At 68.3% G+C, this 110,977-nt stretch carries 122 protein-coding genes and 1 riboswitch (1 of these 123 cut by a window edge); of the genes, 29 read left to right on the plus strand and 93 right to left on the minus strand.

Annotated features, from left to right (window positions below; all coding sequences use genetic code 11):
- Positions 1-207: 207 nt before the first annotated feature.
- From ACFY2X_RS37360 to ACFY2X_RS37370, 3 genes are all read right to left on the minus strand, one after another.
- The gene (locus tag ACFY2X_RS37360; protein WP_389947807.1) at positions 208-1,491 is read right to left on the minus strand and encodes a hypothetical protein; all 1,284 of its coding nucleotides are present in this window, start codon (positions 1,489-1,491) and stop codon (positions 208-210) included.
- A complete protein-coding gene (locus ACFY2X_RS37365; protein WP_389947914.1) occupies positions 1,488-5,108 on the minus strand; it encodes a PQQ-binding-like beta-propeller repeat protein in 3,621 nt (1,206 codons plus the stop codon). The genes ACFY2X_RS37360 and ACFY2X_RS37365 overlap by 4 nt, the downstream gene beginning before the upstream one ends.
- 314 nt (positions 5,109-5,422) lie before the next feature.
- Positions 5,423-6,256: an NAD(P)H-binding protein gene (locus tag ACFY2X_RS37370; protein WP_389947808.1), complete on the minus strand. Its 834-nt coding sequence runs from the start codon at positions 6,254-6,256 to the stop codon at positions 5,423-5,425.
- Positions 6,257-6,341: 85 nt separating this feature from the next.
- Here ACFY2X_RS37370 and ACFY2X_RS37375 point away from each other — a divergent pair, with 85 nt between their 5' ends.
- The 4 genes from ACFY2X_RS37375 (at position 6,342) to ACFY2X_RS37390 (ending at position 9,086) form a co-directional block, all read left to right on the plus strand.
- A complete protein-coding gene (locus ACFY2X_RS37375) occupies positions 6,342-6,755 on the plus strand; it encodes a winged helix-turn-helix transcriptional regulator (RefSeq protein WP_389947809.1) in 414 nt (137 codons plus the stop codon).
- A gap of 422 nt (positions 6,756-7,177) precedes the next feature.
- Positions 7,178-7,390 (plus strand): hypothetical protein, encoded by a 213-nt coding sequence (locus tag ACFY2X_RS37380; protein ID WP_389947810.1) that lies wholly within the window; start codon positions 7,178-7,180, stop codon positions 7,388-7,390.
- A 26-nt stretch (positions 7,391-7,416) separates the two neighbouring features.
- Positions 7,417-8,409, plus strand: coding sequence for a hypothetical protein (locus tag ACFY2X_RS37385; protein WP_389947811.1), 993 nt, complete (start codon positions 7,417-7,419; stop codon positions 8,407-8,409).
- 200 nt (positions 8,410-8,609) lie between these two features.
- A complete protein-coding gene (locus ACFY2X_RS37390) occupies positions 8,610-9,086 on the plus strand; it encodes a hypothetical protein (protein WP_389947812.1) in 477 nt (158 codons plus the stop codon).
- Between the two features lie 12 nt (positions 9,087-9,098).
- On the opposite strand, the gene ACFY2X_RS37395 is transcribed toward ACFY2X_RS37390, so the two are convergent.
- From ACFY2X_RS37395 to ACFY2X_RS37445, 11 genes are all read right to left on the minus strand, one after another.
- Complete coding sequence (locus tag ACFY2X_RS37395) at positions 9,099-9,515, minus strand: gas vesicle protein K (RefSeq protein WP_389947813.1); 417 nt, start codon at positions 9,513-9,515, stop codon at positions 9,099-9,101.
- Complete coding sequence (locus tag ACFY2X_RS37400) at positions 9,512-9,739, minus strand: gas vesicle protein (protein WP_389947814.1); 228 nt, start codon at positions 9,737-9,739, stop codon at positions 9,512-9,514. Before ACFY2X_RS37400 ends, ACFY2X_RS37395 begins: the two co-directional genes overlap by 4 nt.
- Complete coding sequence (locus tag ACFY2X_RS37405) at positions 9,729-10,550, minus strand: GvpL/GvpF family gas vesicle protein (protein WP_389947815.1); 822 nt, start codon at positions 10,548-10,550, stop codon at positions 9,729-9,731. Before ACFY2X_RS37405 ends, ACFY2X_RS37400 begins: the two co-directional genes overlap by 11 nt.
- Positions 10,540-10,998 carry a gas vesicle protein gene (locus ACFY2X_RS37410; protein WP_389947816.1) on the minus strand — a complete coding sequence of 153 codons (459 nt, stop codon included), beginning with the start codon at positions 10,996-10,998 and terminating at the stop codon, positions 10,540-10,542. Before ACFY2X_RS37410 ends, ACFY2X_RS37405 begins: the two co-directional genes overlap by 11 nt.
- A gap of 1 nt (position 10,999) precedes the next feature.
- On the minus strand, positions 11,000-11,443 hold the full coding sequence (gvpO, locus tag ACFY2X_RS37415; protein WP_389947817.1) for a gas vesicle protein GvpO: 444 nt from the start codon (positions 11,441-11,443) through the stop codon (positions 11,000-11,002).
- Positions 11,444-11,479: 36 nt separating this feature from the next.
- Positions 11,480-11,719 carry a gas vesicle protein GvpG gene (locus tag ACFY2X_RS37420; RefSeq protein ID WP_389947818.1) on the minus strand — a complete coding sequence of 80 codons (240 nt, stop codon included), beginning with the start codon at positions 11,717-11,719 and terminating at the stop codon, positions 11,480-11,482.
- Positions 11,720-11,722: 3 nt separating this feature from the next.
- Positions 11,723-12,535, minus strand: coding sequence for a GvpL/GvpF family gas vesicle protein (locus ACFY2X_RS37425; RefSeq protein ID WP_389947819.1), 813 nt, complete (start codon positions 12,533-12,535; stop codon positions 11,723-11,725).
- A 1-nt stretch (position 12,536) separates the two neighbouring features.
- Positions 12,537-12,947: a gas vesicle protein GvpJ gene (gene gvpJ, locus ACFY2X_RS37430; RefSeq protein ID WP_389947820.1), complete on the minus strand. Its 411-nt coding sequence runs from the start codon at positions 12,945-12,947 to the stop codon at positions 12,537-12,539.
- Between the two features lie 35 nt (positions 12,948-12,982).
- Positions 12,983-14,131 (minus strand): SRPBCC family protein, encoded by a 1,149-nt coding sequence (locus ACFY2X_RS37435; RefSeq protein ID WP_389947821.1) that lies wholly within the window; start codon positions 14,129-14,131, stop codon positions 12,983-12,985.
- A 5-nt stretch (positions 14,132-14,136) separates the two neighbouring features.
- Positions 14,137-14,826 (minus strand): hypothetical protein, encoded by a 690-nt coding sequence (locus tag ACFY2X_RS37440; RefSeq protein ID WP_389947822.1) that lies wholly within the window; start codon positions 14,824-14,826, stop codon positions 14,137-14,139.
- Between the two features lie 257 nt (positions 14,827-15,083).
- On the minus strand, positions 15,084-16,475 hold the full coding sequence (locus tag ACFY2X_RS37445) for a pyridoxal phosphate-dependent decarboxylase family protein (RefSeq protein WP_389947823.1): 1,392 nt from the start codon (positions 16,473-16,475) through the stop codon (positions 15,084-15,086).
- Between the two features lie 65 nt (positions 16,476-16,540).
- On the opposite strand from ACFY2X_RS37445, the gene ACFY2X_RS37450 reads away from it, so the two are divergent.
- Both ACFY2X_RS37450 and ACFY2X_RS37455 read left to right on the plus strand, forming a co-directional pair.
- On the plus strand, positions 16,541-17,008 hold the full coding sequence (locus ACFY2X_RS37450) for an Lrp/AsnC family transcriptional regulator (protein WP_389947824.1): 468 nt from the start codon (positions 16,541-16,543) through the stop codon (positions 17,006-17,008).
- Positions 17,009-17,315: 307 nt separating this feature from the next.
- On the plus strand, positions 17,316-17,852 hold the full coding sequence (locus tag ACFY2X_RS37455; RefSeq protein ID WP_389947825.1) for a hypothetical protein: 537 nt from the start codon (positions 17,316-17,318) through the stop codon (positions 17,850-17,852).
- A gap of 112 nt (positions 17,853-17,964) precedes the next feature.
- Here ACFY2X_RS37455 and thiC read toward each other — a convergent pair whose 3' ends face one another.
- The 3 genes from thiC to ACFY2X_RS37470 form a co-directional block, all read right to left on the minus strand.
- The gene (gene thiC / locus ACFY2X_RS37460; RefSeq protein ID WP_389947826.1) at positions 17,965-19,572 is read right to left on the minus strand and encodes a phosphomethylpyrimidine synthase ThiC; all 1,608 of its coding nucleotides are present in this window, start codon (positions 19,570-19,572) and stop codon (positions 17,965-17,967) included.
- A riboswitch (TPP riboswitch) is annotated at positions 19,561-19,674 on the minus strand. (Overlaps the previous gene by 12 nt.)
- Positions 19,675-19,850: 176 nt before the next feature.
- Positions 19,851-21,542, minus strand: a complete 1,692-nt coding sequence (locus ACFY2X_RS37465; RefSeq protein ID WP_389947827.1) for a GMC oxidoreductase — start codon at positions 21,540-21,542, stop codon at positions 19,851-19,853.
- Between the two features lie 153 nt (positions 21,543-21,695).
- On the minus strand, positions 21,696-23,261 hold the full coding sequence (locus ACFY2X_RS37470; RefSeq protein ID WP_389947828.1) for a succinic semialdehyde dehydrogenase: 1,566 nt from the start codon (positions 23,259-23,261) through the stop codon (positions 21,696-21,698).
- Positions 23,262-23,348: 87 nt separating this feature from the next.
- Between ACFY2X_RS37470 and ACFY2X_RS37475 the strand changes: the two genes are divergently transcribed.
- Positions 23,349-25,514, plus strand: coding sequence for a beta-propeller domain-containing protein (locus ACFY2X_RS37475; RefSeq protein WP_389947829.1), 2,166 nt, complete (start codon positions 23,349-23,351; stop codon positions 25,512-25,514).
- Between the two features lie 157 nt (positions 25,515-25,671).
- On the opposite strand, the gene ACFY2X_RS37480 is transcribed toward ACFY2X_RS37475, so the two are convergent.
- From ACFY2X_RS37480 to ACFY2X_RS37500, 5 genes are all read right to left on the minus strand, one after another.
- Positions 25,672-27,513, minus strand: coding sequence for an arabinofuranosyltransferase (locus ACFY2X_RS37480; RefSeq protein ID WP_389947830.1), 1,842 nt, complete (start codon positions 27,511-27,513; stop codon positions 25,672-25,674).
- Positions 27,514-27,818: 305 nt separating this feature from the next.
- Positions 27,819-29,510, minus strand: a complete 1,692-nt coding sequence (locus tag ACFY2X_RS37485; protein WP_389947831.1) for a glycosyltransferase — start codon at positions 29,508-29,510, stop codon at positions 27,819-27,821.
- A complete protein-coding gene (locus tag ACFY2X_RS37490; protein WP_389947832.1) occupies positions 29,485-31,245 on the minus strand; it encodes a glycosyltransferase in 1,761 nt (586 codons plus the stop codon). Before ACFY2X_RS37490 ends, ACFY2X_RS37485 begins: the two co-directional genes overlap by 26 nt.
- A gap of 600 nt (positions 31,246-31,845) precedes the next feature.
- Positions 31,846-33,402 (minus strand): glycosyltransferase family 2 protein, encoded by a 1,557-nt coding sequence (locus ACFY2X_RS37495; protein WP_389947833.1) that lies wholly within the window; start codon positions 33,400-33,402, stop codon positions 31,846-31,848.
- Between the two features lie 309 nt (positions 33,403-33,711).
- The gene (locus ACFY2X_RS37500; RefSeq protein ID WP_389947834.1) at positions 33,712-35,460 is read right to left on the minus strand and encodes a glycerol-3-phosphate dehydrogenase/oxidase; all 1,749 of its coding nucleotides are present in this window, start codon (positions 35,458-35,460) and stop codon (positions 33,712-33,714) included.
- Between the two features lie 243 nt (positions 35,461-35,703).
- Between ACFY2X_RS37500 and ACFY2X_RS37505 the strand changes: the two genes are divergently transcribed.
- Positions 35,704-36,171 carry a MarR family winged helix-turn-helix transcriptional regulator gene (locus ACFY2X_RS37505; protein ID WP_389947835.1) on the plus strand — a complete coding sequence of 156 codons (468 nt, stop codon included), beginning with the start codon at positions 35,704-35,706 and terminating at the stop codon, positions 36,169-36,171.
- 135 nt (positions 36,172-36,306) lie between these two features.
- Here the strand turns inward: ACFY2X_RS37505 and ACFY2X_RS37510 are convergent, their stop codons facing one another.
- Positions 36,307-37,077: a DeoR/GlpR family DNA-binding transcription regulator gene (locus ACFY2X_RS37510; RefSeq protein WP_389947836.1), complete on the minus strand. Its 771-nt coding sequence runs from the start codon at positions 37,075-37,077 to the stop codon at positions 36,307-36,309.
- A 103-nt stretch (positions 37,078-37,180) separates the two neighbouring features.
- Here ACFY2X_RS37510 and ACFY2X_RS37515 point away from each other — a divergent pair, with 103 nt between their 5' ends.
- From ACFY2X_RS37515 to ACFY2X_RS37530, 4 genes are read left to right on the plus strand one after another with little or no spacing between them, the layout of a single operon-like run.
- Complete coding sequence (locus ACFY2X_RS37515) at positions 37,181-38,053, plus strand: SIS domain-containing protein (RefSeq protein ID WP_389947837.1); 873 nt, start codon at positions 37,181-37,183, stop codon at positions 38,051-38,053.
- A gap of 37 nt (positions 38,054-38,090) precedes the next feature.
- Entirely contained in the window at positions 38,091-39,227 is a 1,137-nt protein-coding gene (gene nagA / locus ACFY2X_RS37520; protein ID WP_389947838.1) for an N-acetylglucosamine-6-phosphate deacetylase, read from the plus strand.
- A complete protein-coding gene (locus tag ACFY2X_RS37525; protein WP_389947839.1) occupies positions 39,224-40,324 on the plus strand; it encodes a 1-phosphofructokinase family hexose kinase in 1,101 nt (366 codons plus the stop codon). Before nagA ends, ACFY2X_RS37525 begins: the two co-directional genes overlap by 4 nt.
- Positions 40,325-40,384: 60 nt before the next feature.
- Positions 40,385-41,209 (plus strand): ketose-bisphosphate aldolase, encoded by an 825-nt coding sequence (locus tag ACFY2X_RS37530; RefSeq protein ID WP_389947840.1) that lies wholly within the window; start codon positions 40,385-40,387, stop codon positions 41,207-41,209.
- Here ACFY2X_RS37530 and ACFY2X_RS37535 read toward each other — a convergent pair whose 3' ends face one another.
- The 3 genes from ACFY2X_RS37535 to guaB all read right to left on the minus strand — a co-directional run bounded on the left by ACFY2X_RS37535 (position 41,210) and on the right by guaB (position 45,200).
- Complete coding sequence (locus tag ACFY2X_RS37535; RefSeq protein ID WP_389947841.1) at positions 41,210-42,145, minus strand: hypothetical protein; 936 nt, start codon at positions 42,143-42,145, stop codon at positions 41,210-41,212.
- A 316-nt stretch (positions 42,146-42,461) separates the two neighbouring features.
- Positions 42,462-43,580, minus strand: coding sequence for a GuaB3 family IMP dehydrogenase-related protein (locus ACFY2X_RS37540; protein ID WP_389947842.1), 1,119 nt, complete (start codon positions 43,578-43,580; stop codon positions 42,462-42,464).
- A gap of 138 nt (positions 43,581-43,718) precedes the next feature.
- Entirely contained in the window at positions 43,719-45,200 is a 1,482-nt protein-coding gene (guaB, locus tag ACFY2X_RS37545) for an IMP dehydrogenase (protein ID WP_389947843.1), read from the minus strand.
- Positions 45,201-45,598: 398 nt separating this feature from the next.
- Here guaB and ACFY2X_RS37550 point away from each other — a divergent pair, with 398 nt between their 5' ends.
- Together ACFY2X_RS37550 and ACFY2X_RS37555 are read left to right on the plus strand one after the other, a co-directional pair.
- Positions 45,599-46,609: a LuxR family transcriptional regulator gene (locus tag ACFY2X_RS37550; RefSeq protein ID WP_389947844.1), complete on the plus strand. Its 1,011-nt coding sequence runs from the start codon at positions 45,599-45,601 to the stop codon at positions 46,607-46,609.
- Positions 46,610-46,650: 41 nt separating this feature from the next.
- Positions 46,651-47,028 (plus strand): DUF5319 family protein, encoded by a 378-nt coding sequence (locus tag ACFY2X_RS37555; RefSeq protein ID WP_389947845.1) that lies wholly within the window; start codon positions 46,651-46,653, stop codon positions 47,026-47,028.
- Here the strand turns inward: ACFY2X_RS37555 and ACFY2X_RS37560 are convergent.
- From ACFY2X_RS37560 to groES, 4 genes are all read right to left on the minus strand, one after another.
- Positions 46,989-47,132, minus strand: coding sequence for a hypothetical protein (locus ACFY2X_RS37560; RefSeq protein ID WP_389947846.1), 144 nt, complete (start codon positions 47,130-47,132; stop codon positions 46,989-46,991). The genes ACFY2X_RS37555 and ACFY2X_RS37560 overlap by 40 nt on opposite strands.
- Before the next feature lie 151 nt (positions 47,133-47,283).
- The gene (locus ACFY2X_RS37565) at positions 47,284-47,922 is read right to left on the minus strand and encodes a sigma-70 family RNA polymerase sigma factor (RefSeq protein WP_271220211.1); all 639 of its coding nucleotides are present in this window, start codon (positions 47,920-47,922) and stop codon (positions 47,284-47,286) included.
- A 274-nt stretch (positions 47,923-48,196) separates the two neighbouring features.
- Positions 48,197-49,819 carry a chaperonin GroEL gene (gene groL, locus ACFY2X_RS37570; protein WP_389947847.1) on the minus strand — a complete coding sequence of 541 codons (1,623 nt, stop codon included), beginning with the start codon at positions 49,817-49,819 and terminating at the stop codon, positions 48,197-48,199.
- A gap of 89 nt (positions 49,820-49,908) precedes the next feature.
- Positions 49,909-50,220, minus strand: coding sequence for a co-chaperone GroES (gene groES, locus ACFY2X_RS37575; protein ID WP_055482820.1), 312 nt, complete (start codon positions 50,218-50,220; stop codon positions 49,909-49,911).
- 487 nt (positions 50,221-50,707) lie between these two features.
- On the opposite strand from groES, the gene ACFY2X_RS37580 reads away from it, so the two are divergent.
- The 3 genes from ACFY2X_RS37580 to ACFY2X_RS37590 all read left to right on the plus strand — a co-directional run bounded on the left by ACFY2X_RS37580 (position 50,708) and on the right by ACFY2X_RS37590 (position 54,148).
- Entirely contained in the window at positions 50,708-51,388 is a 681-nt protein-coding gene (locus ACFY2X_RS37580; protein WP_389947848.1) for a Uma2 family endonuclease, read from the plus strand.
- Between the two features lie 47 nt (positions 51,389-51,435).
- Positions 51,436-52,602, plus strand: coding sequence for a methyltransferase domain-containing protein (locus tag ACFY2X_RS37585; protein ID WP_389947849.1), 1,167 nt, complete (start codon positions 51,436-51,438; stop codon positions 52,600-52,602).
- A 193-nt stretch (positions 52,603-52,795) separates the two neighbouring features.
- Positions 52,796-54,148: a hypothetical protein gene (locus ACFY2X_RS37590; protein WP_389947850.1), complete on the plus strand. Its 1,353-nt coding sequence runs from the start codon at positions 52,796-52,798 to the stop codon at positions 54,146-54,148.
- 174 nt (positions 54,149-54,322) lie between these two features.
- Here ACFY2X_RS37590 and ACFY2X_RS37595 read toward each other — a convergent pair whose 3' ends face one another.
- On the minus strand, positions 54,323-54,871 hold the full coding sequence (locus ACFY2X_RS37595; protein ID WP_389947851.1) for a MarR family winged helix-turn-helix transcriptional regulator: 549 nt from the start codon (positions 54,869-54,871) through the stop codon (positions 54,323-54,325).
- Between the two features lie 121 nt (positions 54,872-54,992).
- Here ACFY2X_RS37595 and ACFY2X_RS37600 point away from each other — a divergent pair, with 121 nt between their 5' ends.
- Positions 54,993-56,051: an alkene reductase gene (locus ACFY2X_RS37600; RefSeq protein ID WP_389947852.1), complete on the plus strand. Its 1,059-nt coding sequence runs from the start codon at positions 54,993-54,995 to the stop codon at positions 56,049-56,051.
- 24 nt (positions 56,052-56,075) lie between these two features.
- Here the strand turns inward: ACFY2X_RS37600 and tsaD are convergent, their stop codons facing one another.
- From tsaD to glmS, 11 genes are all read right to left on the minus strand, one after another.
- Positions 56,076-57,107 carry a tRNA (adenosine(37)-N6)-threonylcarbamoyltransferase complex transferase subunit TsaD gene (gene tsaD / locus ACFY2X_RS37605; RefSeq protein ID WP_389947853.1) on the minus strand — a complete coding sequence of 344 codons (1,032 nt, stop codon included), beginning with the start codon at positions 57,105-57,107 and terminating at the stop codon, positions 56,076-56,078.
- Complete coding sequence (gene rimI, locus ACFY2X_RS37610) at positions 57,100-57,552, minus strand: ribosomal protein S18-alanine N-acetyltransferase (protein ID WP_389947854.1); 453 nt, start codon at positions 57,550-57,552, stop codon at positions 57,100-57,102. Before rimI ends, tsaD begins: the two co-directional genes overlap by 8 nt.
- The gene (gene tsaB, locus ACFY2X_RS37615; RefSeq protein WP_389947855.1) at positions 57,549-58,232 is read right to left on the minus strand and encodes a tRNA (adenosine(37)-N6)-threonylcarbamoyltransferase complex dimerization subunit type 1 TsaB; all 684 of its coding nucleotides are present in this window, start codon (positions 58,230-58,232) and stop codon (positions 57,549-57,551) included. The genes rimI and tsaB overlap by 4 nt, the downstream gene beginning before the upstream one ends.
- A 76-nt stretch (positions 58,233-58,308) precedes the next feature.
- Positions 58,309-58,875, minus strand: a complete 567-nt coding sequence (locus ACFY2X_RS37620) for a class F sortase (protein WP_389947856.1) — start codon at positions 58,873-58,875, stop codon at positions 58,309-58,311.
- Between the two features lie 8 nt (positions 58,876-58,883).
- Positions 58,884-59,543 (minus strand): hypothetical protein, encoded by a 660-nt coding sequence (locus ACFY2X_RS37625; RefSeq protein WP_389947857.1) that lies wholly within the window; start codon positions 59,541-59,543, stop codon positions 58,884-58,886.
- Positions 59,544-59,713: 170 nt separating this feature from the next.
- Positions 59,714-60,130: a tRNA (adenosine(37)-N6)-threonylcarbamoyltransferase complex ATPase subunit type 1 TsaE gene (tsaE, locus tag ACFY2X_RS37630; RefSeq protein ID WP_389947915.1), complete on the minus strand. Its 417-nt coding sequence runs from the start codon at positions 60,128-60,130 to the stop codon at positions 59,714-59,716.
- A gap of 112 nt (positions 60,131-60,242) precedes the next feature.
- Positions 60,243-61,319 (minus strand): alpha/beta fold hydrolase, encoded by a 1,077-nt coding sequence (locus tag ACFY2X_RS37635; protein WP_389947858.1) that lies wholly within the window; start codon positions 61,317-61,319, stop codon positions 60,243-60,245.
- A gap of 20 nt (positions 61,320-61,339) precedes the next feature.
- The gene (gene alr, locus ACFY2X_RS37640) at positions 61,340-62,467 is read right to left on the minus strand and encodes an alanine racemase (protein ID WP_389947859.1); all 1,128 of its coding nucleotides are present in this window, start codon (positions 62,465-62,467) and stop codon (positions 61,340-61,342) included.
- Positions 62,468-62,503: 36 nt separating this feature from the next.
- Positions 62,504-63,976 carry an NAD(P)H-hydrate dehydratase gene (locus ACFY2X_RS37645; protein WP_389947860.1) on the minus strand — a complete coding sequence of 491 codons (1,473 nt, stop codon included), beginning with the start codon at positions 63,974-63,976 and terminating at the stop codon, positions 62,504-62,506.
- A 48-nt stretch (positions 63,977-64,024) separates the two neighbouring features.
- Positions 64,025-64,375, minus strand: coding sequence for a holo-ACP synthase (locus ACFY2X_RS37650; protein ID WP_389947861.1), 351 nt, complete (start codon positions 64,373-64,375; stop codon positions 64,025-64,027).
- 135 nt (positions 64,376-64,510) lie between these two features.
- Positions 64,511-66,355 carry a glutamine--fructose-6-phosphate transaminase (isomerizing) gene (gene glmS / locus ACFY2X_RS37655; protein ID WP_389947862.1) on the minus strand — a complete coding sequence of 615 codons (1,845 nt, stop codon included), beginning with the start codon at positions 66,353-66,355 and terminating at the stop codon, positions 64,511-64,513.
- Positions 66,356-66,494: 139 nt separating this feature from the next.
- Here glmS and coaA point away from each other — a divergent pair, with 139 nt between their 5' ends.
- Positions 66,495-67,427: a type I pantothenate kinase gene (gene coaA / locus ACFY2X_RS37660; RefSeq protein ID WP_389947863.1), complete on the plus strand. Its 933-nt coding sequence runs from the start codon at positions 66,495-66,497 to the stop codon at positions 67,425-67,427.
- Positions 67,428-67,790: 363 nt separating this feature from the next.
- Here the strand turns inward: coaA and ACFY2X_RS37665 are convergent, their stop codons facing one another.
- From ACFY2X_RS37665 to ACFY2X_RS37705, 9 genes are all read right to left on the minus strand, one after another.
- Positions 67,791-68,900, minus strand: a complete 1,110-nt coding sequence (locus ACFY2X_RS37665; protein ID WP_389947864.1) for a serine hydrolase domain-containing protein — start codon at positions 68,898-68,900, stop codon at positions 67,791-67,793.
- Positions 68,901-68,977: 77 nt separating this feature from the next.
- Positions 68,978-70,078 (minus strand): glycosyltransferase family 4 protein, encoded by a 1,101-nt coding sequence (locus tag ACFY2X_RS37670; RefSeq protein WP_389947865.1) that lies wholly within the window; start codon positions 70,076-70,078, stop codon positions 68,978-68,980.
- Entirely contained in the window at positions 70,075-70,617 is a 543-nt protein-coding gene (locus tag ACFY2X_RS37675) for a hypothetical protein (RefSeq protein WP_389947866.1), read from the minus strand. The genes ACFY2X_RS37670 and ACFY2X_RS37675 overlap by 4 nt, the downstream gene beginning before the upstream one ends.
- Positions 70,614-71,153, minus strand: coding sequence for a dCTP deaminase (dcd, locus tag ACFY2X_RS37680; protein ID WP_389947867.1), 540 nt, complete (start codon positions 71,151-71,153; stop codon positions 70,614-70,616). Before dcd ends, ACFY2X_RS37675 begins: the two co-directional genes overlap by 4 nt.
- Positions 71,150-72,355 (minus strand): metallophosphoesterase, encoded by a 1,206-nt coding sequence (locus ACFY2X_RS37685; RefSeq protein ID WP_389947868.1) that lies wholly within the window; start codon positions 72,353-72,355, stop codon positions 71,150-71,152. Before ACFY2X_RS37685 ends, dcd begins: the two co-directional genes overlap by 4 nt.
- A gap of 21 nt (positions 72,356-72,376) precedes the next feature.
- On the minus strand, positions 72,377-73,705 hold the full coding sequence (locus ACFY2X_RS37690; RefSeq protein ID WP_389947869.1) for a hypothetical protein: 1,329 nt from the start codon (positions 73,703-73,705) through the stop codon (positions 72,377-72,379).
- 206 nt (positions 73,706-73,911) lie between these two features.
- The gene (locus ACFY2X_RS37695) at positions 73,912-74,157 is read right to left on the minus strand and encodes a hypothetical protein (protein ID WP_389947870.1); all 246 of its coding nucleotides are present in this window, start codon (positions 74,155-74,157) and stop codon (positions 73,912-73,914) included.
- A 29-nt stretch (positions 74,158-74,186) separates the two neighbouring features.
- On the minus strand, positions 74,187-74,594 hold the full coding sequence (locus ACFY2X_RS37700; protein WP_389947871.1) for a hypothetical protein: 408 nt from the start codon (positions 74,592-74,594) through the stop codon (positions 74,187-74,189).
- A complete protein-coding gene (locus ACFY2X_RS37705; protein WP_389947872.1) occupies positions 74,591-74,821 on the minus strand; it encodes a hypothetical protein in 231 nt (76 codons plus the stop codon). The genes ACFY2X_RS37700 and ACFY2X_RS37705 overlap by 4 nt, the downstream gene beginning before the upstream one ends.
- Positions 74,822-75,170: 349 nt before the next feature.
- On the opposite strand from ACFY2X_RS37705, the gene ACFY2X_RS37710 reads away from it, so the two are divergent.
- On the plus strand, positions 75,171-76,502 hold the full coding sequence (locus ACFY2X_RS37710; protein ID WP_389947873.1) for an XRE family transcriptional regulator: 1,332 nt from the start codon (positions 75,171-75,173) through the stop codon (positions 76,500-76,502).
- Here the strand turns inward: ACFY2X_RS37710 and cutA are convergent.
- From cutA to ACFY2X_RS37725, 3 genes are all read right to left on the minus strand, one after another.
- Positions 76,465-76,800 carry a divalent-cation tolerance protein CutA gene (cutA, locus tag ACFY2X_RS37715; protein ID WP_389947874.1) on the minus strand — a complete coding sequence of 112 codons (336 nt, stop codon included), beginning with the start codon at positions 76,798-76,800 and terminating at the stop codon, positions 76,465-76,467. The genes ACFY2X_RS37710 and cutA overlap by 38 nt on opposite strands.
- Before the next feature lie 57 nt (positions 76,801-76,857).
- Positions 76,858-77,247, minus strand: coding sequence for a VOC family protein (locus ACFY2X_RS37720; RefSeq protein WP_389947875.1), 390 nt, complete (start codon positions 77,245-77,247; stop codon positions 76,858-76,860).
- 152 nt (positions 77,248-77,399) lie between these two features.
- Positions 77,400-77,900: a DUF1772 domain-containing protein gene (locus tag ACFY2X_RS37725; RefSeq protein ID WP_389947876.1), complete on the minus strand. Its 501-nt coding sequence runs from the start codon at positions 77,898-77,900 to the stop codon at positions 77,400-77,402.
- Between the two features lie 414 nt (positions 77,901-78,314).
- Between ACFY2X_RS37725 and ACFY2X_RS37730 the strand changes: the two genes are divergently transcribed.
- The 6 genes from ACFY2X_RS37730 (at position 78,315) to ACFY2X_RS37755 (ending at position 83,733) form a co-directional block, all read left to right on the plus strand.
- The gene (locus tag ACFY2X_RS37730) at positions 78,315-79,196 is read left to right on the plus strand and encodes a LysR family transcriptional regulator (protein ID WP_389947877.1); all 882 of its coding nucleotides are present in this window, start codon (positions 78,315-78,317) and stop codon (positions 79,194-79,196) included.
- Positions 79,197-79,219: 23 nt separating this feature from the next.
- Positions 79,220-80,179 carry a DUF389 domain-containing protein gene (locus tag ACFY2X_RS37735; RefSeq protein WP_389947878.1) on the plus strand — a complete coding sequence of 320 codons (960 nt, stop codon included), beginning with the start codon at positions 79,220-79,222 and terminating at the stop codon, positions 80,177-80,179.
- A gap of 84 nt (positions 80,180-80,263) precedes the next feature.
- A complete protein-coding gene (locus ACFY2X_RS37740) occupies positions 80,264-81,169 on the plus strand; it encodes an ABC transporter ATP-binding protein (RefSeq protein WP_389947879.1) in 906 nt (301 codons plus the stop codon).
- Positions 81,162-82,103 (plus strand): ABC transporter permease, encoded by a 942-nt coding sequence (locus tag ACFY2X_RS37745; RefSeq protein WP_389947880.1) that lies wholly within the window; start codon positions 81,162-81,164, stop codon positions 82,101-82,103. Before ACFY2X_RS37740 ends, ACFY2X_RS37745 begins: the two co-directional genes overlap by 8 nt.
- Positions 82,100-83,014, plus strand: a complete 915-nt coding sequence (locus ACFY2X_RS37750) for an ABC transporter ATP-binding protein (protein ID WP_389947881.1) — start codon at positions 82,100-82,102, stop codon at positions 83,012-83,014. The genes ACFY2X_RS37745 and ACFY2X_RS37750 overlap by 4 nt, the downstream gene beginning before the upstream one ends.
- Before the next feature lie 2 nt (positions 83,015-83,016).
- Positions 83,017-83,733 carry an ABC transporter permease gene (locus ACFY2X_RS37755; RefSeq protein WP_389947882.1) on the plus strand — a complete coding sequence of 239 codons (717 nt, stop codon included), beginning with the start codon at positions 83,017-83,019 and terminating at the stop codon, positions 83,731-83,733.
- 88 nt (positions 83,734-83,821) lie between these two features.
- Here the strand turns inward: ACFY2X_RS37755 and glmM are convergent, their stop codons facing one another.
- The 3 genes from glmM to rplM form a co-directional block, all read right to left on the minus strand.
- On the minus strand, positions 83,822-85,177 hold the full coding sequence (glmM, locus tag ACFY2X_RS37760) for a phosphoglucosamine mutase (protein ID WP_389947883.1): 1,356 nt from the start codon (positions 85,175-85,177) through the stop codon (positions 83,822-83,824).
- 1 nt (position 85,178) lies between these two features.
- The gene (gene rpsI / locus ACFY2X_RS37765) at positions 85,179-85,700 is read right to left on the minus strand and encodes a 30S ribosomal protein S9 (RefSeq protein ID WP_389947884.1); all 522 of its coding nucleotides are present in this window, start codon (positions 85,698-85,700) and stop codon (positions 85,179-85,181) included.
- Between the two features lie 69 nt (positions 85,701-85,769).
- Entirely contained in the window at positions 85,770-86,213 is a 444-nt protein-coding gene (rplM, locus tag ACFY2X_RS37770) for a 50S ribosomal protein L13 (protein WP_389947885.1), read from the minus strand.
- A gap of 408 nt (positions 86,214-86,621) precedes the next feature.
- Here rplM and ACFY2X_RS37775 point away from each other — a divergent pair, with 408 nt between their 5' ends.
- The 3 genes from ACFY2X_RS37775 to ACFY2X_RS37785 all read left to right on the plus strand — a co-directional run bounded on the left by ACFY2X_RS37775 (position 86,622) and on the right by ACFY2X_RS37785 (position 90,858).
- Positions 86,622-87,332 carry a CAP domain-containing protein gene (locus ACFY2X_RS37775; RefSeq protein ID WP_389947886.1) on the plus strand — a complete coding sequence of 237 codons (711 nt, stop codon included), beginning with the start codon at positions 86,622-86,624 and terminating at the stop codon, positions 87,330-87,332.
- Positions 87,333-87,367: 35 nt separating this feature from the next.
- Positions 87,368-88,288 carry a hypothetical protein gene (locus tag ACFY2X_RS37780; RefSeq protein WP_389947887.1) on the plus strand — a complete coding sequence of 307 codons (921 nt, stop codon included), beginning with the start codon at positions 87,368-87,370 and terminating at the stop codon, positions 88,286-88,288.
- Positions 88,289-88,392: 104 nt separating this feature from the next.
- Positions 88,393-90,858 (plus strand): hypothetical protein, encoded by a 2,466-nt coding sequence (locus ACFY2X_RS37785; RefSeq protein ID WP_389947888.1) that lies wholly within the window; start codon positions 88,393-88,395, stop codon positions 90,856-90,858.
- Positions 90,859-91,026: 168 nt separating this feature from the next.
- On the opposite strand, the gene truA is transcribed toward ACFY2X_RS37785, so the two are convergent.
- From truA to rpsJ, 36 genes are all read right to left on the minus strand, one after another.
- Positions 91,027-91,917, minus strand: a complete 891-nt coding sequence (gene truA / locus ACFY2X_RS37790) for a tRNA pseudouridine(38-40) synthase TruA (RefSeq protein ID WP_389947889.1) — start codon at positions 91,915-91,917, stop codon at positions 91,027-91,029.
- A gap of 79 nt (positions 91,918-91,996) precedes the next feature.
- Positions 91,997-92,503, minus strand: coding sequence for a 50S ribosomal protein L17 (gene rplQ, locus ACFY2X_RS37795; protein ID WP_389947890.1), 507 nt, complete (start codon positions 92,501-92,503; stop codon positions 91,997-91,999).
- A gap of 87 nt (positions 92,504-92,590) precedes the next feature.
- On the minus strand, positions 92,591-93,607 hold the full coding sequence (locus ACFY2X_RS37800; RefSeq protein ID WP_389947891.1) for a DNA-directed RNA polymerase subunit alpha: 1,017 nt from the start codon (positions 93,605-93,607) through the stop codon (positions 92,591-92,593).
- 99 nt (positions 93,608-93,706) lie between these two features.
- Entirely contained in the window at positions 93,707-94,333 is a 627-nt protein-coding gene (rpsD, locus tag ACFY2X_RS37805) for a 30S ribosomal protein S4 (protein ID WP_389947892.1), read from the minus strand.
- Between the two features lie 20 nt (positions 94,334-94,353).
- Complete coding sequence (rpsK, locus tag ACFY2X_RS37810; RefSeq protein ID WP_012887860.1) at positions 94,354-94,758, minus strand: 30S ribosomal protein S11; 405 nt, start codon at positions 94,756-94,758, stop codon at positions 94,354-94,356.
- 45 nt (positions 94,759-94,803) lie between these two features.
- Positions 94,804-95,184 carry a 30S ribosomal protein S13 gene (gene rpsM / locus ACFY2X_RS37815; protein ID WP_184538269.1) on the minus strand — a complete coding sequence of 127 codons (381 nt, stop codon included), beginning with the start codon at positions 95,182-95,184 and terminating at the stop codon, positions 94,804-94,806.
- Positions 95,185-95,393: 209 nt separating this feature from the next.
- Complete coding sequence (rpmJ, locus tag ACFY2X_RS37820; protein ID WP_003956441.1) at positions 95,394-95,507, minus strand: 50S ribosomal protein L36; 114 nt, start codon at positions 95,505-95,507, stop codon at positions 95,394-95,396.
- 24 nt (positions 95,508-95,531) lie between these two features.
- Positions 95,532-95,753, minus strand: a complete 222-nt coding sequence (infA, locus tag ACFY2X_RS37825) for a translation initiation factor IF-1 (protein ID WP_012887858.1) — start codon at positions 95,751-95,753, stop codon at positions 95,532-95,534.
- Positions 95,754-95,938: 185 nt separating this feature from the next.
- A complete protein-coding gene (locus tag ACFY2X_RS37830) occupies positions 95,939-96,574 on the minus strand; it encodes a class F sortase (protein WP_389947893.1) in 636 nt (211 codons plus the stop codon).
- An 85-nt stretch (positions 96,575-96,659) separates the two neighbouring features.
- On the minus strand, positions 96,660-97,145 hold the full coding sequence (locus tag ACFY2X_RS37835) for a hypothetical protein (protein ID WP_389947894.1): 486 nt from the start codon (positions 97,143-97,145) through the stop codon (positions 96,660-96,662).
- A 169-nt stretch (positions 97,146-97,314) separates the two neighbouring features.
- Positions 97,315-97,779 carry a hypothetical protein gene (locus ACFY2X_RS37840; RefSeq protein WP_389947895.1) on the minus strand — a complete coding sequence of 155 codons (465 nt, stop codon included), beginning with the start codon at positions 97,777-97,779 and terminating at the stop codon, positions 97,315-97,317.
- Between the two features lie 104 nt (positions 97,780-97,883).
- On the minus strand, positions 97,884-98,336 hold the full coding sequence (locus ACFY2X_RS37845) for a DUF1707 domain-containing protein (protein WP_389947896.1): 453 nt from the start codon (positions 98,334-98,336) through the stop codon (positions 97,884-97,886).
- Positions 98,337-98,372: 36 nt separating this feature from the next.
- Positions 98,373-99,191, minus strand: coding sequence for a type I methionyl aminopeptidase (gene map, locus ACFY2X_RS37850; RefSeq protein ID WP_389947897.1), 819 nt, complete (start codon positions 99,189-99,191; stop codon positions 98,373-98,375).
- A gap of 119 nt (positions 99,192-99,310) precedes the next feature.
- Positions 99,311-99,961: an adenylate kinase gene (locus tag ACFY2X_RS37855; RefSeq protein ID WP_389947898.1), complete on the minus strand. Its 651-nt coding sequence runs from the start codon at positions 99,959-99,961 to the stop codon at positions 99,311-99,313.
- Positions 99,961-101,277, minus strand: coding sequence for a preprotein translocase subunit SecY (gene secY, locus ACFY2X_RS37860; RefSeq protein ID WP_389947899.1), 1,317 nt, complete (start codon positions 101,275-101,277; stop codon positions 99,961-99,963). Before secY ends, ACFY2X_RS37855 begins: the two co-directional genes overlap by 1 nt.
- 175 nt (positions 101,278-101,452) lie before the next feature.
- Positions 101,453-101,908 carry a 50S ribosomal protein L15 gene (gene rplO, locus ACFY2X_RS37865; RefSeq protein WP_389947900.1) on the minus strand — a complete coding sequence of 152 codons (456 nt, stop codon included), beginning with the start codon at positions 101,906-101,908 and terminating at the stop codon, positions 101,453-101,455.
- 2 nt (positions 101,909-101,910) lie between these two features.
- Positions 101,911-102,093: a 50S ribosomal protein L30 gene (gene rpmD / locus ACFY2X_RS37870; protein WP_068896549.1), complete on the minus strand. Its 183-nt coding sequence runs from the start codon at positions 102,091-102,093 to the stop codon at positions 101,911-101,913.
- Positions 102,094-102,096: 3 nt separating this feature from the next.
- Positions 102,097-102,729: a 30S ribosomal protein S5 gene (gene rpsE, locus ACFY2X_RS37875; protein ID WP_389947901.1), complete on the minus strand. Its 633-nt coding sequence runs from the start codon at positions 102,727-102,729 to the stop codon at positions 102,097-102,099.
- A gap of 34 nt (positions 102,730-102,763) precedes the next feature.
- Positions 102,764-103,147, minus strand: a complete 384-nt coding sequence (rplR, locus tag ACFY2X_RS37880; RefSeq protein WP_389947902.1) for a 50S ribosomal protein L18 — start codon at positions 103,145-103,147, stop codon at positions 102,764-102,766.
- Positions 103,148-103,149: 2 nt separating this feature from the next.
- The gene (gene rplF, locus ACFY2X_RS37885) at positions 103,150-103,692 is read right to left on the minus strand and encodes a 50S ribosomal protein L6 (RefSeq protein WP_389947903.1); all 543 of its coding nucleotides are present in this window, start codon (positions 103,690-103,692) and stop codon (positions 103,150-103,152) included.
- 17 nt (positions 103,693-103,709) lie between these two features.
- A complete protein-coding gene (gene rpsH, locus ACFY2X_RS37890; protein ID WP_389947904.1) occupies positions 103,710-104,108 on the minus strand; it encodes a 30S ribosomal protein S8 in 399 nt (132 codons plus the stop codon).
- A gap of 144 nt (positions 104,109-104,252) precedes the next feature.
- Positions 104,253-104,438 carry a type Z 30S ribosomal protein S14 gene (locus tag ACFY2X_RS37895; protein ID WP_012887844.1) on the minus strand — a complete coding sequence of 62 codons (186 nt, stop codon included), beginning with the start codon at positions 104,436-104,438 and terminating at the stop codon, positions 104,253-104,255.
- Positions 104,439-104,440: 2 nt separating this feature from the next.
- Entirely contained in the window at positions 104,441-105,022 is a 582-nt protein-coding gene (rplE, locus tag ACFY2X_RS37900; protein WP_389947905.1) for a 50S ribosomal protein L5, read from the minus strand.
- Complete coding sequence (rplX, locus tag ACFY2X_RS37905; RefSeq protein WP_389947916.1) at positions 105,022-105,318, minus strand: 50S ribosomal protein L24; 297 nt, start codon at positions 105,316-105,318, stop codon at positions 105,022-105,024. Before rplX ends, rplE begins: the two co-directional genes overlap by 1 nt.
- Positions 105,319-105,326: 8 nt before the next feature.
- Positions 105,327-105,695, minus strand: coding sequence for a 50S ribosomal protein L14 (gene rplN / locus ACFY2X_RS37910; RefSeq protein WP_068896541.1), 369 nt, complete (start codon positions 105,693-105,695; stop codon positions 105,327-105,329).
- Between the two features lie 181 nt (positions 105,696-105,876).
- Positions 105,877-106,158 carry a 30S ribosomal protein S17 gene (gene rpsQ, locus ACFY2X_RS37915; protein ID WP_389947906.1) on the minus strand — a complete coding sequence of 94 codons (282 nt, stop codon included), beginning with the start codon at positions 106,156-106,158 and terminating at the stop codon, positions 105,877-105,879.
- Positions 106,151-106,387 (minus strand): 50S ribosomal protein L29, encoded by a 237-nt coding sequence (gene rpmC, locus ACFY2X_RS37920; RefSeq protein ID WP_068928352.1) that lies wholly within the window; start codon positions 106,385-106,387, stop codon positions 106,151-106,153. Before rpmC ends, rpsQ begins: the two co-directional genes overlap by 8 nt.
- Positions 106,387-106,806 (minus strand): 50S ribosomal protein L16, encoded by a 420-nt coding sequence (rplP, locus tag ACFY2X_RS37925; RefSeq protein ID WP_012887838.1) that lies wholly within the window; start codon positions 106,804-106,806, stop codon positions 106,387-106,389. Before rplP ends, rpmC begins: the two co-directional genes overlap by 1 nt.
- 2 nt (positions 106,807-106,808) lie before the next feature.
- Positions 106,809-107,654, minus strand: a complete 846-nt coding sequence (rpsC, locus tag ACFY2X_RS37930; RefSeq protein WP_389947907.1) for a 30S ribosomal protein S3 — start codon at positions 107,652-107,654, stop codon at positions 106,809-106,811.
- Positions 107,654-108,007 (minus strand): 50S ribosomal protein L22, encoded by a 354-nt coding sequence (gene rplV, locus ACFY2X_RS37935; RefSeq protein WP_012887836.1) that lies wholly within the window; start codon positions 108,005-108,007, stop codon positions 107,654-107,656. The genes rpsC and rplV overlap by 1 nt, the downstream gene beginning before the upstream one ends.
- Positions 108,008-108,035: 28 nt before the next feature.
- The gene (gene rpsS / locus ACFY2X_RS37940) at positions 108,036-108,314 is read right to left on the minus strand and encodes a 30S ribosomal protein S19 (RefSeq protein ID WP_030451498.1); all 279 of its coding nucleotides are present in this window, start codon (positions 108,312-108,314) and stop codon (positions 108,036-108,038) included.
- Between the two features lie 11 nt (positions 108,315-108,325).
- Entirely contained in the window at positions 108,326-109,162 is an 837-nt protein-coding gene (gene rplB, locus ACFY2X_RS37945) for a 50S ribosomal protein L2 (protein WP_389947908.1), read from the minus strand.
- A gap of 92 nt (positions 109,163-109,254) precedes the next feature.
- Positions 109,255-109,557 (minus strand): 50S ribosomal protein L23, encoded by a 303-nt coding sequence (gene rplW / locus ACFY2X_RS37950; RefSeq protein WP_389947909.1) that lies wholly within the window; start codon positions 109,555-109,557, stop codon positions 109,255-109,257.
- Positions 109,557-110,204 carry a 50S ribosomal protein L4 gene (gene rplD, locus ACFY2X_RS37955; protein ID WP_389947910.1) on the minus strand — a complete coding sequence of 216 codons (648 nt, stop codon included), beginning with the start codon at positions 110,202-110,204 and terminating at the stop codon, positions 109,557-109,559. The genes rplW and rplD overlap by 1 nt, the downstream gene beginning before the upstream one ends.
- On the minus strand, positions 110,201-110,854 hold the full coding sequence (gene rplC / locus ACFY2X_RS37960; protein ID WP_389947911.1) for a 50S ribosomal protein L3: 654 nt from the start codon (positions 110,852-110,854) through the stop codon (positions 110,201-110,203). The genes rplD and rplC overlap by 4 nt, the downstream gene beginning before the upstream one ends.
- Before the next feature lie 14 nt (positions 110,855-110,868).
- On the minus strand, positions 110,869-110,977 hold the final stretch of the coding sequence (gene rpsJ, locus ACFY2X_RS37965; RefSeq protein WP_012887830.1) for a 30S ribosomal protein S10. The gene runs 200 nt beyond the window's last position; only the last 109 of its 309 coding nucleotides appear in the window; the start codon falls outside the window, past its right edge — the gene reads right to left on this strand; the stop codon is at positions 110,869-110,871.

Below are 110,977 nucleotides of genomic sequence, written 5' to 3' on the forward strand. Positions count from 1 at the left end.
GGGCCTGCCCCGACGGCACGCACGGCGCACCAACAAGATCATAAGAACCCGAAGATCACCACATCGAAAATCTCTACGGTTCGAGGGTATTGCCAGTCACCTCCAGGAAACCTGAAGGAATGCTGTGTGATCTCCACCACATCGAACCTTAGGCGTGCATGATACGAAGCTTCGGGATGGCCCCAAAAGGAGGCAGATCTCGAGTTCTCACGAAGTCGCCACCGCGACAGCCGCCAGCACCGACGCGGTCAAACCGCCCGCTGCCACCAGCCCGGCGCCGATCAGCGGCAGGCGTCGGGCCCACTCCCCCAGCCGCGCCGATCCCGCCAGCGCGTCCCTGCCTCGCAGTACGGCGACGCCGACTCCGGCGAGAGTGCCTGCCATCCCCACGCCGAACGCCGTCACCATGGCGAGCGCGAACGCGGCCCGACCGGTGAGCAAGCCGGTGAGGAGCAGCAGGAAGGCCGAGGGCGAGGGAAGGAGCCCGCCCGACACGCCCATCGTGACGATGCCCCGCCAGGTCAGCAACGAGCCCGCGTCACCGTGACCATGACCGTGACCGTGGCCATGGCCGTGACCGTGGCCATGGCCGTGACCGTGGCCGTGACCGTGGCCGTGCCGGCGGCGGAGGTGACTGCGGAGGAGGCCCACGCCGACCCCCAGTACGACAAGCGACCCGCCGAGCTGCAACCAGCGCGTCACCGCCCCCAGGGAGGGCGCGCTGTCCACGGCCAGCCACCAGCCGACGGCCAGTACGGCCACCGACACGGTGTGCATGACCGCCACCACCACCCCCAGCAGCACCGCATCCCGGATCCGGCCGTTGCCGCCGACCAGGTAACCGGCCGTCAGCGTCTTGCCGTGTCCCGGCGCGCAGGCGTGCACCGCTCCGGCCACCAGGGCGACCAGCAGCGCGAGGGGTAGCACCACATCGCTGTCCACCAGTGAGGACAGTTCGGCCGTCCACGCGCCGGCGAACCCGATCGACGAGCCGGGCGTGCTCGCCGCACCGTCGAAGCGCAGCACGTGCGCGGGTGCGGTCGCGGTGTGCAGCGCGCCCCCGCCGCCCGGCGTCGTGGACACCGTCCGGTACGCCTGGTCCACGTCGGTGAGCGCGGTGATGGTGAGGGTGACGGCACGGATCTCGGCCCGGCACCGGAAGCGCAGGACCGCGCCGGAGGCGGCCAGGGCCTCGGCCCGCACCGCCTCCGGCTGACACGCTGTCCCGTCCTGCGACACCTCGATGTGCTCACGGAGATAGTCGCCGACCGGCTGACCCCGATCGGCGGCCACCTTGTCGAGCCGCGCCAGGTCGTCGGCGGCGGCCGACCAGGTCACCTCGACCGTGTCGCCGTGCGCGGTCACCTTCGCCGCGAGCGGCGGGCCGAAGGGGTGTGCCCACCCCGGACCCGCCGCTCCCAGCAGGATCAGCGCCGCCAGGCCCACTGCCGCGAGCAGGCGAGCGAGACCCCGTGTCGTGGCCTTGATCACTGGCCGGAACCGCCACGGATCTTCGTGGCCTCGAGCGCGTGGATCGAGCCGTCGTCGGTCAGCGCGTAGAGCATGTTTCCACTCACCGACAGCGCCGACGCCACGCCCGCGCCCAGGTTGTACTCGGCCAGCTTGCGGCCGCTCGCCCGATCGAGCGCCACCACGCGCCCGTCCCAGGTCGTGGCGTAGACCACGGTCTCGGTCACCAGCGTGTGCATCGCCGGAGATCCGGGGCCCGCCGCCGCGCACCCGGCCGCGACCCGCCACTTGTCGTCCATCGGGCTCTCACCCGGCAGATAACCCAGCGGCGTCTCCCAGACCGGGGTCGCCGGAGCCGCCGAGGCCGTGTCATAGGCCCTGACCACACCGTCGACGCTCGCCACATACGCCATCGCGCCCCTGGTCGCCGGGCTGGTCACCGGAGGCGGCCCGGGCTCGCAGGTGCTTGCCGTACCGAGCTTGGCCTGCCAGAGCACCTTCGCGCCCGCCTGCAGGTCGTGACCGCGCACGCCGGAGGAGGTGGCGGTCACCATCTGCGTGTCGGTGAACGCGGGTGAGGACTGCGTGAACAGTTCGCCCCCGGTGTCCACCGAGGACTGCTGCTTGCAGGTGGTCAGGTCCATCGCGATCAGCGTCTGGCTGGACCCCGAGTGCAGGTAGGCGGTGGTGGCACCGGGCCGCCGTACGGCGACGCTGTGGAACTCGCCCCAGGCGACGGGCGCGCCGAAGCCGCCCGGCAGCTTGGCACCGGTCTTCGCGTCGCGGCAGAGCACGGTGTCCCACGCCTGGTAGACCGCCACGGAGCGGTCCGGCAGGTCGAAGACGCTCACCGGTCCGCCCGCCCGGCCGTAGCGGCGCACGGTCGAGCCGGTGACGTTCTCGTCGTCGATCGTCTCCCACGCCACCTTGCCGGTGCCCGCGTCGAGGGCGTACACGCGGCCGACGCCCGTGGTGAGGTAGACCTTGCCGTCGTGCACGGTCGGGAAGGACTCGGCGTCGCCGTCCAGATAGGTCCGCCACAGCTCCGCACCGGTCAGCGCGTCGTAGGCGAGCATCATGCTGTACGGCGAGTCGAACGCCTGCGAGGCGACGATCACCTTGCCGTCCACCACGGCCGCGCCGTTGAGGTGGAACTGCTCGCCGGTGTTGGCTGCCCAGCGCAGGTCGAGCTTGGCGCCCGGGTCGTCCTTGGCCGACGAGCGGGACTCCTCGTCGCCGCCCTGCCTGGTCCAGTCCTGGCCCAGCTCGGGCTGGTTGACACGGCCGTCGGCGAGCACCTGGAAGGTGGTCTTGACCGTCGGCCAGGCCTTGCCCGCGGTGTCGACCGCGACCATTTCCGCCGTGTAGGTGCCCGGGCGCAGGCCGGCGATGCGGGAGCTCACCCTGGTCCACGAGATGTGCGCCTTGGGGCACGGCTCCGCCTTACCGCCGGGCGGGGTGTAGCAGTTGACCTGGCCCGTGGGCTTGGTCTCGCGGCCGAACGCCATCTCGGGATCGTGCCAGGCCACCTTGCCGTTCCTGGCGCGGATGGTCAGCGCGGCGGTGGCGGGGGTGCGGCCGTCGTCCTCGGCGTACAGCTCGACCGGGACGCCGGCCTTCATGCCGTGGACGCTGCCCTCGGCCGGGCTGACCAGCGCGACGTCGTCGTCGACCTCGAACTGGCGGTGCGTGCCGGCGATGTAGCCGGTGTCCTCGTTCTCCTTGGTATTCGGGTCGTCGGTGATGCCGCTGAAGTCGAGGATCTTGTAGTCGGGCCTGGCGGAGTCGATGCCGTACACGCCCATGTTGTTGACCTCGACCGACCTGGCGAACGCGCCACGACGGTACTCGGCCTGCTGGTTGTGGCCCGCCGCGAACATCCGCACGTCGTACTTGGCCAGCTCGTCCACGGTCGGCTGCATGCCGGCGCCGGGACCCCACTTGGTGAACAGCGAGCGGTGCGCGAAGACCAGCACCTGCTTGCCGACGGCGTGCCTGCGCAGGTCCTCACGCAGCCACGTCAGCTGTGGGCCAAGTCCCCTGGAGTCGTAGTTGTCCTCCAGGACCACGACGTGACGGCCGTCGCGGTCGAAGCTGTACCACTCGGGGCCCATGTTCTTGCGCCAGTACTCCAGGCTGCCGCCGTAGCCGCTGGAGGTCGCGGTGCCGCCGACGTCGTGGTTGCCGATGACCGGATAGTACGGATGGCCGAGCTTGCCCTTGCGCAGGCCCTCGCGCAGGATGTCGTATCCGGCCTGGCGGCGAGGCTCGGCCGCGTAGTCGGTCACCGTGAGGTCGCCGGTGGTCATGGTCAGCGTGGCGCCATGCACCTCGGACATCGCCTCGACCTGACCCTGCCAGCGCGGCAGCGAGCTCTTGGCCGCGGCGTCGGTGGTGTTGCTCACCTCGACGTCGGAGACCATCAGCCACTTCTCTTTGGGGTTCGCCGCGTTGGTGTCGGGGACCAGCGCGAAGTCGAGACCCTTCAGCGGTCCCTGCCCACCGGGCACCTCGCGGAAGAAGGCCGGCACGTAGTCGTCGCGCAGCACCGGCGTGTAGCCGTTCGGCGAGATGACACTGACCAGGTCGGTCTCCCTGCGCTTGCGGTCGACGGTCATCGAGTAGCCGCCGTCGGCGCCGGTGGTCGCCCACACCGCGCCGTCGGTGACGGACACACCCGGCATGCCCTTCTCACCGGCGTCCTTGACGCCGTCGCCGTCCTGGTCGGCGAAGACCGTACCCTCGACGGTCACGGCATCGGTGCCACCACCGGCGAGGGTGAACGTGACCGGCTGGCTCAGCGGATCGTAGCCGTCGTTGGCCAGGAAGTGCGCGGTCCAGGTGCCCTCTCCGAGGGCACCGCTGTTCAGCGTGACGGTTCCCGCGGCAAGCGGTGCGTACACCCAGGTCTTCGACGCGACGGAGCCGGGCTTTTCGCCTGAGCCGTAGATGCCCACCCAGTTGAGCGCGCCCGGCTTGTCGGTGGTGTAGCGGAACGTGAGCGGATCGCCGAGCTTCGGGTTGGCGGTGGTGAGCTCGAGAGTGCTGGCCGAGGCGGCCGCCTTCGTCGCGGCGCTCGACTCAGGACTCGGCGAGTCGCTCGGTGCGGTGCTCGGCGAGTCGCTCGGTGCAGTGCTCGGCGAGTCGCTCGGCGAGTCGCTCGGTGCGGCGCTTTCCGAGGTGCTCGGATTGTTCATGGCGGCCTGCGCGGTGCTCGGGGCGAGCACCGCGATCGCGGCCCCCGCGGCCACGACACCCAACCATCCGCTACGACGACGCAGCCATACCAGTGCGGTGGCAGCCAGTACGGAGCCGAGCAGGATGGCCACCAGTGACAGCGGTGGCCACGGCGAGGACGGCGCGTGCGAACCGGTGGCGTCGACGATCGGAAGCGCGTCCGTCACGTTCGACGTGACACCGCCGAACTCGGCGACGATCTCCGACAGCCCGCCCGCGCGCAGCAGCGCGCCCAGGTCCAGGCTGTCCACCGCGCACGACCACGCCAGCTCGATGACCACACCGCCGGGGATGCCGCCGCTGTCGCCGGACACCCCGTGCGCGCTGACCGGGCATCCACCTCCCAGCAGCTCGCTCGCCCAGGTTCCGGCGCGGTCGGGGGTGATGACATCTTTGTGCACAACCAAGCGACCGCTTGTTATTCCAGCGGTGGTGCTGACGACCAGCTCGGCGTGACTACGGGTCAGGTGGGCGGACGCGGGACTGGCGGAAATGCCCAGCGTGACGGCCAACGCTACGGCGAACACTCCGACGACTTGCACTGTACGTAATATGTGATGCTTTGCGCGAGGCATGCCACAAAGCTAGACAAGTGGGGGGTTGGAAACCGAGATGCCTTCGAGGATGTTCATCCCATTCGTCCCAAGAGTTCACCCGTATCCGCGATGACCCAACTCGTCACGGGAGGCCCGCGCACAGCGCACGGGAAGGATCGCTAGGCGGAGAGACTTCCTGTGATGGTGGCCAGGGCGGAGCGGGGGGCTTTGCCGAGCAGAGTTCGCAGGTCATCGCCGGTTTCGGCCATGAAGCCGTTCGCGATGCTGGAGAACGTGCTCATCAGCATCGGAACCTGGAAGGGCGCCAGGCCGAAGGCGGCGAGGGACTCGCGGGCCTGGGCCAGGGTGCCGGGCTCGTAGGAGACGGCGTTCCCGGTGGCCTGGGTGAGGGCCGCGGCCAGGTCCGCGCCGCCGATGGCCTTCTCTCCGACCAGTTCGTAGACCCGGCCCGCGTGCGAGAAGGCATCGGTCACGACGCGGGCAGCGGCGTCGGCCAGGTCCTCGCGGGCGACCGCGGCCAGCCGTCCGTCGCCCAGAGGAGCGGTGATCTTCCCGTCCACGGCGAGCGTGAGCATGGCCAGCAGTTCGGCGTAGAGGCCGTTGCGCAGGATCGTCCAGGCCGTGGTGCCCCCTCGGAGCCTGTGTTCGGTCCAGCGGTGAGCGAGGGCGTAGGTCAGGTGGTCCCCGGCGGCGCTGAGGCTGGTGTAGACGATGTGCCCGATCTCCGCCTTCTCCGCCGCCTCGATCGCCGCGCCATGCCGGGCGATGACGACGTCGTCCTCGCCATATCCGGCGGAGATGAGCAGCAGCGTGTCCACCCCGGCGAAGCCGTCCGTCAGGGAGGCGGGATCGTCGAAGTCGATACGGCGCACCGGGAACCCGGCCGGGACCTGCTCCGGGCTCCGAGTGCCGATCACGACGTCGTCGCGTCCCGCGAGCCGTTCGACGACGAGCTTCCCGAGGGCGCCCGCCGCACCGGTGATGAGAATCATGGAAATCCCCCTCGAATGGGTGGTTCTCTTCGATAACTGAGGCCATCATCAGTAACTGGGGCGGATCCCATAAGGAGGCACTTCAATGTCAGTGGGGCACACGGCGGTAACCACCGAGCCGCTCGTCTCCTGCGGTGGCGAGCACGAGGACTGCGGCATCCGCGAGGTCCTTGACCGGATCGGGGACAAGTGGTCGGTGCTGGTGGTCGTCGAGCTTGCCCAAGGCGTGCGCCGGTTCCGGCAGCTCCAGCGGGCGGTTCCCGGGATCTCCCAGCGAATGCTCACCCTGACCGTCCGCCGCCTGGAGCGTGACGGCCTGGTCCGCCGGACCGTCTACCCCACGATTCCCCCGCAGGTCGAATACGAGCTGACCTCGATGGGGCACAGCCTCACCCATCTGCTGAAGGCCATGGCCGACTGGTCGGCCGCCCACCGTGAGGCCATCGCGGCCTCACGCCGCACGTGGGACGCCGCCAATCCCGGCTCCGGCATCCGTTAGAACCCGCAGGAACAGGGTCAGTCCGCGGCAAGAAGGGTGCCGATCTGCGCGTCGGCGCGATCGTCGCGGTCTTCCTTCATGCTCAGCTTCGGTTACGTGTGACGAGCTTCTCCACGGCGGTGATGATGCCGATGGCGATCGGGATGCCGACGGCTGCGCCGACCAGGAGGGCGAAAAGTTCCATATGGAACATCCTGCTCGACAGGCCTCGCCTCCGGATTTTCACTGTCGCCGTCCGGTGCGCATGGCGGCTTCCTCGCTCATCGGCGTGTGATTGGCCACGGCCTGGCCGTACCCGAATGGGCCGGGGTGGTCGCCGGATTCTTTTGGCAACCGCGTAGGGAAGATTTGCCGTCGATCGCCTGACATGATCTCAAACGGTGGGCCGGCCAGGCATGCGCGTTTGAGGGAGGTGTCACCACATGGAGCCACTGCGAGCGGGTGATCCGCGCAAGGTGGGGCCGTACCGGCTGGAGCGGAAGCTGGGCGGGGGCGGGATGGGACAGGTGTTTCTGGACCGTTCACCTGGCGGGCGGCCGGTCGCGGTCAAGGTGGTGCGCCCGGAGCTCGCCGACGACGCCGGGTTCCGGCCGATGCGATCCTCTACCGTGTCGTCCACGAAGAACCCGATCTGACCGGTCTGCCCGCCTCTCTCGTGGGCTTGATCACCGCCTGCCTCGCCAAGGATCCCGCCGATCGGCCCGCCGTCGGCGACATCCTCGACAAGCTCACCGCGTCCGCCTTAACCGCCACGCGATGGCTCCCACCCGACATCACCACAATGATCGTTGAACGGGGCGGGACAAAGGGAACCCCGACCGCCGTCTCGCGTGATCCGGAACCGGCCACGATCGGAATGACCGCCATCGGGAGGGAGACGTCCGCGGATCGGGCGAACCTCAAGGTTGGGAACCTCAGCCAACGCGACCTGGACGTCATTCTCGACGACACCGTCCTGGGCACGATCTACGCGGGCGGGAGCAGCACCTTCTACGTCGGCCCGGGTGTCCACTCCGTACAGGTGAAGTCCGGTCCGCAGCGCAGTGCGCTCAGGCGGATCGAGACACGAGCCGGCGCCACCGTCAGGCTCGCCTTCGACGTCCCTCCCGGCCGCGCCGGCACCGGCCTGGAATCGGCCGACACGGCGACCTTCTCGCGGAGCAGGGCCTCGATCGCGATCCCGGCGGGCGTGGGCTGGATGCTGTTCTCGGCGGGGTTCGGCGCGCTCGCGCTGGTTGCGGGCCTCCTGATCGAGGGCACGGACCGTGTGAAGTGGGAGGTGGTCTTGCCTTTCATCGGGGTGTGGACTCTGGGCGCCGGTGTTCTGGTCAGCCTGATAGCGCTGGCGGTGACTCCCACCCGGCTCACCCTGGATTCCAACGGGCTCACGCTCGACCCCGGATCCAAAGACAAGCGCAAGGTTCGCTCGATCAGCTGGGACACCCTCTCTCAGGTCAGCCTGATCGGCGACGGTTACGGCGCCAAGCTCGTCGTCTGGTACCGAGAGGAGCATCGCCCGCCTGCCGGTTCCGTCTTCCAGGGCGGCACCGTCGTGTGCGGCGCCCGGCAAGTAACCGACAAGCAAGGCCTCTCCCGGATCCGGGGAGCGCTGACATGGTTCGCTGGCGACCTTTACGTCGAGCAGCCGACGTGACCCGCGCCTGCTCGGCTGACGGAAACGGAGTGCCGAGGCCTGCACCGCCGCGCACCGCGAGCGCGCCCGGAAACTGACGCGCGGGACCTGGGACTGATCAGGTTCGGACAGGCCGGTGCCCGACCAGGGCAGCCGCAGCCGAAGAAGTCCTCAGGTTCACTGACAGCAGGTGTCAGTGATGCGGTCCTAGCCTCCCGCACATGAACAACAGCACTGGCTTCAGCTTCTTCACCGGCACCTATGACGTCGTCAACCGTTGGCGCAAGAACTTCCTCGACCCCACGGAGGGAGCTGATCGGTGGGAGGAGTTCCCCGGTGTCACCCGTGCTTCCGCGCATTTCGACGGCCGGGCCAGCTTCGATGAGATCGAGTTCCCGACGAAGGGGTTCGCCGGCCTGACCCTGCGGCTGTATGACCCTGCGGCCGACGCGTGGTCCCTGTACTGGGCAAGCGGGCGCACCGGCACGCTCTTCCCGCCGGTCACCGGCCGCTTCAACCCAGACGGAACCGGCGTCTTCTATGGCGATGACGAGCACGACGGTCACAAGGTGAAGGTTCGCTTCATCTGGTCGGAGATCACGCCGAGCACCGCCCACTGGGAACAGGCGTTCTCCGTGGACGGGGGACAGACGTGGATCACCAACTGGCACATGTCCATGACACGCCAGGCCGCCTGACCAAGTGCAGGGTCAGTCCGTGGGGAGAAGAGTGCCGAGCGGCCCCAGGTCGAGGTTGAGATCAGCGGGAGTGAGCCCGAAGCGCTCGCACAGTTCGGTCATGGCCTCCTCAAGGCGCATCAGCGTCAACCCCAGCGTCTCGATCTGCGCGTCGGACAGATCGCCCTGCTCCATCCGCCGCACGCACTGGCGTTCCACCAGCTGCCGCACGAGTTCCACGAGGGTGAGCACGAGACGGCTCAGATCGCGCTCGATCGCCTCGGAGTCGGCTTCGATGCGCAGGCGGCTCGGCCGTGGCCCGTCTCGCATGTCCCGTGCCGGGTCGGCGCGCTCCACTCGTATGTCCCGGGCCGGCTCGGCGCGCTCCACTCGTATGTCCCGGGCCGGAGCAGCGCGCTCCACGATCGGCTCGCCTCTGGACCAGCTCATGGCGGACCCCCATGACTGTCGTATTCGGACTCCCGCACGGACATGATCAGCGTGCGCAGCGAGATGCGCACGAGTTCGATGTCGGCGATGGAGAGGACAAGGTCTCCGGTCACGACGACGCCACCGGCCAGCAGCCGGTCCAGCAGGTCGACGAGCGCTATGCGTTCGGTCGGCAGGCGGCCGTCGGCGGCCAGCACAGCGCCTCTCGGGCGGTCAGCTGTCACCACGCGCCTCCGAAGCCGTACCACGCGCCTCCTCATCCGCCCTGTCGAGCTCCAGGGCGGTGAAGGAGTAGGGCGCCCAGGGGCCGGTGAGCTGCACGTCGATCCCCTGCCCGCGGAGGGTGTCGAGGGTGGCCGCGAACTCGTCCTCGCGATCGTCGTCGACGAGGTAGGCGCCGTTGAGCACCATCCATTCGTTACGGCCGGACAGCTGCGGATCCTGAGGCCGGTGACGCCGGCTCGCGACGGCGACGGCCGTCAGGGTGGTGTGGATGTGTTCCGCGTGCGCGGCCGCCTCCCGCCACGTCTCCTCCCGGTTGCGCAGGCTCGCCTGGCGGCGTTTCAGATAGGCCGTCCCGGGGCTGGTGGTCTCCGCGGCGGCCGGTTCGTCCCCTCCGGCGGGAGGAGCCGCGGCCGGGTCCACATACGCCTTCACTCCCCATTCCTTCCGCCCGGCGATGTGGGAGAGCACGGCGACGAAGTCGTCATGCCGCCGTTTCAGCAGGTCGCGCACCTGTTCCTCGCCGCTGTAGACGGTCGCGAGCCGTACGGGAGCCGTCGGAGCCGCCTCCGCCACGGCCTCCACGACACGGTGGTGGGCGCGGGCCGTTCCCTCCACCCAGTCCAGGTCCTCCAGGGAACGCCTGAGCGGCTCCTCCCCGAACTGGTCCAGGGGTACGGCGCTCACATAGGCGACGAGGCCGGCGTGCGTGATCGCTTGTACGGGTGCCCCGGCCACGCCCACCAGATCCGGCAGGTGGACATCCGCCTCGCGCGCGATCGCGTAGACATACGTGCCCGCGTCAGTCCTCACGGTCCCTCACCTCACGAGACCGCCTGCCACCGCTCTCCCCCCGCCTTTCGAGGGAGCGGTAGTCCTCGCGCTCTCTCACCTCACGAGACCGCCCGCCGGTGCCCTCCCCCCTTTCGAGCTCTTGATCCCCCTCCATGGCGGCGAGCCGGCGGCGGAGCCTGCGGTTCTCCTCGATCAGGTCGTGATCCTTGGAGGTGAGCCATGGGTCGTGCTCCCACCAGTCGATGCCCAGTTCCCGCGCCGTGTCGACCGAGGCGATCAGCAACCGTAGTTTGATCGTCAGCAACTCGATGTCCAGCAGGTTGACGCGGATGTCTCCGGCGATCACCACGCCCCTGTCGAGCACCCGCTCCAGGATGTCGCCGAGGTTGGACGACTCACGTCCGGCGGGTGCCCTCGCGCCGTAGGGTTGGGGCGCCCCCGGGCCGAATCGCGCTGGATTGGTCATGTCAGGACGCCTCATAGGTGTCGCCGCTACCACGCCTGTAGCGTCGCAGCCTGCGGTATGACAGCAGGTCGCCTTCCTCGTCGATCTCGGCCTCGTAGAGCGCCAGGACATCCCCCGTGGACGGGACACGGCGGTCTTCGACGACCTCGACCTCGACCGTCCAGCCGTCTTCCATCGGCTTCACCTTCGTGACCCCCTCCGGCTCCCTTCCGGTCAGTTCGCCGATATGGCGCAGCCCGGCCGCACCGGCGGTCATCGCCGACAGATGGCGGGATCGTCGGGCCGCCTTCGGCGCCTTCGCCTCGCCGAACTCCTCTTCCTCGCCGAGGTCCTCTTCCTCTTCTTCGTAGAGGTCGTCCTGATCCTCGTCGACGGCCTCGTCGCCGACCTTCTCGTAGCGGTCGTCGGAGGCACGCGAATCCGCGGGTCTGCGCCTGGCAGGCACGAGATCACCTTCCCTCCCCGCTTCTTCCCCTCACGGTCACACCGGCGCGCCCGGCTCTTCGATCATCTGGCTGAGGATCCGCTCCGTCTCCAGGGCTTCCTCCTCCTCGGAGATCAGACCCTCACGCCTGGCCTCCTCCAGCGCCTCCAGCTGGCGCCGGACCGCCGCCGGATGCCGGGTTTCGTACTCGACCTGCTCCTGTATGAGCTCGGCGAGGCGGATCACTCCGCGAATCGGCGCGAACGGCAGACCGAAGATCAGGCCTATCAGTCCCACCCGTCATCCCTCCTGCTCCTGCGTTATCACGAAGTCGTACGGTGCCAGCGGACCGAGCAGGCGCAGGTCGGTCCGTCCCTCCCACCGGCGGCCGAACTCCTCCAGGGCTTTCTCGATCTCGGTCCGCCGATCGGTCTCCACGAGGAGGGCCAGATGCACCGCGTCCTGCTCGTGGGTCGGCTCACGCATGGCGACCGCGACGCACAGCGGAGCGAGGGCATCGATCAGCGTGCGCGTGTCGGCGTCGCGCTTGGCCGCCACCGTCTCGTTGATCACCTCTCCGAGCCGGATCCGCGCGTCCCAGGTCGCATCCTCCGGCAGTCCGCGGATCTCCTCACGCAGTTGCGCGGCCTCCGCGTTCTCCGCCAGCACCTCTCCGAGCAGCGCCTGCTCGACGTAGCGGCCCTTGACGACGTATTCCGCCCGTCCTTCGAGGTTCTTCAGGGCGGCGAGGAACTCGTCGTGGTGGGGGGCCAGCAGTTCGTCGGCGACCGATTCCGGACTGTCCAGCACCGCCCCGAACCGGAACGGGAGCACGGGCACCTCGGCGGCGGTGCCGTCCAGCAGTCGCTGGTGAGCCATCAGGTCCTCCGGCGTGCCGAGAGGCCGGTCCGGGGGGACGTCACTCACCAGAGCCGCGATCTCGCCGTACTTCACCAGCTCGACCCGGCCGGGCGGGTCCCCCACCCCACGGGCGTCGGGATTCGCCTCGACATCCGCCGGTACGACGCCGTAGACATAGGAAGCGGTGCTTCGCTCGGTCCGAGCGGCCTGCTCGGACCCGGCGGTTCCAGACTTTCCGCTAGAGCCGGGCATGTCAGTCCTCCCGTCGCTTCCGGCGGGGCGCCGGTTCTCTTTCCTCCACTTCCTCGTCCTCCTCGTATCCGCCGACGAGGTCGCGGAGTTTCTCCCCGGCCGCTTCCAGCGCGCCTCTGGTCTTGGCCCTACTTCCACCCTCCGTTATGTCCTCTAGAAGGTCAGGCAATCCTTTTTGCCCTGTTTGCGTGAGGTCGAGGCGGTTCGCAGCCTCAGCGAACCGTAGGTAGGTGTCGACGCTCGCCACGACGACACGCACGTCGATCGTCAGAACCTCGATACCGACGAGCGAGACCCTGACGAAAGCATCGATCACAAGACCCTTGTCGAGGATCGTGTCGATGACGTCGGCCAGGCCCGACGAGGACGGCCGACCCGCCGCCCCACCCCCTGAGGGCTGCACGATGGTCATCCGGTCCCTTTCCCGTGCTCATCTCTGCCGTCGAGTCACGCGCTGCGGGCGGCCGCCCTGCGACGCACCGGGCGCGAAGGCTCCTCTTCCTCCTCTTCCTCCTCTTCCTCCTCTTCTGCTTCCGCGGCAGGACGCCGACGCCGCGTCGGACGCGCCCTCCGCTCAAGCCTTTCCTCTTCCTCTTCGGGCGCTTCCTCTTCTTCCTCCTCCGCGGCGCGTCCCCGGCGCCGCGCAGCCCTCACCGGCTCCTCCTCCGGCTCTTCCTCTTCAGCCTCTTCTTCCTCCTCGGCACGCTCCGGCTCCTCCTCGGGCACTTCCTCTGCCTCTTCGAACTCCTCCGGCTCCTCTTCCTCGGGCTCCTGCCGGGCCCGCTCCTCCTGGAGGGCGGTCTCATGGTCCTTGACGACCTGGCTGTCGCGTATCTCACCGCGCCAACCCTCGATGTCATCGGCGTGCAGGATGGACTGGGTCATGACGTGCCGCCTGAAGTGCTTGAACTCCAGACGCGCTCGCCGCCCCTGGGCGCGCCAGAGGTTTCCGGTCCGCTCGAACAGTCCCTGCGGGTGGTACTCCAGCACGAGAAGAACCCGGGTGAGATCAGGGGTGATCTCGTGAAAGGTCACGGCGCCGTCGACATGGCCCTTCTGCCCCTTGGACCGCCAGACGATCCGCTCGTCCGGCACCTGCTCGACGATCGTCGACTCCCAGTTCCGGTGGGACAGGAAGATCTGTGCCTTCCAGGAGAGCTTCCCTTCGGATTCCTGCTCGACGCTCTCGACTTTCTTCGTGAAGCTCGGGAATTCCTCGAACTCCGTCCACTGGTTGTAGACGAGCCTCCGCGGAGCGCCGATGTCGAGCGTTTCGACGATGTTGGTGAGTTTGAGCTTCTTGCTCTTGCCGCGTTTCCCTGACCCGAGGCCCATCAGGCCTCCGGCCAGCCCGGCCAGCCCCTTCACCCGGCCCATGGTCCCCTCTGACCCGGTCAGCGCGCCTATCAGACTCGACCCGCCACCCCCGGCGTAGTCGAGCAGCCGGCCGGCGAGCCCGTCGACCTTGCCCGCCACGGATGACAACGCCCGCTCGGCCAGGGCCTGGATGAAGTTCTGCAGTTCGTCGGTGAGCCGGCCCACAGGCAGTTCCTGAACGATCCCCTTGATCGGCTGGGCCTTCCCCTCATCGGCCATTCAGCTCACCCCCGCGTCCTGCGAACAGGTCGAGCGGATGACGACGACGCCCTCTCACGCGACGCGGTGGTGCGAGTCCTCGTCCCCCCGCTCCGCGGCTCGGCCGCACGAGACCTCGCCGCCCTGGCAGGCGTCCTGCGCGGCCTCTCCTCCTCTTCCTCTTCTTCCTCCTCCTCGTCCCGCGGCTCCGCCGCACGAGACCTCGCCGTCCTGGCCGACACCTTCCTGCGCGGCCTCTCCTCTTCCTCTTCTTCCTCCTCCTCGTCCCGCGGCTCCGCCGCACGAGACCTCGTCGCCCTGGCCGACACCTTCCTGCGCGGCCTCTCCTCTTCCTCTTCCTCTTCTTCCTCTTCCTCGCCGAGCAAGCCGCCCGGACTCCGCAGCGCCTCGACCCGGTCGGAAAGCTTGCCGCTCAGCGAGTCGATCTGCTTGCTCGCGGCGCTCACGGCCGCGGCCTTACCGGCTTCCAGCAGACCGCCGCGAATGTTCTCGGAGAGCTTTTCCAGCTCCGGAGAGGAGCCGAGGACTCCCATCAACTGCTCCAGCAGGTTGCCCCGGAGGACCCCTAGCTTGCCGGTTGCTCCGACTGCCGCCAGGGCGAGCGCCAGACGCAGCTTTTGACGTCGGCCAAGGAGGTAGCCTGCGGCGATGGCCAGGGCTATCTGCGCCTTGTTTGTCACGATCACCACTCCCAACCCGATCTTTCGCCCTGGGGGTCTGCCCAGGCAGCTCCAAGCGATCGGTCACGCAAGAGGGAAGGCGCCAGCAAGAGGTGGCGCCGGCCCATTTAAATGCGCGCGAAGCACCCGTTTTCGAATGGCCGCCTTATACCCGAGGAGGGGACGAAAAAACACATATCTATACAAAGCGGACAAGCTTGATTCAGTTTTAGATCAAGTAGGGAACTCCCCGGCAGCCCTGGCCATTCGCCGAAGCGGGAGGGGCGTGGTCGTTACTCTCCAGCCAGGCGGTCCAGGTCGCCGATCCGGTCGAGCAGCGCCTCCAGCGTCTTCTCGTCCGTGGCGGGGGCCATCACGGTGATCCGCAGGTGGCGTACGCCGCCGACCTCGGTCGAGGTCAGATGGAACGCGCCGTCCTCCATCAGGCGCTCCCGGATCCGGGCCTGGTCGCCCGTGCCGTACCGGAAGCAGACGATGTTGCTCTGCGGCTCGTACGGGCACTCAAAGCCGGGCCGTTCCCGGGCCAGCTCCCAGAAGCGATGCGCCGTTTCGTACTGCCGCGCCACGTAGTCTCCCAGGCCCCGCTCTCCCCGCCAGGCCAGGTTGAGGAAGATCTTCAGGCCCAGCTCGGCCTTGGTGCACTCCACGGCCCTGCCGATCAGGTCGAAACCCTGATCGCCGTAGAACAGGTAGCTCGCCTGTTGCCGGAAGGCTCCATCGAGGTCGGCCCCGCGCTTGGTCAGGACCGCGGCCGCCAGGCCGGAGGTCCGCAGCATCTTGTGCGCGTCCCAGATCAGCGAGTCGGCGAGCTCGATGCCGTCGAGCAGATGCCGGTACTCCGGGGTGAGCAGCGCCGACGCCCCGTGGGCACCGTCCACGTGGAACCAGACGCCGTTGGCGGCACAGAACTCCCCGATACCGCGCAGATCGTCATAGAGCCCGGTCCCCGTCGCGCAGGCGTTGGCCACCAGGGCCATCGGCCGCCGCCCCGCCCGCCGTACGCGGTCCAGGGCCTCGGGCAGACGCGCGACATCGACCCTGCCCAGCTCGTCCACGTCCAGCGGCATGACCGCGCGCTCCCCCAGGCCGAGAATCGCCGCGGCGCGGGTGAGCGAGTAGTGCGTCGACGCGGGCGCTAGCAGGGCGAGGTCACCGGGGACCCCGTCGGTCCACGCCTGCGGTACGGCCGCCGCCCGCGCGGCCAGCAGGGCGGTGAGGTTGGCCAGCGACCCTCCGTGGGTGAGCACGCCGCCTCCCGCCTCGCCGTACCCGACCTTGTCCAGCATCCAGCGCAGGACCTCGAACTCGACGGTCGCCGCGGAGGCGCCCAGCTCGTAGATCGCCATCGGGTTGTTGATGGCCCCGTGGACGAAGTCGGCGAGCGCGGCCGGGAAGTCCGGCGCGGCGACCTGGTGGGCGAGGTACGCGGGGTGGTGCAGCCGGGTCCCCTCCTCCAGGTAGACCGCCAGGAACTCCGCGTAGCTCTCCGGCGTCATCCCGCCCTCGCGGATCCACCGCACCAGCCCGAGCCTGTCGGCCAGCTCGCGTGGCGGGCGGCGCCGCAGGACGGGCGGCAGGCCCAGCTGGCTCTCATCCACGTAGGTGGCAAGCCCTTCGACGGTCACACTGGCGGCGCGCACGAACTCTTCAACGTTCCAAGTCACATCGGGATAATTGTGGAATACACGGCAGATCGCCATCGATGACGAATTGGGAGGCAAGAAACACCATGAGAGCCGAATTTGATTCGATCGACAGGGCGATTCTGACCGAGTTGCAGAAGGATGCGCGCCTGCCCAACAAGGAGCTCGCAGAGCGCGTGGGCGTCGCCCCCTCCACCGCCCTGGAGCGGGTGCGGAGCCTGCGCCGCCGCGGCGTGATCACGGCCTTCCGCGCCGAGACCGACCCGGCGGCGCTCGGCCGCCCGCTCCAGGCCCTGCTCGCCCTGCGCGTCCGCCCGCACACCGGCCAGCTGGTCGACCCGTTGCGCGCCTTCGTGCTCGCCCTGCCCGAGACCATCGCCCTCTTCCACGTGGCCGGCCCGCAGGACTTCCTGGTTCACGTCGCCGTCCCCGACGCCGACCACCTGCACAGGCTCGTCCTGGAACGCATCCTGACCCGCCCGGAGATCGTGCACCTGGAGACGACCCTCATCTTCAAAACCGAACACCAACCCATCCAGCGCCCCGCCATATGACCAATCCCCGCAATCTGTAGAGTTAACTCTCCATGATGTAGGATTATCTCTACATGGATCGTCATCCCAACAAGGAGATACGAGTGACGATCGACCACATGGCCGCCGCTGGATGGATCATCGAGAAAGCGGGAGGTCGCGCGTGGGGACGTGCTTCGTGTCCTGGCGGACAGCAGGGATGCAGACCTCCTACATCCATTTGGTCCACGCCACGCTCGCCGGAGGCTCACGCGAAACGTCTTCGCCGCCTCGTTGACCAATGTCCGCACACACCTGAGGATGATCCATCGGAGGGAGAGTGAACTCCATGACCGTCTACAGCTTCGAGCTGCGCTTCACCGCCCCGGCCGGCGAATCGGTGATCGACACCCTGTATGAATCGGGGTGGGACGATGCCACGGTGTCGCTCGACCCCGAAACGGGCGGACCCGGCATCGCCGCGTTCGATCGGGAGGCCGCCACGGCAGTGGAGGCGATCGCCTCCGCGATCGTCCAGGGCCGAACGGCCGGAGTCGAGATCACCGGAGTGAGCGAGGATCTCGTGACACTCGCCGAGATCGCCGATCGAGCTGGGCGGACCTTCGCCACGGCCGACCATTGGGCCGCCGGCCGTCGCGGACCGGGGGGATTTCCCGCACCAAAGGTGCAACGGCCTCGCGTGAGCCTCTGGTCGTGGGCGGAGGTCGTCACCTGGCTGCACGAGAACCGCCTGGCCGAGGTGTCGCTGATGGAGGTGGAGGTCGCACGGGTCTGTGAGATAGCCGATTCGCTGATCCGGGCGCATCGTCTCCAGCGCCGGCTTCCCGTCAAGGACCGCGAACTCCTCCGTCACGCGATGGCCTGAAGCGGCAGGGCCGGTTTCGCCCCCATCCCGTTCCGGAAACGATCCTCGGACTTGGGCGTGTTTCATGGATCTTTTCGCGGCGTGGGCGAGGATCCACGAAACACGCCTTGCGTCAGCCCTCGGCCAGAGGCAGGTAGATGCGGCGGCCTCGGCGGGCGAACTCCTCGGATTTCTCCCTCATTCCCGCGGCCAGGGCCTCGTCTTCGGCGATGCCATGTTCCTCGGCGTAGGCGCGCACGTCACGGGTGATCTTCATGGAGCAGAAGTGCGGCCCGCACATCGAGCAGAAGTGCGCGGTCTTCGCCGGGGCGGCGGGGAGGGTCTCGTCGTGGAAGGAACGCGCGGTGTCCGGGTCGAGGGAGAGATTGAACTGGTCCTCCCACCGGAACTCGAAGCGGGCGTCGGACAGCGCGTCGTCCCACGCCTGCGCCCCGGGGTGCCCCTTGGCCACATCCGCCGCGTGTGCCGCGATCTTGTAGGCGATCACACCCGCCTTCACGTCGTCGCGGTTGGGCAGTCCCAGGTGTTCCTTCGGGGTGACGTAGCACAGCATCGCGGTGCCGTACCAGCCGATCATCGCGGCGCCGATGGCCGAGGTGATGTGGTCGTAGCCGGGTGCGATGTCGGTGGTCAGCGGTCCCAGCGTGTAGAACGGCGCCTCGGAGCAGAGTTCCATCTGCAGGTCGACGTTCTCTTTGATCTTGTTCATGGGCACGTGGCCGGGTCCTTCGACCATGACCTGGCAGTCATACTCCCAGGCGATCTTCGTCAGCTCCCCCAGCGTCCGCAGCTCCGCCATCTGGGCCTCGTCGTTGGCGTCGTAGATGGAACCGGGCCGCAGGCCGTCGCCGAGGGAGAAGGTCACGTCGTAGGAGGCGAAGATCTCACACAGCTCCCGGAAGTGCGTGTAGATGAAGTTCTCCGTGTGGTGGGCGAGGCACCAGGCCGCGAGGATCGAGCCCCCGCGCGAGACGATCCCGGTCTTCCGGCGGGCGGTCAGCGGCACGTACGCCAGCCGCACGCCCGCGTGCACCGTCATGTAGTCGACGCCCTGCTCGCACTGTTCGATCACCGTGTCGCGGAAGATCTCCCACGACAACGACTCCGGGCGTCCGCCGACCTTCTCCAGGGCCTGGTAGATGGGTACGGTGCCGACCGGCACGGGAGAGTTGCGGAGGATCCACTCGCGGGTCTCGTGGATCCGCGAGCCCGTCGACAGATCCATGATCGTGTCAGCGCCCCAGCGGGTGGCCCAGCGCATCTTCTCGACCTCTTCGTCGATCGAGGAGACGACGGCCGAGTTGCCGATGTTGGCGTTGATCTTCACGAGGAAGTTCCGGCCGATGATCATCGGCTCGCTTTCCGGATGGTTCACGTTGGCGGGCAGGACCGCCCGGCCACAGGCCAGCTCGTCGCGGACGAACTCCGGCGTGACGCCCTCGCGTAACGCGACGAACTCCATCTCCGGCGTGATCTCGCCGCGCCGTGCGTGCGCGCGTTGCGTGATGCCGGAAGGGTGCGCCGCGCCGGGGGAGCGCCACGCCGATCTCAGCGGAGGCAGGCCCTCGTTCGGATCGGCCGTGTAGGCCGGATCGGTGTAGGGCCCCGAGGTGTCGTAGAGGACGACGGCGGAGCCGTTTGTCAGCGGCACCTCGCGCATGGGCACACGGATGTCCGGACGCGAGCCGATGAGGTAGGTCTTTCGGGCAGGCGAAACCATTGAACGCTCCCTACGCCGGCATTACCCGGTCAGGTTCAAGCGGTCGGTGGCCGCGTCAGCCGCCCTCTCAGCCCGGTGCGCCGGGCTCCCGCGTTCGGTCTTCATGACGTTAACCCGAGATCACCCCATTGCCGCAACCCCCGGCTCTGAGGTATGGGCGCCACCTTGTGCCCTTGTGATCCGGCGGGCCCACCCGCCGGGCAGGCCCGCCGGACACCGGGAAACGGCCGGTGGAGTGCCGCCGTCAGGAGGCCGGTGCCCGCCAGGAGACCGGTGCTCTAGGTGATGTCCACGATGGGCAGGCGGAGGGCGCCGGGGGCGGCGGCGGGCACGACCGGGTTCTTGGGAGCGACGGGCGACAGACGCACGTACGGGGAGCCCGGGGCGGGACGGAGGTCGGCCTCTCCCTTGTTGGGCCACAGCGACATGGCGCGTTCGGCCTGGGCGGTGATGGTGAGGGAGGGGTTGACGCCGGGGTTCGCGGAGATCGCCGAGCCGTCGACGATGTGCAGGCCCTGGTGGCCGTGAACGCGATGGTAGGGGTCGATCACCCCGGTGTCGCGGTCGGCGCCGATGACGCAGCCGCCCAGGAAGTGCGCGGTGGCGGGGATGTCGAACAGGTCGAGCCAGGTCCCGCCGGCGATGCCGCCGATCTCCTCGGCGGCGTGACGGACGAACTCGTGACCGGCCGGGAGCCAGGTGGGGTTGGGCTCGCCGTGGCCCCGCCTGGAGCGGAGCTTCCAGCCGAGCGGCCCCCTGCGCGCGGACAGGGTGATCGAGTTGTCCTTGGCCTGCATGACGAGGGCGATGATCGCGCGCTCGGACCACCTGCGATGGTCGAACAGCCTCGGCACCAGGTGGGGCCGGCGCAGGGCCTCACCGAGAAACGCGAGCCAGCGCGGCGCCCCGCCGCCGTCGATCAGGAGGGAACGGAGCATGCCCATCGCGTTGGAACCGTCGCCGTAGCGGACGGGCTCGATGTGGGTGTAGGCGTCGGGGTGGATGGAGGAGGTGATCGCCACTCCGTGGTTGAGCTTCTCCCCCTTGACCGACGGCCGCTCGAACCCGAGCAGTGCCTCGGAGTTCGTCCTGGTCAGCGCGCCGAGCCGGTCGGACAGCCGGGGCAGCGCCCCCTCGGCCTTGAGACGGTGCAGCAGGCGCTGCGTGCCGTACGTGCCGGCCGCGAAGATCACTTGCTCCGCCGTGAGGGTACGGCGCCGCCAGGGCGCCCCCGTCTTGCTCACCTCGACCCGGTAGCCGCCCTTCACCGGGCGGACCGAGGTGACGGTGGTCTCCGGATGGACCTTCGCCCCGGCCTTCTCGGCCAGGTAGAGGTAGTTCTTGATGAGCATGTTCTTGGCGCCGTGGCGGCAGCCCGTCATGCACTCGCCGCACTCGGTGCAGCCTCTGCGGCGCGGCCCGGCGCCGCCGAAATAGGGGTCGTCGACCTCCACGCCCGGCTGTCCGAAGAAGACTCCGACCGGGGCCAGGTGGAAGGTGCCGCCGACGCCCATCCGGTCCGCGACCTTCTTCGTGATCTCGTCGGCGCGGGTGAGGGTGGGGTTGACCACCACGCCCAGCATGCGCTTGGCCTGGTCGTAGTAGGGGCCGAGCTCGGCCTTCCAGTCGGTGATGCCCGCCCACTGGGCGTCCTGGAAGAACGGGTCGAGGGGTTCGTAGAGGGTGTTGGCGTAGACCAGCGAACCGCCGCCGACCCCGGCGCCCGCCAGGACCATGACGCCGGTGCCCTTCTGCCCGCGCAGCACGTGGATGCGCTGGATGCCCTTCAGCCCGAGCCCCGGCGCCCACAGGAAGTCGCGGACCCTCCAGGAGTTCTTGGGCAGCGTGCTCTCGTCGAAGCGCCTTCCGGCCTCCAGCACGGCGACCTTGTAGCCCTTCTCGGTCAGCCGCAGCGCCGAGACGCTCCCGCCGAACCCGGACCCGATCACCAGCACGTCATAGTCGAACATCCACGATTCCCTTCGGGCGATGACCGGACCCCACCAAACACAGCCGGACCCCACCGGACCCCACCGGACCCAACTGGACACGGCCGTCCCCCGGCTGCCGCGACGGTCAACGGCCGAGTGCGTGACCGTCGCGGGCCTCACCTGCCGCGGGTCTTACTTGAGGTGGAACCTCTTCATGGTCTTGAGCAAGCCCGCCAGAGTGTCGGCGTACTTGTCGTAGGTCATGCCGAGGATCGGCTCGAAGCCCATCCAGGAAGCCTGGCTGGAGATCGTCTGCACCTCGGTGTACTTCAGCAGGCCCTCGGCCCCATGGCGGCGGCCCAGGCCGGAGGCCTTCATCCCGCCCATGGGCGCGTCGTAGGAGGCGTAGGCCGAGCCGTACCCCTCGTTGATGTTGACGGTTCCGGCCTTGATCCGGGAGGCCAGCGCGCGGCCCCGGGCCAGGTTCCGGGTCCAGACGGAGGCGTTGAGACCGTAGGCGGTGTCGTTGGCCTTCTCGACCACCTCGTCCTCGTCGTGGAAACGGTAGATCGAGACGACCGGGCCGAAGGTCTCGTCACGGCACAGGTTCATGCTCTCGTCGACGCCCGCCAGGATCGTGGGCTCGTAGAACAGCGGGCCGACGTCGGGGCGGGCCTTCCCTCCGCTGAGGACCTCGGCCCCCTTCGCGACGGCGTCGTTCACGTGAGCGCTGACCGCGTCGAGCTGGCGCTGGGAGGTGAGCGAGCCCATCTGCACGTTCCAGTCGAGCCCCGAGCCGAGCTTCATGTTCCTCGCCTGACGGACGAACTTCTCCACGAACGCGTCGTGCACGGCGTCGTGGACGTAGAGCCGCTCGATGGAGATGCACAGCTGCCCGGCGTTGGTGAAGCAGGCGCGGATCGCGCCCTGGGCGGCCATGTCCAGGTCGGCGTCGTCGAGCACGACCATCGGGTTCTTGCCACCGAGCTCCAGCGAACAGCCGATCAGCCGTTTGGCCGCCTCCTCGGCGATCTTCCGGCCGCCCCGGGTCGAGCCGGTGAACGCCACGTAGTCGGCGCCGTCGATGAGCGGGTCGCCGACCTCGGCGGGGTCACCGAGGACGACCTGCCAGATCTCCCTCGGCATCCCGAGCGAGACCAGCAGGTCGATCGTCCACAGCGTGGACAGCGCGGTCTGGGTGTCGGGCTTGTGAACGACGGCGTTGCCCGCGAGCAGGGCCGGAACGACGTCGGTGACGCCGAGTGAGAGCGGGTAGTTCCACGGGGAGATCAACGCCACGGTTCCCTTGGGCTGGCGCATCTCGATCGTCTTCGTCGCGACGGGGAAGATGCCCGCGCGGCGCTTGGGCGCGAGGAGGCCGGGTGCTCGCCGTACGTAGTAGAGCGTGCAGCCCGCGACGTCGAGGACCTCCTCCAAGGCGTGCCTGCGAGCTTTGCCGGTCTCCCACTGGACCACGTCGAGGATCTCCTCGCGCCGGTCGAGGATGGCATCGTGCAGGCGGAGGAAGGGCATGATCCGTTCGCGCACGGGCAGCGCGGCCCACGCCTGACGGGCCTGGCGGGCCTTGGCATGAGCGGCGCGGACGTCGTCGGCGGTGGAGACGGGCAGCTCGGCGAGGGTCTCACCGGTGAACGGCGCGGTGATCGCCTGCGTCTTGCCGCTGGAGGTCACCTGCCGGACGATGCGTTCGACCATGCTCGGGTCAAGTGTCCGGGTAGCTCCAAGAGTGACAGCCATGCTCGAAGAATATTCTGGGGTGACCTCCTGTGGCTACCAGTCGGTAACGGGGTGAACCAGGCACGATTTCCATCCGTGGTAGGTGGCATGAGGACATCGATCCGCAGGGCCGGCGCCGTCGCCCTCGCCACCGCCCTGCTCGCCACAGCATGCAGCTCGACAAAGACCGCGCTCGACGGGAACGGTTCGGCGCCGGTCGATCTGGGGAACGTCAAGCTGGTCTCCTACAACAGCTGTGACGACATGCTGGCCGGACTGCGGGCGGCGACGGCCAAGAGCGTCGGGCCGTGGGGCCTCGGCGGCCCGCAGATCATGTTCGCGAGGGGGCGCGCGGAAGTCGCCGTGGAGGACAGCACGGCCAGCGGCAAGGTGGCCCCACCCGAGCATTCGACCACGAACGTGCACGAGGCCGGGGTGGACGAGCCGGATCTGGTGAAGACCGACGGCAACCGGGTGATCACCGTCACCCGTGGCGTGCTGCGGGTGGTGGACACCGCGACCAGGAAGGTCACCGGCACGCTCAAGCTGGTGGACCCCGAGCAGGCGTGGGCTCCTGCCGACCTGCTGATCAGCGGGGACCGCGCGCTGGTGCTGTTCTCCGGCGGCGGGATCATCCCCTTCGGCGCGGTGGCCAAGCGGGCGGCGAGCCCGGGACCGCGCTACGTTCTCGTCGACCTGTCCGGAGAACCGAAGGTGCTCGGCTCGCTCACGCCGAACGGTTCCCATGTCGACGCCAGGATGATCGGCTCGACGGTGCGGATCGTGGTCCGCAGCCAGCCCGAGATCGAGTTCCCGGACACCCGCCCCGACCTCACGGACGGCGAGCGGACCAAGCGGAACAAGGACGTCGTCAACAAGGCCCCGATCGAGGCATGGCTGCCGAAGTTCGAGACGACCGACGCCAAGGGCGTGACCACGAACGGCACGGTCAAGTGCGAGCAGATCAGCCACCCCACGGAGTACACCGGCACGTCGATGCTGACCGTGCACAGCCTCGACCTGTCCCAGGGGCTCACCGAAACCGCTCCGATCAGCGTGGCGGCCGACGGCGACACGGTCTACGGCACCGGCTCCAGCCTGTATGTGACCAGTAACCCGCACTGGTGGTGGCCCCAGCCGATGCCCCTCGTCGAGGACGCGCCGGCGGACCCGGCCACCCCGCAGGCCCCGCAGACCGAGCCGACGCCGACGGAGCCTCCGGCCCCCTCGTCATCTCCCACCCCTGTTCTCCCGCCCTCTTCGAGCTCCGAACCTTCTTCCCCGGTCGCTCCGAGTTCCGAGCCCACGGTCTCGGCCACCCCGAGCTCCGAACCCACGGTCACAGCCACCCCGAGCTCCGAGCCCACCCCTTCGGCCTCCGAGACGACTCCCGAGGCCGTGAAGACGCCGGTCGAGCCGCCGGAGGAGACGGAGATCCACCGGTTCGACATCACCGCAGCGGGTGCGCCCCGCTACGTCGCCTCCGGGAAGGTTCCCGGCCGGCTGCTCAACCAGTACTCCCTGTCGGAGCACGAGGGGCATCTGCGAATCGCGACCACCTCGACCGCCGGGCAGAGCAGTTCCAGTGCCGTCTACGTGCTCAAGTCCGACACCCTGGGTAAGGTCGGCGAGGTCGGCGGCCTGGGCAACGGCGAGCGGATCTACTCGGTCCGGTTCATGGGCCCGGTCGGCTACGTGGTGACGTTCAAGCAGGTGGACCCGCTCTACGTCCTCGACCTGCGCGACCCGGCGGCACCGCGGAAGACCGGCGAGCTGAAGATCACCGGCTACTCCGCCTACCTGCACCCGGCGGGCGACGGGCGGCTGATCGGCGTCGGCCAGGAGGCGAGCGAGAAGGGCCGTACGCTCGGCGTCCAGGTCTCGCTCTTCGACGTCAGCGATCCGGCCGCCCCGCGCCGCCTGTCGCAGATGTTCCAGAAGGACTCCGGCTCCGAGGCCGAGTGGGATCCGCACGCCTTCCTCTACTGGGCCAAGACGGGAACGGCGGTTCTCCCGCTGAACACCTGGGACGGCACCGAGCAGACCAGCGGCACCGCCCTGGTCCTCACGATCAATGACTCCGCCGTCACCAGGACCGGCACCATCGTCCACCCCGGCTCCGTGTCCACCGGCCGCCCCCGTTTCGCCCCCTCCGACCCGAGCATCCGCCGCTCGATCGTCATCGGCGACAGCCTCTGGACGGTCTCCGACCGCGGGCTCAAGGTCAGCGACCTGGGCAGCCTGGCCGATCAGGCCTGGATCCCGTTCAACTGACCCGTCGGCTTCCGGGCTTTCCCACACCGGCCGCCCGGCCCCGTACAGCTCGCGCCCTCGCGGCGGGAGCCGTACGGGGCCGGGCGCCTTCGCCGTCACGCGGGCCCGCCGTCACGCGGGCCCGCCGTCACCGGGCCCGCCGTCGCGGGGCAGGACCTCAGGACGACTTGCGGATCGCGAGGACGGTCCGGCTGGGCAGGTCGGTCACGGTCGTGAACCACTCGGGTGCGAACTGCGAGGAGCGGAACGCCACATCGCGCCAGAGCCACTTCGTCGCGTCCCCGGCGGCACGGCGCAGCACGAACACCTCGATGCCGCCGAACCTGGTCGCGGCCGACGCCTTCGCGAACGTGGCGGGATCGGCGGTCAGCGCCAGCCGGGCGAGTTCGGCGTGCCGGTCGTCCCAGCGGGAAAGCGTGTTGGCGGAGGTGCGGTCGACGGACATGAAGCCACGCCAGGGCACATAGGCGAACAGGCGTTCGCTGTAGGACAGCGTCCGTGGCCGCGCCGTTTCTCCCATGACGGCCTCGACGTGCTTCCTGACGGACGTCATCGGAAACCACCTGACATCCGACGGGTGCGTACGGCCGCCGCCGGGCAGCGGCTCCTGATGCGCCCGCGCCGTCGACGCGTTCGTGAACGTCCCCTTCGACGATCCCGGGGTCACATTCTGCGACAGCAGCGTGTGCCAGTGGTCCAGGCCCGCCCACACCAGCAGTACGGCCAGCGAGACGGCCCCCACCCCTCGCGGCAGCCGTCCCGGCCCGCGGGCGAGCGCGGCGGCGGTCAGGACTCCGGCGGCGACGAGCACCGGCTCCACCAGCCTGGTGGTGTAGTGGAAGAAGCCCGTGTGCCCGTCGAGCACGAACCGCGTCATCATGATCACGCGATAGAGGTAGGCCCCGGCCACCAGGCAGAGCAGCGGCTGCGCCCACCACCTGGACCGCAGGAACCACAGCGCGCCGGCCACTCCCGCCAGCTCAAGCGCACCGAGCGGCGTGGGGTCGAGGAAGGGCAGCGGAGTCTCCGTCATCGACGGGGAGACGTAGAGGTCCGCCACCGCCTGCCCTCCCTGGCGTGACAGGGCGACGAGATAGGGCACCACGTACCACGAGGCGATGGCGGCGGCGAGCGAGATCGCGCGGAGAAGGTGGATGACATAGCCGCGGCGGTCGGGCTCTCGCCGCCACGTGATCACCATGAGTGCCATGAGCCCGATCGACCCGTAGATCAGGAAGCCCTGGTACGTCAGCACCATCAGCCCGCCGACGAGACCCGAGACCTGCCAGGGCAGGCGGCCACGCGGCGGCGATCCGAACGTCAGCAGCGCCCACGGGATGATCACCAGTACGGCCAGCACCTCGAACGCCTTCTCGGGATACCCGAAGGCCGTCACCCCGCCCGCCGCGGCGGCGAGCGCGATCGGCGGCCTGACCAGCCGGCACCAGAGCACGAACGCGGCGACGACCGCGGCCGAGAGCGTCAGCACCTCGGCCTCTCCCATCAGCCGCCACGCGGGCACCCCGGTGAGCGCGGACGCCCTTCCGATGAGCCATGGGTACAGCGGCGGATATTCGGCGGGCACCCCGTCGGCGAAGGCGTCCCCGCTCCACAGGTTCTCCGAGTATCTCGTCGCGGCGGCCGTGATCCGGCCCGCGTCGCCGAGGAGGCCGGCGAACCCGAAGGGCGTGCCGCTCAGCGCCGTCCGCAGCACGAGCGCCAGGAAGGCCGCGAACAGCCCGCAGACCGCTCCCGCCAGGACGTCGCCTCCCCGCCGCACGGTCTGGGGAAGCCGGGCGGTCCGGGAAAGCGCGGGGGTCTGGGAAAGCCGGGCGGTTCGGGAAAGCCACACGGCCAGGGGAAGGAGCGCCGCCGTCAGGACACCGAGCACGGCGACCGGCGACAGCGAACCCCGGACGGTGGAGGGGTCGGGCCTGGCCCAGGCCGTCACGGCCAGGACGAGCGCGGTGCCCAGAGCCCACACCGCCACTGAAACCACCGACGGGCTCCGGTGAAGTGTGAGGAAGGGCCGCCGGCGGGACGCCTCACGGCCGCGAGGGGGCGGACCGCTCGGAGCTCCGCCGACGCTCCCCCGGTCCCCCGCCCTCGCATCCTCCAGGAACTTCCCGGCCGTGACCCCAAGGATGCGACGCCGGGAAGTCTCACTGTTACGTATGGTAATCATCGTGATCTCGATTGGCCGTTTCTTGACCCGGAGTCAACGGGAAGGTGTCACGGAGCGCGGTGGCCGGGCGCCGATTCCCATCGTCGTCAGGCGGAGTGCCGTCGCGGTGCCCTTCCCGCTCACGAACGAGACCGCCGGCGCCGGTTCCGGCTCCGGCGCCGGTTCCGGGTCACTCCGACCAGGAGGAGCCCCTTCCTGAGCACCCGCCTTCCGAGCGCCCGCCTTCCGATGGCTCTGCGAAGACGTCGCATCGGCGTGCGGTCGAGCTGGCCCTGCAGCCGCCTCGCCCTCCGTCTCCACCGCAGTGCCTTCTTCTTGCGCCGGAGTGCCTTCTTCTTCCATCGCTCCGTTTTCACGAGGCGATCGAGCTGCTCCTCCATCGGGTCGAGGCCCCACGTCTTCCCGTCCAGCCACTGCGTGCCGAAGGTGGCCTCCACGACGTCGTCGAGATGGCGATCCCCTTCGAGCATCCGCGCGCGGTTGAACGCGGCGGTCCGCTCAAGCCGGGCCGCGATCAGCCCGTCGCCCTCCGCCAGCGCCAGCGAGATCAGTCCGTACCCGGCCTCGTCCGCACGTTTCGTGAGCCGTTGCAGGCAGGTGGCTCTGGGCACCCACCCCGGCGGGCACGTGAACCTGAAGGGGACGGGGAAAGGCGTCTTCTCGACGGTCTCCACCAGGTCGACCCGGCTGTCGTGCGAATAGAGTTCCTTTATGAGTCGCAGGTCGATGCCGGGGTCGTCCAGCGGAGATCGGCGACCGCTGGACAGGAGCGACCACGGCCCCACGACGGTCACCCTGATGTCCGACACGGAGCCGCGCAGGAACCCGTCAACAGTGGAACGGATCTGTTCGTACGGCGCGTCGCCGGCCGGCACCACGACTTCGACGTAGGGAACCTCCCACTGCCTGACCGAATTCCTCCTGAGCGATCGGTAGCTCGGGATCCGGTTGGCGAGGAAAACCCAGTTGTGCCGCTTGACCTCGTTTTCCCGGCGCATCACCGTGGACGGTCCGAGATGCCAGCTCCGGGATTCCCCTTCGGCCACGAAGACCGCGCCCGCCTGCGCCAGGCGGTAACCGAGCTCGGTGTCCTCCGCCAGCACCAGGGACGTGTCCAGCCCTCCGGCGTTCTTCAGCAGCGCCGCGGGGACGGACGCGCTCGCGCCGACATGGACCCGGAACGCGTTGAGGCCCGCTTCCCGGAGATCTCTGGTCCGCGTTATGTAGTCCCTGCTCCAGGTGTCGGCGGCACCCGCTCCGGCGTCGAACAGCTCCTCCGCCGTGCCCGCGGTCACCGCGGCGTGCACTTCCGCGGGGCTGAGACTCCCGTCCCAGGACGGCACCATCTTGAGCCGTCCCAGCGTCGCGATGTAGTCGGCCAGGTGGTGCCAGCGCATCTGCGCTTCCAGGTGCTCGCGGAAGACGATCATGTCGGCGTCGAGCCAGTGGATCACCTCGCCTTCCGCCACGTCGGCACCGGACTGGCAGGCCCAGGCACGTCCCCAGCCACCCGGACGACTGGAGACGATCCGTGTCCGCTCCGGGGTGATCTCGGGAAGCCTGAGCGCGGGCCGGCTCCCATCGTCGACGACGACGACCTCCAGCAGGTGAGCCGGGTAGCTCTGCGCGGCCAGGCTCGCGAGCGTCAGCGAGAGGGTCTCCCCGCATTGGAACGCGGGGATGACGACGCTCACGGTCCGGTTGGGGGTCCAGGCGCCCAGTTCTGGAGGAGAGACGCAACCGAAGTCGTTCAGCCGGATCAACGGCTGAGGCCTTCTCACCGGATCAACGCGCACGACCGACGCTTTCATCATCACCGTCCTTTACCTGTGCTTCGCCGCGCTCCCCGTGCGAGGAGAGCTCTTCCATTTCCATCAACGGGTTCGCGTAGAGCCCTCGCCACTGTCGCTGAAACGCTCGGAGGAAAGTGTTTATCGGCTCCTGCCATGTGTGGCCCACGGCCTCGCGGCGCCGGAGAATGTAGTTGAAGCCGTGCGTGCGGTAGATCCGGCCTCCGGCCGCGGAGACCGCCTCCAGCAGCTGGCCGTCCACGGTCCGCGGGATCGGGCGGAAGCCTCCCACGTCATCGAACAGGCCGCGGGTCATCAGCATGGTGCCGCCGGCCACGGTATGGGTGTAGGCCTCCGTCACCAGATTGCGAAGGACGGTGACGCCGATTCGTTCCAGATAGACGAACTCGGGGGCGGAACCCACGACGTCCGCGCTTGAATAGTGGTGCGCGAGCAGCAGGTCGGACAGGTGGTCGGGACCGTACCAGTCGTCGTCATCCATTTTCGCCAGATAGGTGCCGGAGGCGAGCCGCGCGGCCCGGTTGAGGGCATCCCCGAACACCGTGCGCGAGTCCGCCTCGACCACGGTGATCTCGCCCTTGTACGCGGCTATGGCGTCGGACACATCCGGTTGTGCCGCGGAGAACCCGTGCAGTGTCAGGATCAGCTCCGCCTCCGCCCCTCGCTGCCGGCTCACCTGGTCCAGCGCGAACCGCACCATGTCAGGTCGCCGCGTGCACAGCAGCACCGAGATCGTCGGCGCGTCCGGCGGTCTGAGGCCGTTGGCGATCGCCAGCCTCCGCCATCTCCCGGCGACACCGTGCAGGGCCAGCGCGGAGCGTCGCAGCCGGATGCTCAGTTGCTCCCGGACGAGACCGTCGGACAGGTCCGCCGCCCCGCAGGCGGTCAGCAACGCCGCCGGCTCGGCTCCCAGCAGGCCGCTCCACGCCGGTCCAGGCTCGGCGGCGACGGGGACGCCCGCGACCGCGAGGCCGCAGATGGCACGGGCGACCCCCATCGGCGCGGTCCAGTCCCCGCGAAGATCCACGGCAACACCGGTGAGCCTGCGCAAACGGGCGACGTCCACTTCCGTGACGGATCCGGACAGCGGGACGCGCGCGATGACGTCGTCGCCCTGCACCACCTCATACGCTCCGGACCGATCCACCAGTTCCCCCATGGATCCGTCCGGCGCCGGGACGAATCCGACGGGGCAGACCGACCGCTCGTCGATCGGAGGAAGGTCGTCGGGAGACAGGTGCGGATCGGGCCGGCCTCTGCCGGGAAGCCGATCGGAGCCGGTGGCACGGCCGCCGGGTTCGGCCCGGTCGATCAGGGGCATACCGCTCGCCTGCCAGCGGGGCGCGGTGGCACCCGCCGCCCGAAGAGACAGATCGCCTCCTGTCGCGTCCACCCTTGCCGGAGCGGGACCCGCCAGGGGCGCCACCGTGACATTGGGGTCTCCGGGTCGCCACTGGCAGGAGCCCGCGCCCGAAAGGGAGACCACCGGGGTGTGCAGTGTTTCTCGCGAACGACCGGCCAGACCACGGGAGAGAGCCCTGAGAACGTCTCCGGCAGGTGCGGGCTTGCCGAAACTCGCCTCGACCCGCCAGAAGCGGCCGGACGCGGGGCTGTGACGGGAGGTCTTCCGCTCCTCGCGGCGGATGCGAACATCCAGCAGGGTCCGCCAGAACTTGGCGCCGTCCACGGGCAGCATGGGTGCCGAGCGCCAGCGGGGGAACTCCGCAATGATCATCGTTAGCCTGCACGCCTCCGGCAGGAGCCCCCCGAACGGCACCGCGCGCCTCACGTCCGTGGGCGTCCTCGCCAGGAAGAAAAAGTCCTTCAGGTTCTCCGTCGCGATCGGATGATCCGTGGGGACGGCATCCATGTCCACCCACGGCGCGTCGATTCCCTCACAAAATCGCGCCAGCAGGCTCGCACGCCCCTCGAATCCGATATGACAACCGAGGGCGGCGGGGGGCGCAGCCGGTTCACGATTCACGCACGACTCCTGATGAATGCGTCTGGCCTTTCTTTACTGTGTGGCGACATGAACGATCTCCGGGGACCGGTCATCGCCTTTCCCTTTCTTGCTGTGCGATAAAGGAAGGCCGCACTCCGCCCGGAACAACGGGCGGGAGAAAAGGGAAAGCAGGACAGCGTACGGTTGAAAACCTAGCGGCCACGCGTGCCGGCGACCTCCGCTTGACTTCAACTTTGCAAAGCCCGATCCAGGCACTTGCGCATCGGAGTGGTGATACCGGGGAATCCGCCGGCCCTTTGTGGGCCTAATGGGCTGTTTCCACTCCTGGTGCCGGCTTCCCCATGAACACGGCCGGCCGGAAGGCCGGCCTCATGCCGGGACCCCCGGCCTGGCCTTCAGCGCGGTCCGCAGGCGGCGAAGCTTCCGGGCGCCTCCGCGCCGTGCCGCCCGCAGCATGCGGGCCACGTCGTTCGTCACATGCGTGGCAAGGCCACCGGCGACCGTGAGATACGGCTGCTCGTCCTCCCCGGAAAGGCTCAGCCACCGGCGCCCGCCCACCGGGATCGGAGCCGCGCCGGCGCTTTCGAGCGGTACGGATGTCTCCGTGCCCGTCCTGTCTCGCACGACCATTCGCAGGACGGTCACGCCCAGGGGCAGCCCCACCGGGAGGGCACAGGACCACTCGAAGCGGCCCTTGGCGCTCTTGGTGATCGTGACCGGGCTGCGGAGCAGCGCCTCCCCCGCCTCAAGAAGGATGTCGTGGCAGATCTCTCCGGCTGGAGGCGCCCAGCCGGGAGCCGACCCGCTCCCCCGCACGACGAGCTTGTCGCGCTTCGCGCGCCCCACCCCCTTGACCGTCATCGAGAACGGCCGGACCTGCAGCAGGTCGCGATAACGGCCGAGCCGCGGATGATCGGCGTAGATCCTCTTTCCGAGCACGCGCAGAGCCCCGGAGTGCACCGGCCGCCGGATGAGCGTCTCCTCTCCTTCGCAGACGGCCATCGCCTGGATCCCGGCTCCCAGGGTGCCGACGAACTCGGCGGCCGTCTCGGGCCGGACCGTCTCGAACAGCGCCCGCATTCGCGCGCAGAACTCCGTGAAGTCGCGCTCCCCGAGGATCCGGGAGGCCTGGCGCGCGTAGCGCAGTTGCATGTAGACGATCCATCGCGTTATGGCGTTCCGCACCGCCTCGTCGCACTGGGCGGTCTCCGCCGCGAGACGTTCGACCACGGTCAGATGCTGCATGATCTTCGTGGGCTGGTCGCGGGAATCCATGATCGAGGAGCCGTCGTTCCTCGTCCGGTAGAGGTAGACCACGTGCGGCCAGAGCATGATGCGCCGGGCGCGGGTCAGCAGCGGCACCGTGAAAAGAACGTCCTCGAAGGCGGTTCCCTCGACGAACCGCGCCCCGGTGTCCGTCAGGAAGCCCCTGCGGAAAACCTTGTTGCAGGCCGAGGGATTTCCCACCAGGTCGGGGGCGTCTCCCAGCGAGGTGATCAGGCGCTCCCCCATGAGGAGCTCCCGGCGCCAGACGGGGCTGGGGCGAGGCGGCATCCCCTGGATGTCGCCGACGACGATGTCGACGTCCTTGCTCACGGCCAGCCGGAGCAGGGTGTCCAGCCCTCCTTCCACATACAGGTCGTCGGAGTCGAGGAAGGCGACGTAACGCCCCGTGGCCAGTCGCAGCCCGTGGTTCCGCGCCGCGCCGGGTCCCGCGTGATCCTGGCGGGCGTAGCACGCGCCCGGCGTCCTGCTCGCGTACTCCCTCGCGATCCGGGGCGATTCATCCGTGGCGCCGTCATCGATCAGAATCACCTCAGCCCGCGAACGGCACCCCTGCCGGTCGATGGAGTGCAACGCCTCACCCAGCCATTTGGCGGTGTTGTAGACAGGCACCACGACACTGATGTCGGGACCAGCGGTCACCGTCGCCTCCGAACACTGAGAGCAGGTGGAACCTGCGTAAAAGCCGGCGTGATCGAGTCTGCCCGCCTCCCGTTGTCGGCGACCATTTCCGAAACTCCCACTGGCGCATTCTTTAATCATCGAGGAGGCTCGCCGACGGCCGCCCGCGCCATCGCGGATGCTTCGCCGTCACCGAAGACGGCGACTGAAATGTGCCGTTGAATAAAGTTAAATAAAGTCGGCCGATCCTGGATTTTTCACGCTCGTCCCCGGCCCGGTGAAACGGTGGAACATCCCCGGCCCGGCAGGACGCCCCGGGGCGGCGCCCGCCTACACGCGGTTCGAGTTCGGGTTCGGGTGCGCGGCGGGAACGATCTCGGGAGCGCCGAGACGGATCGCGTCGGCCTCCTGGTCGGTGTCCTGCTCCTGGGAGAGGCGTTCGGCCTCGACGCGCTTCGTGTAGTACTCCACCTCGCGCTTGATCTGCTCGTCGTCCCACCTCAGCGGGCCGGCGAGCAGTTCGGCCGTTTCCTGGGCCACGCCCACTCCCCGATGGAAGGTCTCGATCGAGATGCGCGTGCGCCGGGCCAGCACGTCGTCCAGATGGCGGGCACCCTCATGGGTGGCCGCGTAGACGATCTCCGCCCGGAGATAGTCGTCCGCCCCGTTCAGCGGGCGGCCCAGTGACGGATCCTCGTCGATCAGCGAGAGGATTTCGTCGACCATCGACCCGTACCGTCGCAGCAGGTGCTCGATCCGCGCCACATGCAGGCCGGACGACTCCGCCAGCCGATGCCGGGAGTTCCACAGCGCCTGGTAGCCCTCCGCTCCGACCAGCGGGATCCGGTCCGTGCACGACGGCGGGACCCGCCAGTCCAGCCCGTGCGCCACCGCGTCCACCGCGTCCTGCGCCATGACCCGATATGTCGTGTACTTCCCTCCGGCCACGATGACCAGCCCCGGCACCGGATGGGTCACCACGTGCTCGCGGGAGAGCTTGGAGGTCTCCTCCGACTCCCCGGACAGCAGCGGCCGCAGCCCGGCGTAGACGCCCTCGACGTCGTCACGGGTGAGCGGCACCGAGAGCACCGCGTTCACGTGCTCCAGCACGTAGTCGATGTCCGAGCGGGACGCCGCCGGGTGGGCCCGGTCCAGGTTCCAGGGGGTGTCGGTGGTCCCGATGATCCAGTGACGCCCCCAGGGGATCACGAACAGCACCGACTTCTCGGTGCGCAGGATGATCCCGGTCTGCGAGTGGATCCGGTCGCGCGGGACGACCAGGTGGATCCCCTTGGACGCGCGGACGTGGATCTGCCCCCGCCCGCCGACGAGTTCCTGGATGTCGTCGGTCCACACCCCGGTGGCGTTGACCACCTGCTGGGCCCGCACGTCGAACTCGGCCCCGGACTCCAGGTCGCGCACCCGGACCCCGGTGACCCGCTCTCCCTCCCGCAGAAAATCCACCGCCTGCGTCCGTGACGCGATGTGCGCGCCGTAGGCGGAAGCGGTCCGCAACATGGTGGTCACGTAGCGGGCATCGTCCACCTGGGCGTCCCAGTACTGCACGGCGCCGGTGAGCGCTTTCCGCCGCAGCGAAGGGACGAGCTTCAGCGCCCTCCTGCGCGACAGGTGCCGGTGTCCGGGCACACCGCGGGGGTACCCCAGGGAGATGCCCAGCGTGTCGTACAGCACGAGGCCCGCCCCGACGTACGGCCGCTCCCATCCCAGGTGCGTGAGCGGGAACAGGAAAGGCACCGGCCGGACCAGGTGCGGAGCGATCCGCTGCAGCAGCAGGGACCGTTCCTGAAGCGCCTCTTTGACCAGGTTGAAGTTGAGCTGCTCCAGATAGCGCAGCCCACCGTGGATCAACTTCGACGATCTGGAGGAGGTGCCCGAGGCGAAGTCGCGCGCCTCCAGCAGACCGACGGTCAACCCCCGGGTCGCCGCGTCCAGCGCGACCCCGGCGCCGACGACTCCGCCGCCGATCACCACCACGTCGAGTTCCTGCTCACCCATCTGTTTCAGTGCGGCGGCCCGCTCGGCAGGACCGAGCCGTGCCGTGCCCATTCGCGCCGTCATGCTGAATCCCCCTGAGCCCCAGGTTGTCGCCTTGCGTGGGATATCTACCCGGATGGGCTGAATATCACTGCTGGCGGGCGATGAGTGCCGGAACATTCCCGCTGTACGGCCGGCATCACCCCTCGGCCGCCTCATCGTGAGCGGAACGCGTCCCCGCAGCCCCCGTGATAGCTTTCCTGACACAGCTTCTGCATTAGCGATTTATCTGTCTTTATGCAGAAGATAAATGAGAAGGGGCGGAGGATGTCAACAGCCGATATGCGACCGGACGCCGGAGAGATCTACCGGCGCTACGTCACCGCGGTCGTTCTGCACGGTCTCGCCACCGCGGACGCCTCCGGGCTCAACGCCACGGACCTGTACGCGCTCAGCACGCTGGACATGGCCGGGTCCCTGACGTCGGGCGAGCTCGCCGAGCGCACCGGCCTGACCACGGGCGCGACCACCCGGCTGATCGACCGCCTGGAACGCCGCGGACACGTGCGCCGGGTGCCCGACCCGGCCGACCGGCGAAAAGTGATCATCGAGCCGGCCGGGAGACCCGAAGGGATGGACGAGGTGGTGGATCCGGCCAGGCAGAAGATCGCCGCGGTGCTCGGCGGCTACTCCCCCGAACAGCTCAAAACGCTCTTCGACTACTTCACCCGCGCGGCGGAGGCCTACCGGGAGTCCACCGCGGAGATCCGCGGCAGGCAGAACGGCTCCTCGTAACGGAGCCCCGAAGATCGGGCACCGAGGGTCGCGCGAGATTCCCGGTGCACCGATGGAGGCCGGTCGCTGACCACCGGTGCTCGGGACCCGCCGGAGGCCATCCGGGTCCTGAGCACCGGTCCAGGCTTCCCCACGTCAGGCGCGGATGACCTTGACGCCCGCGTCGGTGAAGCGGTCGGCGGCCTCGTCGGGCAGGCTCTCGTCGGTGATCAGTGTGCCGATGGCGCCGAGCGGGCAGATCCGGGCGAAGGCCCGGCGGCCGATCTTGGAGGCGTCGGCGACCACGACGACCTGGGCGGCCCGGCTGATCAGCAGGTTGTTGACGCTCGCCTCGCCCTCGTGGTGGGCCGACGCACCCGCCTCGACGTCGATCCCGTCGACTCCGAGGAATGCGATGTCGAGCGTGACCTGCTCCAGCACCCCCGACGACAGCGGGCCGATCAGCTCGTACGACTGCGGCCTGGCCACACCGCCGGTCAGCACGATCTTCACGTGCTGGCGCACGGTCAGCTCCGCGGCGATGTTCAGCGCGTTGGTAACGATGGTGAAGCCGGTCTCCGGGTCCGCCCGGAGGGCCAGGGCCCGCGCCACCTCCGAGGTGGTCGTGCCACCGTTCATGCCGACGATCGCCCCCGGCGCCACCAGCTCGGCGGCGGCCTCGGCGATCCGCTGCTTCTCCCCCGCGTGACGCGCCGTCTTGTAGCGCAGCGGCAGATCGTAGCTGACACTTTGGGCGACGGCGCCCCCGCGCGTGCGCATGAGCATCTGCTGCTGGGCGAGTTGGTCGAAGTCGCGACGGATGGTGGCCGTGGAGACGACGAGCGCCTCTGCCGCCTGCTCCACCGACAGGCGCCCTTCCTGTGAGAGCAGTTCGAGGATCGCGTTCCAACGCTCATATCGACTCACGGTGAACAGCGTGGCACAGGAAAGGATCGAAGCCCACCTCTGCACAAACCTGCTCATTTCTGGTATTAATCACTCATAAACGAATCAAGTTTGGAGGCATGTCGTGACCACGCACACCGAGGCCGAGATCGCGTCCCAGCCCGACTGCTGGCGCCGCGCCGTCAGCGAGGTGCCCATCGACGCGCTCCCCCTGCGGGGTGAACGCGTGGCCGTCGTCGGTTGCGGCACCTCCTGGTTCATCGCCCAGGCCTACGCGGTGCTCCGCGAGCGTGCCGGGCACGGCGAGACCGACGCGTTCGCGGCGTCCGAGTTCCCGGCCGGCCGCTCCTACGACCGCGTGCTCGCGCTGACCCGGTCGGGCACCACCACAGAGGTGCTGGAGCTGCTCAGGAGCACCCGCACGAAGACCACCGCGATCACCGCGGACCCGAACACCCCGGTCATGACGCTCGCCGACCAGGTGGTGGTGCTCGACTTCGCCGACGAGAGGTCGGTCGTGCAGACCCGGTTCGCCACCACCCAGCTCGCCCTGCTCCGCTCCCACCTCGGCGAGGACCTGACCGCCGCGATCGCCGACGCCGAACGGGCGGTCGCCGCCCCGCTTCCCGCCGAGCTGATGACCGCCGAGCAGTTCACGTTCCTGGGCAGCGGCTGGTCGTACGGCCTGGCCCTGGAGGCCGGGCTGAAGATGCGCGAGGCCTGCCGGGCCTGGACCGAGTCCTACCCGGCGATGGAATACCGGCACGGCCCGATCAGCATCGCCGGGCCGAACCGGATCACCTGGATGCTCGGCCGGGCCCCCGAGGGAATGCGCGGCGAGATCGAGCCGACCGGTGGATCGCTCGTGGAAAGCGCCCTCGACCCCATGGCCGAGCTCATCAAGGTCCAGCGGGTGGCCGTGGCCCGGGCGCACGCCCAGGGGCTCAACCCGGACGAACCACTCCACCTCACCAGGTCCGTGATCCTCTCCTCCTGACAATCCGGTCCTCCCGGAAACCGGAGAGGATAGTGCCATGAGCATCACACTCGCCGACGCCCGCGTCGTGACCCCCGAAGGTGTCCACGAAGGCTGGCTCACCATCGAAGACGGCCGCATCACCCACGTGGGCCAGGGTTCCGCCCCCGGGCCGGGGCACAGCCTCGCGGGCCGATACGTCGTGCCGGGTTTCGTCGACATCCACAACCACGGTGGGGCGGGCGGCTCCTTCCCCGCGGGCGATCCGGACCAGGCGAGCCGGATCGCCGCCCTGCACGCCCGGCACGGCACCACCACGCTCATGGCCAGCCTGGTCACCGCGACCCTGGACGACCTGGCCCGGGCGACCGCCGCCCTGGCCGACCTGTGCGAGGACGGCCTGCTGGCCGGGATCCACTTCGAGGGCCCCTACATCTCCAGGGCCCGCTGCGGCGCCCACGACCCGGCGCTGCTGCGCGAGCCGTCCCCTCAGGAGTTCACCGACCTGCTCAAGGCCGGGCGCGGCCACGTGCGGATGCTCACCATCGCCGCCGAACTGCCCGGCGCCCTGGACACCATCCGGGAGGCCGTCGCCAACAACGTGATCGCCGCCCTCGGGCACAGCGACGCCACCTACGAGCAGACCATCGCGGGCATCGACGCGGGCGGCAGCGTCGCGACCCACCTCTACAACGCGATGCCGCCGCTGCACCACCGCGACCCGGGCCCGGTCGCCGCGCTGCTGGAGGACGAGCGCGTCACGGTCGAGCTGATCAACGACGGCGTGCACCTCCACCCGGCGATGATGCGCCTGGCCTACGACGTCGCGGGCCCCGGCAGGACCGCCCTGATCACCGACGCGATGGCGGCGGCCGGCATGGGTGACGGCGTCTACCGGCTCGGCCCGATGAAGGTCGACGTCGTGGACGGCGTCGCCCGGCTGGCCGAGGGCGGCTCCATCGCGGGCAGCACCCTGACCATGGACGTCGCGTTCCGGCGCAGCGTCCGGGAGGTCGGCCTGTCCATGGCCGAGGCGGCCGAGGTCGCCTCCCTCACTCCCTCCCGAGTGCTCGGCCTCGCCGACCGCCTCGGCTCCGTCTCCGTCGGCAAGCAGGCCGACCTGGTAGTGCTCACCGACGACCTGGAAGTCGCGGGCGTCATGAAGCACGGAAGCTGGATCACGGAACCCCGATGACCTCATCGCCCGCCCCGCACGGCACGATCCTGACCGTCACGCTGAACCTGGCCCTCGACGTCACCTACATGACCGAGAACGTCGACTGGGACGGCGTCAACCGGGTGCGGACCGTGCACCGCAGGGCGGGCGGCAAAGGTGTCAACGTGGCCAGAGTGCTCGCCGACCTCGGCCGCGACGTTCTCGTCACGGGCCTGTCCGGCGGCCCCACCGGCCGCGCGGCCGAGGCCGACCTCGCCGCGGCGGGCCTGCCCGCCGCACTCACCCCGATCGCCGCCGAGTCGCGCTCCACCCTGGCCGTCTGCGATCTCGCCCCCGCCCCCGGCACGGTGTCTACCGTCGGCGGCGCGGAGCGGGCCGCGCGGCGCACGGCGCTGTTCAACGAACCCGGACCGGTCGTGACCGAGGCGGAGCTCGAACGCTTTCTGCACGACTACGACACGCGTCTGGGGCGGGCCGCGACGGTCGTGATCTCCGGCAGCCTGCCCCGCGGAGTGCCCGCCGGCTTCTACGCCGAACTCGCGGCCCGAGCCCGCGAGCGGGGCGTCCCGGCGATCGTGGACGCCGACGGCGAGCCGCTCAGGCACGCCCCCGCGGGCCGCCCCTCGATCGTCAAGCCCAACGCCGAGGAACTCTCCCGCGCCCTGGCCCTGGAAAGCGCCCTGGCCCGGGGAGACGGCGGCCCGGCGGCCTCCGGCGAGGTCCTCGAAACCGAGACGCTCCGGCACGACGGGGCGTCACCCACCGGCCGGCGGCCATCCGGGACGACCCTCGCGGGAGCCGCGATGCTCCGGCAGGGCGGGGCGGAGTCGGTCGTGGTGTCCCTCGGCGCCGACGGGCTGCTGGCTGTGACCCCCGAGGGCGCCTGGCGGGCCGCCATGCCGTACCGGGTGGAGGGGAACCCCACCGGGGCCGGTGACGCGCTCGTCGCGGGGCTGGCGCTGGGCCTGGTGGAGGGCATGCCCTGGCCCGACCGGCTGCGCCGCGCGGCCGCCCTCGGCGCGGCCGCGGTGGCCGCCCCGGTCGCCGGTGAGGTCGACCGGGAAACGTTCCAGAGGATCCATCCCGGAATCCGGGTGGAAGCGCTGCACCCGTAGGCACCCCGAGCTCCGCATCGAGCCGGTGATCCCGTAAAGGAAGTAGACGAAAGGGCCATCATGCCTGTTGTCGGCATTGGAGACATCATCCGCGACGCTCCGGCGGGCGTCGGCGCGTTCAACGTCATCCAGTTGGAGCACGCCGAGGCGATCGTCGCCGGAGCCGAGGCGGCGGGCACGCCCGTCGTGCTGCAGATCAGCGAGAACTGTGTCCGCTTTCACGGCGCCCTCGCCCCGATCGCGACCGCGTCGCTCGCGGTGGCCAGGGCGGCGACGGTGCCGGTGGCCGTGCACCTCGACCACGCCACGGACCGCGCACTCGTCGAGGAGGCCGTGGAACTGGGCCTGGGCTCGGTGATGTTCGACGCCTCGGCCCTGCCCGACGAGGAGAACGTGGCGCTGACGGCCGAGGTCACCGCCGCGTGTCACGGGCGTGGCGTGTGGGTGGAGGCCGAGCTCGGCGAGGTGGGCGGCAAGGACGGGGTGCACGCGCCGGGGGTGCGGACCAAGCCGCACGAGGCCGCGGACTACGTGAGCCGGACGGGTGTGGACGCGCTCGCCGTGGCCGTGGGCAGTTCCCACGCCATGACGACCAGGGACGCCGTCCTCGACCTGGAGCTGATCGCCGACCTGCGTGCCGCCGTCCCGGTCCCGCTGGTGCTCCACGGCTCTTCCGGCGTGCCGGACGACACCCTGCGCGCCGCCGTACGGCACGGCATGAAGAAGATCAACATCGCCACGCACCTCAACAAGACCTTCACCCGCGCGATCCGCGACTACCTGGCGGCCGACGAGAAGGTGGTGGACTCCCGCAAGTACGTCGGGGCCGGCCGTACGGCCATCGCCACCGAGGTCACCCGCCTTCTGGGCGTCCTGGCGGGCTGATCACGGCCAGTCCCAGCGGATGCCGACCAGGCCGGGCTGGAGCGAGCCGGCCACCAGATGGACCGCGTGGTGGGCGTTGAGGGTGAGCTCACCGCGGTCGTGTTCGCCCGTGGCGTTGTCGTGGCGGGCGAAACGGTGGACGCGAAGCGGGAGGGCGGCCGGGTCGAAGCTCACCCGGAGCATGTACTGGCCGGCCGGGAAGCGGAATCCCCGCTCGTACTTGGTGGTCTCCACACCGCTCGGATCGGCGAGCTCGTAGCGGATCACCTGGGTGTCCCCGACCTGGAGCGCCCGGTCGAACAGCAGCTCGGCCACCACCAGGGCGGTCGGCCCGTCACGGCGGACCCGGCCGACCCTGCAGTCCTCCAGTGCCCGGATCCGCACGCGTTCCACGTCGCATCCCAGGTCACCCCGGTAGACCATGATGTAGCGATCGGCGGCGTCCTCCTGCGCCCGCACCACCTGGAGCGTCTCACGCCGGGTGGTGCTGCGGTCCGCCCCGATCTGCAGCGTCTCGTACATCCCGGCCATGTGCAGCCGCCGGTCGTCGGTGACCCCGTCCAGGTCGTGCAGCAGGGCCGACAGGGCGCGGGCGGAACCCGCGATCGAGGGGGGCGGCACGGTGCCCGGCCGCGACCCGCCGTTCTGTCCCCGGCCTCGGGGCCGGGGCGGGCCGAGCAGGCCCATCAGCGAGCGCGGCGGCAGGGTGAGGATCTCCTCCAGCGCACGCACGGCGCGCAGCGACTCGGGCCGTTCAGGGCGGCGCAGGCCCTGTTGCCAGTAGCTCAGGCTCGTCATCCCGACCCGCAGGCCGCGCTCTTCCAGGCGCCGGCGGAGCCGGTCCAGGGTCAGGCCGCGCGCCTCCACCGCGGCGCGGAGCGCGGTATGGAAAGGGCCCTCGCTGAGGGCATCCCGGAGTTCGCGATCAACCGACACATGCGAATGTTCACAGATTTTCGCCCATACGTCACTTTCACAAACACTTAATCCAGCCCCGCGAAGCACTCATCTCATGCTTAATCCACCGGAACCCGCTAGACCCTTTCATTCCTGTTCACGCCGTCAGTCCACTTCGCGGGCACTTCGTTACGCTTCGATCTGCTTCATTTCGCTTCGCTCTGCTTCGTTTTGCTTCGTTTCGCGAAACCCACGGCCGCTGCCGCCTCTCGTCCCCCGGCCCGCTGCCGTCTCCCCGCCGGACGGCGAAAACGACGAACGCCCGGCCTGACAGGCCGGGCGTTCGCGCGAGCTGTCAGACGCCGTACGGGGCGACGACGACCTCGACCCGCTGGAACTCCTTCAGGTCGGAGTATCCGGCGGTGGCCATCGTGCGCTTGAGGGCGCCCATCAGGTTCATCGAGCCATCGGCCACCGAGGACGGGCCGTGCAGGATCTGCTCCAGCGTGCCGATCGTGCCGAACTCGACCCGCTTGCCCCGGGGCAGCTCGGGGTGCTGCGCCTCCGACCCCCAGTGGAAGCCGCGGCCGGGAGCCTCGACGGCCCTGGCCAGCGGCGAGCCGACCATGACCGCGTCGGCGCCGCAGGCGATCGCCTTGGCGATGTCACCGGAGGTGCCCATGCCGCCGTCGGCGATGACGTGGACATACCGGCCGCCGGACTCGTCCATGTAGTCGCGGCGTGCCGCGGCCACGTCGGAGATCGCGGTGGCCATCGGCACGGCCACGCCCAGCACCGTGCGGGTGGTGTGCGAGGCGCCGCCGCCGAAGCCGACGAGCACGCCGGCCGCACCGGTCCGCATCAGGTGCAGCGCCGCCGTGTAGGTGGCACAGCCGCCGACGATCACCGGGACGTCGAGCTCGTAGATGAACTGCTTGAGGTTCAGCGGCTCGGCCCGGCCGGAGACGTGCTCGGCGGAGACCGTGGTGCCGCGGATCACGAAGATGTCCACGCCCGCGTCGATGACGGCCTTGTGGTACTGGACCGTGCGCTGCGGGGACAGACGGACGGCCGTGGTCACCCCGGCCGCGCGGATCTCCTCGATGCGCTGGCCGATCAGCTCTTCCTTGATCGGCGCGTTGTAGATCTCCTGGAGCCGCCTGGTCGCGGCCTCACCCTTGAGCTCGGCCACCTCGGCCAGCAGGGGCATCGGGTCGTCATAGCGGGTCCAGAGCCCTTCGAGGTCCAGCACCGCGAGACCGCCGAGCCGGCCGACCTCGATCGCGGTCTTCGGCGAGACCACGCTGTCCATCGGGCTCACCACGACGGGCAGATCGAACCGGTAGGCGTCGATCTGCCAGGCGATCGAGACCTCCTCCGGGTCACGAGTGCGCCGGGACGGGACGATGCCGATCTCGTCGAGCGCGTAGGCACGACGGCCGTTCTTGCCGCGCCCGATCTCCACCTGAGTCATATGCCTGTCTTTCCCATTTCGTGCGTGTACGGCTCACGCCGAGCGGGCGCGAGCCGTACGGTGCCAATGCGGCCCGCCTGCTCGCCGAGACCGGCGCGCGTCTCTCGTCGTTCGTCCTCGGTGTCCGCGACAGAAACCCTATCGGCGGTGGTAGTTCGGAGCCTCGACCGTCATCTGGATGTCGTGCGGGTGGCTCTCCTTGAGACCCGCCGCCGTGATCGGCATGAGCTCGCACTTGGTGTGCATCTCCGGGATCGTGCGGCAGCCGGAGTACCACATGCCCTGACGCAGGCCGCCGACGAGCTGGTGGGCGACCGCGGCGACCGGACCGCGGTAGGGCACCTGGCCCTCGATCCCCTCGGGGATGAACTTGTCCTCGCCGCCGACGTCGGCCTGGGCGTAGCGGTCCTTGCTGAAGGAGGCGCCGCCGCGCTCGCGGTTGCGGACCGCGCCGAGCGAGCCCATGCCCCGGTAGGACTTGAACTGCTTGCCGTTGATGAAGATCAGCTCGCCCGGGGACTCCTCGCAGCCCGCGAGCAGCGACCCCAGCATGACCGTGTCGGCTCCGGCCGCGATGGCCTTGACGATGTCTCCGGAGTACTGCAGGCCGCCGTCGCCGATCAGCGGCACTCCGGCCGGACCGGCGGCCAGGGAGGCCTCGTGGATGGCCGTCACCTGCGGGGCGCCGACACCGGCCACCACGCGGGTGGTGCAGATGGAGCCCGGCCCGACCCCGACCTTGACCGCGTCGGCTCCGGCGTCGATGAGCATCTGGGCACCCGCCCGGGTGGCGATGTTGCCGCCGATCACGTCGACCCGGCTGTTGGCCTTGATCTTGGCGATCATGTCGGCGAGTCCCTTGGAGTGACCGTGCGCGACGTCGACGATGATCGCGTCGGCACCGGCCTCGATCAGGGCCGCCGCGCGCTTCTCCGCGTCACCCCCGACACCGATGGCCGCCCCCACGACAAGCCGGCCATCGGCGTCCTTGGTGGCGAGCGGGTACTGCTCGCTCTTGGTGAAGTCCTTGACGGTGACGAGCCCGCGGAGCCGCCCGTCGGCGTCCACCAGCGGCAGCTTCTCGATCTTGTTCTTTCTGAGCAGGTCGAACGCGTCGTCCCTGGAGACTCCGACCGGGGCCGTGACGAGCGGCATCGGGGTCATGACCTCGCGCACCGGACGGCTGTGGTCGGTCTCGAAGCGCATGTCGCGGTTGGTGACGATGCCCACGAGCACGCCGCTCGCGTCGGTCACCGGGACACCGGAGATCCGGTAGGTGGCGCACAGACCCTCGACATCGGCGAGGGTGTCGCCCGGCGAGCAGGTGACCGGGTTGGTGACCATCCCGGCCTCGGAACGCTTGACGAGGTCGACCTGCTGAGCCTGGTCCTCGACGGAGAGGTTGCGGTGGAGGATGCCGATGCCGCCCTGGCGGGCCATCGCCACCGCCATCCGGGCCTCGGTGACGGTGTCCATCGCCGCGGAGATCAGCGGGATGCGCAGGGTGATCCCCCGGGACAGCCGCGTGCCGGTGTCGGCCTCTCCCGGCTGCAGATCCGAATAAGCAGGCACAAGGAGCACGTCGTCGAACGTGAGTCCCTGCTCGGTGAACTTGGCCATCTGCAACCCTCCTGCCGCGGCGCTCTCATGGGTGGGGATAGGCGCCGGCCCCCGGGTCACAGTTTAGAGTCTGGCTCCAAACCCGGAGGACACCGGGCAAGGTGGGAGACCAAGGCGGGAGACCGAGCGGTCGGTGACCCGCTCGGTCTCCCGGTCACCGGCACGCCGCGAGACGCCTCTGCACCGTCGAACCCCCCTCCGCGTTCGAACGGTGGCGCTGCCCGCGCCTGGTGCCGACGCTGCGTCAAGCCTGCGTCACGGTCCGTTCGTCCGCAATGTACAAACGTGCAACTGCACGAAGTTGCACCCGCGACATGCCGGTCGGGACAACGCCCGGACAGAGCGAATTCGCCGAGTTATCCTCTCGGCACATCCTGTCTCCTCAGGAGTCCCCACCGATGCGCGCTTACACGCCCTCACCGCCCGACCCGCTGGAAGCCCTGGGTCTCACTCCCGCGCAGACCGCCTTGTACAACGCGGTGCTGCGCCTGCACCGTGCCACCTGCGCCGAGCTCGCCCAGGCCACCGACGGCTCGCCCGAACTACTGGGCCATGAGCTGACCACCCTGGTGAGGCTGGGGGTGGTCGACGAGCAGGGCGGCGAATATCTCGCCAGGCATCCCGCCGCGTCCCTCGGCCATCTGATCGCCGATCGCCTGGACCGGCTCGCCGAGGAAAGCCGCAGGATCGACACCGTGCTTGAGTCGATCCGCGGCTTCATCCATCAGTACGACGCCGGATGCGACTACCAGTCCGGCCAGTTCTCGGTGGATCTGGTCAGCGGGGCCGACGAGCTCTACGAGAGCGTGATCGGCATGGCGGTCCAGGCGCCGCCGCTGGAGCTGCTGTCGGCCATCCCCGACGAGCGGACGGTGAGCGACTTCGCGCATCGCTACGCCGACCAGTGGATCGGAGCCCAGCACGCCGGCCTGCTCTCCTGCCGGGTCATCATCCCGGTTCACACGCTGGACACACCCGGCCTGCGGGACAAACTCAGCCAGTTCGAGCGGGCGGGAGCGCAGATCTGCACCCTCGGCACGGTACCGAGCTGGTTCCTCATCGCCGGCGCCGACACCGCGGGCATGCCCGCCCAGTGGGGCGGCGCCCTCGCCGAGAACGCCTACAACTTCCACCTGGTCCGGGCGGCCGTCGTGGTGGCCGCGCTGCGTTCGTTCTTCGAGGAGCTGTGGGCCCGCGCGGCACCGCTGCCCTGGACGCACCGCGCCGACAGCGTGGTCCGGGTGCTGCGGCTGGCGGCGCAGGGGGTCTGCGACGAGATGATCGCCCGGCAGCTCGGAGTCTCGGTGCGGACGGTACGGGCCCGCTTCGCCGACGCCATGGCCGAACTGGGCGCGCAGACCCGGTTCCAGGCCGGCGTGGAAGCGACCCGTCGTGGGTGGCTGGTGTAGTTCGGGGTCTGTTGGCCGCATCGAGGCCATAAGGTGGGATCGTGCTCGACGATGTCCCTCGCGACCCGTTCGCGGACGACCCCGACGACCCGGCGGCGGCGCTGGGTGATTCCGGTGAGCCCGAGCCCCTGACCTCAGCCGAACGCGACGAGGCCATGACCGATCTCGCCGACGTGGAGGTCTTCCGCTCCCTGCTTGAGCCCCAGGGCGTGCTCGGCCTGGTCCTCGACTGCCCGGAGTGCGGCGAGCAGCACTATTTCGACTGGGAGCTGCTGCGCGGCAACCTGCGCCAGATGATCGAGCTCGGTCAGCCGCAGGTGCACGAGCCCGCCTACCAGCCCAACCCGGCCGACTACGTCAGCTGGGAATACGCCCGAGGCTACGTGGACGGTGTGATCGACACCGAGGAACGCCGCTGATCGACGTCGTCGACCAGGGCGGCCAGCAGGCCGACGGCGACATCTGACGTGTGGACGGGCTCCCTGCGGGAGAGCGCCTCCAGAACGGCCTCGGTCTCGGCCACGGCCGGATCCTCGTCCGGCCCGTATCTCCGAGCCGGACGTCGAGGGTGGACCGCTGTCATGGCCGTGCCCGCTTCGGGGCCTCGCCGATCGAGCGAGTCCCGATTCGGGCTCCAGACCCCGGATGCCGAGCCTGGCTCGGCTGCTCCGCGGTCAAGCTATCGACTCCAGCTCCGCCATCGCCCTCAGCCGGGCGAGCGCCCGGTGCTGGGCAACACGGACCGCACCTGGTGACATGCCGAGTACATTACCCGTCTCTTCCGCCGAGAGGCCCGACACGACCCTGAGCATGAGCAGCTCACGTTGATTGTCCGGGAGCCTGGACAGCAGCCTGCGCGCGTGCTCGGCCTCGATGTAGCGCACCACGGTCTCCTCCGGCCCCGGCCCCTCGTCGGGCCCGTCCGGGAGGTCCTGTGTGGGTACGGCGGAGCGCACGGAGCTGCGCAACGCGTCGGCCACCTTGTGAGAGGCGATACCGAAGACGAAGGACGCGAAAGGACGCCCCATGTCCCGGTAACGCGGCAACGCGGACAGAACCGCGATGCACACTTCCTGGGCCACGTCGTCTGCGATGTGATACTGACCGGAAACCCGGCCAAGACGAGCACGGCAATAACGGACGACCATTGGCCGTAACTGCGCGATCAGAGATTCGATCGCGGTGCGATCTCCCTGAACGGCGAGGCTCGTCAGATCCTTGAGATCATCCCTATGGGCGATCCCTTCAGATCTCGTCGCAAGCCTTACCCCACTTTTGGCGTCGGCGACGCATCCCTCGGTCACGTTAGGCATGATGCCCGCCCTGATCCGGCCTGTCCTCATGGCAAACGGCTACGGATTGGTCACATTGAGACGGAGATAACGGGGTGTAATCGAATGGCGACAGTAGAGGCTGTTCTAAGTGGGAACATTTCATCGAATTGCTGAATATGACAGCCATTTGTTGGAACAGCGTTTGGCTTGCGCGCAACATGCGATGACGCTTTGGGGTCCCTTTCGGTTTACCGGAAAACGCAAACGGCTCGCATCCCTTGATGGGATGCGAGCCGTACGGATCCGATGAAGATCAGTGGCCGTGGCCGTGACCGTGGCCGTGACCACCGGCGGCCGGGGCCTCCTCCTCGGGCTTGTCCACCACGAGCGCCTCGGTCGTCAGCAGCATGCCGGCGATGGAGGCGGCGTTCTGGACGGCCGAGCGGGTGACCTTAACCGGGTCGATGACACCCTGGGCGATCAAATCGCCGTAGTCACCGGTGGCGGCGTTGAACCCCTGGCCGACGGGCAGCTCGGAGACCTTGGAGGTCACGACGTAGCCCTCCAGGCCGGCGTTCTCGGCGATCCAGCGAGCCGGCTCGATGAGCGCCTTGCGAACCACGGCGACACCGGTCGCCTCGTCGCCGCTCAGGCCCAGGTCGTCCAGAACCTTGGAGACGTGGATCAGCGCGGAGCCACCGCCGGAGACGATGCCCTCCTCGATCGCGGCGCGGGTCGCGGAGATCGCGTCCTCAAGACGGTGCTTCTTCTCCTTGAGCTCCACCTCGGTGGCCGCACCGACCCTCAGCACGCAGACACCGCCGGCGAGCTTGGCGAGGCGCTCCTGGAGCTTCTCGCGGTCCCAGTCGGAGTCGGACTGCTCGATGGCGTACTTGATCTCCTTGACCCGGCCGGCGATCGCCTGCGCGTCGCCCGCACCGTCCACGATGGTGGTGGAGTCCTTGGTGATCACGATGCGGCGGGCGCTGCCGAGCACCTCGACGCCGACGGTGTCCAGCTTGAGGCCGACCTCTTCGCTGACGACCTGGCCACCGGTGAGGATGGCGATGTCCTGCAGCATGGCCTTGCGCCGGTCACCGAAGCCCGGCGCCTTGACCGCGACGGAGGTGAAGGTGCCACGGATCTTGTTCGTGACCAGGACCGCCAGGGCCTCGCCCTCGACGTCCTCGGCGATGACGAGCAGCGGCTTCTTGGTCTGCACGACCTTCTCCAGCAGCGGCAGGAAGTCCGCGACGGAGGAGATCTTGCCCTGGGAGATCAGGATGTAGGCGTCCTCAAGGACCGCTTCCATCCGCTCCTGGTCGGTCACCATGTAGGGCGACAGGTAGCCCTTGTCGAACTGGAGGCCCTCGGTGAACTCAAGCTCCAGGCCCATGGTGTTGGACTCTTCGACGGTGATGACACCGTCCTTGCCCACCTTGTCGAACGCCTCGGCGATCAGCTCACCGATCTTCTCGTCCTGGGCGGAGATCGTCGCTACGTTCGCGATCTCCTTCTTGTCCTCGACCGGACGCGCGGACTCGATCAGCCTGTCGCTGACGGCCCTGGCGGCGAGGTCGATGCCGCGCTTGAGGGACAGCGGCTGGGCGCCGGCGGCGACGTTACGCAGACCCTCGCGAACCATCGCCTGGGCGAGCACGGTGGCGGTGGTCGTGCCGTCACCGGCGATGTCGTTGGTCTTGGTGGCGACTTCCTTGGCCAGCTGGGCGCCGAGGTTCTCGTACGGCTTCTCCAGCTCGACCTCGCGAGCGATGGTGACACCGTCGTTGGTGATGGTCGGCGCACCGAACTTCTTGTCGATGACGACGTTGCGGCCGCGCGGGCCAAGGGTCACCTTCACGGCATCCGCGAGGGCGTTCACACCACGCTCAAGAGCGCGGCGTGCGTCCTCCTCGAACGACAGGGTCTTCGGCATGACAATCCTCCCTAAAGTACGTCGGCGTATCAAAGCCCCGGGCGCTCTCGCGTCCCGGGGCTCGATACGTCATCTGTGTGAAGCGTGAATTACTTCTCGATGATGGCGAGCACGTCGCGGGCGGAGAGCACGAGGTACTCCTCGCCGCCGTACTTCACCTCGGTGCCGCCGTACTTGCTGTAGAGGACGACATCGCCCTCCTTGACGTCGAGCGGGATACGCTTCTCGCCGTCCTCGTCCCAGTTACCCGGGCCCACCGCGAGAACCTTGCCCTCCTGGGGCTTCTCCTTGGCGGTGTCCGGGATAACCAGACCGGAAGCGGTGGTCTGCTCGGCCTCCAGCGGCTGGACCACGATGCGGTCGCCGAGCGGCTTAACGGGAACCTTGGTGGCGGTCGTCACGTCGGACCTCCCCTTCAGATTTGAATGATCTAGAAGAGGCGACCAGCGGTCTGCCGTCGCGGGTGTCAGACCTGCCTCGTCGCATATTTATTGGCACTCTCACCGGGAGAGTGCCAATACGGAACAGTATGCAAGGAGGCCTTGACAGTCAACACGAACCACCCATGCGTGCTTCATGCGAGCGTCAAGCCTTGCGCCGCTTCACCACAGACAGGCTCCGGACACACTGGACCCGCCCCTCGCACAGCTCCCGGGAGTGCCGCACGAAACCAGCACCTCTCCAGGCTCACTGGAATTTTCTTCTGCCATCCAAACCCCTCGCACATCGAGGCACAAGAGGTTCGAAAAGAACAAGGCGTCCATCTCTACCTCCAGTTCATCTCTACCTCCAAAGGAGTCCCCGCCTTCCCTGACACAGGCGACAACGACCCCGATCCGGGGGAACATGAGAGAGATGACCAGGAAGCTCTGATGGGAATGTGACCCGATGACCACGAACGGTGACGGAGACGACGCTAGGGTGGAGGGCGTGACCAGCACTGTGAGCAAGGAAACGGGCGCACTGCGTGACGCTGATGAGTTGCTCGCCAACTGGCCGTATCCCCCGCCCGGAGGGTGGACGGCCGACGACCTCGACCGGCTCCCCCAGAACGGCCCCAACGGCGAGCTGGACTTCTTCAAGCACGTCGAACTCATCGATGGAGCCCTCATCTTCATGTCCCCCCAAAGGCGCTTCCACGAGTACCTCCTGTATGGACTACGCACCACCCTCAACGCACAGGCTCCCGATCACCTCAAAGCGGTGATGCAGATGGATCTCGTGCTTGGTCCGAGACAGCGCCCATGTCCGGACGTTGTCGTCGTCGACAAGCAAGCGGCGCAGGATCGGTCCCGCACCGCCTACACGCCCAACGAAGTGCATCTGGTCATCGAAGTCGTCTCACCCGAATCCGAATTCCGCGACCACAGTGTCAAGCCGGAGCTCTACGCCAAGGCAGGCATCCCCCACTTCTGGCTGGTAGAGAACAAAGCTGACGAGCCGACAGTCTTCGTCTATCAACTCGATCCGGTCAGCCGGTCCTACTCGGTCACCGGCATCCACCACGACCGTCTCAAGGTCGCCGAACCATTCCCCATCGACATCGACCTCATAGAGTTGCCGGACTGAGACCGGGGAGAAAGCCGCACCTCGACCAGACGGTAACGTCGGGTGGCGTGGACCTTGACGCATTCCGGGAGCTGTTGACCCCGCGTGGCCAGGAGGCCCTGGGAGCGGCGGCCGAGATCGTGGGCGACGACCCGGTGGCGGCGGTGACGCGGCTCAGGAAGACCTACGACCCCGGCCTGACCTCGGCGGCGCTCACGCAGGCCACGCTCAGGCGGCGCGCGAGAGAGAAGTTCGGCGCCGACGCCGATCTCATGTACTTCACCTCGGACGGCCTGGAACAGGCGACCCGCCGCGAGGTCGCCGACCACCGCGCCCGGCGCATCGGCCCCGGCTCCCGCATCGCCGACGTCTGCTGCGGCATCGGCGGTGATCTGCTCGCGCTGGCCAGGGCCGAATGCACCGTGGAGGCCGTGGACGCCGACCCGCTCACCGCCGCGATCGCCCAGGCGAACGCCGACGCCCTGGGGTTCGGCGACCGGGTTTCGGTCCGTGTGGCCGACGCCACCACGATCGACCCGGCGGCCTTCGACGTCCTGTTCGCCGACCCCGCCCGCCGTACGGCACGAGGCAGGACCTTCGATCCGATGGCCTACTCGCCACCGTGGCCTGAGGTCCTGGAGATGGTGGCGAGGGCTCGCGCGGCCTGCCTGAAGGTGGCCCCCGGCATTCCCTACGAGTTCATCCCCGACGGCGCCGAAGCCGAGTGGGTCTCCTACAAGGGCGACGTCAAGGAAGCCGTGATCTGGTGCGGCAAGCTGGCCGGCGACACGGAGCGAAGGGCCACGCTCCTGCCCTCGGGCGTGACGATGACGCCCGATCCGGTGCTCGGCCGGCCCGAGCACGGTCCTGTCGGCCGCTACGTCTACGAACCAGACGGCGCGGCGATCCGGGCCCATCTCGTGGCGGAGATCGCCGCCATGGTCGGCGGGCACCTGCTCGACCCGCACATCGCCTACATCACCGGGGACGTCGCGACGCGGACGCCATGGGCATCTCTGTACGAGGTTCACGAGGTGCTGCCATTCTCACTCAAACGACTGCGGGCGGCGCTCCGCGAGCGCGGAGTGGGCAACGTGACGCTCAAAAAACGGGGCTCCGCCGTCGACCTCGAACGTTTGCGGAGAGACTTGCGACTTTCTGGGGATAAATCTTCGGTAGTCATTCTTACCCGAATTGTCGACAGGCCGTTCGCCCTTATCTGCACCCCTTACTGACCTGCTGAAATAATGGATTCGGACAATCTGTCGACAATCACGATCTTTTAAATTCGACTCCGAAAAACCTTGATCCAGAGGCTAAGGTTGCCGGGCGGGAGTTCTTCCGCCGCCTGCGGTTCAACCGCGTTTATTAGCAAACCGGACCAATCCCACCGCGCGGCTGACCGTCGGCGCGTGAAGGAGCCTTTCGGTGGATCATTCCGACCACACCCTGCTCCAGGCAGGCAGCCAGACCGCCATCTCCGATCGGATGCGCGAGCTCCTCGCCCGCGCAGCCCAGGATCACGTGTACGAGCAGCGCACCCAGGGCGCCGTGCTCGACGAGATCCGCCAGCGCCTGGAAGGCATGGAGTGGTTGCTGAGGGAGGTCAGGGAACGCGAGCTCGGCGGCCTCAGCGGCACCCTGGACTCCGTTCACGGCCGCCTGGACGACATCGCCGTCCGCCCCCCGGCCTGGGCCGAAGGCCTCGCCCAGCACGTCGAGGCGGTCCGCGACCACGTGGACGCCGTTGGCGAGCGCGTCGACACCGTCCGCGACCGGGTCACGCCCATCGGTGAGTTGCCAAGCCTCTGGGCCGACGTCGGCACCGTCGGGGAGAGCATGGACGAGGCACTCTCCCGCCTCCAGGCGATCATCGACGACGGCCAGGGCACCGGCGAACGAATGAGCGAGTTCGCCAGGCGCCTCGGTCAGATCCAGACGAACATGGAGGCCGCGGCCAACCGGTTCACCCGCCTGGACAAAGCTCTGGCCGACCTCGTCCAGCGCTCCGAGCGCATCGAGTCCGGGATGCTCGACCTGTCCGCGAGCCTGCAGGAGATCGTCGGCGAGGCCGCCGACCGCCTGCTCGCCGCCGTCGAGCAGGCGAACGGCAAGGTCGACCTGGTGGCGACCCGCCTGGACAGCCGGGCCGACGACATCGAGAGCCGGGTCGACCGGGTGAACGGCCTGCTGGGCGGAATCGACGGACGCTGCGCCACCTTGGAGGAGCGGGTGTCCGCCGCGGACTCCCGCGTCGGCGCGGTGGGCGGCCACCTCGGCGAGATCTCCACCCGCCACGACGGCCGCTTCGACATGCTCGACGAGCGTCTCGACGACGTCGAGGGCCGTGTCACCAGCCGGGTCGACGTCGTCGACTCCCGCCTGTGCGCACTGGAGAGCCAGGCGGAGAAGATCGGCCTGCGGCTGGAGAGCGTGGACGACCACGTCGAGACCGTCAACCAGCGTGTCGGCGAGTTACCCGCCACCTTCGACATCGGCGGGATCCACAAGAACATCGACGCGCTCATCGGCACCCACGCCGACGACCACGCCAAGCGCTTCGACTCCCTGGAGGAGCGCGCCGCCCAGGCCCAGGCCGCCCTCGTCCCCCTGGCGGAGATGCTCCGCGCCCAGCCCGACCGAGAGCAGCTCTCCGAAGCCCTCGGCGAGATCATGGAACCCGCCCGCGCGGACCTCACCCGCCGCCTGGGCGCGCTGGAGGAGACCATGCTGGCCCTCGCCGAAGCCCTCCTCCGCCCCACCCGCAACGACAAGGACTGACAAGAACCGAAGCCCCCGGCCCGCGCCGCCGAAAGGCGCGGGCACCGGCCACTCCCCCAGGCCCGCGACCCTCAGAACTCGCGCTCCTCCCGGACCTGTACCTTCTCTGGGCCGTACCTTCTCTGGGCCGTGCCTTCTCTGGGCCGTGCCTTCTCGGAGCCCGCCCCGGCCCCGTCAGAACCGCCCGCCCTCCCCGGAGGGGTAACCCTTGCCGGGCCCCTGCCCGTCGGCCAGGCCGGGGTTCGCTCTCACCTCACGACACAGGTTGACCTGGACCACTTCCAGCAACGAGGACAGCGTTTCGGTCTGCTCAGGCGTCAGCCCCAGGGTCATCCGCCGGTGCACCTCGGTCAGGATCCGCTCGATCTCGGGACGCAGCGCGTCGCCCTTCGGCGTGGTCTCCACGATGCTGACGCGCCGGTTGGCCGGGCTGGGGCTCCGGCTGATGAACCCGCTCCGCTCAAGGCGCTGCAGGGTCTTGGTCATCGTGGACACGTCGATCCCGAGCAGCTTGGCCAGGACGTTCTGTGACTGCGGCCCCCTCTCCCAGAGCAGGCTCATCACACGCTCCTGACCCGGATAGAGATCGATCTCCGCGAGGAGGCTGGTGAGCAGCAGGCGATGACCACGCATCGCCTGATTCATCAGGCGGTTCAGGTCATCGCAGACTGCCCCACACGATTCGGCTCCCTCGGCGCCTTCCTCCAGCACTGGTTCCGTCATGACAGGCCCCCTCTTTCCGGGTCCGAGCCTATCGCTTGCAAGTTGGCCGACCAAGTTGTAGAACTAACCATTGGCTGGCCAAGTTGGTCAGCCAAATTGGCTGGCAAAGGAAGGATCGGTCATGCCGTTCACACCGTTCAAGCTCGGTGCCCTGGAGTTGCCCAACCGCCTCGTGATGGCACCCATGACCCGCTCACGGGCCTACGTCGAGGGCATTCCCTCCTCGCTGACCGCTCTCTACTACGCCCAACGCGCCTCGGCCGGTCTAATCGTCACCGAGGGAGCGCAGCCAAGCCCGGCCGGCAAGGGATACATGAACACGCCGGGGCTGCACACCGACGAGCAGGTGGCCGGGTGGCGTGAGGTCACGGACGCCGTCCACGCGGCGGGCGGGCGGATCTTCGCCCAGATCATGCACACCGGCCGGATCGGCCATCCCGACAACACCGGCGCGCTGCCCGTCGCCCCGTCCGCCGTACGGCCCGCGACGCAGATCTTCACGCCGAACGGCATGCAGGACATCCCCACCCCCGTGGAGCTGTCCACCGGCAAGGTCGAGGCGACCATCGGCGACTTCGTCGACGCCGCCCGCCGCGCCGTCGACGCCGGTTTCGACGGGGTCGAACTGCACGGCGCGAACGGCTATCTCATCCACCAGTTCCTGTCGCAGAACGCCAACCTGCGCGACGACCGCTTCGGCGGATCCGTGGACGGCCGGATCCGGTTCGCCGTGGAGGCCGCACGGGCGGTCGCGGAGGCGATCGGCGCGTCCAGGGTCGGCATCCGGCTGTCGCCCGGCACCGGCGCCCAGGAAGTGGTCGAAGACGACGCGCACGAGGTCTACCCGGCGCTGGTCTCCGCGCTCTCCGAGATCGGCCTGGCCTACCTGCACCTCATCGCGGGCGGTTCGGACGAGCTCTACGAGCGGGTCCGCGCCCTGTGGCCCAACACCCTCATCGTCAACGACCCTTCACTCGCCGATCCGGCCGACGCCGCCTCCCACTGGCTGGGCCGCGGCGCCGACCTGGTCTCGCTGGGCAGGGCCTTCCTGGCCAACCCCGACCTGCCGCTTCGCCTGCGCCTCGGCGCGTCGCTCAACGAACCCGACTTCACCACGGCCTTCGGCGGCGACCACCGCGGTTACACCGACTACCCGACGCTCGCCCTTCACCCGGCGTGAGATCGTCCTGCCCGGAAGCGGGGATCACACGTGGACGGTGGTGATCGGAAGTGACGAGTCGGCGGGGATGTCCAGCGGGGACGCGGTGACACCGGCGGCCACCAGGTCGGCGCCCAGCGCGGCCACCATGGCCCCGTTGTCCGTGCACAGCCCCGGGCGCGGGACGCGGAGCCGTACGCCGGCCGCGTCGCAGCGCTCCTGGGCGAGGGCACGCAGGCGGGAGTTGGCCGCCACGCCGCCGCCGATCAGCAGGTCCTGGACGTCATACTTACGGCACGCCTGAAGGGCCTTGCGGGTCAGCACGTCGACCACGGCCTCCTGGAACGACGCCGCGACGTCGGGCACGTGGATCGACTCGCCGGATCTCTCCCGGGCCTCCACCCATCGCGCCACGGCGGTCTTCAGCCCGGAGAACGAGAAGTCCAGCGTGCCGTCGTCGTATTTGCCGCGTGGGAAGGCGATGGCCGTGCCGGAACCGTCCCGGGCCGCCCTGTCGATGTAGGGACCGCCGGGGAAGGGCAGGCCGAGAACACGGGCGACCTTGTCGAACGCCTCGCCGGCGGCGTCGTCGACCGTGGATCCCAGCGAGATGACCTCCTTGGCGACATCGGGTACCAGCAGCAGGGAGGAGTGCCCACCCGACACCAGCATGGCGATGCACGGCTTGGGCAGGGCCCCGTGTTCGAGCTGGTCCACGGCCACATGAGCGGCCAGATGATTCACTCCGTACAGCGGCACCCCGAGGCCCAGCGAATACGCCTTGGCCGCGGCGACACCGACGAGCAGCGCCCCGGCCAGGCCGGGGCCTGCGGTCACCGCGATCGCGTCGATGTCGGAGAAGCGCAGGCCCGCCTGCTCCAGCGCCCGCTCAACGGTCGGGGTCATCGCCTCCAGATGCGCCCGGGAGGCCACCTCGGGCACCACTCCGCCGAAGCGGGCGTGCTCCTCGACGCTGGACGCGATCGTGTTGGCCAGCAGGGTGTGTCCCCGGACGATACCCACTCCGGTCTCGTCGCAGGAGGTCTCGATGCCCAGGACTAGGGGTTCGTCACGCATTGAGGTCCTTCTTCATCGTGATCGCGTCGGTGCCGTCCTCGTAGTAGCGACGGCGCAGGCCGAGCCGCTCGAAGCCGAACCGCTCGTACATCGACTGCGCGTCCGGGTTGTCGGCACGCACCTCCAGGAAGATCGCCTGCGCGCCCCGTCGTACGGCCTCCGCCAGCAGTTCGGTCAGCATGACGCTGCCGATCCCGGTTCGCCGGCAGTCGGCCGAGACGGCGATGGTCTGCACGTCCGCCTGGTCGCCGGCCGCGAAAAGCCCGGCGTAGCCGACGATCTCGTCGTTCACCAGAGCCACCACGTAGTGACGGGTGTGGGGCTGGCCGTTGAGTTCGTCGCGGAGCATGCCCTCGCTCCACGCGTCCTTGGGAAAGATCTCCCGCTCCAGTTTCATCACCGCGGGGAGATCGTCCATGGTCATCTGCCGCAGCACGGCGCTCATGCGGAGACCTTCTTCGGGGTCCCGGGCACTTGAGCGTCGGGACGGCGCAGGTAGAGCGGGCGGGGCAGGCTCAGCACGGGATGCGTGCCGCTTTCCACCACCTCCCGGACGTCCGGCTCGCCGAGTTGCTCGGCGGCCAGCGCGGCCAGTGCTCCCGCGAAGGGATACTCCGGCGCGTCCGCCAGGCGAGAGGCGCCGATGATCTCGGCGTACATCCGGGCACCGGCGCCGACGAGCGGAAGACGCTCCGGCAGGTTCTGGGGTTTGTCCACCGCGGGGCCCGACAGCCGGGTCCGCGGGTCCTCGTAGTGTCCCCAGAACACCTCTTTGCGCCGCGCGTCGGTGGCCACCAGGAACGGCTCGGTCAGCCCGCTGCCGTAGGCGATGGCGTCGAGCGTGCACACGCCGTAGGCCGGGACGCCCAGCGACGTCGCCAGGGCCTGGGCGGTCACCAGACCGACTCTCAAGCCGGTGTAGGGACCGGGCCCCGAGCCCGCGACGACGGTGGTGACGTCGCCGAGCGAGGCTCCGGCCTCCCGCAGGACCGTCTCGATCGTGGGCACGAGCAGTTCACCGTGGCGACGCGCGTCAACGGTCGTCGATTCGGCGAGGACCCTCTCACCGTCGTGCAGCGCTGCGGTGACGGCGGGGGTCGCGGTATCAAAGGCCAGGACCAGCACGAACAGTTAGCCTAGTCCGTCGGACGGCATTCGGGCCCACATCGCCGGTCCAGACGGCCCTTCGGCCGTCGCGCGGTCAGGCCCTGGAGTCGTCCGGCCTGACGAGGGTGGCGTAGACGATGATGTTGTCGCGGTACTCGTGCCTGTCCCAGTCGAAGCTCCCCCCACAGGTGATCAGCCGCAGGCCGTCCTCAAGATAGACCTTGTCCGCCGGGAAGCGGTTCTTGCTGATCTGCTCGACGGAGTCCACGCGATACTGGGCGACCTTGCCGTCACTGCGCACGACCTTGACGACCTGCCCCTCCCGGATGTTCTTGAGCTTGTAGAAGACCGCGGGAGCGGTCTTGGTGTCCACGTGTCCGAGGATCACGGCGGGGCCCTCATCGCCGGGGACCACGCTGTCCTTGAGCCACCCCGCCGTCTCCGGCTTCTCGTACGGCGGGAGCTCGATCTGCCCGTCCTTCACACCGAGCTTCATCAGGGGCGCCTTGATGCCCAGCGACGGGATGTCGATGCGGCTGGGCACGACCGAGGCTCGGGCGGGTGGTTCGTCCTCTCCGCCGCCCTTGTTGAGGGCGACCATGACGGCACCGGTGATGATTCCGGCCACGATGATCCGTGACCAGCGGGGGGACTCGGCCATGTCGGGTGCTACGGTCGGCGGCGGCGCACGATCGCGAAGCCGAGGCCACCGGCCAGGGCTGCGGCCAGCAGCGCTCCGGTCACACCGAACGGCATGCCCGTGTCCCGGGGGCCGCCGGCCGCGGTGCCGCCGCCGCCCGTGCCGGGTCCGTGGGTGCTGATGACGGTCCGTGTCGGCCTGGGGGTGGTGCTCGGCTTGGACGGCTTGGAGTCGGCCACGATCCTGAGGCTGGCCTTGCCGGTGTCGTTGGTCCCCTCGCACCGGGCGTTGACCTCGTAGACGCCGGCCTCGGCGCCGGCGGCGACGGTGGCCTGGCCGCGGACCCACGGCTTCGCCACGGGGGTGGCGCCGGCCGAGGGAGCCGGGCTGGGCGTGGTCAGGATCGGGTCGAGTGTGATCGGTGTGCGGAAGATCCGGGACGACGCGGTGCCCCGGTGCTCGGGACCGCCCTGGGGAATCGGGCAGTTCGCCAGCACCCACACCTTCTGCCCGGCCCTGGCGCGGCCGGGCTGCAACTGGACCTCGATGTCCTCCCGGCTGATCGCCTTCTCCTGCCCGGTGGGCGAGCTGGCCGAAACGGGATTACCCGAGTTCGCCTCGGCCGTGCATCCGGCCACTCCGAAAAGAGCGATGGCCCCTAGAACCGCGACACGCTTGACCCTTGGCAACGTCGCACTCCACTTCGCACTCCGGCCGACGACCCTCGCCCGGCACGACTTCCCACCTTTTCCCCATTAAACATGGGCAAACCCATCAGAGTCGATCTTCGGCTCCGATGATCTATACCAAGAGGGATGCAGGGCTAGCGTGCCAGGATTTGCGTGTCTACGGGGGCGAATCAGACGATGCCTTCCCAGCGGCGGCCGACGCCGCGAAGCCGTACCGTCCGCTCCTCGCCGGACTCTCCGCGTTCGATGAAGATCTCCAGCCGGTCGTCGGCGAGCCCCTCGACCATGCCCTCGCCCCACTCCACGACCGTCACCGACTCCTCCAGCGAGGCGTCCAGGTCCAGGTCGTCGACCTCCAGGTCACCACCGAGCCGGTAGGCGTCCACGTGCACCAGTGCGGGCCCACCCGACAGGGAGGGGTGCACCCGGGCGATGACGAAGGTCGGAGAGGTGATCGGCCCACGCACCTTGAGGCCTTCGGCGATCCCCTGGACCAGGGTCGTCTTGCCCGCGCCGAGCGGTCCGGACAGCACGGCCAGGTCACCCGGACGCAGCAGCTCGGCCAGCTCCGCGCCCAGCTCCCTCATCTCCTCGACGGTCGCCACGATTCTCACTGCTCGATCACTCCTGTTGATGGTCACGCCGGCCACGACCCCCGCGGCGGCCTCGCGGATCGCGATTCACGCTTCCGGGCCCGCCTCACCGTTCCGTGTCGTCCGCAGCGCTGTCCGCGGACGCCCGCTTGAGCAGGTCGCGCAGGGCGTCGTTGACAACGGTCGGCCGCTCCAGCTGGACCAGGTGCGAGCTGTTGGGAATCTCGGCGAACTGGGCACGAGGCAGCGCCGCCGCCATCGCCTTGCTGTGGTCGACGGGCGTCAGCCAGTCTTTCTCTCCCACCATGATGGAGGTGGGAATGTCATCCAGGACATCCAGGGCGCTCAGCTTGTCGTGTGACATCAGCGCCGGGTAGAAGTTGGCGATCACTTCGAACGGGGTCGAGCGGATCATCGACTCGGCGAAGTCCACCACCGTGGGACTGACGTTCCTGGAGTCGCCGAAACCCAGATAGCGCAGGACCAGGAAGGCCACGTCGTTGCCCGCCTCGCGCCCCTTGTCCACCAGCTCGCCGTTACGGCTCAGGATCGACACCGTGCTCGGCGTGACCTTGTGCACGGCTTTGGACAGCAGCGCGGGAAGACCCAGGGAGAGCTCGGCCAGTTTGCCGGCGGAAGTGGAGATCAGCGCGACACCCTTGATCTTGTCGCCGAACAGCGCGGGGTGCCGGTCCGCCAGCGCCATGATCGTCATACCGCCCATGGAGTGCCCCACCAGCACGCAGGGCCCGGGCACCAGGGCCTCGATCAGCTCGGCCAGGTCGTCGCCGAGCCGGTCGATCGTGGAGTCCTCGGACGTGACGCGCGGCGAGCGCCCGTGGGAGCGCTGGTCCCACAGCACCAGGCGGTAAGAGTCACGCAGGTCACGCCGCTGGTAGTGCCAGGAGTCCAGGTTGAGCGTGTAGCCGTGGCACAGCACCACCGTCAGCGGGGCGTCTTCGGGCCCGTCCACCTCGGCGTAGAGGGGCACGCCGTCGGAGGTGGTGACCGTGGTGGGGCGGCCGCGCAGTTCGCCGAACGGCTCGCTCGCCTCCAGGTCGGGCCGCAGCCTGATGCGGCCGACGGCGTACCGCTTGGCGAGGGCCGCGGCGGCCACTCCGGCCGACGCGGCGCCGACGATCGCGCCGGCGATCCCGACCTTGCGCCGTGTGGTAGTACTCATGCGACTCCCTGAGCTGCCTCTCACCGGTGAACGCGTGGGACTCGCGCACCGATCCTGGTCACGATCTCATGGGTGATCGTGCCAAGGGAATCCGCCCATTCCTGCGCGGTCGGCTCGCCCTGTGAACCGTCACCGAACACGATCACCTCGTCACCTTCGGCCAGCGGGTCGTCCCCGACGTCGATCACGAACTGATCCATGCAGACCCTCCCGGCGATCCGTCGCCGGCGACCGCCCGCCAGCACCTCCGCCCGGTTCGTGGCGTGCCGCAGGATTCCGTCCGCATACCCGAGAGGGACGAGGCCAAGCGTGGTCTCGCGATCTGTGACGTAGAGATGGCCGTAGGACACGCCGGAACCCGCCGGAACCCGCTTGGCCAGCGCGATCCGCGCGACCAGGGTCATCGCGGGGCGGAGGCCGAAGTCGCCCAGCTCGGGCACGGGGCTGAGGCCGAAGGCCGCGATCCCCGGCCGGACCATGTCGTAGCGTGCCTGGGGCAGCATCAGCGTCGCCGCCGAGTTGGCGATGTGCCGGATCACGTGGGACCCTCCGGCGCCCGCCTTCTCGGCGACGGCCAGCGCCTCGTCGAAGGCGGTGAGCTGGGCGTCGATGGACGGGTGCCCCGGGATGTCGGCGCAGGCGAAGTGCGACCAGAGCCCGACGATCTCGATCGTCCCCTCGGCCTGCCGGGCCACGGCCCGGCCCACCAGCGCGGGCCAGTCGTCGAGCGTCGCGCCGCCGCGCGACGTGCCGGTGTCCGCCTTCAGGTGCACCCTGGCGGCCTTGCCCGTACGGCCTGCCGCCTCGGCGATGGCGTCCAGCAGCCTCTTCGATGCCGCCGACAGCTCCACGTCCTGGTCGATCGCCTGGTCCAGCGGCTCACCGGGCGGAACGATCCACGAAAGGATCGGTGCGACGACCCCCGCAGCCCGCAATTCCAGGGCCTCGCGGACGTACGCGGTCCCGAGCCGGATGGCGCCGGCCTCCAGGCAGGCCCGCGCGCAGGGCACCAGCCCGTGCCCGTAGGCGTCGGCCTTGACGGCGACCATGGCCTCGGCTCCGGGGGCATGCTGTCTGAGCAGCGCGACGTTGTCCCGGATCGCCGAGAGATCCACCCGCGCCTCTGCAGGGGTCATCGGGTAACTCATCTTTTCAGTCTGGCAGGTCAACTATCTTCTCGAAGCCTATTCACGGCCGAGCCTGTTCATGACCGACCTTATGACCTCGGGAAGGGCTTCGACGACGTCTCCCGCGGAGAGCGGGCCGTTCCGTCCGGCGATTCCGTGCAAGTGAGCGGCGCAGGAGGCCGCGTCGTACCCGCTGAGCCCCGCGGCCAGCAGCGCGCCCGTGAGCCCGGCCAGCACGTCGCCGGTGCCGCCGGTGGCCAGCCAGGGGCTGCCGGTGCGGTTGATCCTGACCGGGCGCTCCTCCTCCGCGACCAGCGTGGTCGAGCCCTTCAGCAGGGCGGTGACACCCAGTTCCGAGGCGGCCCGCCGTACGTTCTCCAGCCGCCGGGCCTCGATCCGCGCCCGTGGCACGTCCAGCAGCCGGGACAGCTCGCCCGCGTGCGGAGTGATCAGGACGGGTGCGCCCCGGCGGAGCAGCGACCTGTTCTTGGCGACCAGCGTCAGCGCGTCGGCGTCCACGAGCACCGGGACGTCGCTCGCCAGCACCGAACGAACGACGGCGAGCGCCTCGGGACCGGTGCCGAGCCCGGGCCCGACCACCCACGCCTGCACCTGGCCCACCTTGTCGACTCCCTCACCCGGCTGGAGGGGGGTGATCACGGCCTCGGGCCAGCGGGCCCGCACCTGTTCCACCGGCTCGGCGACCCCCGCGTAGCGGACCATGCCCGCCCCCGCCCGGATCGCCCCGCCCACGGCCAGCACCGCCGCCCCGGTGTACTGGTGGCTTCCGGCGGCGATGCCGACGACGCCCCTGCGGTATTTGTCGGACAGCGCGTCCGGCACGGGCAGCCGCACCGCCACGTCGGCGTCGATGAACGCGGACGCCTCGGGATCCGGGAGGTACGGCCCGAGCCCGATGTCGACGAGCTCCACCCGGCCCGCGTTCACCGCGCCCGGGTCGACGAGCAGCCCGATCTTGTAGGCGCCGAACGTGACGGTGACGTCCGCCCGGACCGCCGCCCCGTCGATCCTCCCGCTGCTCGCGTCCACCCCGCTCGGCACGTCCACCGCGACCACGGCGCCGGGCGCGTCGTTGGCCAGCCCCGCGAGGGTCGCGTACGGCTCGCGCAGGGCGCCCGCCCCGCCGATCCCCACCAGTCCGTCCATGATCAGGTCAGCGGCGTGGACGAGCCGGCGAGCCGCCGAGGTCCCACCCTGAAGATCCGTCACGCGGCCACCGGAGCGCCGCAGGGCCGCCGCCCCTGCTCTGTGGAACCGCTCCCCGGCGAGGATCGCGTCCACCCTGGCCCCTCTGGACGCGAGCCTCGCCCCGGCGTAAAGGGCGTCACCGCCGTTGTCGCCGCTGCCGATCAGCAGCACGACGCGCGAGCCGTACACCGTGCCGAGCATCCGGGCGCAGGTCACGGCGAGCCCGGTGGCCGCCCGTTCCATGAGCGTGCCCTCGGGCAGCTTCGCCATCAGCGCCGCCTCGGCCGCTCTGATCTGATCGGAGGTATATGCGGTCAGCATGATCCCGACGCTATCCCGCGTCGATCAGCCGTGCATGCTCCGGCACGGTCAGCCCTCGGCGATCACGTAGGCGACCGCCACGCCTCCGTCGTGCGTCAGCGACACGTGCCACCGCGTCACGCCGAGGGCGGCGGCGACCTCGGCGACCCGGCCGCTCACGTACAGCTCCGGCCGGCCGTGTTCGCCGGTGCGCACCTCGGCATCCAGATGGGCCAGGCCTGGAGGCGCGCCGAGTGCCTTGGCCACCGCTTCCTTGGCCGCGAACCGGGCGGCCAGGGACTGCACGGTCAGTGCCCGCTCGACCTCGGTGAAAAGCCGCGACCGCAGCGCGGGAGTCCGTTCCAGCGTCGCCTCGAACCGGGCCACGTCCACGACGTCCACGCCGATGCCCACGATCACGGCTCCAGGTTAGCGAAGCCCCGCACCGCGTGGCCCACCCACCGGGCGGCCCCGCCCTCACGAGCCAGGCCACCGCCGCGGCGTGGAGGAGTCACAGGCGTTGTCCACAGGATGTGGATGACAATCCGGGAGCATCTACTCCACGGTGACGGACTTGGCCAGGTTGCGGGGCTGGTCGACGTCGTGCCCCTTGGCCGCGGCGAGCTCGCAGGCGAACAGCTGGAGCGGCACCGTGGCCACCAGCGGCTGGAGCAGGGTCGGCACGACGGGGATGCGGATCAGCGTGTCCGCGTAGGGTTCGACCGCGGTGTCACCCTCCTCGGCGATGACGATGGTCCTGGCGCCCCTGGCCCGGATCTCCTGGATGTTGGACACGATCTTGTCATGGATCACGCGCTGGCCCGCCGGGGACGGGACGATCACCACGACCGGGAGGCCTTTGTCGATCAATGCGATCGGGCCGTGCTTGAGCTCCCCCGCGGCGAAGCCCTCGGCGTGCATGTAGGCCAGCTCCTTGAGCTTCAGCGCCCCCTCAAGCGCGACCGGGAAACCCACGTGGCGGCCGAGGAAGAGCACGCACCGCTCGGCGGCCAGCGAGCGGGCCACCTCCCGGACCGGCTCCGCGACCCTGAGCACCTCCTCCACCTTGGAGGGCATCTCGGCCAGCCGGTCGATGATCTGGGCGATCTCGTCGCCGAACTTGGTCCCCTGGACCTGCGCGAGATAGAGCGCCACGATGTAGCAGGCCACGAGCTGGGTGAGGAAGGCCTTGGTGGAGGCGACGGCGATCTCCGGGCCCGCGTGCGTGTAGAGAACGGCGTCCGACTCGCGTGCGATCGTGGAGCCGTTCACGTTGCAGATGGCCAGCACCCGGGAGCCCTGCTCGCGTGCGTGCCGTACGGCCATCAGCGTGTCCATGGTCTCGCCGGACTGGGTGATCACAATGATCAGCGTGTCGCGGTCGAGAATCGGGTCGCGGTAGCGGAACTCGCTGGCCAGCTCGACCTCGCACGGCACCCCTGCCCAGTGCTCGATCGCATATTTCGCGATAAGTCCGGCATGGTAGGAGGTCCCGCACGCAACCACGATGATCTTTTTGGTGTTCCGCAGATCCTGGCCTGACAGCCGCATCTCGTCCAGCACCAGCAGCCCGTCGGGCCCGATCCTGCCGAGCAGCGTGTCCGCCACCGCCCGTGGCTGCTCGGCTATCTCCTTGAGCATGAAGTAGTCGTAGCCGCCCTTCTCGGCGGCCGAGGCGTCCCAGTCGACGCGGTAGTTCCGCGTCTCGACGGGATTGCCGTGGAAGTCCGTGACCGTGATCCCCGCCGTCCGCAGCTCGACCACCTGATCCTGGCCGAGCTCGATCGCCTCCCGCGTGTAGGAGATGAACGCCGACACGTCCGAGCCGAGGAAGTTCTCCCCCTCCCCGCGCCCGACCACCAGCGGCGAGTTCCGCCGCGCGCCCACCACCAAGCCCGGCTCGTCCACCGAGACCGCCAGCAGCGTGAACGCCCCCTGCAGCCGGCGGCACACCTGGCGCATCGCCTCCGCCAGGCCCTCCTTCGCGAACTCCTCCAGCAGGTGCGCCACCACCTCGGTGTCGGTCTCCGAGGCGAGCTTGTGCCCGCCCGTCTCCAGCTCGGCCCGGAGCTGGGCGAAGTTCTCGATGATGCCGTTGTGGATGACCGCGATCCGCTCGCCGCAGTCGGTGTGCGGGTGGGCGTTGCGGTCGGTCGGCGCGCCGTGGGTGGCCCACCGGGTGTGCCCGATCCCGACCGTCGCCGGTGGAGCGGGCCGCGCGGCCAGCATGGAACGCAGGTTGGCCAGCTTCCCGGCCCGCTTCTCCACGGTCAGCGCGCCGTTGGTCCCGACCAGGGCTATCCCGGACGAGTCGTACCCTCGGTACTCCAGCCGCCCCAACCCCTCGATGGCCACCTCGATCGCCTGCCGCCTGCCGACGTACCCCACGATTCCGCACATGACCGGCCCCCTTCTCTATGGAGAAATCGACCGCTGAGCCTATGGAGAATCTCCCGGAGAACCCAAGAATCCTGCCCGCAATCGGGCAACGCCGGACCCGAACCGAACCGTTTCCGACCGGTCAGTAGGCTTCGTGACTATGGCCAACGGGTGGGACACGACGCCGTATGTGGAGCTGAGCCGGGCTCAGTGGAGCGAACTCCGCAAGAACACGCCTCTGACGTTGACCGAGGAGGAGCTTGAGGATCTGCGCGGCGTCGACGACCCGATCGACCTGGCCGAGGTCACGGATATCTACCTGCCGCTCACCCGGCTGCTCAACCTGCACTTCACCGGGGCCAGGCAGCGCAGCGCGGCGCTCAACACCTTCCTCGGGGCCAGCCAGCGGCCCGCGCCGTACATCCTGGGCATCGCCGGCAGCGTCGCGGTCGGCAAGTCCACCACCGCCCGCCTGCTCCACACCCTGCTGGCCCGCTGGCCCGAGCACCCCCGGGTGGATCGGATCACCACCGACAGCTTCCTCTACCCGAACAAGGTCCTCAACGACAAGAACATCATGGACAGGAAGGGCTTTCCGGAGAGCTACGACCGGCGGGCCCTGGTCAGGTTCGTCGCCGACGTCAAGACCGGCCTGCCCGAGGTGAGCGCCCCCGTCTACAGCCACCTGGAGTACGACATCGTCCCCGGCGCGATCCAGACCGTGCGCCGGCCCGACATCCTCATCGTCGAGGGCCTCAACGTCCTGCAGCCCGCCCCGCCCACCGCACTCGCGGTCAACGACTACTTCGACTTCTCCATCTACGTGGACGCGAAGGTCGAGCACATCCGCAACTGGTACGTGGACCGCTTCCACAAGCTCCGCCATACGGCTTTCGAGGACCCCAAGTCCTACTTCAAACACCTCTCCGAACTGTCGGACGAGGAGGCGACCACCTTCGCCAGGAACGTGTGGCGCGACATCAACGAGCGCAACCTCGTGGAGAACATCGCCCCCACCCGGGGCCGGGCCGGCCTGGTGCTGCGCAAGGGCGCCGACCACTCCATCCGCCGCGTACGGCTACGCCGCATCTGACCCCGGACAGGACCGGCGCTCGTTTCACGGCCCATCGACGTTCCCTATGGGGGCACGCAAGATCGGCCGCCGTCTCTTCGGACCTCACGATCATCGCGCTACGCGCGACCCACGCTCGGGCTGTGTTCATTGGGGCTTCGCCCCAAACCCCAGGTGAGGGACCTTCCGGCCCCTCACACTCCCCGGTCGCTGGCCGATTCCCATCACCGGCCCCGACATTTCGCACCCGCCGACATAGCAAACACCCATTCCGGATAGCCCACAAACGACCACATGATCGTCTCGCGTCCGAAGCGGTCATCTAGGCACCGCGAACTGTCGCTCCGTACGGTTTTTGCCCATATAGCCAGCCGTATCTGAACCTCATTCTCTGCGCTGTACGGCCGCGTCACTGAGTGTTGTCACAAGCCCTGAACCGGATGCAGGTGAGGGACCTCGATCAAAGGCGAGCGCGCGGAAAGCATTTCGGATGGTCATTAGAGGTTCGCGGTCGCGGCTGTAGTAGAGCTTGTTGGTGAGCAGGATGGCCCACCGGCCCTGCTTAGGGGAGATCCACATGCCGGTCCCGGTGAAGCCGTAGTGGACGTAGATATCCTCCTCGGGGCTGGTGCCGGGCGCGGGGTACCAAAACAGGCCACGCGCCGGGATGAGGTCGCCGGTATGGACCTGGAGGGACTCGGTCACCCAGGCGGCCCCGAAGGGGCCCTGATCCGTTCCAGAGGCCAGAAGGTGGCATTGGAAGAGCGCCAGGTCCTCCACGATGGAGAAGACGCCGGCGATGCCGCAAACCCCACCGAGTAGGCGAGCGGAGAAATCGTGGGCAACGCCTTTGAGGTGGGTGCCGGTGTCCGGGTCGAGTTCGGTGGGGGCGCACCGGGTTGTGATCTGGGAAGGTAGGGGGCCGAAGTGGGTGTGGTACATGCCGAGCGGCTGCCAGATTCGCTCGTGGGCGAGCTGGTCAAGGGATTGACTGGAGAGGTATTCGGCGAGGTAGCCGAGGATCAGGGCGGCCCGGTCGGTGTATTCGACGGCTTGGCCGGGCGGACGGTGCAGTGCCTCGCGCAGAACACCGCCGCGAACAGCTTGGGGGTCGGTGCCGTACAGGTTCTTGAGGTTGGCCCGCGGTGGCAGGCCAGCGCTATGGGTGAGCAGGTGCCGGGCGGTGACATGGCCGAGTGGATGGCCGGTGGCCTCGGGCCAGAAGGTGGCGAGAGGGGCGTGGAGCGGGAGCACGCCTTCCTGCCACAGGGAGCCGATACAGGCCCAGACGGCGAGGATCTTGGTGAGGCTGGCGACGTCGAAGACGGTGTCGAGCCGCATCGCGGAGGATGGATCGGCTGGGTCGGCCAGGCCGCATGTTCCCGAGTGGAGGATGCCATCGCCGTCGCCGATGGCCCACACCGCGCCGGGGAACACCTGCTGGTCCACCCCATTGCCGAGGAGCTGGGTGATCTGGTCATACGGGTGGGCCATCAGTGTCCTCGGGGTCGCTGGGATGCCGGTTGTCAGCGTAGGCCGCCGGGCGGCTGGGCTGTGCGCTATCGCGCGTGTCAGGCGATCTCTTGGCTGAGTGCTTTCAACGCAGCCGCGGTGGCGCTGAGCGGGAAGCGGACAGCGTTGCGCTGACCGGCCTCGCGGAGGTCTGCCAGCGTGTTCGGGTCGTTCTGGAGCCGGGTGAGGATCGAGGCCAGGGCGCGAGAGTCGGTCAGGTCGATGGGGAGGGCGGAGTCGATCAGAACCTCGGTCAGGCCGGGCACCGGCTGGTACAGCACCGGCAGACCGCACGCCTGTGCTTCGAGGGCAACCAGACCGAAGGCTTCCAGTGTGGTGGAGGGCACGAGGAGCAAGTCATGGTCGGGGAAGATCTGCCACAGCTCGGCGCGGGGAAGCCAGCCGAGGTAGGTCAGGTGGCAGCCTGCCTGGGTCAAGTCGGCCGCGCACGCGGCGTATTCGCTGGGTGGGGCGGCAATACTCAGACGTAGGCCGCCGATGGCGGCCAGTGTGCCGACCAGCATGTTGGCGCCTTTTTCGGGGGTCAGTCGGCCGGCATACAGCAGCCGCAACGGCCCTTCTCGTCGAGGCCGCGAGCTAGGCGGGGTGCGCAGAAGATGGTCGGGGATGCCCCAGGGGATGTGTGCGATGCGTTCTGGGCGGGTGTGCGGGGCGAGCCGGGTGAGCTCATCAGCCATGGCCGCAGTGGGGACGACAATGGCGCGGGACGCCTCCACGGTTTCATGCAGGACACGCAGTTGGGTGGGATGGGCGGCGGCGAAGATCAGGTCGGTGCCGTGGACCAGGGCCAGCCGTGGGTGGCCAGGTAGCAGGCCGACCAGGGCCGGGGTAGCGCCGAAGGCCAGGTGTTGGAGGTGGACCACCGCCACATCGCGCGGGTCGACTGCGGTGGCGAGCGCCTGGCGCAGCGCCTTGACGTAGTCCCAGAACGGTGGCCCGTCCAGGCATTTGCCGCTCGCGGTGATCAGGCGTAGCCCGGCGGGGACATCTGCACCTGGGTTCTTGTCGACGGGGGTGAGCATGAAGACCTGGGCGTCGATCAGCGGAGGAGCACCGGTATACAGGTCATGCAGGAGTTCAACGCTTCCGCCGGGGCTGGTCGGGGGAAGGTCCAGGGCGGTGAGGACAGAGGCGTTCACGGGCGCTCTCCTTCTCCTTGGATTTCCTCATATAGGCGGGAGATATCGATGCCGTCGCTATGCCGGTATTTGCGACCCGTGCTCTGGTAGCTGCACGAGCCGCCGAAGGTCTGTAGGAAGACCAGCTTGCCGAAGGTCATTCCGGGATAGACGCGCACCGGTCGGGCGACGCGGATCTCCAGAGTCCAGCGGATGGCGTGGCCAGCGTGGCCGAGCGGCGCAGAGACATGAACCCAGATGCCCAGAGCTCCGATGGTGCAGTCTCCATTGAGGAACTGGGCGTAGCGTTCGGAGCCGGTCCGCTCGTGGGTCACGCCGAGATACAGCACCCCAGGGACCAGGACGAAGCCGTCATCAGGGATAGTGGTCTCGTTGAAGACGGTGGGAGTGGCGGCGTCCAGATCGCCGTCACAGATCCGCAAGGTCGAGCCCAATCGCCAGTCATAGGCGTTCGGGGACAGACGGGCTGGCTCAAACGGGTCGATGGCAATCTCGCCCGCGGCGACGGCGGCGGCGATTGCGGGCCCGGTGAGGATCACGACGCCACCACCCGTATCTCAGAGTCACGCCAGTACCCAGAGGGCTGCGGACCGCGAGCGGCCTGGTATTTGCCGTGATAGAGATCAACGGGGCCAACCGAGACGAAAAACATGATCTGGCCGATCTTCATGCCCGCATAGACTCGCAGGGGGCGTACGGGAGAGAGCATCAGCGTCCACTGGCCGTGGAAGCCGATGTCACCGACGGGTGCGGTGATCTCGACAAACAGGCCGAGACGTCCCACTGAGGAGCGGCCGAACAGCAGCGGCACGAAGATGTCGGAGCCGACACGCTCCTGGGTATGGCCGAGGTAGAGCTCACCGGGCTGGAGTTCGTATCCGCTGTCGGGGATGCGCTGAGTGCGGGTCGAGTTGGGACGGCAGGCGTCGATGACTCGTTCGGTGTAGATGAGCAGAGTCTCGCCCAGGCACACGTTATAGCTGTTGGGGTTGACCTGACCGACGTTGAAGGGGTCAATGCACACTCTGCCGTCAGCGACGGCCGTGGTGATTTCCGGGCCGGTGAGGATCATCATCTGTCTCCTTGTCGCTCGGAGAAGTCGCCGGTCAGTACACGCTGGAGGGCTTCGGCAAGCCGAGACCCGCTGTGCGGCGATTGATCAGGGTGTAGGAAATTGGTGGCCAGATAGCCGGTGGTGAGGATCTGATGCAGGCGTGGCGGCAGTGGGGCGGGATCGGTGATGATCGGGCCTGCCCGGTCAGTGAGCATCTCTAGTAGCGCGGCCGGGTCGTCGATGAATCGCTCCGGTACGACCACAGTGATGAGCTGGTTGCCGAAGGGTTCGATCTGAAGCAGATCGCCCATGGTCAAGTCGCTTCTCAGGTTGGTGGCTCGCACGCAGGTCTGGTTCAGCACTACGGCGTCAGTGCCGGTGCGTGCGCGCAGGTCCTCGGCAGCAGCCGTCAGCAACGCTGGAAGATCCAGCGGCCGGTCGCGGAATGCTCCGGCGAGTGGGCCGAGTGGGGCGGCGAGCTGGCGGCGGATCCGGTCGATCCGTGCGACCACCGATTTCAAGGTGGAAGGGACTTGGTCGACGGGTGGGAAGCGGTGCACGCTGGCCTGCCAGCCGGCCGAGCTGGGAGTGGCCAGGGCGTAGCCGACACCCAGCTCATAGCCCTTGACCACACATGCGGTACCGGCGGCGGTGGGCTGGTAGCGGTCGCTGTGGCAGTGCCCGGCGAAGATCACATCCAGTCCCGGACATGCTTCGGCCAGTCGCAGGTCATGGATATAGCCGGAATGGCTCAGCACGATCCACGCATCAACGCGATGGGCGCCCATTAGACGTCGGAGAGCGTGGGCTGGGTCATGAAAGCAAACATCGGCGCGCTCGGCGGCGGGGACGGCCGCGAAGGCTTGCTCTCCGATGACCGCGCTGATCGCGACCCGCCGCCCGGCCATGTTCACCTCGCGCAGGGGCCGAAACAGCATATTCCCCGCAAGATCGGTGACATTGGCGCACACCGTCAGAGGGCGTAAGTCGGGCTTGAGGTGGTGGTGCCAGCCGTGATTTCCCGGGGCGATCACGTCATACAGGCCCGCCAGCAGACGCCGCTCCACGACTCCGCCACCGAGGGTGTAGTAACCACTGCCCTCGAAGAAGTCACCGCAGTCGGCCACCAGCATCCGTTCTCGCACCTGATGCAGGTGGGCGAGCATGGGGACTGGGTTGTCCAGTGCCGAATGCACATCGGTGGTGACCAGAATGGCCTCCACGGCTCGCATCGTAGCCATGGCTTACACCAGGGCTGTGATGTCCGCGCCCAGCATGCGGAGCTTGCCGGGCAGGTCGGCGTGACCGCGCTGAAGCTGGCCCAGGCCGGTCAGCGTGCTGACTTCGTCCGCGGTGAGCGCGGCGATCAACAGCGCCGAGCCGGTACGGATGTCGGTGGCCTGAACCTCGGCTCCGGTCAGACGCTGTGGGCCGTTCAGATGGCAGGCGGTCGCGGAGGTCTCAGTGATGTCCGCGCCGAGACGGCGTAACTGCGGCAGCAGGTTGGCGTGTCGTCCGGGATTAATCTCGTCGGCGAAGGTGTGGTTCCCGGGAAGGCCGAGAGCCAGGGCCATCAGCGGCGGCTCGAAATCAGCATCCAGGCACGAGTCAGACGCCAGGGAAGCGAGGGAGGCAATAGCGTTCATTGACGCACCGGTCAGTGCGGCCGGCCCGGACAACTCGACTCTGGAGCCGGTGGCGTAAAGAGGAAAGCCCAGCTCGTCCAGGAGGTCCAGCAGTGGTCTCAGGTGCGCGGTATCAGCTCCGATGATGCGGCCATGTCCTCCGGTGGCGGCCATCGCGCACAACAGTGTCCCGGCCTCGATCTTGTCTCCTGGTATCTGCCAGCGGGCCGGAGAAGGGATGCCGGGTAGAAAGGACAGCTCTCCGCTGGACAGGTAGGTCACCTCGTGGCCAGCGTGGCCGAGTGCCTGGACCAGGCTGGTCACCTCTGGGGAAGTGTTGGGGGTGTGCAAAAGCAGCGGACGGCGGGCGACGAGGGCACGCAGCAACGCCACCACGGTGGTTCCCCGGCTGGGGAAGGGCAGTTTGATCTCCACCTGCTTGCGCAACTTCGCTCGGCTGGCAGTGATCTGGTAGCCCGCCTCACAGGAGTGGATGGTGTCGCCGAACGCCTCGTAGACGGTGAAGTGCAGTTCCATGCCGCGATCGCCAATGCTGCATCCGCCGGGCCAGGGCAGCTCAGCCCGACCAGATACCAGCAGGGCGGGCACCAGGTAGTAAGAGGCGCGGATACTGCCGGCCAACGCGCGATCCACCTCGCTCACCTGATCAGCGGCGGGGATGACATGCAGCACGCTGGGGTTATCGGGAAGCGTTTCGGTCCGGATTCCGGCGGCCTGAATCAAGCGTGTCATTGCGGCAACGTCGGATGAGGCAGGCAGATTGCTCAGGGTGACAGGTTGGCCGAGGGCAGCGGCAGCAGCCACCAGGGGCAGCGCGGCGTTCTTCGAGCCGTCTACCGCCACTGTTCCCGATAGCTGTTGCCCGCCACGTACGGCCAAGCCGAGGGGGAAACGAGTGATGGGAGCAGATCCGGTCACGTGGGTCATCGTGGGTCCTTTCATTGAAAGGCTGATGGCACCCCCGCTGGAGAAGACCCTTAACGGAGGCATTATCAGGGCGACCAGTGATCACGCTCCTCGGTCCGAAGCGTGTGGTCACATTTGCACCTCGGACGGCCCTGGGAAGTGGGAGCCGCCCGAGGAGTGGACGGCGCGGCAGCGCGGGACGGGGGACACCGTGCCGCCGCGCCAGCTCATGGGGTGAAGGTCCGCCGGGCTCGCGACCTGTGCGCCCGCTCGACCTGGATGGCCAGGGTCGAGGCGAGCGCTTCGGGTAAGGCTCGGACGATGACCCGCTCGACCCCGACATCCGCCTCGGCGCGAGTCACGGGACCGCGGCGGACGGCTCTCCACTGGCCGGGCACGTCCTGATCGATCTCCCAGCCGGGATAGGTGTGCTCCAGCGCGGCGAGTTGGCGTCGCTCTCGCGGTATGAGCATCCCTTCCAGGACACTCATCTCGGGACCGGTCATCGCATACCCCGGTAGGGATGACGCGGGCCCTGCGCGGGAACCGCGGCGCGGCGGGTACTGGGGAAACGGGGCGTCCGCCGCGCCTGCTTGGGGAAGACCAAGGCGCTCACTCCGGTGGCGGGCGCCTGTGGGACGGCCCAGGTCATGGCCATCCCGCGCATCTGAGCTTCGAGGTCCTCGGAGGTGGCCGCCTGGACGATCATTGGTTCGGGTGTCGGCCAGGCCGCAATGGCGTAGAAGAGGCGGGAGTGCGCGCCGTACAAGATGGTCCAGCCTTCCCACGCTCGGTCCAGCCGCTCGGCTTCGGCACGGGCTGGGCCGTCCCACAGGCGGCGGTGTACGGCGGTGGCGGCTTGGCCGGTGCGGTGTCGTCCGGAAGCGTGGGAAGGGCGCCGCCGGATCACGAGGTCACCTCCTGGGCGGCGTTCTCCTGCTCGGCGACCCTGGTCTGAAGGTCGGTGAAGGTGTCGGCATCCACCGTGCGGAAAGGGGGTTGCTTCAGACCTGTACCCCGCACCAAACCATCGGGGAAAGGCTTGACACGGCTGGCCCAGAACCGCCCGGCATCGCTATGGATCACCCGCCAGCCCGGAATCGTCGGCTCGGACACTGTGGCCCTAGCATCGTTCATGGATCGCAGCTCCTTTGCGATCAAGGACCCGTCCGGTCGTTGTCGGCGCCGGACGGGTCCGCTTTATGGGATAGGGAAGAAGCGTCTGGAACCCGCTGTACGGGAGAGACCTCTGTCGCAGGGTGTAGCCGTATTAACGCCGTACAGGTTGTGGATGGTCGTCGGTGTGATGGTGACGGGGGTAGCCATGAGTGAAACTTTCAGGGCTGAGATATCAGGGGCTCCGAAAAGCCTTGCAGAGGGCACGATTAATCATCGGAAGTAAACACCTGAAAGTTGGCCCATGTCAGGAGGAGACTAGAGGAGGTAGGAGGAGAAACCGCAGGCAACGGCGCTTAGGTGGCCCCACGTGAGCAATGCTGAGAGCAACCCGACTTGGGCAGAAGAGATCCGCATGAAGCGGCAAGGTCTGTGCTGGACACAAAAGGAGATGGCAAGACAGTTAAGGCTCGCCGCCGACGAAAAACTCCGTGCTCAACTGCCAAGCAGCAGTTCGATTGTTCGAGAAATCCGTTACCACGAAAGCGGGACCCACCATCCCGGACCGGTGTATGGCGAACTCTACCGTCGCGTATGGAAAAAGCACGCTAAACCCGGCGAATCAGAGGCCGAGGCGAAACTTCAAGCCGACCCTCTCCTGCTTTCGTGGACCGTAGGAAGGCTCAGCCAACGAGTGGACCGACGTACCCTTCTACAGCTTGCCGCAGCCACGGTAGTGAATCCTGTGCTGGACCCGGCGGAACGACTGATGCGTGCGCTGATGGGTGATCACCGACCAGATGACCCCACTGTCAGCCACTTGGAGGACCGGGCAAAAGGCTTCCACCGGCTTGAGGAACACCTACCGGCGAAAACCTTGTGCCCGGCGCTCATGACTCATCTCGGCGAGGTGAGCGCATTACTCGAAAGCGGGCCGCCTGAGCACCTGCGCCGGCGTCTGGCGGTGATTGCTGGGGAAGGGGCGATCCTGGCTGCCTGGTTCGCCTGGGAGCTGGGAGACGGCCCGCAGGCGGCAGCATTGTCACGGTTGGCGAATCTCGCCGCAAGGCGCAGCGGGGATGATGCGATCGCCGCGTGCATGGCCGGATACCGCACCTATATGACCGGCGGCGACAACGTGCACGGTGCTCGCCTGGCTACCGCCGCCCTGGAACGTCTCGGCAATGCCGATCCCGCGACACGGGCATGGCTGCTGGCACGCCATGCGGAAGAAACAGCCCTGCTTGGAGACCACCAGACCGCGTTGACGTCGATCCATCTCGCCGAAGAGGTCTACGCCGAAGCAGACATCAACGCACGCCCCTGGACCTGCTTCCTGGACCCTGGACGTTTTGCGTCCATGACGTTGTCCGTCTACTCACGCCTGCGACGCGAAGACGACGCCGTCAGGGCCATCGACGAGATCACCATGCATCTCGGGCCCAACACCGAAATCAAGAAACTTTGTGTCGTCAAAGCCGACCTGGCGCTCGCACGCCTGCGTCTGGGCGACGTGATCGAAGCCGTGAAGTACGCACGCACGTCTCTTGCGGCGACATCAGCCATGGCTTTCCCCCTCGGCTGGGATCGGCTCGACCATGTGGCAGCAGAACTCACCCTCTCCCGGGCGCAGGCAGCGTATGAGTTCCGCACCGAATACGCCGCTACGCGTCCGAAGCAGGTCCAGCCGTCTCTTCAGTGATCCAGCTGAGGTAGGAGGCCAAGCCGCCCTCGATCGGAACGGCGACGATCTCCGGCGTGTCATAGGAGTGCGCGGCCTTCACCACTGCCACCAGATCATCCAACCGTGCCCGAGTGGTCTTCATGAGAACCAAGTACTCCTTGGCGTGCTGGATCTCCCCCTTCCACCAGTAGGTGGAGGTGATGGGGCCCGCGATCTGAGCTCCTGCTGCCACGCGCCTCTGCACTGCTGTTACAACGACCTTCTCGGCCTCTTCCAGGGAACCGGCGGTTACGTGAACTTCAACATGCGAGGACATGCATTGAGCGTACTCCGGAAATGATCACCTCCTCCGGTCTCCTCTAGCGGTTCCGGGTCAGGCGCCGGCGGGAGCGATCCATTCGACGAGCTGGATCACGACGCCGTTGGGGTCGGTGACCTGGAACAACCGCTCGCCCCAGGGCTCGGTGCGCAGCGGCATGGTGATGTTGGCACCCTCAGCGCGGAGGCGTTCCTCCTCGGCCGCGATGCCCGTGACGGTGAACACCACGATGAGGCCGGCCGCGCACTGGTCGCGCAGCCCCTCGGGCAACACCTCGGTGCCACGCCGCAGCAGGACGATGTCGGCCGCGGCGTCGTCGCGGGCCAGGGAGACGAACCCCTCTGCGGCCAACACCTCCCGGAAGCCCAGATGGGTGGTGAGGAACCGGCTGGAGGCGGCCACGTCGTCGACGGTGAGGGAGACGGTGGAAGCGATGATGTTCAAATTGGCTCCGATGGTTGCTACTGGAACGTCGCTTCGCCCTGGCTTCGGTGGTTGCCGGCGGAACGCCGCTTCGGCAACTGCGGGCGGAACGCCGCCTTGCCCTGGTCGCCCGGGCCCGGTCGCCTGGTGACGTCCGCGTCCAGGCGACCCGGTCAGCCCGTGGTACGGCCGTGCAGTACCAGAGCCCAGATGAGGCAGCCGAACGCGGCGGTGGAGGTCACGGCGCGGACGACGTTCCAGAAGACCCACCGAGCCTCGAACTGGGCGCGCACGGCGGCCAGGTCGGTGATGTGCTGGGGGTTGCCCGCGGCGGCGAGCTGGTCGTTGAGAGGGACGTTCACGGCGCTGGTGATGATGAACATCACCAGGTAGAGGACGAACCCGGCGATGATCCACGGCAGGGCCGGCCCTCCTCCGCCGCGCCAGTGCAGTATGGCGGCCGCCACGGTGAACACCAGGGCACCCATGAAGCTGATCATGAACCAGCCGTTGATGATCGCCTTGTTGATGTGCTGCATCACGGAGATGAACGCCCGGTCACCGGCCCGGCTCAGGCCGGGCATGACGGCGTAGGAAAAGCTGGTGAACAACCCGGCCATGAGCCCGGTGGTCAGCGTCGCGGCGATGAGCGACAGGGTCTGGAGCAGTTTCACGCGTTGTATCCCTTCAGGTGCGGGTGGCGGCGGTGTCTCGGGGGGAACCGGCGACATCCTGGAACAGCCGTCCCCGGATTCTCCGGACACGACGGCTTCTCCGGACACGACGGCGGCGCGGAGTCACGCCGGGGGGTTTCTGGCACAAGCCATGATCGAGACGTCGGCGTCAGAGAGTCCGGGATCGAGCGGCTCGAAACGGCCGGGCCCGAAGGAGCCGTCGAACGGGAGGAAGCCGAACCGCCCCGCGAACGGCGAAGCCGTCAACGGCCGAGGAGGCGTGGCGAGTGAACTTGCGCATGTGAACTTTCTCTTCGATGTTGCCGGTCAAGCATCGGGCGTGATCGTGGATCAGAACAACGCGTTATCCTGCAACAATCGATAACCCGGAAGTTATCGGCCAGAAGGATCGCCTTGGAGCTTCGAGATATCGAGATCTTCCTGACACTGGCCGAGGAGCTGCACTTCGGCAGGACCGCCGAACGGTTGCATGTGTCCCAGGCACGGGTCAGCCAGGCGATCAAAAAGCAGGAGCGGCAGATCGGCACCACCCTGTTCGAGCGCACCAGCCGCAACGTGCGGCTGACGCCGATCGGCGAGCGGCTCTTCGAGGAGCTCCGCCCGATCTACCGCAGCCTGCAGGAGAGCCTGAAACGGGCCACCCTGGCCGCCCGGGGACAGGCCAGCACGCTGCGCCTGGGCATCATGGGCCCCCTCAGCCACGAGATCGGGCACATCCTCGGCACCTTCCGGTCCCGCCATCCCGAGTGCGTGCTGCAGATTCGTGAGGCGCACTTCAGCGACCCCTTCGGTCCGCTCCGCGCCGGAGAGGTCGACATCCAGATGGCCTGGCTCCCCATCCATGAGCCCGACCTCACCGTGGGACCCGTCATCCTCACCGAGTCCATCGTGCTCGCCCTGGCGTCCGACCATCCTCTGGCCGACCGTGACTCCGTCTCCTATGAAGACCTCGGCGACTGCGTCGTCTTCCGCGTCGACCCGCCCATCCCCACCTACTGGGAGGCGGCCGTCTCGCCCTGGCACACGCCCAGCGGCCGGCCCATCCCGCGCGGGCCGGCCGTCTCCACCTTCCAGGAGATGCTCGCCCTCATCTCCGCAGGAGAGGCCGTCTCTCCCGTGTTCGCCCACGGCAGCCGCTATTACGTGCGCCCCGACGTCGTCTACCTGCCCATCCGCGACGCCCCGCCCGGCAGGTGGGCACTCGTCTGGCGCACCGCCGGAGAGACCGGCCTCGTCCGCGCCTTCGCTCAAGCGGCCCGCGACGCCCATCGCTGAGCCACGACTTCTATGGTTGGCATGTGCTGCATCTACGCGTGATCGGTCCGCCGGAGCGCACGGACGAGGTGCTGAGGTTGCTCGACGAGGCCGTCGGCGTGACCAACCTCGTCGTGCTTCCCGGCGCGGCCCGCTCCCCCAAAGGCGATCTGGTGCAATTCGACGTCGCGCGGGAGGCCGCCAACGAGGTGATCGATCGGCTGCAGCAGCTCGGCCTGAGCGATGACGGCTCCATCTCGGCCGAGCAGGTCGACCTGGCGATCTCGAACGCGGCCGACCGCGCCAAGGAGGAGGCACCGGGCGAAGCGGATGACGCGGTCGTCTGGGCGGACCTCGCCCAGCGGACCGGCGGCGACATCCGGCTCACCTGGGCCTTCCTGGCCTTCCTCGCGATCGCCACGCAGATCGCCGGGATCGGCGTGATCGTCAACTCGCCGATCCTCATCGTCGGCGCGATGGTGCTCGGTCCGGAGTTCGGGGCGATCGCGGCCATCTGCTTCGGCCTGCTGCGCGGCAACTGGCGCCTGATCGCCGGCGCCCTGCGCACGCTGGCCATCGGTTTCGCCACCGCCATCGCGATCACCTTCGCCTGCGCCCTGGTGTCCCGCTGGCTCGGCTGGATCGGCCAGTCCACGCTGCTCGGCCACGAGGAGATCGAGTTCATCGTCAAGCCCGACAAGTGGTCGTTCATCGTGGCGCTGCTCGCCGGCGCGGCCGGGGTGCTCTCGTTCACCGCCGGCAAGTCCTCGGCCCTGGTCGGCGTCTTCATCTCGGTGACCACGGTTCCCGCCGCCGGATACTTCGCGGTCGCCGCGGCGCTGGGCCGCTGGGCCGACATGGCGGGTTCGGTCGCCCAGCTCGCGGTGAACATCGCAGGAATGATCATCTCCGGCACGCTGACCCTGATCGTCCAAAAGGCCTACTGGTCCCGGTTCGGCGTACGACTTCCGGCCGGACCGCCACGCGGTTCCAGGCTCCGATAGGACCCGCGTCCTGCCCTTTCGGAGGAGAGAAGGTTCCTTCGCTGGACGGAGGAATTCACGGCAGTCGGTGGATAGTGTCCGAACATGACTATCCTCGCCACCGAGGGACTATCCAGACGCTTCCCCCGGGTGACGGCGCTCGACCACCTCACCGTCACCGTCGGCCCCGGCGTGACCGGCCTGGTCGGCGCCAACGGCGCGGGCAAGTCCACCCTGATCAAGATCCTGTTGGGCCTGCTCGAACCATCCGGCGGAAGCGCTCAGGTGCTCGGCATGGACGTGACGACCAAGGGCGCCGAGATCCGCCGGGTGGTGGGTTACATGCCCGAGCACGACTGCCTGCCGCCCGATCTGTCCGCCACCGAATTCACCGTGCACATGGGCCGGATGTCGGGCCTGCCGCGCACGGCGGCCCGGGAGCGAGCCGCCGACGTGCTGCGCCACGTGGGGCTCTACGAGGAGCGCTACCGCCCGATGGGCGGCTACTCCACCGGTATGAAGCAGCGGGTCAAGCTGGCTCAGGCGCTGGTGCACGACCCGCGTCTGGTCTTCCTGGACGAACCCACCAACGGGCTGGACCCGCAGGGCCGCGACGAGATGCTGACGCTGATCCGCAGGATCGGCACCGAGTTCGGCATCAGCGTGCTGGTCACCTCGCATCTGCTGGGCGAACTGGAGCGGGTCTGCGACCACGTCATCGTGATCGACGGCGGCAAGCTGCTGCGCTCCTCGTCCATCGCCGACTTCACCCAGACGACCCAGACCGTCACGGTCGAGGTGGAGGAGGGTCAGGAGACGCTGGCGGCCCGCCTCACCGAGCTGGGCGAGACCGTCACCTCGCGTGGCCGGATGCTCCTGGTCCAGGTCCGCGCGCCGGAGACCTTCGACACGCTCCGCGACGCCGTCTGCGATCTCAACCTCTGCCTCGTCCGCATGGAACAGGGCCGCCAGCGCATCGAGGACGTGTTCCGGGAGCCCGCAAATGTCTGACAAGCAACCTGCCGCGCCCACGACCCCTTACGGGAGCCCGGCGGGCCCGCACCGGCCTTTCGAGCCCACGGGCGTGATCCACGACATCGGATACCGCCACTACGACGGGGTACGGGCCGGTCGCGGCCATGCCGTCATGGCGCTGATCGCGCACAGCCTGCGCGGGGTGTTCGGGCTGGGCCGTACGGCACGCTCGAAGATCATCCCGTTCCTGCTCGTAGGCGTCATGCTGCTGCCCGCGGTCGTCTCCATCGCGATCATGGCGCTGGCCAAGCGGGAGATGATGTCCTACACCTCGTACGCGGTCACCATGCAGACGGTGCTGGCGATCTTCCTGGCCTCGCAGTCGCCGTACGCGGTGGCGCCCGACCTGCGCTTCCGGGTACTGCCGCTCTACCTGTCGCGACCGGTGACGTCGGCCGACTACGTCGGGGCGAAGCTCGCGGCGATGACCGCGGCGATGTTCCTGCTGCTCGCGGTCCCGCTGACCGTGCTGTTCGCCGGAGAGCTGATCGTCGACCTGCCGGGGCCGCCGCACACCGCCGGCTACCTGACCAGCATGGCCGGAGCCGTCGTCTACGCGCTGCTGCTGGCCTGCCTGGGCGTGGCGATCGCGTCCTTCACCCCCAGGCGCGGCCTGGGCGTGGCCTCGATCATCGCGTTCTACCTGCTCACCTCGGCTGTCTCGACCGCCGTCGCCGCGATGATGGAGGAAGTGAACAACTACACCGCCGCCGGGTGGGCCTGGATGATCAATCCGTTCTTCCTCGTGGACGCCGCGGTGCAGGTCGGTATCTTCGACGCGAAGCCCTCCGCGCCCACCGTCTACCCCGGGGGGACGGGCGTCGCCGCGGCGATCCTGCTCGTGATCGGGCTGATCGCCCTGTCGGTGACCGCCCTGATCCTGCGCTACCGGAAGGCGGCCTCGCGATGAGAATCGAACTGGCTCAGGTCTCTCGCTGGTACGGCAACGTGGTCGCCGTCAACGACGTCACCATGACCATCGGTCCCGGCGTCACCGGCCTGCTCGGCCCCAACGGCGCGGGCAAGTCCACGCTCCTGCACATGATGGCCGGATTCCTCGCTCCGTCGAGCGGCACCGTGACCCTGGACGGCACGACGATCTGGCGCAACCACGAGGTCTACCGCTCGATCGGCCTGGTCCCCGAGCGCGAGGCCACCTACGGCTTCCTCACCGGCTGGCAGTTCGTGCTTTCCAGCGCCAAGCTCCACCGCCTTCCCGATCCCGACGACGCCGCGCGCAAGGCGATCGCCCTGGTCGAGATGGAATCCGCCAAGGACCGCAGGATCGAGACCTACTCCAAGGGCATGCGCCAGCGGATCAAGGTCGCCGCCGCGCTCGTGCACGACCCGCAGGTGCTCCTGCTCGACGAGCCCTTCAACGGCATGGACCCGCGCCAGCGCATGCATCTGATGGACCTGGTCAGCGGCATGGGCGCCGCGGGCAAGACCATCCTGTTCAGCTCGCACATCCTGGAGGAGGTGGAGCGCGTCGCCCAGCACATCGAGGTCCTGGTCTCCGGCCGCCACGCCGCCTCCGGTGACTTCCGCGAGATCCGCCGCAGGATGACCGACCGGCCCCACGTGTTCCGGATCCGCTCCAGCGACGACCGGCGCCTGGCGTCGGCTCTGATCTCCGACGCCTCCTCCAACTCGGTCTCGCTCACCGAAACGGGACTGGAGGTGTGGGCCGCCGACTTCCGGCGCTTCACCTGGTTGCTGCCCAGGGTCGCCAGGGACGCGGGGGTCCGGGTCTGGCAGATCTCCCCGGCCGACGAAGACCTGGAGAGTGTCTTCTCCTACCTGATCAACAGGAGCAGCTGAGCATGAACGGTGTCATCGCTGGAATCTCCTACCGCGCGCTGCTCGGCCGGAGAAGGATCTGGCTTCTGGTCATGCTGCCCATGGTGCTGATCGGCCTGGCCGTACTGCTGCGGGTGATCGAAGGCGGCGGCGAGGCGGCCACGGTCACGCTCATGCGGACCTTCGCCATCGGCACCATGCTCCCGCTGCTCGGCCTGATCGCGGGAACCGGCGTGATCGCCCCCGAGATCGACGACGGCACGATCATCCACCTGCTGGCCAAGCCGATCTCCCGCCCGGTCATCGCGCAGACCAAGTTCCTCGTCGCCGTCTCGATGCTCGCGCTGTTCGCCGCCGTTCCGACCTTCATCGCGGCCTACCTGCTGGTCGACCTCGAATCCGGGATCGCGTACGGCTTCGCCCTCGGCTCCCTCGTCGGCGGCGTCGCATACGCGGCGGTGTTCATGCTGCTGGGCATCCTGACCCGGCACGCGGTCACGATCGGCATCGCCTACGCGCTCATCTGGGAGGGCGCGGTCGGCAACTTCGTTCCGGGCGCCCGCAAGTTCTCCATCCAGCAGTGGGCCCAGACCGTCGCCGACCAGGTGTCGTCCTCGTCGTTCCTCTCCACCGAGATCACGCTCGGCTTCGCCGCCACCGCGCTGGCCGTCGTCACCGCCGGAGCCGTCGTCTGGGCCGGCCAGCGGCTGCGGGGTTTCTCTCTCACCGGCGACGAGTGAACCCACGGGGTGAAACACCCCGCCTGCACGGAAAGCCATGAAAAAAGCACGGCCCGCACCGAAGTGCGGGCCGTGCTCGGGTGGTGGTTCAGACGCAGGCCGTACGGACCACCTCTGCCAGGCGACCCGCCGTCTGCTCGGCCTGCTCGGCGGAGGAGGCCTCGACCATGACGCGGATCATCGGCTCGGTGCCGCTGGGCCGGATCAGCACCCGGCCGGTTTCCCCGAGCTCCGCCTCCGCAGCGGCGACCGCCGCGGACAGCTCCGGAACCGAGGCCTTGGCCCGATCCACGTCCTTCACGTTGATCAGGACCTGTGGCAACCGGGTCATCACCGAGGCGAGCTCCGCCAGCGACCTGCCCTCGCGGGCCATGACCGCCAGCAGGTGGAGGGAGGTCAGCAGCCCGTCTCCGGTGGTGGCGTGGTCGAGCATGATGACGTGACCGGACTGCTCGCCGCCGAGGTTGTAGCCGTCGGCCTTCATGGCCTCCAGCACGTAGCGGTCACCCACGGCGGTCTCGATCACGTCGATGCCCGCGTCCTTCATCGCGATCTTGAAGCCCAGGTTGGACATGACCGTGGCGACCACGGTGTTGCCCGCCAGCTTGCCCTCGGCATGCATCGCCATGGCGAGCACGGCCATGATCTGGTCGCCGTCGACCACCTCGCCGGTGTGCGAGACCGCCAGGCAGCGGTCGGCGTCCCCGTCGTAGGCGATCCCGACGTCCGCGTTGCGGGAGACCACGATCTGCTGGAGTTTGTCCAGGTGGGTGGAGCCGACCCCGGCGTTGATGTTGAGTCCGTCGGGGCGGGCCCCGACGGACTCCACCGTCGCCCCGGCCCGCAGCAACGCCTCGGGAGCCACCATGTGGGCGGCACCGTTGGCGCAGTCGAGGACCACGTTCAGGCCGTCCAGGCGGCCCGACACGGTGGACAGGACATGGGACACGTAACGGTCGGCCTCGCCGTACGCCTCGCGCACGCGACCGACCGAAGCGCCGACAGGGCGCTCCCACTTCTCGCCGAGCCGCTGCTCGATCTCGTTCTCCACCGCGTCGGGCAGCTTGTAGCCGCCACGGGTGAGGAACTTGATCCCGTTGTCCGGTGCGGGGTTGTGGGAGGCGGAGATCATCACGCCCATGTCGGCTCCGAGAGCCGTGGTGAGATAAGCGACCGCCGGGGTGGGCAGCACGCCGAGCCGGAGAACATCCACGCCAGACGACGCAAGGCCGGCGACCACTGCGGCCTCCAGGAATTCTCCTGAAGCCCGCGGGTCCCGGCCTACGACGGCGATCGGGCGGCCGCGCCGCCCGACGCTGGCGTTGAACGCCCCGGCGTCGCCGAGGACATGAGCCGCGGCCACGGACAGATCCATGGCGAGCTCGGCCGTGAGGTCGCGACCAGCGACCCCACGTACCCCGTCGGTGCCGAAAAGGCGCCCCAACTTAACGCTTGCTGTACTGCGGAGCCTTACGGGCCTTCTTGAGACCGTACTTCTTACGCTCGGTGGCGCGAGCGTCACGGGTCAGGAAGCCGGCCTTCTTCAGCGGCGGGCGGTTGACCTCGACGTCCAGGATGGCGAGCGCGCGGGCGAGACCCATGCGCAGGGCGCCGGCCTGGCCGGTCACGCCGCCGCCGTCGATGCGGGCGATGACGTCGAACTGGTCCTCGGCGCCGAGCGTCACGAAGGGCTCGTTGACGATCTGCTGGTGGACCTTGTTCGGGAAGTAGACGTCAAGCGGACGACCGTTGATCGTCCACTTGCCGGTGCCCGGCACGATGCGCACGCGGGCGACGGCCTCCTTGCGGCGGCCCGTGCCGTAGGAGTTGCCCATGGTGATGGGCTTACGGACAGCGGCCTCGCTGCTGGCAGCGGACTCGGAGGTGTACTCGGAGGGGAAGTCCTCCAGGGAGTAAGCTTCCTGCTCGCCCTCGATGGGCGTCTCGACACCGGTGGGCTCAGCCACGGTTCTCCTCAAACTTTCCTACTTGGCGTCGGCCGTCGGCCAACGCTGCTGGCGATAAGCAGCTAGCGACTACTGGGCGATCTGGGTGAGCTCGAAGGGCACCGGCTGCTGCGCCTGGTGCGGGTGCTCGGAGCCGGCGTAGACCTTAAGCTTCTTGATCATCTTCCGGCCGAGGGCGTTCTTCGGCAGCATGCCCTTGACGGCCTTTTCGACGGCGCGCTCAGGACGCTTGTCCATGAGCTCGCCGTAGGTCACCGAACGCAGACCACCGGGGTAGCCCGAGTGACGGTAAGCCTTCTTCTGCTCCAGCTTGTTACCGGTCAGCGCGACCTTGTCGGCGTTGATGATGATGACGAAGTCACCGGTGTCGACGTGGTTGGCGAAGGTCGGCTTGTGCTTACCGCGAAGCAGGATCGCGACGTGGCTGGCCAGCCGGCCAAGCACGATGTCGGTGGCGTCGATGATGTGCCACTGACGCTCGACTTCGGCAGGCTTGGGTGTGTACGTGCGCACGGTCGTATGCCTTCTTTGCTCGCGTCTTCGGCGCTGTCGGAAGTGACAGCAACTGGGTCGGTAGGTGCGGGCACACGACAGCCCGGACCTTCCGTCTCCCAAGATTCAGGAGATGACGCCGGACGCGCCGCGCATCGGTCTGCTGAGGAGACCAATTCGCACACAACGAACTAGGAGGATACCGGCGCAGGAGGGCATGGGTCAAAAAGACCCGGCTCTTCACCGGCTCCTCCGGCATTCTACCTGGGGCCGGGGACTACTGCGAGATCGCCGCACCCATCCTTCACAGAACGGTTCCGACACGTTCTCGACATCCTCTTCTTCCTCAATGCAAACATCTCTATCTTTGACAGCGGTATGTGGCAGCTCCTTCACCCCCGGCATACCCAGCGGACCAGCCTGCGCCGCTTGGGACTGTTCGCGTGTCTGGTGACGGTGCTGCTGCTCGGGTTCCTCATCGGCCGGGAAAGCCGCACCGAGGAGACGCCCAACCAGATCTATCTGAACAACGCCGGACCGGCCAAGCCCAAGCCCAGCGCCCAGAGCGCCGGCCAGGTCGGCCGCCGCACCCCGCTCGGCCGGGTCATCCACCCCACCGCCACCGCGAAACCGTCGAAGCCGCCCAGAGCACGCACCACCCGGACGCCCCGCAACTCGGCCTACGGCTTCGACGACGACTCCCGCTACGTCCTCAACGGAAACGAGGGGGAGAACACCACCGCCAACGTCTCCTCCCCCTTGAGCCCCATGGAAAAGGAGCTCGTCCGGCTCACCAACCTTGAGCGCAGGAAGTTCGGATGCGCTCCGCTCCGGGTCGACCGGCGGCTGGTCAAATCGGCCAGGGAGCACTCGACCGAGATGGCGAGAAGCGGCACCTTCTCCCACAACTCCCCCGACGGCGCGTCACCCTGGGACCGGATGGGGGCCGCCGGATACCGCAACGGCGGCGCGGAGAACATCGGCCGCGGCTACGTGTCGGCCGCCGAGACGGTGCGGAACTGGATGGCGAACAAGGGGCATCGGGGCAACATCCTCAACTGCGAGCTGACCGCCACCGGCGTCGGGACCATGGAAGGTCCTGGCGGCCCCTGGTGGACGCAAGACTTCGGTTACTCGTGAATGAATCCGCCCTGACACGGGGCTAGTCTCGGCGCATGGGTTTTCCCGGAGAGCCACCGCGCCGCCAGCCGTACGTCCAGCCCGACGCGTCGCCGCCGCCCGCACAGGGCGAGCGCTGGTTCGAGGCCACACCGCCCGACCAGGCTCCCCAGCCTGCGGCGGCCGCCAGACCCACGAAGCCGTCACCGCCGGAACAACCACGGCAGGCCATGTGGAGTCCCTACGACGAGGGCCCGCGCTCCCGGCGGCCGATCTTCATCGTGCTCGGCGCGCTCGGCGTACTGGTCGCCGGAGGGGTCGGCCTGGCCATGCTCGTCAACTCCGAGAAGGCCACCACGGCCGGTGCGACGGCCCCTCCGGCACCGGTCTCCAGCCCGGAGCCCGCCAGGCAGCCGGGCAGCAAGTTCGGATTCACCGCCTCCCGAACCACCGACCCCCATTCCCTCACGCTGAACGAGCTGTTCAAGCGCAAGAAGGTGACGATCGACGGTCAGAACTATCTGATGACCATCCGCAGGACCGACAAGAAGTGCAAGGACGCCGTGGTGGGCGGCAAGTTGCAGAAGGCACTCACCGCAGGCAAGTGCACGCAGCTCCTGCGGGCCAGCTTCCGCGACGCCTCAGGAAAGATCATCGGCACCGTGGGGGTCGCCAACCTCAAGTCGGTGGCGGCGGCCGCCAAGGTCGTCTCGATCGGAGCGGGCAAGTCCCGCGAGGAATACATGAAGCCGCTCCCGGGGAAGGACAAAGTCACCAAATTTCTTGGCTCGGGCGAGGCGGTCGCGGGCGGATGGAAGCACGGACACTACGCCGTAATGGTCTGGTTCCAATACAAAGACGGACACCTTCCGAAAAAGACCGAGGTCAAGAAGCTCAACAAGGTGGCCTTCGGGGCCGCCGACGCGACCGTCACGCCCGCTCTGGAGTCCCGTTCGCTGACCGGGAAGCGACCCTGACCAACGATTTGTCCGGGCGTTTTCGGCCATAAAACCGGCGGGCGATACGGCCAGGAACGCCCATACCCGCATGACGATCTCCGGCTATCGCTACGCTTCCACGTATGCGTGGCCAGGAATCCGGGTCCGAGCACGAACGCGAAGCCGACGGTTCGGCCGCACCGGCGACGCCTCCGCCGAGTTTCGGCCAGCCTTCGCCGCACGTGCCGCGGACCGATCGCACAGGTGACGATCAGCCCTACGACCCTCCGGCATGGCCAGAGCCGATGCCCGGCGCGGCTCAGCCGTGGACGGTCCCCGGGGATGACGGCGCCCCCTACGACTGGTTCGCCGACCCCGAAGACGATCTTCCAACCCCATGGCCCGGTTCCCCGCGGCCCGGTCATCCGGTGTCCGCGGAACCGCGGGGACAGGCATGGGCTGATCTTCCCCGTCCAGAACCTCACCTGCCCCCGTGGGCCGGTTCCTCCACCCCGCAGGGGCCGTCCGGCCCCCCTCCGGGAGCCCCCGGCCCGGCATGGACCGCACCCGCCCCCGCCGAGCCGCCCAACGCGCAATGGGCCGCGCCCGCTCCTACCGAGCCGCCGAACCCGCAGTGGGCCACGCCCGCGCCCGCCGAACCAGCCAACCCTCAGTGGACCGCGCCCGCGCCCACCGAGCCGGCCGGCCAGCCGTGGACCGGCTCGCCCGCCGTTTCCGACCCGTCCGGCCCGCAGGCGTGGTCGGGCCCGGCGTCCGCCGGTGACCCCACATCACCACCCGGACCCGTTCCGCTGACCAACCCGCCACTGTCCACCGCGCCGATCGTGCCTGGCGCCCCGCCGTGGCAACCGCCTCCCGCTTTCACAGCCGCCGCCGCAGGCATGCAGGTGTGGCCCTCCTCCGGTCCGGACGCCCACGGCGTCCAGCAATGGCCCGCGGCCACCGGGGAGCCGGTCTGGTCCGACCACGAGGAGACGGCGGCCCGTCCGGGTGAAGCCGGAGACGCCCCCATCTGGCCGGCGCACATGGTCCCCCACGACGGTCTCGACGACGACACCGCCAGGATCCGGCCGTCCGATCCCGCCGCGCTCGCTCGCCAGGAGCCGGTGGGCCTCGCGCCGACTTTCGAACCGGGCGGATACACCCCTGATCCGACGCCGCCCCCGGGACCGGAGCGCACCCCGGCTCCCGGGTCACCTTCCGAAGCAGGCCTGATCCCCGGCTTGGCGCCCGAACCGAGCCCGGCCTCAGGCCTGGCGTCCGAGCCGGGGCAGATCCCGAACCCGACGTCTGGGCCGAACCCGATCCCCGGCCCGGTGCCGGGGCTGGGCGCCCACGGCCCGGCGGCACCCGAATCGGACCGGATCTCCGGTCCGGTGTCGGGACCGAGCCCGATTCCCGGCCCGGTGTCGGGGCCGGGCGCCCACGGCCCGAATCCGGCGCCGTCCCCCGGACCTGACGCGCAGGCCCTCGGTCCGCTGCCATCGCCCGAGCCGGGTGCCCAGTCCTCGGGGCCCGCGTTCGCCGCGCAGAGCCCGGTCTCCCAGGCGGAGCCGGTGCCGCCGGTGCCGCCGTCTTCCTCCGAACCCGCCGCCCAGGGGGTGGCGCCGTCACCTGTTCCGTCGCAGCTCCCCGAGCCGGCCACCGCAGGAGCCTTCCCGTCGGAGCAGCCGCCTCCGGGCGACCAGGCGACCCCGCCCGGTGGGATAGCGGTGATATCGCAGCCGTCGTTCTCGCCCGTCCCGGCAGCATCTCCGGCCCAGCAACCGGCTTCCACGGCCGAGGCCGCGAGGATGCGCGGTCCGTTCACGCCTCCCTCGGGGGTCGCGATCCCGGCCGCGGTTCCCCCGCCCGCTCAGCCGGTCCGCAGCCGGAGCAAGACGTTGGTCATCGCCGCCGTGGCGGCGGTAGTGGTGGGTGGTATCGGCGCGGGCGCCTTCTACGCCTACCAGTCGTTCATCGCCAAGAAGCCGGCGAGCGTGGCCGGCCCGGTTCCCAGTTCCGAGCCGGTCGAGCCGACGGAGGATCCGGAGACCCCGATCGGGCCCGACCCGGTCAACGCCGACATGCTCAACTCCGAGCAGACCGACCCGGGCAAGATGACCGTGGCCGACGCCTTCACCAAGAAGGTGACCCTGGCCGGGGTCACGTTCGTCCGGGTCAAGACCGACGTCACCCAGCAGTGCCAGGAGGCGGCGGCCGGGAAGTTCGCCAGCATGCTGAAAAGCAAAGACTGCCGCCAGGTGCTGCGGGCCACGTATGTGGACAGCAAGCGGAAGTACGCCGTGACCACGGGGATCGCCGTACTGCCCACCCGTGAGTCCGCGGTCGAGGCCGATCGGGCCAAGAACCTCAACAGCAACCTGTGGTTCCGCGGCCTGCCAGGCACTCCCGGCACCGGGGCCGAGCGCGTGCACATCGCGGGCGGCTACGCGGCGGGCCTGGTGTGGGGACGCTACATCGTGTTCAGTTACGCCACCTACAGCGATGGGCACACCCCCACGGCGAAGGAGAAGGGCCTCGGCAAGGTCAGCGGAGCCTTCCGCGACCAGACCGCCAAGGTGGTCGAACGCCGCGTGACGAGTTGACGGAGAGGAAGCCGAGCCCGGCGCGGCCGGAAGGCGCGGGCCGGGCTGGAAGCACGCAAGGCAAAGGCGGACTCGGCCGACCGGCCAGGGAGAAAGCCGAGCCCGGCCAGGCGGGCCCGTGTGCCTCTCAGACGGGCCGGTGTGACCCTCAGGTGTCCGGCGTGACCTTCAGGCGTTGAGCGTGCGCACCCGACGGGTCTCCGCGGCCCGCCGGGCCAGCTCCTCGGCCTGGGGGTAGCGCACTTCCTCAAGGCAGAGACCGTGTGCCGGTGCGACACGCACCCCGGAGTCCCGTACGGCCCGCGTCAGCACCTGGCCGGGCCAGTCCGCCGGAAGACGCCCCTCTCCCACGGGCAGCAGCGACCCGATGAGCGCCCGGACCATCGAGTGGCAGAAGGCGTCGGCCACCACCGTCGCCACGAGGAGATCGTCCTCTCGGACCCAGTCAAGCCGCTGCAACTCACGGATCGTGGTCGCGCCCTCGCGCTTCTTGCAGAAGGCGGCGAAGTCGTGCTCGCCCAGCAGGTTGGCGGCGCCCTCGTTCAGCTTGTCGAGGTCGAGCGTGCGGTTGTGCCAGACGACCTCATGGCGGCGGAGCGGGTCCACTCCACCCGGCGCGTCAGAGATCCGATAGGCGTACCGTCGTGACACCGCGGAGAATCGCGCGTCAAAGCCCTCAGGAGCCACCGTAACGCCATAAATCCTGACATCCGGGGTCAGGACCCCACCTAGCCTCCTGCGGAGGCGAGAAAGGCGCTCATCGACGCCGGCCGGTGATCCGGGGGCCGCGGGGACGTCGGCCTGAGGCGTCTTCCGGTCGTGCCGGCTCTCCAGCGCTCCGAAGGCCTCGACCTCCAGGTCCACATGAGCCACCTGGCCCCGGGCGTGCACTCCGGCGTCGGTCCGCCCGGCCACGGTCAGCGCGGGCGGCTCGGGAAGCCTGAGAACCGTGCCGAGAGCCTCTTCGATCTCCCCCTGGACCGTCCGGCGACCCGGCTGCTTGGCCCAGCCGGAGAACCCGGTGCCGTCGTATGCGAGATCCAGGCGCAGCCGTACCACGATGTTCCTCCCGGAAAGGGGAACGGGCCCGGCTCCTCCCACGAAGGGGGTGCCGGGCCCGTTCACAGGACCTGAAAGATCAGGCCTCGTCCTTCTTGGCCTCGGTCTCCTCGGCGGGAGCCTCGGTGGCCTCAGCGGTCTCCTCGGCGACCTCCTCGACCTTGGTCTCCTCGGCCTTGGGCGCCTCAGCGGCGGGGGCCTGGGCCTTGCCGACACGGACCGTGTTCAGCGGCTCGGTCACCAGCTCGATGACCGCCATGGGGGCGGCGTCGCCCTTACGGTGACCGATCTTGGTGATCCGGGTGTAGCCACCGGGACGCTCGGCGAAGGTCGGCGCGATCTCGGTGAACAGGTGGTGGACGACACCCTTGTCACGAACGACGGTCAGCACCTGGCGACGGTTGTGCATGTCGCCCTTCTTCGCCTTGGTGATCAGCCGCTCCGCCAGCGGGCGCAGCCGCTTGGCCTTGGTCACGGTCGTCGTGATCCGGCCGTGCTGGAACAGCTGGGTGGCGAGGTTCGACAGGATCAGCCGCTCGTGAGCCGGGCTTCCGCCGAGACGGGCGCCCTTGGTGGGCTGAGGCATTTCATTCTCCTTGAGAGTTAACCCGCCCCGGCCGTACTAGGTACCGGGGTCGGGCCGGCGGGTCCTGAGGACCCCCGATGTGCAAACTCAGTACTGCTCGGTCTCGACGTACGCGCTGTCGTCGTCGTCGTAGCCGCCACCGGCCACCGCGCTCGGGTCGAACCCGGGCGGGGAGTCCTTCAGCGCGAGCGTCATCTCGTGCAGCTTCTGCTTGACCTCTTCGATGGACTTCGCACCGAAGTTGCGTATGTCCAGCAGGTCCTGCTCGCTGCGGGCGACGAGCTCACCCACGGTGTGGATGCCCTCGCGCTTGAGGCAGTTGTAGGAGCGGACGGTGAGGTTCAGCTCCTCGATCGGCAGCGCCAGGTCGGCGGCCAGGGCCGCGTCCGTCGGCGACGGGCCGATGTCGATGCCCTCGGCCTCGACGTTCAGCTCGCGGGCGAGACCGAACAGCTCGACGAGGGTCTTACCGGCGGAGGCCACCGCGTCACGGGGCTTCATGCACGGCTTGGTCTCGACGTCCAGGATCAGACGGTCGAAGTCGGTGCGCTGCTCGACACGGGTCGCCTCGACCTTGTAGGTGACCTTGAGCACCGGCGAGTAGATGGAGTCGATCGGGATGCGACCGATCTCCTGGCCCGGCTGCTTGTTCTGCGCCGCGGAGACGTAGCCGCGACCGCGCTCGACGGTCAGCTCCATCTCCAGCTTCGCCTTGCCGTTCAGCGTGGCGATGCGCAGCTCGGGGTTGTGCACCTCGACACCGGCCGGGGGCGCGATGTCGGCGGCGGTGACGTCGCCGGGGCCCTGCTTGCGCAGGTACATGACCACGGGCTCGTCGTGCTCCGAGGAGACGACCAGTTCCTTGAGGTTCAGGATGATGTCGGTGACGTCTTCCTTGACACCCGGAACGGTCGAGAACTCGTGCAGCACACCCTCGATGCGGATGCTGGTCACGGCCGCGCCCGGGATGGACGACAGCAGCGTGCGACGCAGCGAGTTGCCGATGGTGTAGCCGAAGCCCGGCTCCAGCGGCTCGATGATGAACTTGGACCGGGTCTCCTCGAGGGACTCCTCAAGGAGGGCCGGACGCTGAGCGATCAGCATTTGGGATCTCCCCCTGCATGGCGACGCCCGCTATTTGACGTCGCTCGAAACAACAGCATAAGTGCCGTGCGGCGAACCGCACGGCACTTGCGAGAGCTCTTACTTGGAGTAGAGCTCGACGATCAGCTGCTCCTGGACCTGGGTGTCGATCTGCTGACGGACCGGGAGCTGGTGGATCAGGACCCGCATGGCCTCCGGAGCGACGCCCAGCCAGGCCGGGAACGTCTTGTCACCGGAGGTGGCGCGAGCCACCTCGTAGGGCAGAAGGTTGCGCGAACGCTCGCGGACCTCGACGATGTCGTGCTCGCGAACGCGGTACGACGGGATGTCGACCTTCTTGCCGTTCACCAGGATGTGGCCGTGACGGACCTGCTGGCGAGCGGCGTCGCGGGACTCGGCGAAACCGGCGCGGTAGACCACGTTGTCGAGACGGCTCTCCAGGATCTGGAGGAGGTTCTCGCCGGTCTTGCCGCCCTTGCGGTTGGCTTCCTCGTAGTAGTTGCGGAACTGCTTCTCGAGGACGCCGTAGATGCGGCGGGTCTTCTGCTTCTCACGAAGCTGGAGCTGGTACTCAGACTCCTTGGGACGGCCGCGGCCGTGCTCACCCGGCGGGTAAGGACGGATCTCGATGGGGCACTTCGCGGACTCACACTTCTTGCCCTTGAGGAAGAGCTTGGTCTTCTCACGACGGCAAAGCTTGCAGTCCGCACCCGTGTAACGAGCCATTTTCTATCTTCTCCTGGGCGTCAGACGCGACGGCGCTTGGGCGGACGGCAGCCGTTGTGCGGCACGGGGGTGACGTCCTGAATGGACCCGACCTCAAGACCGGTCGCCTGCAGCGAACGGATGGCGGTCTCACGGCCGGAGCCGGGGCCCTTGACGAAGACGTCGACCTTGCGCATGCCGTGCTCCATGGCGCGGCGCGCGGCGTTCTCGGCGGCCATCTGCGCGGCGAACGGGGTGGACTTACGGGAGCCCTTGAACCCGACGTGGCCGGCGCTGGCCCAGGAGATCACGTTCCCGCTCGGGTCGGTGATCGAAACGATCGTGTTGTTGAACGTGCTCTTGATGTGGGCGTGCCCGTGAGCGACGTTCTTCTTTTCCTTGCGGCGCACCTTCTTAGGGGCACCCTGGCGGCTCTTAGGAGGCATTGCTTGCCTTCACTCCTGAGGTCTTCGGTCCTGCGGCTGCGCGGACTACTTCTTACCGGGCTTCTTCTTGCCGGCCACGGTCTTCTTCTTGCCCTTACGGGTGCGCGCGTTGGTCTGCGTACGCTGACCGTGCACGGGAAGGCCACGGCGGTGCCGGATGCCCTGGTAGCACTGAATCTCGATCTTGCGGCGAATGTCGGCCTGGACCTCACGGCGGAGGTCACCTTCGATCTTGAAGTTGGCCTCGATGTAGTCACGCAGCGGAACGAGCTCTTCGTCCGTGAGCTGGTGAACCCGAAGGTCGCCACTCACGCCCGTGGCCTTGAGGGTCTCAAGCGCGCGAGTGCGGCCGATTCCGTAAATGTAGGTGAGAGCGATCTCCAGCCGCTTGTCGCGGGGGAGGTCGACGCCAACCAGGCGAGCCATGGTCGGGCATTCTCCTTCTTTGTGGCGGAGGTCCTACGCCTCACTTCCCCTCCCCATGCCCGGGGCGAGGGCCCCGGCCTCCGACCGGGGGTCTCCTGCGGGGTACGGCATCGCCGCCTACGCAGGTGTGAAACGCGATTACTTTGTCAGCCTCACATGGGTCGAGCCCGCCACGAGGACGGACTCTATGTAAGGCCTGTTCTCTGTGACTAGCCCTGACGCTGCTTGTGGCGCAGGTTGTCGCAGATCACCATGACGCGACCGTGCCGGCGAATCACCTTGCACTTGTCACAGATCTTCTTGACGCTCGGCTTGACCTTCATAGTCCTTATTCGTCCCTCAGACGCTTACTTGTATCGGTAGACGATCCGCCCACGACTAAGGTCGTAGGGGCTCAGTTCGACGACCACCCTGTCGTCAGGAAGGATTCGGATGTAGTGCATCCGCATCCGCCCGCTGATGTGGGCCAGGACCTTATGGCCGTTATCGAGCTGCACCCGGAACATCGCGTTCGGGAGCGACTCAACCACAGTGCCCTCGATCTCGATGGCGCCGTCTTTCTTGGCCATGTCCCTCGCGTTTCACTGATCGGTCGTCTGAGGCTTCGGAACACTAAGCAGCCGCGACCCAGCGCTTCGATGAGAGCGGCGGTTGCGACACCGCCGACGCGCAATGGTCATAGTGAACCGAAGAAGGAGTGTACGGTACGCGGCGAAGAAATGCGAAACAGACGGCCGGTACCTTGACACAACCGCTAACCAGGATAGCGCAGATCCGCGGCGAGGTAACCGGCACGGTACAGCGCGTGAACGATCACATTGTCCTCGTAGGAACGCCTGACCTGGTCGAAGGTCCCACCACACGTCACTAGGCTCAACCGCCTCTCCCGTGTCGAGCCGTACACGCGGTCGGCCGGGAAATGATCCTTGGGCGCCTGCTCCAGCCGCTCCACCGCGAAGACCGCCACGGTTCCGTCCCCGCGTGCCACGAAGATGGGGTCCCCGGCCTTGAGCTCGCCGAGCCGGGCGAACACGGCGGGCCCGCTCCTGGTGTCGAGGTGCCCGACGATGACCGCCGAGCCGGGCTCCCCCGGGGTCGGGCCTCCGCCGTACCAGCCGGCGAAGTCGGCGTGATCGAGCGGCGGTACGGCGAGCGTGCCGTCGCCCCTCAGCCCGAGCACCACCAGCGGGGCGTTCACCCCGATGCTCGGAATCATGATCCGCGTCGGCTCGCCTCGGCCGAGTTCCTGCGCGAGCGGGGTCGGCCGGCCCGACCCGCCCGCTCCGGCCCGCGCGGGCGACGCGCCCGCCCGGAGGGCGCCGGGACTCCCCTTCTCCCCCGGCGCCGCGATGCCGCACCCGGCCGCCACGAGTGCCAGGCCCAGAAGCACACGGACGAAAGAGATGGATCCGTGCCCGCCCGGAACGCGGCCCCGCCGATGACCCGCATGAAAGGTCCCGGGCGAGCACGGAAGTCTAGTGATCGCTTCGTTTGCGGCGGCCGCGCACCAGCGCCAGGCCCGCCCCCAGGGCCGTCACGACCGTGGCCAGTGCCCCGAAGAGCCAGGCGGTGCGCTCGGTGTCGTCGGCTTCGGCCATCGCGAGTCCGCCACCACCGGTGTCGGGCCCGTTGGTCGGGTGGGTGTCGTTCACGACGAACGTGCCGTTGTACGGCCCGCCCCGGACGCAGCGAACGGTGATGGCGTAGGTGCCGGGTGCGGCGTGGGGACTGATGCGGGCGGTGCCGTACATCGTGCCGTCATGCTTGCTCAGCCCCGCCGAGGTGGTCTTGAACGCCGCGGAGTAGGCCGTCGCCGGGGCGACGCAAGGATCGACGGATATGCTCACGCTCTGTCCCGGGTGGACCGTCGACGGCGTGACGCTCACATCGCCGCCCCCGGCCGCGCCTCCCGCGAACACCAGCACGGCCGCGCTTCCCACCAGGACTTTGGCCGATGCCACAGGGTCTCGCCTGAGGCCCATTACCCACCCCCACCTCACGGGCCTGCCCCGACAACGATCATCTACCCGTCTTGATCAGGGCCAACTGTTACGGGCGGTAAAGTTCTGGCACAGCGCGAAAGCCCCCCGATGACCAGTCATCGGGGGGCTTTTCAGGCAGTGGTGATCCCTAGAAGGCGTCTCCCCAGCCACCGCAGTCGTCGAAACGATCGGTGCCCTCGCAGACGCGGATCTTGAAGTCGTCGAAGCCGCTGCTCTTCTTGAAACCGCCGAACTTCTCGAAGTGCCGGTTGCCGAAGGTCTTGTAGTACTTGACGTGGCTGCCGAACCTGTCGTGCCACTTGAACCACACGTAGCTGTACTCGCGGTCGTGATCACGGTCGAACAGGTCCCCGAAGAACCAGTAACGGCCGCTGTCGCTGTACCAGTAGCCCTTGAAGTAGGACCGGTGGCCGAAGTCCTCGCCTCCGCCGAACGCGGAGTAGTACGGGCCGAAGAAGTGTTTCCGCGGGCTCTGCGCCTGCTGGGCGGCGGAGGTGCCGGCGGTGGCCGCCTGGGCGGGGGCTGCGGCCAGACCGGCGGCGAGCGAACCGGTGAGGGCGGTACCGACGACAAAGGCGCGAATCTTGCTCATATCTTCCTCCTGAGAAGGGGTCCGCCGTTCGGACACCGCTCACGTTAGGAAGATTCGATCCGCCTCTCTGCGCAGGAATGCACACTCAGCACGAACGTGAACTATTACTGGTTGTCCCTGTTTGCCAGGAGAGCGAAGAACGTGGTGATCAGCAGCATCACGCCCCAGGGCCCCATCACCCACAGGGGCCAGGGGTAGGGGAAGTCGAAGCCGTTCGTCACCCCGAGAATGAGCCACACCGCCCAGTTGACGCCGCTCGCCGCCGCCCAGCTGGCCCACACCGCCGCCAGGCCCTTTTTCTGGAGCTGACGCCTGTCACGGCGCTCCGGACGGCGCTCTCGGCGGGACGAGGACTCACGCAGCTGACGCAGGTCCACGTCGGGCAGGTCGGAGGTGAGCATGGCGAGCTCGCCGTACGTCTTGCTCCCGTAGAGCTGCTCCAGCCGCTCGTTGAACTCGTCGGCGCTGAGCCGACCCTGTGCGTAGTGCTCCTGCAGGACCGTGGCGACCTTGTCCCGATCGCCGTCCGAGGCCCGCATGTCCGGGCTTGCCGCCATCTCAACCACATCCGCTCACCGGCGCGGGATGTTCACCTAGCCCGCGTTTCCCAACAGCTCGGCAAGCCGCTCTTCACCCCCGTCAAGGGCGGTCAGTACCCAAGGTCCATTATGGGTCACCGCAACGCTGTGCTCGAAGTGGGCGGAGGCCTTGCCGTCGACGGTGACGACGGTCCAGTCATCGGCCAGGACCTTGGTCCGGTCGGTGCCGAGGTTCACCATCGGCTCGACGGCGAAGCACATGCCCGGCTCGAAGCGCGGCCCGCGGCCCGGCTTGCCATGGTTGGCGACCCACGGGTCCATGTGCATCTCGGTGCCGATGCCGTGCCCGCCGTACTCCTGGGGGATGCCGTAGCGGCCCTGGGAGCGGACGTACTTCTCCACCTCGTGGCCGATGTCGGACAGGTGGCGGCCCACGGTGAGCGCGGCGATCCCCCGCCACATGGCCTCCTCGGTGACCCGCATCAGCTCGGTCAGCTTGGGGTCCACCTCGCCCACCGGAACCGTGATGGCCGAGTCGCCGTGCCAGCCGTCCAGGATGGCCCCACAGTCGATCGAGATGACGTCGCCTTCCTGCAGCGCCCGCCGTTTGCTCGGGATACCGTGAACGACCTCGTGGTTCACCGACGCGCAGATCGTCGCCGGGAAGCCCTGGTATCCCTTGAAGGAGGGGATCGCGCCCTCGTCCCGGATCGCCTTCTCCGCGATCTCGTCGAGGTCCAGCGGTGTCATTCCCGGCTGGACACTCTCCCGGAGCAGCTGCAGCGTACGGCCGACCACCAGGCCCGCCGCCCGCATCTTCTCCAGCTGCTCGGGCGTCTTGATCTGAATTCCGTGCTTGTTCTTCTTGAACACGTGCGCACCCCCTGGGGTGATTCAACGGGCAATCCGGGAGCCCAATTCCCCCGATTGTGCCCTAAACGGCAGCACGCCACCCATGGGAACCCATGGGTGGCGTGCTCGGTGAGATCTCTCTAGTCCGCGTAGGGACCCAATGCCTCCATCGCGCGCTGGGTGACCTCTTCCACCGGACCGGTCGCGTCCACCCCGACCAGGATGCCCTCGTCGGCGTAGAAGGAGACGAGCGGAGCGGTCTGCTCCTGGTAGACCTCCAGCCGGTGCCGGACGGTCTGCTCCTTGTCGTCATCGCGCTGGTAGAGCCGTCCACCGCAGGCGTCGCAGACGTCGTCCTTCTTGTCGTCGAAGTCGACGTGCCAGATGCGACCGCACTGGCTGCACGTGCGGCGGCCGGCCAGCCGTCGCACGACCTCCTCGTCGTCCACCACGAGCTCAAGGACGATGTCCAGGCCGGCACCGAACTCGGCGAGCATCTTCTTCAGGATCTCGGCCTGGGGCACGTTCCTGGGGAAGCCGTCGAGCAGGAAACCGTCCTGCGCGTCGCTCTCCGAGAGGCGGTCGCGGACCATCGCGATGGTGACCTCGTCGGGCACGAGATCGCCGCGGTCCATGTATTCCTTGGCAAGCTTGCCGAGCTCCGTACCGCCCGAGACATTGGCACGGAAGATGTCACCTGTCGAGATCTTCGGGATGGACAGGTTCGATGCGATGAACTGGGCCTGCGTCCCCTTACCCGCTCCGGGGGGCCCCACCAGGACGAGACGCACTACCTCAGGAAACCTTCGTAGTTGCGCTGCTGGAGCTGGCTTTCGATCTGCTTCACGGTGTCAAGGCCGACACCAACCATGATCAGAATGCTCGTCCCTCCGAACGGGAAGTTCTGACTCGCGCCGACGAGCGCCAGCGCGACGATCGGGACCATGGAAATCAGGCCCAGATAGATCGCGCCGGGAGCCGTGAGTCGCGTGAGCACGTAGTTCAAGTACTCAGCCGTCGGCCGGCCCGGGCGGATACCCGGAATGAACCCACCGTACTTCTTCATGTTGTCGGCGACTTCAACGGGGTTGAAGGTAATGGACACATAGAAGTAAGTGAAGAAGACGATCAGCAGGAAGAAGGTGGCCATGTAGACGGGTGTGTCACCCGTGACCAGGTGCTGCTGGATCCAGCTGACGATGGCGTTCGGCTCTTCCTGGGTGTTGCTGAAGAGCGTCGTGAGCAGCTGCGGAAGGTAGAGCAGCGAGGAGGCGAAGATGACCGGGATGATGCCGGCCTGGTTCACCTTCAGGGGGATGTAGGTCGAGGTCCCGCCGTACATCCGGCGGCCGACCATGCGCTTGGCGTACTGCACGGGTACCCGGCGCTGCGCCTGCTCCACCATGACCACCAGGGCGATCATCGCGATACCGGTCACGATCACCACGCTGAAGACGAAGGCGCCCTTCTGACGGGCGATGTTCAGCAGCTCGGCCGGGAAGACCGCGATGACCTGAGTGAAGATCAGGATGGACATGCCGTTGCCGACGCCGCGGTCCGTGACGAGCTCGCCCAGCCACATGATGACGGCGGTACCGGCGGTCATCGTCACCACCATGGTGGCGATGGCGAAGACGTTGTCCTTGTCGAGCAGGATCTCCTCACGGCACCCGGGGAAAAGCTGCCCGCTGCGCGCGAGGGCGATGAAGGCGGTCGACTGGAGAATGGCCAGGCCGACCGTCAGGTAACGCGTATATTGCGTGATCTTGGTCTGGCCTGCCTGGCCCTCCTTCTTGAGGGCTTCCAGGCGAGGAATCACCACGACCAGGAGTTGGAGAATGATGCTCGCTGTGATGTACGGCATGATGCCGAGCGCGAACACCGACAGCTTGAGCAAGGCGCCACCGCTGAACAGCTGCACCATGCCATAGATGTTTCCGGCATCGCCGGCCTGTGCCTGCTGGAGGCATCGGGCGATGTTTTCGTTGTTGACACCCGGAGTCGGAAGAACCGAGCCGAGCCGGAACAGCGCGATGATGCCCAGTGTGAAGAGCAACTTCTTTCGCAGGTCCGGCGTACGGAACGCTCGGGTAAACGCGGTCAGCACGGTCCCTCCTGCGCGCCTGAAAGGCGAGGTCGGTCAGCGATGGGTCGGGGGTGGTCCATCTTTGCTATCTCAAGTCAGCGAGCCCACGGAAATGAGTTGAGACCCACTATCCAGCGAACTCTAACGCACTACGGGCGCGGGAGCCCATTACGAGCCCCCGCGCCGCGTCGTGATGCTACAGCTCGGAGACGGAGCCACCGGCAGCGGCGATCTTCTCCTTGGCGCTGGCGGAGAAGGCGTGCGCCTGCACGTTCAACGCCACGGAGATCTCGCCCGTTCCCAGGACCTTCACGAGCTGCCTCTTGCGGACCGCGCCCTTGGCGACCAGCGCCTCGACGGTGACGTCGCCACCCTCGGGGAACAGCTCGCCGAGCCTGTCCAGGTTGACAACCTGGTAGGTCGTCTTGAACAGGGCGTTGGAGAAGCCCTTGAACTTGGGCAGACGCCGCTGGAGCGGAACCTGGCCACCCTCGAAGCCGAGGGGAACCGTGGTCCGGGACGTCGTGCCCTTGGTGCCACGACCGGCGGTCTTGCCCTTGGACGCCTCGCCGCGGCCCTTGCGGACCTTCGACTTGTTGGCGCCGGGGGCCGGACGCAGGTGGTGGATACGGAGCGGAGTGTTCTCTGCCATGTCTAGTCGACCTCTTCCACGGTGACGAGGTGCGTCACCACGGAGACCATGCCGCGGATCTCCGGGCGGTCCTCCTTGACGACGACGTCGCCGATTCGCTTCAGACCGAGCGAGCGCAGCGAGTCACGCTGGTTCTGCTTGCCGCCGATCTTCGAGCGGACCTGAGTGATCTTCAGGCGTGCCATCGGCTAGCTCACCGCCTTAGCCGCCGCGGCCTCCGCCATGCCCTCGGCGCGAGCCTTGAGCATGGCCTTGGGGGCGACGTCCTCGATCGGCAGGCCACGCCGGGCCGCGATCTCCTCAGGGCGGCTGAGGCCCTTCAGAGCCGCCACGGTGGCGTGCACGATGTTGATCGGGTTGTCCGAGCCGAGCGACTTCGACAGCACGTCGTGGATGCCGGCGCACTCCAGAACGGCGCGCACCGGGCCACCGGCGATGACACCGGTACCGGGCGAGGCCGGACGGAGGAAGACGACACCCGCGGCCTCTTCACCCTGCACGATGTGCGGGATGGTGCCCTGGATGCGGGGCACCCTGAAGAAGTGCTTCTTGGCCTCTTCGACGCCCTTGGCGATGGCCGCGGGCACTTCCTTGGCCTTGCCGTAGCCGACGCCGACCATGCCGTTGCCGTCACCGACGACGACCAGGGCGGTGAAGCTGAAGCGACGACCACCCTTCACGACCTTGGCCACTCGGTTGATCTTTACGACGCGCTCGATGTACGAGACGCCCTTGTCAGCGTTGCCACCGCGGCGGTCGTCACGACGACCGTCACGCCGCTCGCCACCGGCGGCGCCACCGCGACGCGGTGCTCCAGCCATTAGTGGTTCCTCTTCTCATTCGTAAGACGGGCCATCAGAACTCCAGCCCGCCTTCGCGGGCGCTGTCCGCGAGGGCCGCGATGCGGCCCGCGTAGCGGTTGCCACCACGGTCGAACACGACGGCGGTGATCCCGGCAGCCTTGGCCCGCTGAGCGAGAAGCTCGCCGACCTGCTTCGCCTTGTCGGTCTTGTCACCCGCGGCCGAGCGCAGGGAGGCGTCCATGGTGGAGGCGCTCACCAGCGTGTGGCCCTGGGAGTCGTCGACGATCTGCACGAACAGGTGTCGCGTGGAGCGGTTGACGACCAGGCGCGGACGCTCGGCCGTACCAACAACCTTCTTGCGGACTCGGCCGTGGCGGCGGGCCCGCGAGACGGCGCGGGCGGCCGTGTGCTTGCCGAACGCAGTCTTGCCAGCCATGCCTACTTACCAGCCTTTCCGACCTTGCGGCGGATAACTTCGCCCTGGTAACGCACGCCCTTGCCCTTGTACGGGTCGGGCTTGCGCAGCTTGCGGATGTTCGCGGCGATCTCGCCGACCTTCTGCTTGTCGATGCCGTCCACGTGGAACAGGGTCGGCTTCTCGACGCGGAAGGAGACACCCTCGGGGGCGTCGACGATCACCGGGTGGCTGAAGCCGAGAGCGAACTCGAGCTGAGTCGGGCTCTTGGCCTGGACACGGTAACCGACGCCCACGATCTCCAGAGTCTTGGAGTATCCCTGGGTCACGCCGGTCACCATGTTGGCGATCAGCGTGCGGGACAGCCCGTGCAGCGCACGGACCTTGTTCTCGTCGCTGGGACGCGTGACGGTGACAGCACCGTCCTCGCCCTTGGCGACCTCGATCGGCTCAGCGACCGTGTGTGAAAGCGTGCCCTTGGGGCCCTTGACCGTGACATTCCGGCCATCGATGGCGATGTCCACGCCGTTCGGTACAGGGATGGGCAGCCGTCCGATTCGCGACATGCTGTGTTTTCTCCCTTCTACCAAACGAAGGCGAGGACTTCCCCGCCCACTCCGCGCTTACCGGCCTGCTTGTCGGTCATGAGGCCGCCGGACGTCGAGATGATCGCGACGCCCAGTCCACCCAGGACTCGGGGCAGGTTGTCCTTCTTTGCATAAACCCGCAGACCGGGCTTGGAAACCCGGCGCAGGCCCGCGAGCGCCCGCTCACGGCTCGGCCCGAACTTGAGCTCCACCACGAGGTTCTTTCCGACCTTGGCGTCTTCGACGCTCCAGGACTGGATGTAACCCTCCTGCTGGAGGATCTCGGCGATGTGCGCCTTGATCTTCGAGTACGGCATTGCCACGGTGTCGTGGTACGCCGAGTTCGCGTTTCGCAGACGCGTCAGCATGTCTGCGATCGGGTCGGTCATCGTCATGGCCGGTGGCCTTCCTCACCGCGGTTTCCACAAGGGACCTACGGTGCGGTCATGGGCGCTTAAGGCAGCGCCCGGTGAATACGAACTTCTATGTGCGGCTGGCGCCGCGCGGGCCCGTGGTGTTCACGGAGGCCGCGCGAGCGTCTACCAGCTGGACTTGGTGATGCCGGGCAGCTCGCCCCGGTGCGCCATCTCGCGGAAGCAGATGCGGCACAGGCCGAACTTCCTGTAGACGGCGCGGGGACGACCACAGCGCGAGCACCGAGTGTACGCCCGGACCTCGAACTTGGCCTTGCGAGCGGCCTTGACCTTGAGCGACGTCTTCGCCATGATCAGGCCTCCTTGAACGGGAAACCGAGGTGCTTGAGCAGCGCCCGGCCCTGGTCGTCGGTCTTAGCAGTGGTCACGATCGTGATGTCCATGCCACGCTGACGGTCGATCTTGTCCTGGTCGACCTCGTGGAACATGACCTGCTCGGTGAGACCGAAGGTGTAGTTCCCGTTGCCGTCGAACTGCTTGGGAGACAGACCGCGGAAGTCCCGGATACGCGGCAGCGCCAGCGACAGCAGCCGGTCCAGGAACTCCCACATCCGGTCGTTGCGCAGGGTGACGTGCGCGCCGATCGGCATGCCCTCGCGCAGCTTGAACTGGGCGATGGACTTACGGGCCCGGACGACCGCCGGCTTCTGACCGGTGATCACGGTGAGGTCACGGACGGCGCCGTCGATGAGCTTCGAGTCGCGCGCGGCCTCGCCGACGCCCATGTTCACCTTGATCTTGGTGATCGTGGGCACCAGCATGATGTTCTCGAACCCGAACTCCTCGTGCAGCTTCGCGATGATCTCCTCGCGGTAGCGCTGCTTGAGGCGCGGAGTGGGCCGAGTCTCGACGGACTCAGTGGTGTTCGCGGTCATCAGTTGTCCTCACCCGACTCGTCAGAGGCGGCCTTGGCCGACTCCTTCTTGGCAGGCTTCTCGTCATCCTTGAGCTTCTTGACGTTGCTCACGTGGATGGGAGCCTCCATGGTCTGCACGCCGCCGGTCTTGGCGCCACGCGGGCCCTGGTGGGTCTCCTTGGAGTGCTTCTTGATCATGTTGACGCCTTCGACCACCACGCGCTCCTCGCGCGGGAGGGCGGCGATCACACGACCCTTGGCACCCTTGTCCTTACCGGCGATGACCTGAACCAGGTCACCCTTCTTCACATGCAGCTTCGGCATTACAACACCTCCGGCGCGAGCGAGATGATGCGCATGAACTTCTTGTCACGCAGCTCACGTCCGACGGGGCCGAAGATACGCGTACCGCGAGGGTCACCGCTGTCCTTGATGATGACGGCGGCGTTCTCGTCGAAGCGGATGTAGGAGCCGTCGGGCCGGCGGCGCTCCTTGACAGTGCGGACGACGACGGCCTTGACCACGTCGCCCTTCTTCACGGTGCCGCCAGGGATGGCGTCCTTGACCGTGGCGACGATGATGTCGCCGATTCCCGCGTAGCGCCGGCCCGAACCGCCGAGCACACGGATGCAAAGGACTTCCTTCGCTCCCGTGTTGTCGGCGACCTTGAGCCGCGACTCCTGCTGGATCACTTGTACTCCTGTTTGTCTCGCTGGTTCTCACCCGGAGGGCGAGCCTTGCGGAACCGCTGTGGTCTTGTTCCTCCGGCGACAGCTCTTCGAGCCGCCGCCGCAGGCGGGGCGAAGGCGGGCTCCGCCCCCTTGGACACCGTCATGGGGGGTGACGCAGGTCACCCCCCACGAGGCGCGTTCTTTACTTGGCCCGCTCGAGGATCTCGACGACCCTCCAGCGCTTGCTGGCGGACAGCGGCCGGGTCTCCATCAGGAGAACGCGGTCGCCGACGCCGCAGGCGTTGGCCTCGTCGTGGGCCTTGTACTTGGTCGTCCGGCGGATGACCTTGCCGTACAAGGGGTGCTTGACGCGGTCTTCGACAGCGACGACGACAGTCTTGTCCATCTTGTCGCTGACGACCAGACCCTCACGGGTCTTGCGGTAGTTCCGCGCCTCGGTCGTGCTCTCAGCAGTCTCAGCCATCGATCGACTCCTTCTCAACCGTCACAATGCCGAGCTCCCGCTCGCGCATCACGGTGTAGATACGGGCGATCTCGCGGCGGACGGCGCGCAGCCGCCCGTGGCTCTCCAACTGGCCGGTCGCGGCCTGGAAGCGGAGGTTGAACAGCTCCTCCTTGGCTTCCTTCAGCTTCTGGACCAGGGTGTCCTGGTCCTCTGCCCGCAGCTCACCGGCGGTCAGGCCCTTAGCCATCACGCCTCACCCACTTCACGCTTAACGAACCGGCACTTCATCGGGAGCTTGTGCATCGCACGACGCAGGGCTTCGCGAGCCACCGGCTCAGCGACACCCGAAAGCTCGAACATGACGCGACCGGGCTTGACGTTGGCGATCCACCACTCCGGCGAACCCTTACCAGAACCCATACGGGTCTCGGCAGGCTTCTTGGTGAGGGGACGGTCCGGGTAGATGTTGATCCAGACCTTTCCGCCACGCTTGATGTGACGGGTCATGGCGATACGAGCCGACTCGATCTGGCGGTTGGTCACGTAGGAGTGCTCAAGCGCCTGAATGCCGAACTCGCCGAACACGACCCTGGTGCCACCCTTGGCGGCGCCGTGACGGTCAGGCCGGTGCTGCTTGCGGTGCTTGACCCTGCGAGGGATCAGCATGGTCAGCTCCCTTCAGCACCCGGCTGCTCAGCCGGGCCGGTCTCGGGGGCAGCCTGCGAGGCCGCCTCGGTCCTGGGGGCACGGTCGCCACGGCCTGCGCCGCGACGGGGACGGTCGCCACCGGCACGGCGGGGACGGTCACCACCGGCTCCGGCACCGCGACGGTCGTCGCGACGCTGGCCCGCACGAGCACCGGCGGCAGCCGCCTCACGCTCGGCGCGGCTGGTCGGAGCCTCACCCTTGTAGATCCACACCTTCACGCCGATGCGGCCGAAGGTGGTACGGGCCTCGTAGAGGCCGTAGTCGATGTCCGCACGGAGCGTGTGCAGGGGCACGCGGCCCTCGCGGTAGAACTCCGAGCGGGACATCTCGGCGCCGCCCAGACGGCCGGAGCACTGCACCCGGATGCCCTTGGCGCCGCTCTTCATGGCCGACTGCATGGCCTTGCGCATGGCCCGCCGGAACGAAACACGGCTGGACAGCTGCTCGGCCACACCCTGCGCGACGAGCTGAGCGTCGATCTCCGGGTTCTTGACCTCAAGGATGTTCAGCTGAACCTGCTTCTTGGTCAGCTTCTCGAGGTCGCCACGGATCCGGTCGGCCTCGGCGCCGCGGCGGCCGATGACGATGCCCGGACGGGCGGTGTGGATGTCGACCTGAACACGGTCGGTGGTCCGCTCGATCTCCACCTTGGAGATGCCGGCCCGCTCCATGCCCTTCTTCAGCATGCGGCGGATCGCCACGTCCTCGGCGACGTACGACTTGTAGAGCTTGTCGGCATACCACCGGCTCTTGAAGTCGGTCGTGACGCCGAGGCGGAACCCGTGCGGGTTAACCTTCTGACCCACTAGCGGGTCCTCCCCTTCGGCTCGCGGGACTCCACGATCACGGTGATGTGGCTCGTCCGCTTGTTGATCCGATAGGCACGACCCTGAGCGCGGGGACGGAACCGCTTCAGCGTCGGGCCCTCGTCGACCCACGCACGACTCACGAAGAGCGTGTCGCGGTCGAGCTTGAAGTTGTGCTCCGCGTTCGCAATGGCGCTCGACAGCACCTTGTACACGGTCTCGCTCGCCGACTGGGGAGCGAACTGCAGCACGGCCTGCGCCTCCGAAGCGGGCAGCCCGCGAATGAGGTCCACCACGCGGCGGGCCTTCATGGGCGTGTGGCGCGCAAACCGCACCTGAGCCCTGGCTTCCATCGCTTACTCCTCTTACCTTCTAAGGCGCTTACCGCCGGCTGCGGCGGTCTTCCTTGACGTGGCTGCGGAACGTCCGCGTCGGAGCGAACTCGCCGAGCTTGTGACCGATCATCGACTCGGTGACGAACACCGGGACGTGCTTGCGACCGTCGTGAACGGCGATCGTGTGACCGAGCATGTCGGGCACGATCATGGAGCGCCGCGACCACGTCTTGATGACGTTCTTGGTGCCCTTCTCGTTCTGGGCATCCACCTTCTTCTGAAGGTGGTCGTCCACGAAGGGACCCTTCTTAAGGCTACGTGGCATTTTGGCTGCTCCTACCGCTTCTTCCGCTTGGTCCGACGACGGATGATCAGCCGGTCGCTGGCCTTGTTCGCCGCACGGGTACGACCCTCGGGCTTACCCTTCGGGTTGACGGGGTGACGACCACCGGAGGTCTTACCCTCACCACCACCGTGCGGGTGGTCGACCGGGTTCATCGCGACACCGCGGACGGTGGGGCGCTTGCCCTTCCACCGCATACGGCCGGCCTTACCCCAGTTGATGTTGCCCTGCTCGGCGTTGCCGACCTGGCCGATGGAGGCCCGGCAGCGAACGTCGACCTGGCGCATTTCGCCGGACGGCATACGCAGGGTGGCGTACTGGCCCTCCTTGGCGAGCAGCTGGATCTGCGCACCGGCGGACCGGCCCAGCTTGGCGCCACCACCCGGACGGAGCTCCACCGCGTGGATGAAGGTACCGGTCGGGATGTTGCGCAGCGGCAGGCAGTTGCCCGGCTTGATGTCGGCCGTGGGGCCGTTCTCGATCCTGTCGCCCTGCTTGAGGCCGGTCGGGCAGAGGATGTAGCGCTTCTCCCCGTCGGCGTAGTGCAGCAGAGCGATGCGGGACGTGCGGTTCGGGTCGTACTCGATGTGAGCGACCTTGGCCGGGATCCCGTCCTTGTCGTGGCGCCGGAAGTCGATGATCCGGTAGGCACGCTTGTGGCCACCACCCTGGTGACGGGTGGTAACCCGGCCGTGGACGTTACGGCCGCCCTTGCTGTGAAGGGGCGCAAGCAGCGACTTCTCGGGCGTGCTGCGCGTGATCTCGGAGAAGTCCGAGACGCTGGCGCCGCGGCGACCCGGGGTCGTCGGCTTGAGTTTACGGATGCCCATCTTTTTCGTTCATCCTTCGTCGGTTAATCCGGGCGAATGCCCCCCGCCGGGAGGCGGGGGGCGTTCGCCCTCTTACTTACTGAGCGAGCGGGTCAGCCGACCTGGCCGAAGATGTCGATCCGGTCGCCTTCGACCAGGCTGACGATCGCGCGCTTGGTGCTGGGGCGCTGGCCGTAGCCGGACCTGGTCCGCTTGCGCTTGCCCTGGCGGTTGATGGTGTTGACGGTGGTCACCTTGACGCCGAAGATCTGCTCAACGGCGATCTTGATCTGCGTCTTGTTGGCCGTCTTCTTCACCATGAACGTGTACTTGTTGTGCTCGTCGATCAAGCCGTAGCTCTTCTCCGACACAACCGGCTTGATGATGACGTCGCGCGGGTCGGCGATCTTCTCCATCAGGCGTCTTCCTTCCCGCTCTTGCTCAGACGCGCGACGACCTGGTCGTACGCCTCCTGAGTGAAGACGACGTCGTCGTAGCAGAGCACGTCGTAGGTGTTCAGCTGCCCGGCGTCCAGCAGGTGGACCTCGGGGGCGTTGCGCAGGCTCAGCCAGGTGAGCTCGTCGCTCTCGTCGACGACGACCAGGACGCTACGAGCCTGCGTGATCTTCCGAAGCGACTCAAGAGCCGCCTTGGTCTTCGGGGTCTCACCGGCGACCAGACCGCTGACCACGTGAACGCGGCCACCGGACGCCCGGTCGGAGAGGGCGCCACGCAGGGCGGCGGCCTTCATCTTCTTGGGGGTCCGCTGGGCGTAGTCCCGCGGAACCGGGCCGTGGACGGTGCCACCACCGGCGAACTGCGGGGCGCGGGTCGAACCCTGACGGGCGCGGCCGGTGCCCTTCTGGCGGTACGGCTTCTTGCCGCCACCGCTGACCTCGCCACGGGTCTTGGCCTTGTGCGTGCCCTGCCGGCGAGCGGCGAGCTGGGCCACGACGACCTGGTGGATCAGCGGGATGTTGACCTTGGCGCCGAAGACGTCTCCGGGCAGGTCGACGGTGCCGGTCTTCGCTCCGCTCACGTCGAGGACGTCAATGGTGCTCACTTGGCAGCCCCCTTCTTGGCAGCGGTGCGGACGAGAACCAGGCTGCCGTTGGCGCCGGGGATCGCACCCTTAATCAGGATGAGACCCTTCTCGGCGTCCACGGCGTGAACCTTCAGGCTCTGGATGGTGGTGCGGACGTTACCCATCCGACCGGCCATGCGCAGGCCCTTGAAGACGCGGCCGGGGGTGGCGCAGCCACCGATGGAACCCGGCGAGCGGTGCTTGCGCTGGGTACCGTGCGAGGCGCCCAGACCCTTGAAGCCGTGACGCTTCATGGCACCGGCGAAGCCCTTACCCTTGCTCTTGCCCGTCACGTCGACGAGCTGGCCGGCCTCGAAGGTGTCAGCCAGAAGCTCCTGGCCGAGGGTGTACTCGCTCGCGTCGTCGGTGCGGATCTCCGCGAAGTAACGGCGCGGGGTGATGTCATGCTTGCGCAGGTAGTCGCCGAGCGGCTTGTTGACCTTCCGCGGGTCGACCTGCCCGAAGCCGAGCTGAACGGCGGAGTAGCCGTCCTTCTCAGGGGTGCGGACGCGGGTCACCACGCACGGACCGGCCTCGACGACGGTCACCGGGACCATCCGGTTGTCTGCGTCGAAGACCTGGGTCATGCCGAGCTTCTTGCCCAGGACGCCCTTGATCTGCTTAGCCATGTCAGTGCGTTCCCTCAGAGCTTGATCGAGATGTCAACGCCGGCCGGAAGGTCGAGCCGCATGAGCGAGTCGACGGTCTTGGGCGTCGGGTCGATGATGTCAATCAGCCGCTTGTGCGTGCGC

The sequence above is a fragment of the Streptosporangium sp. NPDC000396 genome (genome assembly GCF_042898655.1).
In the GTDB taxonomy this organism is placed as follows: Bacteria; Actinomycetota; Actinomycetes; order Streptosporangiales; family Streptosporangiaceae; genus Streptosporangium.

Bases quoted from the DNA above. Each gene is read 5' to 3' on its own strand.
- ACFY2X_RS37370 (WP_389947808.1), bottom strand. From the start codon at position 6,256: ATGATTCTCATCACCGGTGCGGCGGGCGCCCTCGGGAAGCTCGTCGTC.
- ACFY2X_RS37375 (WP_389947809.1), top strand. From the start codon at position 6,342: ATGTCAGTGGGGCACACGGCGGTAACCACCGAGCCGCTCGTCTCCTGC.
- ACFY2X_RS37380 (WP_389947810.1), top strand. From the start codon at position 7,178: ATGGAGCCACTGCGAGCGGGTGATCCGCGCAAGGTGGGGCCGTACCGG.
- ACFY2X_RS37390 (WP_389947812.1), top strand. From the start codon at position 8,610: ATGAACAACAGCACTGGCTTCAGCTTCTTCACCGGCACCTATGACGTC.
- ACFY2X_RS37395 (WP_389947813.1), bottom strand. From the start codon at position 9,515: ATGAGCTGGTCCAGAGGCGAGCCGATCGTGGAGCGCGCTGCTCCGGCC.
- ACFY2X_RS37410 (WP_389947816.1), bottom strand. From the start codon at position 10,998: ATGACCAATCCAGCGCGATTCGGCCCGGGGGCGCCCCAACCCTACGGC.
- ACFY2X_RS37425 (WP_389947819.1), bottom strand. From the start codon at position 12,535: ATGCCCGGCTCTAGCGGAAAGTCTGGAACCGCCGGGTCCGAGCAGGCC.
- gvpJ (WP_389947820.1), bottom strand. From the start codon at position 12,947: ATGACCATCGTGCAGCCCTCAGGGGGTGGGGCGGCGGGTCGGCCGTCC.
- ACFY2X_RS37435 (WP_389947821.1), bottom strand. From the start codon at position 14,131: ATGGCCGATGAGGGGAAGGCCCAGCCGATCAAGGGGATCGTTCAGGAA.
- ACFY2X_RS37450 (WP_389947824.1), top strand. From the start codon at position 16,541: ATGAGAGCCGAATTTGATTCGATCGACAGGGCGATTCTGACCGAGTTG.
- ACFY2X_RS37455 (WP_389947825.1), top strand. From the start codon at position 17,316: ATGACCGTCTACAGCTTCGAGCTGCGCTTCACCGCCCCGGCCGGCGAA.
- thiC (WP_389947826.1), bottom strand. From the start codon at position 19,572: ATGGTTTCGCCTGCCCGAAAGACCTACCTCATCGGCTCGCGTCCGGAC.
- ACFY2X_RS37465 (WP_389947827.1), bottom strand. From the start codon at position 21,542: ATGTTCGACTATGACGTGCTGGTGATCGGGTCCGGGTTCGGCGGGAGC.
- ACFY2X_RS37470 (WP_389947828.1), bottom strand. From the start codon at position 23,261: ATGGCTGTCACTCTTGGAGCTACCCGGACACTTGACCCGAGCATGGTC.
- ACFY2X_RS37475 (WP_389947829.1), top strand. From the start codon at position 23,349: ATGAGGACATCGATCCGCAGGGCCGGCGCCGTCGCCCTCGCCACCGCC.
- ACFY2X_RS37485 (WP_389947831.1), bottom strand. From the start codon at position 29,510: ATGAAAGCGTCGGTCGTGCGCGTTGATCCGGTGAGAAGGCCTCAGCCG.
- ACFY2X_RS37490 (WP_389947832.1), bottom strand. From the start codon at position 31,245: ATGATCATTGCGGAGTTCCCCCGCTGGCGCTCGGCACCCATGCTGCCC.
- ACFY2X_RS37500 (WP_389947834.1), bottom strand. From the start codon at position 35,460: ATGACGGCGCGAATGGGCACGGCACGGCTCGGTCCTGCCGAGCGGGCC.
- ACFY2X_RS37505 (WP_389947835.1), top strand. From the start codon at position 35,704: ATGTCAACAGCCGATATGCGACCGGACGCCGGAGAGATCTACCGGCGC.
- nagA (WP_389947838.1), top strand. From the start codon at position 38,091: ATGAGCATCACACTCGCCGACGCCCGCGTCGTGACCCCCGAAGGTGTC.
- ACFY2X_RS37525 (WP_389947839.1), top strand. From the start codon at position 39,224: ATGACCTCATCGCCCGCCCCGCACGGCACGATCCTGACCGTCACGCTG.
- ACFY2X_RS37530 (WP_389947840.1), top strand. From the start codon at position 40,385: ATGCCTGTTGTCGGCATTGGAGACATCATCCGCGACGCTCCGGCGGGC.
- ACFY2X_RS37540 (WP_389947842.1), bottom strand. From the start codon at position 43,580: ATGACTCAGGTGGAGATCGGGCGCGGCAAGAACGGCCGTCGTGCCTAC.
- guaB (WP_389947843.1), bottom strand. From the start codon at position 45,200: ATGGCCAAGTTCACCGAGCAGGGACTCACGTTCGACGACGTGCTCCTT.
- ACFY2X_RS37550 (WP_389947844.1), top strand. From the start codon at position 45,599: ATGCGCGCTTACACGCCCTCACCGCCCGACCCGCTGGAAGCCCTGGGT.
- ACFY2X_RS37565 (WP_271220211.1), bottom strand. From the start codon at position 47,922: ATGCCTAACGTGACCGAGGGATGCGTCGCCGACGCCAAAAGTGGGGTA.
- groL (WP_389947847.1), bottom strand. From the start codon at position 49,819: ATGCCGAAGACCCTGTCGTTCGAGGAGGACGCACGCCGCGCTCTTGAG.
- ACFY2X_RS37580 (WP_389947848.1), top strand. From the start codon at position 50,708: ATGACCACGAACGGTGACGGAGACGACGCTAGGGTGGAGGGCGTGACC.
- ACFY2X_RS37595 (WP_389947851.1), bottom strand. From the start codon at position 54,871: ATGACGGAACCAGTGCTGGAGGAAGGCGCCGAGGGAGCCGAATCGTGT.
- ACFY2X_RS37600 (WP_389947852.1), top strand. From the start codon at position 54,993: ATGCCGTTCACACCGTTCAAGCTCGGTGCCCTGGAGTTGCCCAACCGC.
- tsaD (WP_389947853.1), bottom strand. From the start codon at position 57,107: ATGCGTGACGAACCCCTAGTCCTGGGCATCGAGACCTCCTGCGACGAG.
- rimI (WP_389947854.1), bottom strand. From the start codon at position 57,552: ATGAGCGCCGTGCTGCGGCAGATGACCATGGACGATCTCCCCGCGGTG.
- ACFY2X_RS37620 (WP_389947856.1), bottom strand. From the start codon at position 58,875: ATGGCCGAGTCCCCCCGCTGGTCACGGATCATCGTGGCCGGAATCATC.
- tsaE (WP_389947915.1), bottom strand. From the start codon at position 60,130: ATGAGGGAGCTGGGCGCGGAGCTGGCCGAGCTGCTGCGTCCGGGTGAC.
- ACFY2X_RS37635 (WP_389947858.1), bottom strand. From the start codon at position 61,319: ATGAGTACTACCACACGGCGCAAGGTCGGGATCGCCGGCGCGATCGTC.
- alr (WP_389947859.1), bottom strand. From the start codon at position 62,467: ATGAGTTACCCGATGACCCCTGCAGAGGCGCGGGTGGATCTCTCGGCG.
- ACFY2X_RS37645 (WP_389947860.1), bottom strand. From the start codon at position 63,976: ATGCTGACCGCATATACCTCCGATCAGATCAGAGCGGCCGAGGCGGCG.
- glmS (WP_389947862.1), bottom strand. From the start codon at position 66,355: ATGTGCGGAATCGTGGGGTACGTCGGCAGGCGGCAGGCGATCGAGGTG.
- coaA (WP_389947863.1), top strand. From the start codon at position 66,495: ATGGCCAACGGGTGGGACACGACGCCGTATGTGGAGCTGAGCCGGGCT.
- ACFY2X_RS37665 (WP_389947864.1), bottom strand. From the start codon at position 68,900: ATGGCCCACCCGTATGACCAGATCACCCAGCTCCTCGGCAATGGGGTG.
- dcd (WP_389947867.1), bottom strand. From the start codon at position 71,153: ATGATGATCCTCACCGGCCCGGAAATCACCACGGCCGTCGCTGACGGC.
- ACFY2X_RS37690 (WP_389947869.1), bottom strand. From the start codon at position 73,705: ATGACCCACGTGACCGGATCTGCTCCCATCACTCGTTTCCCCCTCGGC.
- ACFY2X_RS37695 (WP_389947870.1), bottom strand. From the start codon at position 74,157: ATGCTCATACCGCGAGAGCGACGCCAACTCGCCGCGCTGGAGCACACC.
- ACFY2X_RS37705 (WP_389947872.1), bottom strand. From the start codon at position 74,821: ATGAACGATGCTAGGGCCACAGTGTCCGAGCCGACGATTCCGGGCTGG.
- cutA (WP_389947874.1), bottom strand. From the start codon at position 76,800: ATGTCCTCGCATGTTGAAGTTCACGTAACCGCCGGTTCCCTGGAAGAG.
- ACFY2X_RS37740 (WP_389947879.1), top strand. From the start codon at position 80,264: ATGACTATCCTCGCCACCGAGGGACTATCCAGACGCTTCCCCCGGGTG.
- ACFY2X_RS37745 (WP_389947880.1), top strand. From the start codon at position 81,162: ATGTCTGACAAGCAACCTGCCGCGCCCACGACCCCTTACGGGAGCCCG.
- ACFY2X_RS37750 (WP_389947881.1), top strand. From the start codon at position 82,100: ATGAGAATCGAACTGGCTCAGGTCTCTCGCTGGTACGGCAACGTGGTC.
- ACFY2X_RS37755 (WP_389947882.1), top strand. From the start codon at position 83,017: ATGAACGGTGTCATCGCTGGAATCTCCTACCGCGCGCTGCTCGGCCGG.
- ACFY2X_RS37780 (WP_389947887.1), top strand. From the start codon at position 87,368: ATGGGTTTTCCCGGAGAGCCACCGCGCCGCCAGCCGTACGTCCAGCCC.
- ACFY2X_RS37785 (WP_389947888.1), top strand. From the start codon at position 88,393: ATGCGTGGCCAGGAATCCGGGTCCGAGCACGAACGCGAAGCCGACGGT.
- rplQ (WP_389947890.1), bottom strand. From the start codon at position 92,503: ATGCCTCAGCCCACCAAGGGCGCCCGTCTCGGCGGAAGCCCGGCTCAC.
- ACFY2X_RS37800 (WP_389947891.1), bottom strand. From the start codon at position 93,607: ATGCTGATCGCTCAGCGTCCGGCCCTCCTTGAGGAGTCCCTCGAGGAG.
- rpsD (WP_389947892.1), bottom strand. From the start codon at position 94,333: ATGGCTCGTTACACGGGTGCGGACTGCAAGCTTTGCCGTCGTGAGAAG.
- rpsK (WP_012887860.1), bottom strand. From the start codon at position 94,758: ATGCCTCCTAAGAGCCGCCAGGGTGCCCCTAAGAAGGTGCGCCGCAAG.
- rpsM (WP_184538269.1), bottom strand. From the start codon at position 95,184: ATGGCTCGCCTGGTTGGCGTCGACCTCCCCCGCGACAAGCGGCTGGAG.
- rpmJ (WP_003956441.1), bottom strand. From the start codon at position 95,507: ATGAAGGTCAAGCCGAGCGTCAAGAAGATCTGTGACAAGTGCAAGGTG.
- infA (WP_012887858.1), bottom strand. From the start codon at position 95,753: ATGGCCAAGAAAGACGGCGCCATCGAGATCGAGGGCACTGTGGTTGAG.
- ACFY2X_RS37840 (WP_389947895.1), bottom strand. From the start codon at position 97,779: ATGAGCAAGATTCGCGCCTTTGTCGTCGGTACCGCCCTCACCGGTTCG.
- ACFY2X_RS37845 (WP_389947896.1), bottom strand. From the start codon at position 98,336: ATGGCGGCAAGCCCGGACATGCGGGCCTCGGACGGCGATCGGGACAAG.
- rplO (WP_389947900.1), bottom strand. From the start codon at position 101,908: ATGGCAGAGAACACTCCGCTCCGTATCCACCACCTGCGTCCGGCCCCC.
- rpmD (WP_068896549.1), bottom strand. From the start codon at position 102,093: ATGGCACGCCTGAAGATCACTCAGGTCCGCTCGAAGATCGGCGGCAAG.
- rpsE (WP_389947901.1), bottom strand. From the start codon at position 102,729: ATGGCTGGAGCACCGCGTCGCGGTGGCGCCGCCGGTGGCGAGCGGCGT.
- rplR (WP_389947902.1), bottom strand. From the start codon at position 103,147: ATGGCTGGCAAGACTGCGTTCGGCAAGCACACGGCCGCCCGCGCCGTC.
- rplF (WP_389947903.1), bottom strand. From the start codon at position 103,692: ATGTCGCGAATCGGACGGCTGCCCATCCCTGTACCGAACGGCGTGGAC.
- rpsH (WP_389947904.1), bottom strand. From the start codon at position 104,108: ATGACGATGACCGACCCGATCGCAGACATGCTGACGCGTCTGCGAAAC.
- ACFY2X_RS37895 (WP_012887844.1), bottom strand. From the start codon at position 104,438: ATGGCGAAGACGTCGCTCAAGGTCAAGGCCGCTCGCAAGGCCAAGTTC.
- rplE (WP_389947905.1), bottom strand. From the start codon at position 105,022: ATGACCGCGAACACCACTGAGTCCGTCGAGACTCGGCCCACTCCGCGC.
- rpsQ (WP_389947906.1), bottom strand. From the start codon at position 106,158: ATGGCTGAGACTGCTGAGAGCACGACCGAGGCGCGGAACTACCGCAAG.
- rpmC (WP_068928352.1), bottom strand. From the start codon at position 106,387: ATGGCTAAGGGCCTGACCGCCGGTGAGCTGCGGGCAGAGGACCAGGAC.
- rplP (WP_012887838.1), bottom strand. From the start codon at position 106,806: ATGCTGATCCCTCGCAGGGTCAAGCACCGCAAGCAGCACCGGCCTGAC.
- rplV (WP_012887836.1), bottom strand. From the start codon at position 108,007: ATGGAAGCCAGGGCTCAGGTGCGGTTTGCGCGCCACACGCCCATGAAG.
- rpsS (WP_030451498.1), bottom strand. From the start codon at position 108,314: ATGCCACGTAGCCTTAAGAAGGGTCCCTTCGTGGACGACCACCTTCAG.
- rplB (WP_389947908.1), bottom strand. From the start codon at position 109,162: ATGGGCATCCGTAAACTCAAGCCGACGACCCCGGGTCGCCGCGGCGCC.
- rplW (WP_389947909.1), bottom strand. From the start codon at position 109,557: ATGGAGAAGATCGCCGACCCGCGCGACGTCATCATCAAGCCGGTTGTG.
- rplC (WP_389947911.1), bottom strand. From the start codon at position 110,854: ATGGCTAAGCAGATCAAGGGCGTCCTGGGCAAGAAGCTCGGCATGACC.